At 72.5% G+C, this 113,195-nt stretch carries 102 protein-coding genes and 5 pseudogenes (2 of these 107 cut by a window edge); 42 read left to right on the top strand and 65 right to left on the bottom strand.

Annotation, left to right across the window (positions count from 1 at the left end; translation table 11 throughout):
- The 3 genes from ACFV20_RS07540 to ACFV20_RS07530 all read left to right on the top strand — a co-directional run.
- A protein-coding gene (locus tag ACFV20_RS07540) for an 8-oxoguanine deaminase (protein ID WP_385653532.1) crosses the window boundary here: on the top strand, positions 1–630 show its final stretch. 750 nt of this gene lie to the left of the window's left edge; only the last 630 of its 1,380 coding nucleotides appear in the window; its start codon lies beyond the left edge, outside the window; the stop codon is at positions 628–630.
- Positions 631–896: 266 nt separating this feature from the next.
- Positions 897–2,285 (top strand): nucleobase:cation symporter-2 family protein, encoded by a 1,389-nt coding sequence (locus ACFV20_RS07535; protein ID WP_385653529.1) that lies wholly within the window; start codon positions 897–899, stop codon positions 2,283–2,285.
- Between the two features lie 82 nt (positions 2,286–2,367).
- The gene (locus ACFV20_RS07530; protein ID WP_385653527.1) at positions 2,368–4,032 is read left to right on the top strand and encodes a serine/threonine-protein kinase; all 1,665 of its coding nucleotides are present in this window, start codon (positions 2,368–2,370) and stop codon (positions 4,030–4,032) included.
- Between the two features lie 11 nt (positions 4,033–4,043).
- On the opposite strand, the gene ACFV20_RS07525 is transcribed toward ACFV20_RS07530, so the two are convergent.
- Positions 4,044–5,564 carry a hypothetical protein gene (locus ACFV20_RS07525; RefSeq protein WP_385653524.1) on the bottom strand — a complete coding sequence of 507 codons (1,521 nt, stop codon included), beginning with the start codon at positions 5,562–5,564 and terminating at the stop codon, positions 4,044–4,046.
- Between the two features lie 203 nt (positions 5,565–5,767).
- Here ACFV20_RS07525 and ACFV20_RS07520 point away from each other — a divergent pair, with 203 nt between their 5' ends.
- Positions 5,768–8,827 carry a BTAD domain-containing putative transcriptional regulator gene (locus tag ACFV20_RS07520; protein WP_385653522.1) on the top strand — a complete coding sequence of 1,020 codons (3,060 nt, stop codon included), beginning with the start codon at positions 5,768–5,770 and terminating at the stop codon, positions 8,825–8,827.
- A gap of 118 nt (positions 8,828–8,945) precedes the next feature.
- Here ACFV20_RS07520 and ACFV20_RS07515 read toward each other — a convergent pair whose 3' ends face one another.
- Positions 8,946–10,571 carry a glycosyl hydrolase gene (locus ACFV20_RS07515; protein ID WP_385653519.1) on the bottom strand — a complete coding sequence of 542 codons (1,626 nt, stop codon included), beginning with the start codon at positions 10,569–10,571 and terminating at the stop codon, positions 8,946–8,948.
- A gap of 202 nt (positions 10,572–10,773) precedes the next feature.
- Between ACFV20_RS07515 and ACFV20_RS07510 the strand changes: the two genes are divergently transcribed.
- Positions 10,774–10,938, top strand: coding sequence for a hypothetical protein (locus tag ACFV20_RS07510; protein WP_385653516.1), 165 nt, complete (start codon positions 10,774–10,776; stop codon positions 10,936–10,938).
- Positions 10,939–10,972: 34 nt separating this feature from the next.
- Here ACFV20_RS07510 and ACFV20_RS07505 read toward each other — a convergent pair whose 3' ends face one another.
- The 3 genes from ACFV20_RS07505 to ACFV20_RS07495 all read right to left on the bottom strand — a co-directional run bounded on the left by ACFV20_RS07505 (position 10,973) and on the right by ACFV20_RS07495 (position 13,679).
- Positions 10,973–11,911 (bottom strand): hypothetical protein, encoded by a 939-nt coding sequence (locus ACFV20_RS07505; RefSeq protein ID WP_385653514.1) that lies wholly within the window; start codon positions 11,909–11,911, stop codon positions 10,973–10,975.
- A 176-nt stretch (positions 11,912–12,087) separates the two neighbouring features.
- Positions 12,088–12,573 (bottom strand): DUF4913 domain-containing protein, encoded by a 486-nt coding sequence (locus ACFV20_RS07500; protein WP_385653511.1) that lies wholly within the window; start codon positions 12,571–12,573, stop codon positions 12,088–12,090.
- A 41-nt stretch (positions 12,574–12,614) separates the two neighbouring features.
- Positions 12,615–13,679 carry an NlpC/P60 family protein gene (locus ACFV20_RS07495; RefSeq protein WP_385653509.1) on the bottom strand — a complete coding sequence of 355 codons (1,065 nt, stop codon included), beginning with the start codon at positions 13,677–13,679 and terminating at the stop codon, positions 12,615–12,617.
- A 135-nt stretch (positions 13,680–13,814) separates the two neighbouring features.
- On the opposite strand from ACFV20_RS07495, the gene ACFV20_RS07490 reads away from it, so the two are divergent.
- A complete protein-coding gene (locus tag ACFV20_RS07490; RefSeq protein ID WP_385653507.1) occupies positions 13,815–14,207 on the top strand; it encodes a hypothetical protein in 393 nt (130 codons plus the stop codon).
- Entirely contained in the window at positions 14,204–15,484 is a 1,281-nt protein-coding gene (locus ACFV20_RS07485; RefSeq protein ID WP_385653504.1) for a DUF418 domain-containing protein, read from the top strand. Before ACFV20_RS07490 ends, ACFV20_RS07485 begins: the two co-directional genes overlap by 4 nt.
- Here the strand turns inward: ACFV20_RS07485 and ACFV20_RS07480 are convergent.
- The 8 genes from ACFV20_RS07480 to ACFV20_RS07445 all read right to left on the bottom strand — a co-directional run bounded on the left by ACFV20_RS07480 (position 15,390) and on the right by ACFV20_RS07445 (position 23,909).
- On the bottom strand, positions 15,390–17,204 hold the full coding sequence (locus ACFV20_RS07480) for a type IV secretory system conjugative DNA transfer family protein (RefSeq protein ID WP_385653501.1): 1,815 nt from the start codon (positions 17,202–17,204) through the stop codon (positions 15,390–15,392). The genes ACFV20_RS07485 and ACFV20_RS07480 overlap by 95 nt on opposite strands.
- On the bottom strand, positions 17,192–18,955 hold the full coding sequence (locus ACFV20_RS07475) for an ATP/GTP-binding protein (protein WP_385653499.1): 1,764 nt from the start codon (positions 18,953–18,955) through the stop codon (positions 17,192–17,194). The genes ACFV20_RS07480 and ACFV20_RS07475 overlap by 13 nt, the downstream gene beginning before the upstream one ends.
- The gene (locus ACFV20_RS07470) at positions 18,952–20,445 is read right to left on the bottom strand and encodes an SCO6880 family protein (RefSeq protein ID WP_385653496.1); all 1,494 of its coding nucleotides are present in this window, start codon (positions 20,443–20,445) and stop codon (positions 18,952–18,954) included. Before ACFV20_RS07470 ends, ACFV20_RS07475 begins: the two co-directional genes overlap by 4 nt.
- A 185-nt stretch (positions 20,446–20,630) precedes the next feature.
- Positions 20,631–21,875, bottom strand: a complete 1,245-nt coding sequence (locus ACFV20_RS07465; RefSeq protein ID WP_385653494.1) for a hypothetical protein — start codon at positions 21,873–21,875, stop codon at positions 20,631–20,633.
- A gap of 1 nt (position 21,876) precedes the next feature.
- The gene (locus tag ACFV20_RS07460; protein WP_385653491.1) at positions 21,877–22,683 is read right to left on the bottom strand and encodes a hypothetical protein; all 807 of its coding nucleotides are present in this window, start codon (positions 22,681–22,683) and stop codon (positions 21,877–21,879) included.
- 23 nt (positions 22,684–22,706) lie between these two features.
- On the bottom strand, positions 22,707–22,991 hold the full coding sequence (locus tag ACFV20_RS07455) for a hypothetical protein (RefSeq protein WP_385653487.1): 285 nt from the start codon (positions 22,989–22,991) through the stop codon (positions 22,707–22,709).
- Positions 22,992–23,076: 85 nt separating this feature from the next.
- Positions 23,077–23,367, bottom strand: a complete 291-nt coding sequence (locus ACFV20_RS07450) for a hypothetical protein (RefSeq protein WP_385653484.1) — start codon at positions 23,365–23,367, stop codon at positions 23,077–23,079.
- Positions 23,364–23,909: a hypothetical protein gene (locus ACFV20_RS07445; protein ID WP_385653481.1), complete on the bottom strand. Its 546-nt coding sequence runs from the start codon at positions 23,907–23,909 to the stop codon at positions 23,364–23,366. Before ACFV20_RS07445 ends, ACFV20_RS07450 begins: the two co-directional genes overlap by 4 nt.
- A gap of 403 nt (positions 23,910–24,312) precedes the next feature.
- Between ACFV20_RS07445 and ACFV20_RS07440 the strand changes: the two genes are divergently transcribed.
- The 3 genes from ACFV20_RS07440 to ACFV20_RS07430 all read left to right on the top strand — a co-directional run bounded on the left by ACFV20_RS07440 (position 24,313) and on the right by ACFV20_RS07430 (position 26,976).
- A complete protein-coding gene (locus tag ACFV20_RS07440) occupies positions 24,313–25,173 on the top strand; it encodes a lytic transglycosylase domain-containing protein (protein WP_385653478.1) in 861 nt (286 codons plus the stop codon).
- 21 nt (positions 25,174–25,194) lie between these two features.
- A complete protein-coding gene (locus tag ACFV20_RS07435) occupies positions 25,195–26,289 on the top strand; it encodes a hypothetical protein (protein ID WP_385653475.1) in 1,095 nt (364 codons plus the stop codon).
- Positions 26,290–26,430: 141 nt separating this feature from the next.
- The gene (locus ACFV20_RS07430; protein WP_385653472.1) at positions 26,431–26,976 is read left to right on the top strand and encodes a sigma-70 family RNA polymerase sigma factor; all 546 of its coding nucleotides are present in this window, start codon (positions 26,431–26,433) and stop codon (positions 26,974–26,976) included.
- Positions 26,977–27,021: 45 nt separating this feature from the next.
- Here ACFV20_RS07430 and ACFV20_RS07425 read toward each other — a convergent pair whose 3' ends face one another.
- The 5 genes from ACFV20_RS07425 to ACFV20_RS07405 all read right to left on the bottom strand — a co-directional run bounded on the left by ACFV20_RS07425 (position 27,022) and on the right by ACFV20_RS07405 (position 31,172).
- On the bottom strand, positions 27,022–27,447 hold the full coding sequence (locus ACFV20_RS07425; protein ID WP_385653470.1) for an acyl-CoA thioesterase: 426 nt from the start codon (positions 27,445–27,447) through the stop codon (positions 27,022–27,024).
- 79 nt (positions 27,448–27,526) lie between these two features.
- Positions 27,527–28,225, bottom strand: a complete 699-nt coding sequence (locus tag ACFV20_RS07420; protein WP_385653468.1) for a hypothetical protein — start codon at positions 28,223–28,225, stop codon at positions 27,527–27,529.
- Between the two features lie 124 nt (positions 28,226–28,349).
- Positions 28,350–29,261 carry a cytochrome c oxidase assembly protein gene (locus ACFV20_RS07415; protein ID WP_385653744.1) on the bottom strand — a complete coding sequence of 304 codons (912 nt, stop codon included), beginning with the start codon at positions 29,259–29,261 and terminating at the stop codon, positions 28,350–28,352.
- Complete coding sequence (locus ACFV20_RS07410) at positions 29,258–29,821, bottom strand: DUF2243 domain-containing protein (RefSeq protein ID WP_385653466.1); 564 nt, start codon at positions 29,819–29,821, stop codon at positions 29,258–29,260. Before ACFV20_RS07410 ends, ACFV20_RS07415 begins: the two co-directional genes overlap by 4 nt.
- A 142-nt stretch (positions 29,822–29,963) precedes the next feature.
- Positions 29,964–31,172, bottom strand: a complete 1,209-nt coding sequence (locus ACFV20_RS07405; RefSeq protein WP_385653464.1) for a pyridoxal phosphate-dependent aminotransferase — start codon at positions 31,170–31,172, stop codon at positions 29,964–29,966.
- A gap of 87 nt (positions 31,173–31,259) precedes the next feature.
- Here ACFV20_RS07405 and ACFV20_RS07400 point away from each other — a divergent pair, with 87 nt between their 5' ends.
- Positions 31,260–31,916, top strand: a complete 657-nt coding sequence (locus tag ACFV20_RS07400) for a winged helix-turn-helix transcriptional regulator (protein WP_385653462.1) — start codon at positions 31,260–31,262, stop codon at positions 31,914–31,916.
- Between the two features lie 49 nt (positions 31,917–31,965).
- Here the strand turns inward: ACFV20_RS07400 and ACFV20_RS07395 are convergent, their stop codons facing one another.
- From ACFV20_RS07395 to ACFV20_RS07385, 3 genes are read right to left on the bottom strand one after another with little or no spacing between them, the layout of a single operon-like run.
- Positions 31,966–32,757 carry a hypothetical protein gene (locus tag ACFV20_RS07395; protein ID WP_385653459.1) on the bottom strand — a complete coding sequence of 264 codons (792 nt, stop codon included), beginning with the start codon at positions 32,755–32,757 and terminating at the stop codon, positions 31,966–31,968.
- Positions 32,757–34,022 (bottom strand): VWA domain-containing protein, encoded by a 1,266-nt coding sequence (locus ACFV20_RS07390; RefSeq protein WP_385653456.1) that lies wholly within the window; start codon positions 34,020–34,022, stop codon positions 32,757–32,759. The genes ACFV20_RS07395 and ACFV20_RS07390 overlap by 1 nt, the downstream gene beginning before the upstream one ends.
- A gap of 44 nt (positions 34,023–34,066) precedes the next feature.
- Positions 34,067–35,560, bottom strand: coding sequence for an IucA/IucC family protein (locus ACFV20_RS07385; protein ID WP_385653454.1), 1,494 nt, complete (start codon positions 35,558–35,560; stop codon positions 34,067–34,069).
- A gap of 101 nt (positions 35,561–35,661) precedes the next feature.
- On the opposite strand from ACFV20_RS07385, the gene ACFV20_RS07380 reads away from it, so the two are divergent.
- Together ACFV20_RS07380 and ACFV20_RS07375 are read left to right on the top strand one after the other, a co-directional pair.
- Positions 35,662–37,284: an IucA/IucC family protein gene (locus ACFV20_RS07380; protein ID WP_385653452.1), complete on the top strand. Its 1,623-nt coding sequence runs from the start codon at positions 35,662–35,664 to the stop codon at positions 37,282–37,284.
- Between the two features lie 63 nt (positions 37,285–37,347).
- Entirely contained in the window at positions 37,348–37,719 is a 372-nt protein-coding gene (locus ACFV20_RS07375) for a (2Fe-2S) ferredoxin domain-containing protein (RefSeq protein WP_385653449.1), read from the top strand.
- 49 nt (positions 37,720–37,768) lie between these two features.
- On the opposite strand, the gene ACFV20_RS07370 is transcribed toward ACFV20_RS07375, so the two are convergent.
- The 7 genes from ACFV20_RS07370 to ACFV20_RS07340 form a co-directional block, all read right to left on the bottom strand.
- Positions 37,769–38,188 carry a universal stress protein gene (locus ACFV20_RS07370; protein WP_385653446.1) on the bottom strand — a complete coding sequence of 140 codons (420 nt, stop codon included), beginning with the start codon at positions 38,186–38,188 and terminating at the stop codon, positions 37,769–37,771.
- A gap of 2 nt (positions 38,189–38,190) precedes the next feature.
- Positions 38,191–39,690, bottom strand: coding sequence for an APC family permease (locus tag ACFV20_RS07365; RefSeq protein WP_385653443.1), 1,500 nt, complete (start codon positions 39,688–39,690; stop codon positions 38,191–38,193).
- An 80-nt stretch (positions 39,691–39,770) separates the two neighbouring features.
- Complete coding sequence (locus ACFV20_RS07360) at positions 39,771–41,843, bottom strand: iron ABC transporter permease (RefSeq protein WP_385653441.1); 2,073 nt, start codon at positions 41,841–41,843, stop codon at positions 39,771–39,773.
- A gap of 7 nt (positions 41,844–41,850) precedes the next feature.
- Positions 41,851–42,831, bottom strand: coding sequence for an iron-siderophore ABC transporter substrate-binding protein (locus ACFV20_RS07355; RefSeq protein ID WP_385653438.1), 981 nt, complete (start codon positions 42,829–42,831; stop codon positions 41,851–41,853).
- Entirely contained in the window at positions 42,828–43,694 is an 867-nt protein-coding gene (locus tag ACFV20_RS07350) for an ABC transporter ATP-binding protein (protein ID WP_385653436.1), read from the bottom strand. The genes ACFV20_RS07355 and ACFV20_RS07350 overlap by 4 nt, the downstream gene beginning before the upstream one ends.
- A gap of 142 nt (positions 43,695–43,836) precedes the next feature.
- Entirely contained in the window at positions 43,837–44,388 is a 552-nt protein-coding gene (locus tag ACFV20_RS07345) for a DUF1360 domain-containing protein (RefSeq protein WP_385653433.1), read from the bottom strand.
- The gene (locus ACFV20_RS07340) at positions 44,366–45,325 is read right to left on the bottom strand and encodes a Rieske 2Fe-2S domain-containing protein (RefSeq protein ID WP_385653430.1); all 960 of its coding nucleotides are present in this window, start codon (positions 45,323–45,325) and stop codon (positions 44,366–44,368) included. The genes ACFV20_RS07345 and ACFV20_RS07340 overlap by 23 nt, the downstream gene beginning before the upstream one ends.
- 519 nt (positions 45,326–45,844) lie before the next feature.
- On the opposite strand from ACFV20_RS07340, the gene ACFV20_RS07335 reads away from it, so the two are divergent.
- The 3 genes from ACFV20_RS07335 to ACFV20_RS07325 all read left to right on the top strand — a co-directional run bounded on the left by ACFV20_RS07335 (position 45,845) and on the right by ACFV20_RS07325 (position 48,568).
- Positions 45,845–47,134, top strand: a complete 1,290-nt coding sequence (locus ACFV20_RS07335) for a cytochrome P450 (protein WP_385653427.1) — start codon at positions 45,845–45,847, stop codon at positions 47,132–47,134.
- Between the two features lie 241 nt (positions 47,135–47,375).
- The gene (locus tag ACFV20_RS07330) at positions 47,376–48,290 is read left to right on the top strand and encodes a HipA family kinase (protein WP_385653424.1); all 915 of its coding nucleotides are present in this window, start codon (positions 47,376–47,378) and stop codon (positions 48,288–48,290) included.
- Positions 48,287–48,568, top strand: coding sequence for a SelT/SelW/SelH family protein (locus ACFV20_RS07325; protein WP_385653422.1), 282 nt, complete (start codon positions 48,287–48,289; stop codon positions 48,566–48,568). The genes ACFV20_RS07330 and ACFV20_RS07325 overlap by 4 nt, the downstream gene beginning before the upstream one ends.
- 15 nt (positions 48,569–48,583) lie before the next feature.
- Here ACFV20_RS07325 and aceB read toward each other — a convergent pair whose 3' ends face one another.
- Together aceB and ACFV20_RS07315 are read right to left on the bottom strand one after the other, a co-directional pair.
- On the bottom strand, positions 48,584–50,209 hold the full coding sequence (gene aceB / locus ACFV20_RS07320; RefSeq protein WP_385653420.1) for a malate synthase A: 1,626 nt from the start codon (positions 50,207–50,209) through the stop codon (positions 48,584–48,586).
- A gap of 208 nt (positions 50,210–50,417) precedes the next feature.
- Positions 50,418–51,032 carry an NTP transferase domain-containing protein gene (locus ACFV20_RS07315; protein WP_385653417.1) on the bottom strand — a complete coding sequence of 205 codons (615 nt, stop codon included), beginning with the start codon at positions 51,030–51,032 and terminating at the stop codon, positions 50,418–50,420.
- Positions 51,033–51,278: 246 nt separating this feature from the next.
- Between ACFV20_RS07315 and ACFV20_RS07310 the strand changes: the two genes are divergently transcribed.
- On the top strand, positions 51,279–51,605 hold the full coding sequence (locus ACFV20_RS07310; protein ID WP_385653415.1) for a DUF5955 family protein: 327 nt from the start codon (positions 51,279–51,281) through the stop codon (positions 51,603–51,605).
- Positions 51,606–51,700: 95 nt separating this feature from the next.
- Here ACFV20_RS07310 and ACFV20_RS07305 read toward each other — a convergent pair whose 3' ends face one another.
- A complete protein-coding gene (locus ACFV20_RS07305) occupies positions 51,701–52,498 on the bottom strand; it encodes an IclR family transcriptional regulator (protein ID WP_161369035.1) in 798 nt (265 codons plus the stop codon).
- A gap of 257 nt (positions 52,499–52,755) precedes the next feature.
- Between ACFV20_RS07305 and allB the strand changes: the two genes are divergently transcribed.
- Together allB and alc are read left to right on the top strand one after the other, a co-directional pair.
- Positions 52,756–54,096 carry an allantoinase AllB gene (gene allB / locus ACFV20_RS07300; protein ID WP_385653412.1) on the top strand — a complete coding sequence of 447 codons (1,341 nt, stop codon included), beginning with the start codon at positions 52,756–52,758 and terminating at the stop codon, positions 54,094–54,096.
- A gap of 38 nt (positions 54,097–54,134) precedes the next feature.
- On the top strand, positions 54,135–55,250 hold the full coding sequence (alc, locus tag ACFV20_RS07295) for an allantoicase (protein ID WP_385653409.1): 1,116 nt from the start codon (positions 54,135–54,137) through the stop codon (positions 55,248–55,250).
- A gap of 113 nt (positions 55,251–55,363) precedes the next feature.
- Here the strand turns inward: alc and ACFV20_RS07290 are convergent, their stop codons facing one another.
- Entirely contained in the window at positions 55,364–56,107 is a 744-nt protein-coding gene (locus ACFV20_RS07290) for a 3-oxoacyl-ACP reductase family protein (RefSeq protein WP_385653407.1), read from the bottom strand.
- Between the two features lie 257 nt (positions 56,108–56,364).
- Between ACFV20_RS07290 and ACFV20_RS07285 the strand changes: the two genes are divergently transcribed.
- On the top strand, positions 56,365–57,201 hold the full coding sequence (locus ACFV20_RS07285) for an AIM24 family protein (protein ID WP_385653404.1): 837 nt from the start codon (positions 56,365–56,367) through the stop codon (positions 57,199–57,201).
- A 103-nt stretch (positions 57,202–57,304) separates the two neighbouring features.
- Positions 57,305–57,700, top strand: a complete 396-nt coding sequence (locus tag ACFV20_RS07280; RefSeq protein ID WP_385653402.1) for a ribonuclease — start codon at positions 57,305–57,307, stop codon at positions 57,698–57,700.
- A 40-nt stretch (positions 57,701–57,740) separates the two neighbouring features.
- On the opposite strand, the gene ACFV20_RS07275 is transcribed toward ACFV20_RS07280, so the two are convergent.
- Entirely contained in the window at positions 57,741–57,941 is a 201-nt protein-coding gene (locus ACFV20_RS07275) for a hypothetical protein (protein ID WP_234845681.1), read from the bottom strand.
- Positions 57,942–58,120: 179 nt separating this feature from the next.
- Here ACFV20_RS07275 and ACFV20_RS07270 point away from each other — a divergent pair, with 179 nt between their 5' ends.
- Positions 58,121–59,395, top strand: coding sequence for a sensor histidine kinase (locus tag ACFV20_RS07270; RefSeq protein WP_385653399.1), 1,275 nt, complete (start codon positions 58,121–58,123; stop codon positions 59,393–59,395).
- A 190-nt stretch (positions 59,396–59,585) separates the two neighbouring features.
- Entirely contained in the window at positions 59,586–60,263 is a 678-nt protein-coding gene (locus ACFV20_RS07265; RefSeq protein WP_385653397.1) for a response regulator, read from the top strand.
- Between the two features lie 257 nt (positions 60,264–60,520).
- Here ACFV20_RS07265 and ACFV20_RS07260 read toward each other — a convergent pair whose 3' ends face one another.
- On the bottom strand, positions 60,521–61,543 hold the full coding sequence (locus ACFV20_RS07260; RefSeq protein ID WP_385653394.1) for a Gfo/Idh/MocA family oxidoreductase: 1,023 nt from the start codon (positions 61,541–61,543) through the stop codon (positions 60,521–60,523).
- A 128-nt stretch (positions 61,544–61,671) separates the two neighbouring features.
- Here ACFV20_RS07260 and ACFV20_RS07255 point away from each other — a divergent pair, with 128 nt between their 5' ends.
- The 5 genes from ACFV20_RS07255 (at position 61,672) to ACFV20_RS07235 (ending at position 69,728) form a co-directional block, all read left to right on the top strand.
- Positions 61,672–62,409, top strand: a complete 738-nt coding sequence (locus tag ACFV20_RS07255; protein ID WP_385653741.1) for a GntR family transcriptional regulator — start codon at positions 61,672–61,674, stop codon at positions 62,407–62,409.
- 108 nt (positions 62,410–62,517) lie between these two features.
- Positions 62,518–63,666, top strand: coding sequence for an ROK family glucokinase (locus tag ACFV20_RS07250; protein ID WP_385653392.1), 1,149 nt, complete (start codon positions 62,518–62,520; stop codon positions 63,664–63,666).
- On the top strand, positions 63,663–64,244 hold the full coding sequence (locus tag ACFV20_RS07245) for a sugar kinase (RefSeq protein WP_385653389.1): 582 nt from the start codon (positions 63,663–63,665) through the stop codon (positions 64,242–64,244). The genes ACFV20_RS07250 and ACFV20_RS07245 overlap by 4 nt, the downstream gene beginning before the upstream one ends.
- Positions 64,245–64,351: 107 nt before the next feature.
- On the top strand, positions 64,352–67,222 hold the full coding sequence (locus ACFV20_RS07240; protein ID WP_385653386.1) for a DEAD/DEAH box helicase: 2,871 nt from the start codon (positions 64,352–64,354) through the stop codon (positions 67,220–67,222).
- Between the two features lie 55 nt (positions 67,223–67,277).
- Positions 67,278–69,728 carry an SWIM zinc finger family protein gene (locus tag ACFV20_RS07235; RefSeq protein ID WP_385653384.1) on the top strand — a complete coding sequence of 817 codons (2,451 nt, stop codon included), beginning with the start codon at positions 67,278–67,280 and terminating at the stop codon, positions 69,726–69,728.
- Between the two features lie 30 nt (positions 69,729–69,758).
- Here ACFV20_RS07235 and ACFV20_RS07230 read toward each other — a convergent pair.
- From ACFV20_RS07230 to ACFV20_RS07195, 8 genes and pseudogenes are all read right to left on the bottom strand, one after another.
- Positions 69,759–69,992: pseudogene (locus ACFV20_RS07230) on the bottom strand (CoA-transferase); the annotation flags it as partial.
- Positions 69,993–70,017: 25 nt separating this feature from the next.
- On the bottom strand, positions 70,018–70,758 hold the full coding sequence (locus ACFV20_RS07225; RefSeq protein WP_385653381.1) for an SDR family NAD(P)-dependent oxidoreductase: 741 nt from the start codon (positions 70,756–70,758) through the stop codon (positions 70,018–70,020).
- Positions 70,755–71,726 (bottom strand): fumarylacetoacetate hydrolase family protein, encoded by a 972-nt coding sequence (locus ACFV20_RS07220; RefSeq protein ID WP_385653379.1) that lies wholly within the window; start codon positions 71,724–71,726, stop codon positions 70,755–70,757. The genes ACFV20_RS07225 and ACFV20_RS07220 overlap by 4 nt, the downstream gene beginning before the upstream one ends.
- Before the next feature lie 115 nt (positions 71,727–71,841).
- Positions 71,842–72,780, bottom strand: coding sequence for a VOC family protein (locus ACFV20_RS07215; RefSeq protein WP_385653377.1), 939 nt, complete (start codon positions 72,778–72,780; stop codon positions 71,842–71,844).
- Positions 72,781–72,794: 14 nt separating this feature from the next.
- Positions 72,795–73,805 carry an amidohydrolase family protein gene (locus ACFV20_RS07210; RefSeq protein ID WP_385653375.1) on the bottom strand — a complete coding sequence of 337 codons (1,011 nt, stop codon included), beginning with the start codon at positions 73,803–73,805 and terminating at the stop codon, positions 72,795–72,797.
- On the bottom strand, positions 73,802–74,965 hold the full coding sequence (locus ACFV20_RS07205; protein ID WP_385653371.1) for an FAD-dependent oxidoreductase: 1,164 nt from the start codon (positions 74,963–74,965) through the stop codon (positions 73,802–73,804). The genes ACFV20_RS07210 and ACFV20_RS07205 overlap by 4 nt, the downstream gene beginning before the upstream one ends.
- A 217-nt stretch (positions 74,966–75,182) precedes the next feature.
- Entirely contained in the window at positions 75,183–76,145 is a 963-nt protein-coding gene (locus tag ACFV20_RS07200; protein WP_385653369.1) for a cyclase family protein, read from the bottom strand.
- On the bottom strand, positions 76,142–77,125 hold the full coding sequence (locus ACFV20_RS07195) for a fumarylacetoacetate hydrolase family protein (protein WP_385653367.1): 984 nt from the start codon (positions 77,123–77,125) through the stop codon (positions 76,142–76,144). Before ACFV20_RS07195 ends, ACFV20_RS07200 begins: the two co-directional genes overlap by 4 nt.
- A gap of 120 nt (positions 77,126–77,245) precedes the next feature.
- Between ACFV20_RS07195 and ACFV20_RS07190 the strand changes: the two genes are divergently transcribed.
- Complete coding sequence (locus ACFV20_RS07190; RefSeq protein WP_385653365.1) at positions 77,246–78,235, top strand: LysR family transcriptional regulator; 990 nt, start codon at positions 77,246–77,248, stop codon at positions 78,233–78,235.
- Positions 78,236–78,291: 56 nt separating this feature from the next.
- On the opposite strand, the gene ACFV20_RS07185 is transcribed toward ACFV20_RS07190, so the two are convergent.
- Positions 78,292–79,560 carry an MFS transporter gene (locus tag ACFV20_RS07185; RefSeq protein ID WP_385653363.1) on the bottom strand — a complete coding sequence of 423 codons (1,269 nt, stop codon included), beginning with the start codon at positions 79,558–79,560 and terminating at the stop codon, positions 78,292–78,294.
- 767 nt (positions 79,561–80,327) lie between these two features.
- Here ACFV20_RS07185 and ACFV20_RS07180 point away from each other — a divergent pair.
- Positions 80,328–80,504 (top strand): annotated as a pseudogene (locus ACFV20_RS07180) (IS110 family transposase); the annotation flags it as partial.
- 278 nt (positions 80,505–80,782) lie between these two features.
- Here the strand turns inward: ACFV20_RS07180 and ACFV20_RS07175 are convergent.
- On the bottom strand, positions 80,783–81,994 hold the full coding sequence (locus ACFV20_RS07175; RefSeq protein ID WP_385653361.1) for an NAD(P)-binding domain-containing protein: 1,212 nt from the start codon (positions 81,992–81,994) through the stop codon (positions 80,783–80,785).
- Positions 81,995–82,209: 215 nt separating this feature from the next.
- Here ACFV20_RS07175 and ACFV20_RS07170 point away from each other — a divergent pair, with 215 nt between their 5' ends.
- Positions 82,210–83,535, top strand: a complete 1,326-nt coding sequence (locus ACFV20_RS07170) for a sugar transferase (RefSeq protein ID WP_385653359.1) — start codon at positions 82,210–82,212, stop codon at positions 83,533–83,535.
- A 139-nt stretch (positions 83,536–83,674) separates the two neighbouring features.
- Here the strand turns inward: ACFV20_RS07170 and ACFV20_RS07165 are convergent.
- Positions 83,675–84,262 (bottom strand): annotated as a pseudogene (locus ACFV20_RS07165) (transposase); the annotation flags it as partial.
- 250 nt (positions 84,263–84,512) lie between these two features.
- On the opposite strand from ACFV20_RS07165, the gene ACFV20_RS07160 reads away from it, so the two are divergent.
- The 4 genes and pseudogenes from ACFV20_RS07160 to ACFV20_RS07145 form a co-directional block, all read left to right on the top strand.
- A complete protein-coding gene (locus ACFV20_RS07160) occupies positions 84,513–85,808 on the top strand; it encodes an ATP-grasp domain-containing protein (RefSeq protein ID WP_385653356.1) in 1,296 nt (431 codons plus the stop codon).
- Entirely contained in the window at positions 85,805–86,584 is a 780-nt protein-coding gene (locus ACFV20_RS07155) for a glycosyltransferase (protein ID WP_385653353.1), read from the top strand. Before ACFV20_RS07160 ends, ACFV20_RS07155 begins: the two co-directional genes overlap by 4 nt.
- Before the next feature lie 345 nt (positions 86,585–86,929).
- On the top strand, positions 86,930–87,166 hold the full coding sequence (locus ACFV20_RS07150; RefSeq protein ID WP_385653350.1) for a tyrosine-type recombinase/integrase: 237 nt from the start codon (positions 86,930–86,932) through the stop codon (positions 87,164–87,166).
- 342 nt (positions 87,167–87,508) lie between these two features.
- A pseudogene (locus ACFV20_RS07145) lies at positions 87,509–87,610 on the top strand (3-oxoadipate enol-lactone hydrolase); the annotation flags it as partial.
- A gap of 775 nt (positions 87,611–88,385) precedes the next feature.
- Here the strand turns inward: ACFV20_RS07145 and ACFV20_RS07140 are convergent.
- Positions 88,386–88,829, bottom strand: coding sequence for a sensor histidine kinase (locus ACFV20_RS07140; RefSeq protein WP_385653739.1), 444 nt, complete (start codon positions 88,827–88,829; stop codon positions 88,386–88,388).
- A gap of 368 nt (positions 88,830–89,197) precedes the next feature.
- Between ACFV20_RS07140 and ACFV20_RS07135 the strand changes: the two genes are divergently transcribed.
- From ACFV20_RS07135 to ACFV20_RS07125, 3 genes are all read left to right on the top strand, one after another.
- Positions 89,198–89,683, top strand: a complete 486-nt coding sequence (locus tag ACFV20_RS07135) for a transposase (protein WP_385653348.1) — start codon at positions 89,198–89,200, stop codon at positions 89,681–89,683.
- A 79-nt stretch (positions 89,684–89,762) separates the two neighbouring features.
- Positions 89,763–89,933 (top strand): hypothetical protein, encoded by a 171-nt coding sequence (locus ACFV20_RS07130; protein WP_385653346.1) that lies wholly within the window; start codon positions 89,763–89,765, stop codon positions 89,931–89,933.
- 219 nt (positions 89,934–90,152) lie between these two features.
- Complete coding sequence (locus tag ACFV20_RS07125; protein WP_385653344.1) at positions 90,153–90,575, top strand: TetR/AcrR family transcriptional regulator; 423 nt, start codon at positions 90,153–90,155, stop codon at positions 90,573–90,575.
- A 56-nt stretch (positions 90,576–90,631) separates the two neighbouring features.
- Here the strand turns inward: ACFV20_RS07125 and ACFV20_RS07120 are convergent, their stop codons facing one another.
- From ACFV20_RS07120 to ACFV20_RS07110, 3 genes are all read right to left on the bottom strand, one after another.
- Positions 90,632–91,489 carry a F510_1955 family glycosylhydrolase gene (locus ACFV20_RS07120; protein ID WP_385653341.1) on the bottom strand — a complete coding sequence of 286 codons (858 nt, stop codon included), beginning with the start codon at positions 91,487–91,489 and terminating at the stop codon, positions 90,632–90,634.
- 155 nt (positions 91,490–91,644) lie between these two features.
- Positions 91,645–92,295 carry a DUF305 domain-containing protein gene (locus ACFV20_RS07115; RefSeq protein ID WP_385653339.1) on the bottom strand — a complete coding sequence of 217 codons (651 nt, stop codon included), beginning with the start codon at positions 92,293–92,295 and terminating at the stop codon, positions 91,645–91,647.
- 100 nt (positions 92,296–92,395) lie between these two features.
- Positions 92,396–92,848 (bottom strand): hypothetical protein, encoded by a 453-nt coding sequence (locus ACFV20_RS07110; protein ID WP_385653337.1) that lies wholly within the window; start codon positions 92,846–92,848, stop codon positions 92,396–92,398.
- Between the two features lie 305 nt (positions 92,849–93,153).
- On the opposite strand from ACFV20_RS07110, the gene ACFV20_RS07105 reads away from it, so the two are divergent.
- On the top strand, positions 93,154–94,593 hold the full coding sequence (locus ACFV20_RS07105) for an MFS transporter (protein ID WP_385653335.1): 1,440 nt from the start codon (positions 93,154–93,156) through the stop codon (positions 94,591–94,593).
- A gap of 843 nt (positions 94,594–95,436) precedes the next feature.
- On the opposite strand, the gene ACFV20_RS07100 is transcribed toward ACFV20_RS07105, so the two are convergent.
- The 3 genes from ACFV20_RS07100 to ACFV20_RS07090 form a co-directional block, all read right to left on the bottom strand.
- Positions 95,437–95,667, bottom strand: a complete 231-nt coding sequence (locus tag ACFV20_RS07100) for a hypothetical protein (protein WP_385653333.1) — start codon at positions 95,665–95,667, stop codon at positions 95,437–95,439.
- Positions 95,668–96,028: 361 nt separating this feature from the next.
- On the bottom strand, positions 96,029–96,325 hold the full coding sequence (locus tag ACFV20_RS07095) for a heavy-metal-associated domain-containing protein (protein ID WP_385653330.1): 297 nt from the start codon (positions 96,323–96,325) through the stop codon (positions 96,029–96,031).
- 316 nt (positions 96,326–96,641) lie between these two features.
- Positions 96,642–97,289, bottom strand: coding sequence for a TetR/AcrR family transcriptional regulator (locus ACFV20_RS07090; protein WP_385653327.1), 648 nt, complete (start codon positions 97,287–97,289; stop codon positions 96,642–96,644).
- 168 nt (positions 97,290–97,457) lie between these two features.
- On the opposite strand from ACFV20_RS07090, the gene ACFV20_RS07085 reads away from it, so the two are divergent.
- Positions 97,458–98,894, top strand: coding sequence for an MFS transporter (locus ACFV20_RS07085; protein WP_385653325.1), 1,437 nt, complete (start codon positions 97,458–97,460; stop codon positions 98,892–98,894).
- A 134-nt stretch (positions 98,895–99,028) separates the two neighbouring features.
- Here the strand turns inward: ACFV20_RS07085 and ACFV20_RS07080 are convergent, their stop codons facing one another.
- The 3 genes from ACFV20_RS07080 to ACFV20_RS07070 all read right to left on the bottom strand — a co-directional run bounded on the left by ACFV20_RS07080 (position 99,029) and on the right by ACFV20_RS07070 (position 101,162).
- Positions 99,029–99,763, bottom strand: a complete 735-nt coding sequence (locus tag ACFV20_RS07080; protein ID WP_385653323.1) for a hypothetical protein — start codon at positions 99,761–99,763, stop codon at positions 99,029–99,031.
- A gap of 290 nt (positions 99,764–100,053) precedes the next feature.
- A complete protein-coding gene (locus ACFV20_RS07075; RefSeq protein ID WP_385653321.1) occupies positions 100,054–100,461 on the bottom strand; it encodes a four-helix bundle copper-binding protein in 408 nt (135 codons plus the stop codon).
- Positions 100,462–100,628: 167 nt separating this feature from the next.
- The gene (locus tag ACFV20_RS07070; protein ID WP_385653319.1) at positions 100,629–101,162 is read right to left on the bottom strand and encodes a DUF4396 domain-containing protein; all 534 of its coding nucleotides are present in this window, start codon (positions 101,160–101,162) and stop codon (positions 100,629–100,631) included.
- Positions 101,163–101,687: 525 nt separating this feature from the next.
- Here ACFV20_RS07070 and ACFV20_RS07065 point away from each other — a divergent pair.
- Positions 101,688–102,126, top strand: a pseudogene (locus tag ACFV20_RS07065) (MFS transporter); the annotation flags it as partial.
- Positions 102,127–102,321: 195 nt separating this feature from the next.
- On the opposite strand, the gene ACFV20_RS07060 reads toward ACFV20_RS07065, so the two are convergent.
- From ACFV20_RS07060 to ACFV20_RS07050, 3 genes are all read right to left on the bottom strand, one after another.
- Positions 102,322–102,987: a hypothetical protein gene (locus tag ACFV20_RS07060; RefSeq protein ID WP_385653317.1), complete on the bottom strand. Its 666-nt coding sequence runs from the start codon at positions 102,985–102,987 to the stop codon at positions 102,322–102,324.
- 466 nt (positions 102,988–103,453) lie between these two features.
- Positions 103,454–103,885: a hypothetical protein gene (locus ACFV20_RS07055; RefSeq protein ID WP_385653315.1), complete on the bottom strand. Its 432-nt coding sequence runs from the start codon at positions 103,883–103,885 to the stop codon at positions 103,454–103,456.
- Between the two features lie 206 nt (positions 103,886–104,091).
- Positions 104,092–105,015, bottom strand: coding sequence for a DUF5134 domain-containing protein (locus tag ACFV20_RS07050; RefSeq protein WP_385653313.1), 924 nt, complete (start codon positions 105,013–105,015; stop codon positions 104,092–104,094).
- A 678-nt stretch (positions 105,016–105,693) separates the two neighbouring features.
- On the opposite strand from ACFV20_RS07050, the gene ACFV20_RS07045 reads away from it, so the two are divergent.
- Positions 105,694–107,304 (top strand): multicopper oxidase family protein, encoded by a 1,611-nt coding sequence (locus ACFV20_RS07045; RefSeq protein WP_385653311.1) that lies wholly within the window; start codon positions 105,694–105,696, stop codon positions 107,302–107,304.
- A gap of 212 nt (positions 107,305–107,516) precedes the next feature.
- On the opposite strand, the gene ACFV20_RS07040 is transcribed toward ACFV20_RS07045, so the two are convergent.
- The 7 genes from ACFV20_RS07040 to ACFV20_RS07010 form a co-directional block, all read right to left on the bottom strand.
- Positions 107,517–110,030: a heavy metal translocating P-type ATPase gene (locus tag ACFV20_RS07040; RefSeq protein ID WP_385653309.1), complete on the bottom strand. Its 2,514-nt coding sequence runs from the start codon at positions 110,028–110,030 to the stop codon at positions 107,517–107,519.
- Positions 110,031–110,092: 62 nt separating this feature from the next.
- Positions 110,093–110,236 (bottom strand): hypothetical protein, encoded by a 144-nt coding sequence (locus ACFV20_RS07035; RefSeq protein ID WP_385653307.1) that lies wholly within the window; start codon positions 110,234–110,236, stop codon positions 110,093–110,095.
- 62 nt (positions 110,237–110,298) lie between these two features.
- Positions 110,299–111,726, bottom strand: coding sequence for an ATP-binding cassette domain-containing protein (locus ACFV20_RS07030; protein WP_385653305.1), 1,428 nt, complete (start codon positions 111,724–111,726; stop codon positions 110,299–110,301).
- Between the two features lie 29 nt (positions 111,727–111,755).
- Positions 111,756–112,046 (bottom strand): hypothetical protein, encoded by a 291-nt coding sequence (locus ACFV20_RS07025; protein WP_385653303.1) that lies wholly within the window; start codon positions 112,044–112,046, stop codon positions 111,756–111,758.
- 5 nt (positions 112,047–112,051) lie between these two features.
- Positions 112,052–112,750, bottom strand: a complete 699-nt coding sequence (locus ACFV20_RS07020; RefSeq protein WP_385653301.1) for a methyltransferase family protein — start codon at positions 112,748–112,750, stop codon at positions 112,052–112,054.
- Positions 112,743–113,024 (bottom strand): hypothetical protein, encoded by a 282-nt coding sequence (locus ACFV20_RS07015; RefSeq protein ID WP_385653299.1) that lies wholly within the window; start codon positions 113,022–113,024, stop codon positions 112,743–112,745. Before ACFV20_RS07015 ends, ACFV20_RS07020 begins: the two co-directional genes overlap by 8 nt.
- A 30-nt stretch (positions 113,025–113,054) precedes the next feature.
- Positions 113,055–113,195 carry the 3' portion of a DUF2933 domain-containing protein gene (locus tag ACFV20_RS07010; RefSeq protein WP_385653298.1) on the bottom strand. The gene runs 114 nt beyond the window's last position, so 141 of the gene's 255 nt are visible here — the last part of the coding sequence; its start codon lies off the right edge, out of view; its stop codon occupies positions 113,055–113,057.

Here is a 113,195-nt window from a genome sequence, read left to right as displayed (position 1 = left end):
TTCGGCATGGGCCCGACCGACTACTTCGAGTCCACCGGCTGGCTCGGCGAGGACGTGTGGATGGCGCACTGCGTCCACATGAACGACTCCGACATCGCCGCCTTCGCCCGGTCCCGCACCGGCGTCGCCCACTGCCCGTCCTCCAACGCCCGTCTCGCGGCCGGCATCGCCCGGGTCCCCGACATGCTCGCCGCGGGCGTCCCCGTCGGGCTCGGCGTCGACGGCACCGCATCCAACGAGTCCGGCGAGCTCCACACCGAGCTGCGCAACGCCCTCCTCATCAACCGCCTCGGCGGCCACAAGGAGGCCGCCCTGAACGCCCGTCAGGCCCTGCGCCTCGGCACGTACGGCGGCGCCCAGGTCCTCGGCCGGGCGGCGGAGACCGGCTCCCTGGAGCCCGGCAAGCTCGCCGACCTCGTGCTGTGGAAGCTGGACACGCTCGCCCACGCCTCCATCGCCGACCCGGTGACCGCCCTGGTCTTCGGCGCGGCCGCCCCGGTCACCGCCTCCTTCGTGAACGGCCGGCAGATCGTCGAGGACGGACGGCTCCTCACGGCCGACGAGGACGCCATCGCCCGCGCCACGCGGGACGAGGCCCGACGGCTGGCGAAGATCGCCGCCGAGGCCTGACCACCCGGATGACTCCGGCCGGGAGGGACGGCTCCCGGCCGGTGGCCGTGCACCCGAGCGGGGTTCACGGCGGTCGTCTCCGGGGCGCGCACGTGAACGCGCGCGCCCCGGAACGGCCACTCACGCCGTCCGCCGCATGTCCGGTCCCTCCCCCAGGCTCTCGGCTCCGCTCGAGCGGGGAGGTACCTCAGCCCACCCGCACCACCTCCCTGACACCCACGGCCGCCGCTCGGCGCAGCCGTGTAACCGACCGGAGGGACGCCGCCGTGGCCGACCACCCCGTTGACGAAAAACTCCCCGCGCTCAAGATGGCGACGACCGGCCTGCAGCACGTGGCCGCCATGTACGCCGGAGTCGTCGCCCCGCCCCTGATCGTCGGCGCGGCCATCGGCCTCTCCGCCCGCGACCTGACCTTCCTCACCGGCGCCTGCCTGTTCACCGCGGGCCTCGCCACCTTCCTGCAGACCCTCGGCATCTGGAAGATCGGCGCCCGGCTGCCGTTCGTCAACGGCGTCACCTTCGCCGGTGTCGCCCCGATGACCGCGATCGTCGCCTCCACGGCGGACAAGTCCGACGCCCTGCCGATCATCTTCGGCGCGGTCATCGTCGCCGGACTCCTCGGCTTCCTCGCCGCCCCCGTCTTCTGCAAGGCCATCCGCTTCTTCCCGCCCGTGGTGACCGGCACGGTCATCACCCTCATCGGCATATCGCTGCTGCCGGTCGCCTTCGGCTGGGCACAGGGACCGAACCCGGCGGCCCACGACTACGGTTCGGCGACCAACCTGGGTCTCGCCGCCGTCACCCTGCTGATCGTCCTGCTGCTGCGCCGCTTCACCACGGGCTTCGTCAAGCAGATCGCCGTGCTGCTCGGCCTCGTGATCGGCACACTCATCGCGATCCCGTTCGGCGCCACGGACTTCGCCCCCGTCGCGGACGCGGCCGTCGTCGGCTTCCCCACCCCGTTCCACTTCGGCGCCCCGCAGTTCCAGCTCGCCGCGATCATCTCGATGTGCGTGGTGATGGTCGTGTCGATGACCGAATCGACCGCCGACATGCTGGCGCTGGGCGAGATCGTCGAACGCCCGGCCGACGAGCGGACCATCGCGGCCGGCCTGCGCGCCGACACCCTCGGCTCGGCGATCAGCCCCCTCTTCAACGGCTTCATGTGCAGCGCCTTCGCACAGAACATCGGCCTGGTCGCCATGACGAAGATCCGCAGCCGGTACGTCGTCGCCGCGGGCGGCGGCTTCCTGGTGCTGATGGGCCTGTGCCCGATGGCGGCCTCGCTGATCGCCGTCGTACCGCGCCCGGTGCTCGGCGGGGCGGGCGTCGTCCTGTTCGGCTCGGTCGCCGCCAGCGGCATCCAGACCCTGGTCCGGGCCGCCCTGGACAGGGATAACAACGTCCTGATCGTGGCCGTCTCCCTGGCCGTCGGCATCATCCCCATCACGGCCCCGGAGTTCTACCACGCCTTCCCGGAGACGGCCCGCATCGTCCTGGACTCCGGCATCTCCACGGGCTGTGTGGCGGCGGTGCTGCTCAACCTGGTCTTCAACCACCTGGGCAAGAGCGCCCGCGACGCCCACGACGTGACCCACCCGATGGAGGCGGGCGAGGAACTCGCGACCACCCCCAAGGCCCCGGCCGCGTCCTGAGGCCGCCCGACTCCGCTTAGGCTTCTGCCTTGGTCAACTCAGGGTTGACCGGGGGATCAGGGGACGAGGGGGAGACGGGCCGATGAACCACGCGACCGAGGTGTTCCAGCCGTTGCGGGCGGACGATCCGCCCGTGGTGGCCGGATACCGCCTCGCCGCCCGGCTCGGCGCGGGTGGCATGGGGCGGGTCTACCTGTCGCACACACAGGGCGGCCGGCCGGTGGCGATCAAGGTGGTACGGCCGGAACTGGCCGACGACCCTGAATTCCGGCGGCGGTTCCGCCGGGAGGTGGAGGCGGCCCGCCGGGTCCGGGGCGCCTACACCGCCGAGCTCATCGACGCCGACGCCGACGGCACACCGCCCTGGGCGGCCACGCTGTACGTACCCGGCCCGTCCCTGACCGACGCCGTCGCCCGGCGGGGACCGCTGCCCGTCCCCGCGGTGCTGTGGCTCGTCGCCGGGGTGGCCGAGGCGCTCCAGGCCGTCCACGCCGCCGGCCTCGTGCACCGCGACCTCAAGCCGTCCAACGTGCTGCTCGCCGCCGACGGGCCCCGCGTGATCGACTTCGGCATCTCGCTGGCCGCCGACTTCACCTCGTACACCGTCACCGGCGCCGCCGTCGGCACACCCCACTTCATGGCTCCCGAGCAGGCGTCCGCGGGAGAGGTCACGGCGGCGACCGACGTCTTCGCGCTGGGCCAGACGGCCGCGTTCGCCGCGCTCGGCCGCCCGCTGTACGGGGAGGGCTCAGCGGTCGGTGTGCTGTACCGGATCGTGCACGACCGGGCCGACCTGTCCGTGCTGCCCGAGCAGCTGCGGCCGCTGTTCGCCCGGTGCCTGGCCGCCGACCCGGAGGACCGCGCGGATCTGGCGGAGATCGTCGACTGGTGCCGGCAGCGCCTGGGCGCGGACGCCGACGCGGGCGCGGGCCCCGCCGTGTGGCGGGACGTCACGGGACCGGAGCCGACGGTCCCGTCCCCGCTCTCCACTCCCACGAGTCGGTCCGCACCCACGCGCGTCGAGCCCCGGCCGCTGGTCCTCACCCGGCCCCAGCCCCTGCCGGACGGGCCCGGGGAGCGGCGGGCACGACGCCGGCGCACCGCGCTGGTCGTCACCGCGGCCGTGACGGCCGGGGTGATGGCGCTGGGCGGCCTGCTGTGGACCGTCCAGGACGCGGGGGACCGGTTCCGCGACTGGGTGGCCGGCGCACCGGCGACACCGGATCCGGACAGGTCCGGACGATCGTCGGACGCCTCCACGCCCTCGGACGCGTCGTCGCCGTCGCCCTCGGCCTCCGGGGCGGGCGCGGACGCCGAGGGCCGGACACCATGGGCCTCGCAGCCCTCCCCGACCGCCTCCGGAACGCCGCGCCCCATCGGCCGGGTTCTCCAGAGGCTGGACGCGAAGAGCTCGCTGAGCTTCCAGGAGCCGTTCCAGCGCGACGACCGCGAGGGCGACATCCGCTTCGACTGCGAGAGCGCCGGATGCGCGGTGGAGAGCGACACCAGTGTCTTCGTCCAGATGTTCACCGACGAGGCGGTCTCCCTGGACGAGTGCCGGCTCATGCTGGCGCACGCCGACCGGCGCCGCTGGACGCTGGCCTCGGTGCCGGTGGGAGGCCAGATCTGCGTCAAGCACAAGTCCGGGGACATCGCCCTGCTCACGGTCCAGACGAAGTCGACCGCGCTGCCGGAACTCGCCGCCCTCACATTGGACCTGACGATCTGGCGCCGTGCGGCGACGTGACCGCCGCGCCGTCACACGGTGAGCTTCACGGCCTCCAGCCAGACGTCGTTGTCCAGGGTGCCGCCGAAGGTGAAGTCCGGGCGGGGCTTGCTGCACACCCGTCCGCCCCAGTCGTGGCCGCGCAGGCGGACGGTGTTGCAGATCTCGCCGGTGCCGACGTTCATCGCGAAGCCCAGCATGTTCGGCGCGTTCCGCTTCGAGCTGCCGATGGTGAAGTTCCGGCCGTCGCCGGTGACGGCCGTCCAGCTGGGCTGCCACTCGCCGCGGCCGTCGACCGGCTTCGCCGCGTGCCGGAAGGCGTTGGCGGCGGATCCGCCGACGCCGTGCACCGCGATGTTGAGGGCCTTGATCGGCCGGTTCCGGCCCGATGTGCCGGCCATCGTGCCGTCGCACACCGGCTTCTGCCAGCCCTGCCCGGAGACGTACGCGCGGTAGCAGATGTGCCGTCCGGAGGGGTCGCTCGCGGCGAGCCGCTTCACGGCACTGGCCGCGGTGTCCTGCGGGGGCTCGGCGGTGACGGTGGTGGTGGCCGCCGGGGGCCTGGCCGTGACGGTGACGGTGACCTCGCCCGCGCCCTGCGCCCCCGAGGTGTCCTTCGGCTCCGGCTTCGTGCCGCTCCCCTCCTTGCCCTTGTCCCCTTTGCCCTTGCCCTTGCCCTTGTCCTCGGCCGAGGGAGAGGCGGGCGGGGGCGGGATCGGCAGCGAGGACGGTGACAGGGCCGGTGAGGCCGAGGCCGACGGCGAGCCGCCCGCACGCGCGGCGGTCTCCTCCCGGTTTCCGCCGTCGCCGGAACCGCCGCTGCCCAGGATCACCAGCGGCACGATGACGAGTGCGGCCACACCGAGCGCCACCGGCCCGACGACCAGGGGCCTGCCGAGCAGGCCCGGCCCGTCGAACTCGTCGTCCGACTGACGGGAGCCGGGCCGGCGAGCGGGAGCGGGCGCGGGCGCGGGGCCCGGCACGGGGCGGGCGGCCCGTGCCCCGTCGGGTTGTGGTCCGACGTCCTGAAGCTCCTCGGGCTGTGGCCCGGGGCGGGTGGCCGGGGGGCCTTCGGGGTCGGGCAGCGTGTAGGACGCCTCGTCGACGTCGTCAGGATCGGCCCGGTCCTCCTCGGCGGACGCGGGGCCCGCGCTCCCGGCCGGCGCTGCGACGCCCGGCCCGACGGGGGCGGCAGGGGCGGCGGCCTCATGGACGAGGGGCGGCACCGAACCCGCCGCCGCCTCCTCTTGCTGCCGCAGCGCGCTGGATCCGTCCGGGAAGACCTCGACGTGCGCCACGTACCCGGCGCCGGGATCGGAGATCGCCGCCGTGACGGCGGTGTCCAGGTCACGTGCGTGTCCGTGCAGGAGGTCGAGGATCGCGGCGTCGACCGTCGATCCCTCCACGACCGGCACCGGTTCACCGTCGACGGCGGCCGATCCGTCACCGGAGATGACCACCGTGAAGTGCGGGGACGGCTCGAACGGGCTCCGCCGTGCGGCGTCTTCGCCCACGGTGACCTGCTCGTCGGCTTCCTCTTGGCCCGGGCTCATCGGCGTTCCTCTCTGCTGTTCCCGGCCGGTCGCCCGGCCGGGGCGGTCTCGGCGGTGCCCGCGTACGCAACGGACACGGGGCGTCCGCGGTTCAACGCGCAGGTGAAAAGGGGGAGGAGCGGCACGTCAGCGGTGACGGGTGACGGAACGGCATGTTCCGCTGCAGTGCGCGTTCCGGAGCGGGTGCGCACTAGAGTCCGAACGTGGACTACGTGAATACCTTCCGTTTCGCTGTGCTGGGGCCGGTCCGGGCATGGCGCGGGGAGCGGGAACTCGACCTCGGCTCGCCGCAGCAGAGGGTGGTGCTGGCGGCGCTCCTCTTACGACGCGGGCGCCCCCTGCCGCTCGGCGAACTCATCGACGCCGTCTGGGGAGAGGAGCCGCCCGCTGCCGCCGTGTCCGTGCTGCGGACCTACGTGTCGCGCCTGCGCAAGGTGCTGGAACCCGATCGCGGCCCGGACGGGCAGCCCCGGGTGCTCGTCTCCGTCGGTGACGGATACCTGCTGCGGGTTCCGGACGGGGGCCTGGACCTCGCCGTGTTCCAGTCGCGGGTCGCGCGGGCGAAGAAGGCGCGCGCCGCGGGCGACGTGTCCGGCGCCGCCGACCTGCTGCACGACGCGCTCGACGGCTGGCGGGGCGCCGCACTGACCGGACTTCCGGGCCCCCTCCCCGAGACGGCGCGCTCCTGGCTGGACGAGGAGTGGCTGGCCGCGCTGGAGGCCCGGCTGGACGCCGACATCGCACTCGGGCGCCACCACGAGGTGATCGCCGAGCTGTTCCCGCTCACCGTCCGGCACCCCCTGCGTGAGGAGTTGTCCCGTCTGCTCATGCTCGCCCTGTACCGCTCGGGACGGCAGGCCGAGGCGCTGGCCGCCTACCGCGGGACACGCGCCGCCCTGGTGGCGGAACTGGGCGTCGAACCCGGGCTGTCGCTCCGGGACCTGCACGACCGCATCCTGGCCGCCGACCCGGCCCTGATGCCGCACCCGGCCCGGCATCCCGCTCCGGCGGTGCCCGGGCAGGCCGGCCCGTCCGTACGGGCGGAACCGCCCGGCGCCGCACCGGAGGACGGGCCGACGGTCGACGGCCCCACGACCGACGGCCCCACGGCCGACGGTGCGACGGCGGGAGGTGCGGCGCCGGACGACGCGGCCCGCTCGGGCCCCGCCGACCCGCGGGCCCCGGCGTTCCAGCCGGCCCGCCCCGCCCAACTGCCCGCGGACCTGCCGACGTTCGCCGGGCGTGATCTTGAACTCGAGCGGATCGGGGCCCTGTTGCCCCAGGACGGCAGCGTCCCGTCGACGGTGGTGATCAGCGCGATCGGCGGCATGGGCGGGATCGGCAAGTCGACCCTGGCCGTGCACTGGGCCCACCGCGTCGCCGACCGGTTCCCCGGTGGTCAGCTCTACGTCAATCTGCGCGGATTCGACCCCACCGGCTCCGCGCTGGTACCGGACGAAGCGGTACGCGGCTTCCTCGACGCGCTCGGCGTGCCGCCGATGCGCATACCCGCCGGCCTCGACGCCCAGGTCGCGCTGTACCGCAGCCTGCTGGCCGGCCGCAGGGTGCTGATCCTGCTCGACAACGCCCGCGACACCGAACAGGTGCGGCCGCTGCTGCCCGGGTCCCCGGGCTGCCTGGTCATCGTCACCAGCCGCAACCGGCTCACGGGGCTGGTCGCCGGCGAGGGGGCGCACCCCCTGACGCTGGACCAGCTCTCCGCGGACGAGGCGCACGACCTGCTGGCCCGGCGCCTCGGCAGCGACCGGCTGGCCGCGGAACCGCGCGCCGCGGACGAGATCGTCGCACAGTGCGGGCGCCTGCCGCTGGCCCTCGCCATCGTCGCCGCGCACGCCTGCGCCCACCCCGGGTTCCCGCTCAGCGCCATCGCCGACGAGGTGAGCGAAAGCCACGGCAGCCTGGACGCCTTCACCGGCGGCGACGACATCACCACCGATGTGCGGGCCGTCTTCTCCTGGTCCTACAAGGCACTGTCCGCTCCGGCCGCGCGTCTGTTCCGGCTCCTGGGCCTGCACGCGGGGCCCGACATCTCCGCGCCGGCGGCCGCCGCCCTCGCCGGACTCGCCCCGCGTGAGGCGCGGGGGCTCCTCACCGAACTGACCCGTGCCCACCTGCTCACCGAGCACTTCCCGGGGCGCTACACCCTGCACGACCTGCTCCGTGTGTACGCCGCCGAACGCGTGGACGTGGAGGAGACCCCGCAGGAGCGGGATCTGGCGCTGCACCGGTCGCTGACCTGGTACCTGCACACCGCCGACGCGGCCTACCCGCACATCACCCCCAGCCGCCGTCGCATCCGGCTGGAGCCGCGCCCGCAGGACTGCCGCCCGCTGGAGTTCACCACGCACGAACGGGCACTGGACTGGTGCGAGACCGAACGCCCCAACCTGATCGTCGCCGTGCACCAGGCCGCCCAGGCCGGGCACACCGGCACCGCCTGGCGACTGCCCGCCGTCCTGTGGGGGTTCTTCTACCTCCGCAGCCACGTGCACGACTGGCTGGACACCGCACGGACGGGTCTGGCCGCCGCCCGTGCCGCCGGGGACCGGGAGGGGGTCGCCCAGGGCCTGTCCGACACGGCCGCCGCGCTGCGCAACGCCGGCCGGTTCGACGAGGCCGTCGAGCACCTGCACCAGGCGCTGGAGCTGAGCCGGGAACTCGGGGACAGGGAGGCCAGGGCCTCGGTGATCGCCAATCTGGGCGACGCCTACCTGCACGCTGGCCGGCTCCGCGAAGCCGTCGAGTACGTCCGCCGCGGGCTGGCCCTCGACCGCATCGCGGGCAACGTCTGGGGCGAGGGCATCGCCCTGAGCAACCTGGGCGACGCCTACCAGCGGATGGGGCGGTACGACGAGGCCCTCGACTGTCTGCAACGGGCGCTGGTCGTCCTGCGGGCGGCCGGCAACCGCTGGGTCGAGGGCGTCACCCTCGACATCCTCGGCACGATCCACCACCGGCTCGGCCGCCACGGCGAGTCCGTCGGCCACTACCGCCGGGCGCTCGAGACCCACCGGGACATCGGCAACCGGTGGGGCGAGGGCCACACGCTGGGCCACCTCGGAGACGTCCACCTCGACGGCGGAGAGCCGGAGGCGGCCCGGGCGAGCTGGCGGCACGCCCTCGCGATCTTCGCGGAGTTCGGCCACCCGGACGCCGAGCAGGTCCGTCAGCGGCTCGACCGTCTGCCGGACGGCCCGGCGGACGTGCGCGCCCGGGAGGCCGCGCCGAGACGGACCGCCTGACATGACTCTCCTTCGGGGGTGAGGCCCGCCGGCGGTGTGCCGGCAGGCATCCGCACAACGCGTGCGGGGGTGAGGACGGTTCAGCGCGGGCGAGCCGTCCTCACCGCCGGGCGGTTCCTCAGCGGACCTCCCGGTAGACCCGCCCGCTCGCGCCGGGCACCGCCCCGTCGTACAGACCCGTCGGGCTGGTCTCCTTCGACAGCGCGAACCAGGCGTACCGCTCGACGAAGTCCAGCTTGCCCAGCATCTCCGTGGAGGACCGGACGAAGTCGGTCTGCTCCTGCTCGCTCGGGTAGCGCGGGGCGGACCCGGAGAAGTCGGTCAGGGCGTACTCCGTGAGCCAGACCGGCTTCTTGTAGCGGTCGTGGACGGCCTGCAGATATCCGCGCAGCTGGTCGGCCGCACCGGGCCCGAAGTCCGCGCCGTACCAGTGCAGGGGGATGAAGTCGACCCGCAGGCCCCGCTGTTCGGCCCCGGTCATGAACCGGTCCAGCCAGCCGCCCGGCACGTCCGCGCCGGAGGCGACCGCGGGCGCGCCCAGCCGCAGGCCGGTGGACTCCAGCCGGGGCCACAGGTCGAGGGCCTGCTCGGGTGACAGGTCGGCCTGGTCCGGATGGTCCGGCTCGTTGAAGCCCAGGAGGGCCTTCCCCGTCCGGGCGGCCTGCCCCAGTTCGGCGTCGGTCACCGAGCCCGGCCCCCAGATCATCGGGACGAACTCGGCGCCGGTGGTGCCGGTGACGCCGTCGGGGGAGGAGGCCCAGTTGTAGTACCAGGACGAACCGGAGTCGGCCAGGGCCTCGGAGGCGCCCGCGACGGAGTTCAGGCCGACGCCCTTGCGGGGGGCCGCCGGGGTGCCGCCGCTGCCGGGCCGCTCGGTGACGGCGGGGCCGGGCCGGGGTGCGCCGGCACCGTCGCCTTCCACGGCGCCGTCCCCGGTGCCGTGGAAGGTGACGGTCAGGCCCGTGCACTCCCGGCACTGGTACACGACCTGGTTTCCCTGTTCGGTGTCGTGCTTCGACCAGCTGTACGCCGTCGGGCAGCGCGCGGCGAGCGCGTCACTGTAGGGCGTCCTGGCGTCCCGGTTCGGGTTGACGCACACCAGGGGCCTGCCGGTGGCGCCGTCCTTGACCAGGTCGTCGGCCGGGCAGGCGGCCAGCAGGTCCGTGGCACACCCGGCCGGCGCGCACTCGCCCGACCGGGGCGGCGTCACGCCGTCCGGCGTGATGGTGACCGGCGACGCGACGGCGTTGACGTAACTGACGTTGTACCAGGGAGCCGCGCCGTCCTTCGGGTCGAAGTTGAACTCGGCCAGTCCGGTGGGCTGTTCGCCGGTCGAGCACCGGTCGGCGTAGGGGCCGCAGTCGCCTACGGCGCAGTGGAACGTGCTTCCCTCCTCGCCGGTGCAGCCCTCGCGGGCGAAGAACTTGCCGCGCCAGTGCCTGGCACCGGAGTGCTCGGGGATCGTGACCGTGGCCGACGCGCCCGGGTCCAGCGTGGGCAGCCCGGTGAGCGGGGCCGAACCGTCGGCGTTGACCGTGCTGCCGATCCAGACGCGGTGGTCCGTCGTGTTGCGGAAGGTGACGGTGTGCTCGGGGGAGCCGACGCCGGCGGCCGGTGTCCCCGCGATGCTCACGCCGTCCGGGCGCTGGTCCTGGATCAGCAGCGCGGTGCCGGTGACACCGGCCACGACCAGGAGCAGCGCGAGCAGGAACGCGGTGCGGGGGCGCAGGAGCGGTCTACGCATGGACTGCGCCTCCCGCCGGGGGGACGTACGTCATGGCCGTCCTCTCTACTGGGGGTGGTGGGGGTGGGGCTGTGGGCGGGGGAGAGGGCGTGCCCCCCGGACCGGACAGAAGGCGACAACGGGCGTGCCGGGAGCGGCGGTTCGGCCGGCCCGGCCGACGACGGCACGACGGCCGCCTCCCGGAGGAAGCGGCCGCCTGCACTTGGCCGGCATGTACCTGGCCGGTGTGCACCTGGCCCGCGCCCACCTGGCCGGCATGTACCTGGCCGGTGTGCACCTGGCCCGCGCGCACCTGGCCGGCGTGCGCCTGGCGGCATCGACCGGCTCGTGCACATGGCCGGCGCGCACGTGGCCCGCGCGCATCTGATCGGCGTGCGCCTGGCCGGCGGTGCGGTCGTCGCCTAGCGGCCGCGGCCGACCGGCTTCTTGCCCTGTGCCTTCTTGGACAGTTGTGCCTCCGCGGGCTGCGTGCTGCTGCGTCCGGTGGAGCTGCCGGTGGCCGGACCGAAGTTCCCGGCCGGGGTGTTGTTGGCCGGTGTGTTCCGGGCCGGTGCGGGGGCGGCCGGGGTGTTGCCGGTCGGCGCCGACAGGGACGACTGGGAGGACGGCGGCGCCGGGGTGGGGGTGAACCCGGGCGGATACTGTCCCGGCTGGTTGCCGAGCATCGGGTTGTGGTGCATCCCGTACATCTCGTAGCCGGGGTCGTCCGCGACCCGGCCCGGGTCGGTGTGGGCGTGGTGCACGATGTCGGTCATCGTGGCCCCTCCGGCCACCCACGAACCCGCTCCGCCGACCATCTTGGTGGTCGACGACTCCTGGTCGGCCACGGCGGCGTAGGTGTTCAGCGCCGTCGACGCCAGCCGGCCGAGGCTCGCACCGACCTGGACCGGGTCCACATGGCCGCCCGCCCGGTGCTGCTGCATCTGGCCGTAGAGCTCGTAGCCGGCCACGCCGGCCTGCGCCGCGATGCCGACGCCGTTCACGATCGTCGCGGCCCGGCCCGACGTGAAGGACGAGGCGCCCTGGACGATCGTCGGTGTGACGTCGACCAGTGCCTTCACGATGCGGGACTTGTTCTCCGCGACCCACGCGGCCGCGCTCTTGCTCCACCGCGCGACCTGCCGCCCCTGCGGCTGGTCCGTGTTGACCGCGTAGAACTGCCTGTTGGACTGGTCGTACACGCCGGTGCCCGCGTTGGCGAACAGCGGAGGCGCGTCGTCCGGGACCGCCGCGCTGGAGACCCGGGCCCGCGCCCGCCTTCCGTCGTCGGAGATCCTGACGGACGAGTAGGAACTGGCGTTGGAATTGGCGCTGTCGTCCGAGTGTTGGGATCCTGCCATGTCACCCTTCCTTCCGGGAGGTGAGCGCTCCTGGTGAGCCTGTGACGGCGCCGGGACCGGCGCCGCCGACCGGATGACCGAACCGATCGCGAACACAACGCGCCCGCGGGGGTGGACGGTTCATCCCCTTCGCCCCGCACGCGCCGGGCCGGGCAAGGGCGTTCGCCCGGCGGCCGTCATGACCACGGGGACGGGGGCTCAGGAGGCGGCGGCGGTCCGAAGGGATCCATCGTCTCGACGGTGGGTGCCGCCTTCGGCCGGTGCATGCCGGGCTTGCAGCCCGCGAACGGGCCCTGCGGGTCGCGCAGGGTGTCCATGACCGACGACAGGTGGTCGCGGTGCCAGACGGCCGGTCCGGTCATGTCGGAGCCGGGCCCGGTGAGATCGCCCCAGGCCAGCCACAGCCCGTGCAACCGGGCGACCGCCTCGGGGTGTTCCCACCAGACGGAGCACCAGGGGGACTGGGAACTGACCTCCCTGCCGTAGACCGGCAGCAGCACGTGGTGCGTCCACAGGGTCAGCTGGCGCAGCGTCTGCGCGTACGCGGGGCCGTCGAGGTAGAGGATGAAGCGCGGCGGGGCGGGCTTCTCCTCACCGGGCGCGGGGGAGGACGGGCCGGCCCGGCCCCCGGTGGCCGAGGGGGACGTCTGAGTGGTGGACATGGCGATCTCCTGCTGAGGGGTGGAAACGGTGGCGGACGTGGTCAGGCGTCGGGGCGCACCACCCCGAGGATCTCCATCGACCCGGCCGGCGCCACGGTCACGTACCGCCCCGGGCGGGGGGCGTGGATCATCCGCCCGCCGCCGATGTAGAGGGAGACGTGACTCGCGTCGGCGTTGTAGATGATCAGGTCACCGGGACGCATCCTCGTCACCGGGACGCGGGGCAGCCGGCGCCACTGCTCCTGCGAGGTGCGCGGGATCGGCACGCCCGCCTTCAGCCACGCCTGCGAGGTGAGGCCGGAGCAGTCGTAGGAGCCGGGGCCCTCGGCGCCCCAGACGTACGGCTTGCCCAGTTCACGCCGGGCGAAGGCGACGGCCTCGCGGCCCGCGGTGCTGCCCGCGGTGCTGCCCCCAGTGCCGGTGCCGGTGCCGGTGCCGGCGCCGTCGAGAACACCCGTGCGCACCCACTCCGCCTGCGCCTGGTCGGCGGCCCTCCGCTCCAGCGCGGCCAGTTCCCGGCGCTGCCTGTTCTCCAGCCGCGACTCCACCCTCCGGGCCTCGTCGATGCGTGACTGGATCGTCCTGCGCCGGGAGCCGAGGGAACCGCGGTTCCTCCGCAGCCGCCCCAGCTCCTCGCCCGCCGCGGCACTGCGGGTGCGCAGTTCCTCCTGAGCCGTGGTCAGGCTGCCGACCGTCCGCCGGGTGGCCAGCTGCGCCTGACGGGCCAGGGACGCGTTGTCCAGCGCGCGTTCCGGATCGCGGGCCAGGGCGAACTGCACCTCGGCCGGGACACCTCCGCCGCGGTACTGGGAGCGGGCCGCCGCCCCGGCCAGCGCGGTCAGACGGCTCAGTTTCCGCTCGGCCGAGGCCACGTGGGCCCGCAGCGTGCCGAGGCGCTTCTCCTGCCGGGTGATCTTGCCGTCCAGCGCGTTGTACTGCTCCGTGGCGACCTCGGCCCGGTGGTAGAGGCGGTCGAGTTCGGCCCGCACCTCGGGGAGGGTCTGCGGTTCGGCGCCGGCGGGCGGGTGGAGCGTCGCCGTCAGGGCCAGGGCCAGCGTGACGACGGCCGCCGTCCGGCGGCCGTGCGCGCCCGGGTTCTGTGTCATGCGGTTCGTGGCTCCTTCGTGGTCACGTGGGCAACCGCACAACGGACCCGTGCCCCGCGGAGGTTCAAGGAAGGGGTGAACCGGCGGCACCCCGTGGGCCGTTGTGGCCCGCAGGGCGCCGGCGAAGGGGTTGAAGTGAACGCACAAGTGGTGCTGCTCGCGCTGTGCACGGGACTCGGCTTCGGCTGCCTGCTGGCCGCGGCCCGGGCGCTCGTGACGGCCGCCTTCCTGTGGGCGCGCGGCCGGCGCGTGACGGGCCGGGTGACGGCACGCGCGGCGACGGACGGCGGGCGCGGCGGGCTGGTGGTGTTCTCCGACCACCTGGGCAGGGACTTCGTCCTCGACCCCGGGCCGCTCGGGCCGCTCTGCGGAGTGCCGCCGGTCGGCGGCAGCGTGCCGGTGGTCCATGCGCGCCGGCATCCGGCGCGGGCCAGACTGTGGACGACCCGCCATCTGCTGGCGCCGGCGTTCGGATGGTTCCTGTCCGCCGTCGTGGCGTTCGGCACCGGGATCGTGACGGCGCGGTGAGCCCGCCCCGCGCCCGGCGGATCGACGAACTCGATGTACTGCGCGGGTTCGCCCTGTTCGGCATCCTGGTGGTCAACGCCCTGCTGATGGCGGGCCCGTACACGGTCTTCGGCCGGGGGCCCGGGGCGTCGGGGGCGGACCGCGTCGCCGCGTGGGCGGTGACCGCCCTGGTCACGGCCAAGTTCTACGTCCTGTTCTCCTTCCTCTTCGGCTACAGCTTCGCTCTCCAGGCCCGGTCCGCGCGCCGGGCCGGTGCCGCCTTCGCCCCCCGCCATCTGCGGCGCACGGCGGGCCTGTTCGTCCTGGGCGCGGCACACGCGGCCCTGCTCTACCCGGGGGACATCCTGACGACGTACGCCGTCCTCGCGCTGGTGCTGTACGGGCTGAGCGGCCTCGGCGTGCGGGCCCTGCTGCGGGTGGCGGCCGCGCTGCTGCTGCTCCTGGCGGCGCTGCTGCTCGGATACGGGCTGCTGACCGTCGCCCTCACCGAACCGGTCACCACCGCCTGGTACACGCCCGGGGACGCCGCGCGCGCCGCCGCGTACCGGGGGGACGCCGCCTCGGTGCTGCGCACCCACCTGCGTGACCTGCCGGCCGTGCTCGGCACGAACCTGCTGTACGCGCCCGCCATGCTGGCCGCGTTCCTGGGCGGGCTGGCCGCGGCGAAGTCCCGGCTGGCCGAGCGGCGCGGACAGGACCGCGTGTGGCTGCGCCGGACCGCCCTGCGCCTGCTGCCGCTCGGTCTGGGCGGTGGTGTGGCCGCCGCCGCTTGCGCGAGCGGACCGCTGGACGGCCGTTGGTTCCTCGTCGGGCAGGCGGTCACCGTCCTGACCGCCCCGGCGCTCGCCACGTCGTACGCCTGCGGTCTGCTCCTGCTGCTCACGGGCCGGGCCGGGGCGCGCGTGCCGGCGGCGGCCGGTGTGCTCGCCGCCGCCGGGCGCACGGCACTCACCCACTACCTCACCCAGTCGCTCGTCCTCGCCTGCGTCTTCTCGGGCTACGGGCTCGGGCTGTACGACCGGGCCGGCACGGTGGCGGTCCTGGCCGGCTGCGTCCCGCTCCACGCCGCCCAGCTCGCCCTCGGCGCACGGCTGTCGGCGCGGACGCGGTACGGGCCGGCCGAGCGGGTGCTGCGCGCCCTGACACTGGGCCGCCGCCCCGCAGGGCCACCGCGGCCGGTCACTAAGCCCGCTTGGACAGCGGCACCCCCCGCGTCCCGGTCCCCGGACCCGCGACGGAGCGCGGAGCCGGCAGACACCGTGCCGCCCGCTCCGTGATGGCCGCCGTCTCCGCCTTGGCCGCCGCCGAGATCCCCGCCGCGCCGGGCTCCTTGTACCAGGGCCGCAGCCGGATCAGCGCGGGCTTGACGCCGGTCGCGAGCAGCAGGGCCGTGCCCTTGGGCAGGGCACGGATGCGGTCCGGCGGCAGAACGGACTCCTGGCGGTAGGAGTACGACCGGGACGTGCCCTCCTTGCCGCGTGAGACGGTGGGGGTGCGGACGTCGTGCTGGCCGACGAGCGTGGAGATCTTCTGCACGAAGTCGGCGTCGTCCAGACCGGCGCCGAGGAGCTTGACCGTCGCCGCGCTCCACAGCGCGTCCATGCCGACCTCGCCCCACACGCGGGCCCCCTGGCGGTAACTCTGCAGCAGGGTGACGACGTTGATGCCACGGGAGCCGAAGTGCGAGTACAGGTCGGGCAGATCGGAGATGCGGCAGACGTTGGCGGCCTCGTCGAGGACCGCGGTCAGCGGCGGATCAAGCCGGCCGCCCATGCGTTCGGCGGCGACCACACCGGCCCGCATCGTCGCGTCCGCGAGCCCGGCGATGACGCCGGCCGCGGAACCGCCGCCGTCCTTGGAGAGCAGGTAGAGCGTGTCCCGGCCGAGGACATGCCGGTCGGGGCGGAACTCCGGGAGCAGCGGGTCGGGCGAGACCCAGGCGAGGATCTCCGGGGCGAGCAGGCAGGACACCGTCTGGCGGGCGGTCTCGTAGATGCCGTCCCGGGTCTCGACCGCACCGCGGACGGTGCCCTGCAACTGCTCGGCCATCGCCACGAGCCCGGCGTCGCGCAGCAGGTCGACCGGGGTGCGGTCGGCGGGGTCGGCGAGCCAGCCGAGCAGTTCGGGCAGGGGGGTCCCGCTGCGGGCCGCCGCCAGGAAGAGAGCCGTGAGGGTGTTCTGGGCGGCCGAGATCCAGAAGTCCTTCTTCGCGGTGTCGTCGTTGACGGACGCCACGAAGTGACCGGCCATGCGCCGAGCGCCCTCGATGGTGTGGCACTCGCCGAGCAGGTCCCACCACAGGGCGCGCGGGGTGTGCGCGATGCCCTGCGGGTCGAACGTCCAGACCGTGCCCGCCTTCTCGCGTTCGGCGCGGGTGACGGCGTACACGTCCGACTTGTTGGACGTGAGCAGGACCGCGCCCTGGGCGCGCAGCACCCGGGGGACCGCGATACCGGTGGACTTGCCGGCCCGCGGCGCCATCAGGTCCAGCTCCACGTCCTCGTGGCTGCTGCGCAGCTCCGGCCCGTTCGGCAGGAGATCGCCCAGGAGGTTGCCGGTCTCGTCCGGGTGGAGCCGGTCACGGCCCTGCAGGGTGGGGCGCAGGTCGCGGGCGCGGGCCTCGATGCCCTTGGGGCACATGGCGGCGAGTTCGCGCCGCCCGGCCAGGCCCTTGGTGCGGCCGGCCCGGCCCAGCAGGGAACGCGTCAGCAGGGCGACGGGCAGGGCGACGAGCGTCAGCAGCCCCAGCATGCCCGCGTAGAGCGCTGCGGCCGGCGTCCCGGGCCACAGGCCGCCGGGCCCGCCGGTGACCAGCCGCGTCACCGTGGACAGGGCGAACGGCGGGCCCTGCCAGCCGTTGCCCGTCAGCCCCGACCCGAGGGTCCCGCCGGACCAGACGACGGTGAACATGACCAGACCGGTCCCGGCGAGCGCCACGATCGCCCACGGCAGTTGCTCGTGGGCGCTGCCGGTGCCCGGGGCCCTCACGCGGTCCACCTCCCCGCCCCGCCCCCGGGCGGGCCGTCGGGCGTGCCGGGCAGTGCGTAGGCCCCGTCCCGGGCGGCCCGGGCCACCTGCGCGGCCGTGTGGGCGAGTTGCTGCTCTGCGGCCCGCTCGTTCGCCGTCCACCGGGTGTTGGTGTCGTGCAGCCTGCGTTCGGCGTCGGTGATCGCGACCTTGATCGGGATGCCGGGGCGCCCGCCGACCTTGATGAGGAAGCGGCCCCGCCCGGGCGGCTCCTCGTGCTCTCCCGACACCCCCCAGCCGGGCGGGGAGGACCACGACGACACGAGCTCGATCTCCCGCCGGGACAGCCCCACCACCTTGCCCAGGTCCTCCATCTCCGCCTTCGGCAGCCCCGCGCACACCACCATGCCCGCCCGCTCCACGAACCCGCGGGCCTTGGCCCGGTCGGCGTCCGTGCCGAGGGCCTCGGCGTCCTTGAGCGTGTGGGTGATCTTGGCGTCCCCCAGGCCCAGGGAGCGGTTCAGCCGTGTCAGCGCGTCGATGCGGTCGACGATGCCGGAGGCGGCGCGCAGCGGGCGCCACAACTCGTCGAGCACCGTGAAGAACCAGCGCCGCGGCTCGAGACCGGCGTCCGCGAGCGCGTGCGAGGCGGCCACCGTGCCCAGCCCGTCGGACCAGGCGGCGAGCATCGCGGCGGCGGTCAGCTGGGTGTCGGCCTCACCGATGCCGGAGATGTCGATGCACACCGCCGGGGCGGCCGGGTCGATGCGGGTGGAGGTCTCGGAGGCGAACGTGTCGCCCAGCGGACCGTCGAGGATGCCCAGCAGGGAGCGGTGCAGCGGGTCGACGGCGTCCCGGTAGCGGGCGTCGTCCCCCCGGTCGAGGGTGACCGCGCGCACCCGGTCGGGTCCCTCGGCGAGCACCCTGAGCACGTCCGGCAGCAGCACCGTACGGCCCTGCGGGGTCCGTTCGCGCAGGTGGTGCAGGACGGCGGAGAGCACCGACTGCTCGTGGTCGTCCATGGGCCGGCCGCGCACGATGGTGATCAGCGCGGCCACCATGTTCAGCACCCGGCCGTGCGTCTCGGCCTTCAGCACCTCGCCCGCCTCGCCGCCGATCCGGGCCGCCGCCGCGCCCATGGCACCCGGGTCGAGGACGTTGATGCCGCCCCGGCCGCGGCCGATGGAGATCACCTGGCCGCCCAGGGCGCGCACCGTGTCGGCGTAGTCGGGCTTGAGGTCCCCGAGGACCAGCGGCACGACCCCGGTCGCGGAGAGGCCGATCAGCATGCGGTTGACCAGCGTGGACTTGCCCAGGCCCGGCATGCCGAGCATGAACAGCGAGGGGTTGGAGATGTAGCGGGCCCGGGTGAACCAGTTCAAGGGGTCGCCGCAGACCGTGGCCCCGGTGAACAGGTGCTGTCCCAGCGGCACGCCCGTCATGGGCGAGCCGGAACCCGCGGCGAACGGCCACATACCGCACGCCTGCACCGTGGTGGCCCGCCACATCGTCGGCGGGTCCAGATAGCCGACCCGGCCGCCCCCGGGCCCGTACCAGCCGCGCGGCGGCACGAAGAGCTCGCGCGCCCGGGGACGCCCGCTCGCCCGCTGCTTCCTGCGGCCTGTGCGGCCACCGCCCCGCCCGCCGCCGTCCGCACCCTGCCCGGGCTCCGCCGGCGGGGCGGCCCCCGCTCCGGCGCGCAGCGCGCTCAGCTCCTCGCGCGCCCGCAACTCGGCCAGCCGGTCGGCCTGTTCGGCCCGCCTCTCCTCGCGGCGGCTCACAGCGCCTCCTGCAACTCGTGGGGGATGAGGGTCTGCTCCCACGGGAGGATCCCGGCGGGCAGCGTGCAGCTGAACGCCGCCGCCTGCATCCGGTCCGCGGGCCGCATCAGCACCCGGGAGGCGGCCGTCAGATTGCGCACGGTGACGCTTGCGTCGGCGAGCTGCTCCATGGTGTCGACGGTGACCGTCAGCATGACGGAGAACTCCACGAGCCCCGCGCCCGACGCCTCCTCGGCCGCCGTCTGCTCCGCCGCCCGCATCTCCGAGGCCGCGCGGGCCTGCACCATGCCCCGGCCCGACGTCGCCATGAACTGGGCGCTGCGCCGGTCCGCCTCGACGATCCGGGCCGAGGTGGCCGGGTCGATCGGCCGGTACACCAGAGCGACCCGCTTGCGCCGGGTGCCGGGCGCCGCCTCCAGCATCCCGCGGAGCACCGAGGACCGGACCGTGCCGCGCGGCGCCAGCGTCATCAGCCAGGTCCGGGAGACCCCCGAGTCGTGCTGATAGCTGCCCACGGTCTCGACGGCGGCCGCGGGCCCGGCGTCCTCCCACTCCAGGCCCGTGCCGCCGTGCCGGGCCCGGGCGTCGAGGACGTCGGCGGCGACCGCCGGGTCGTAGGCCACCCGTACGACCTCCGCGATCCGTTCCGCCGACAGCGGGGCGGCCGCTCCGCCGCCCGCCGCCACCAGGCCGCTGAGCAGGCCGGGGATGCGGATGGCGAGGTCGGTGATCACGTCCTCCTTCTTCCGCCGCTGGTTGGCGGGCACGCCGTAGGTGAGGGCGACGTAGGTGTGCATCTCGGAGGACGCGGTGGGATACCGCTCGACGACCTCCTCCATCACGGCCCGGGCCGCCGCCGGCGCGTTCTCCCGGATGCGGGGCAGGACCTCGTGGGCGAGCCGGGTGCCGGGGTCGGGTGCGGTTTCCACGATCACCGACGCGCCGCGCAGGCCGGGCTCGTGGGACAGCCGCGCCAGCCACTCGCCCCACAGCGCGACCCACACGTCCACCTGGTCGGGGTCGACGAGCGCGCCACCGTCCGGGTCGCAGCCCAGCACGATCGTGTAGAGGTTGCGGCCCGGGTGGTGCAGCACGCCGAAGGGGCGGTCGTAGGCGTCCCGGCCCTCGGTCGCGGTCACCTTGTTGAGCAGCCCCGGCGGACGGAACCGGCCGCCGGGCCGGGCGGACAGCGGCCCGGAGACGTACAGGTGCGCCCCCTTGGCCTTGCGCCGCCGCCAGCCGATGCGCAGGGCCATCAACTGGTAGACGTTGCGGCCGTCCTGGGTGCGGACGGCGAGCGGGACCAGGAGCACCGCGATGGGGGTGACCACCACCATCGCCGCGTACAGCGAGATCAGTGACGCGAGCAGTGTGAGGACCAGCCCGCCGAAGACACCGAAGGTGCCGACGAGACCGAGCGGGCCGAGCCCGGGACGCCGGGGACGGCGCCAGTTCCCGTAGGTCGGGTGGGTGACGGCTTCCGTGGACATGGGGGTTCGTTCTCCCTTCGTGGAGTGCGCCGGAGCGGTGCGGTGACGGGCCGGGCGCGGGTGGGACGACTGAGGGGGCGGGGACCGCCGGGCTCCGCGGGGGGATCGGGAGCCCGGCGGCCGATCGGGGTGCATCGGCCGCCGGGCGGTCCGGCGGTGGCGCCGGGCCGCCCGGGCCGCACGGGTCAGGTGTTGTGCCCCTTGTCCGGGTCGGCGCCCTCCAGCGAGCCGGAGGCGGCACGGCCGGCGATCTGAGCCGCCGTCACCGCCGCCCCGACGGCGACCCCGACCGGACCGCCCGCCGCGGCGGCGGCCCGGCCCGCGCCCGCGGCCGCTCCGCCCCCGCCGGCACCGCCACCCGCCCCGGCGCCCGAGGCACCCGGGTGGCCGACGCCTCCCGGACCGGGCGCACCCGGTGTGCCGGAGGAACCGGAGGAGCCCTGCGAACCGCCCGAGCCGCCCGACCCGGACGCCCCCGATGCCCCCGACGCGCCGCGCGGACCACTCTGCCCGGCACTGCCGCCACTTCCTCCACCGCTGCCGAGCGAACGGGCTCCGGACGCCAGGGACCCGCCGACCGTGGACATCGCCCCGGACATCGCGGACGCCCCGCCGAGTGCGGCGGTGGCGGGCACGACGAGCTTCAGCAGGGCGGGCAGGGCGACGGCGGACAACAGCATCACGCCGATACCGGCGATGCGTTCGTTGATGTCGCTGCCGCCGTCCCGACCCGAGCTGATCATGGCCGAACCCGCGTACAGCACCAGCCCGGCCGCCGGTTTGTACAACAGCCAGGCGATCATCCAGCCGAGGTGCTTGCGCCACCAGCCGCCGCCCCAGTCCGTCATCGAGGCGGCGGCGGCCAGCGGAAGGGTGCCCAGCAGCAGGATCATGACGCCGAGGCGGATGTAGAGCAGGATCGTGTGGATGATCCCGGCGATCAGCAGCAGGAAGGCGAGCACCAGCAGCAGGAACGACTCGATGCCGTTGCCGTCGGAACAGGCCCCCACGGCGCTCAGCTGCTTCTCCGCACCCGCGTTGAACAGATAGGTGGAGTAGTCGTCCGAGAGGGCGGCGGCGGCCGTGACCACGGTGGTGGCGGCCCCCGAGACCAGGACGACCCGCATGATGCCCTTCAGCGCGGTCGTGCCGGCCGCCCCGCGCCGCTCGATCGCCATCCGGGCGGACGCGAACAGCAGCGAGCCGACCGCCAGATACACCACGATCCACTGGGTCTGGCTGTTGATGTCCTGGGCGGTGGTGGTCCCCGACAGGGTCGGGATGCCGGTGGTCAGCGCCCCGAACACCGCGATGGCGCCCGCCAGTACGGCGTTGGCCACGCCTTCGACGATGGTCCCGATGGGGTCGCCGAGGAAGCTGAAGAAGCCGACCGCGATGTCGACGAGGGGATTGCCGGTCGGGCAGGCCATGTCAGACCCCCCAGAGCAGATGGCCGTCGGTGCCCTGGACCGCCTTCACCGGGGTGTGCAGGGCACCGTTGCCGGAGGGCTGGACCTTCCAGTCGCCGCCGCTCCAGCGCAGGGCGACGGAGGTCGTCGCGTAGCCCTGACCGGTCTTGAGCAGCAGCTCCACCGTCGCCGCCGTGCCGGAGTAGGCGGGCACCGAGAATCCGGCGTAGGAGGCGGCGGACGAGCCGCCGGAACCGGCGTCCGGGCGGGAGCCGGTGCTCCGCGTGCCGGCCGGGGCGTCGTCCCGGACGGTGGAGCGTGTGAAGACGAACAGGTCCCGCCCCCGGCCGGCCACCAGCTGCTCCTGGGCGATCGTCCGCCAGTCGGGTCCGCTCATGTGCGAGGGAATGACGTGGGCGGCCAGGACGGCCCCGGTCGGCGTGTGCGCGAAGCACCACCACACCGGGCCCTGGGCCAGGGTCGGGCCGGCCGACGCCGAGACGGGCACGCGCGTGACGCCGAGGGCGCGCCAGTCGACATCGTCCGGCGGGGACGTGGGCATGACGTCGCCGTGTCCGTCGTCGGTGCGGCACCCGTCCGGCCGGCCGTCCTTCATGGCCGGGGATCCGGACAGCGGCCCCTTCGACGGCTGGGCGCTCGCGCCCTCGTCCGCGGTGCCCCGGCCCGCCGTCAGGGCGACGATCCCGCTCAGCAGGACGACGACGCCGAGGAACGCCGCCGACGCCTGCCAGCCGCGCTGCCTCCAGTACGGCTCCGACGGATCGGACCGGTACCGGCGTGGCTCCCGGTACTTCCTGCGCGTGAACATCTCGATCGTCCCGTCGTCCGCGGTCAGTTGAAGACGAAGCGGACCAGCGGACCGGCCGTGGCGACCAGGACGCAGCCGCCGAGCACCATGCCGAGCCGGCTCATGTGCTCGGAACTCTCACCGCGCTTGAGGGAGATGGCCATCATCGTGCCGGTGATCAGCACCCCGGCCACACCGGCGGCGGTGCCCGCCCAGGCGGCTATGCCGAGCACGGTGTTGACCTTGCGGGTGAGTTCGCCGGGGGCGTTGCTCTGCGGCTGGGGCACACCGCCGGCGAGCAGGTGGGTGGTTTCGAGGAGCAGGGACATGCGATCTCCGGGTGGTCGGCGCCGCGCGCGAGCGGCGGGCGCGGGGAAGCGGATGAGTGGGTGGTGCGGAGGAGGTGCCCGGCCCTCAGTGGAGGGACAGGTCACCGAGGAACGCGACGAGCGGACCGGCCGTCGTGGCGAGCAGGCAGGCCAGGGTGACGAAGAAGAAGCCGCGGAAGTACGTGCCGCCCTCGCCCGGTTCGCCGCGCCGCAGCTGGATGGCCATCTGCATGCCGACGATGAGCAGGCCGCCGACCCCCGCGGCCGAGGCGCACCAGGCGAGGACGCCGAGGATCGCGCCCGCGTCGGGGGTCGGGGTGTAGGCGGCGAGCCGCCCGCCGAAGGGCAGGGCGAGGCTCGTGAGGGGGGAGGTCATGCGTCGGTTTCTTCACCGTCGGCGCCCACCAGGTCGGCGAGCACACTGAGTTGCCGGGGCAGCCGCGCGGGCTGTCCGCCCACGCGCCAGGCCGGTATCCACGGCACGCGCTGCACGCGGGCGACCGAGCGGACGACCCGGATGCGGCGCAGCAGGCCGAGCGGGAGCCGCCCGGGGGCGTCGGCGACGAGGACGACACCCAGCAGGTCGACCCCCTGAGGGGCCTTGCCGTCCCGCAGCGCGCCCAACGCCCGTGACACGGCGGTCAGTCCGCGCGCGCTCGTCCGGCCGACCAGCAGGATCCGGCGCGGCTCGCCCCGCGCGGGCTCCGGCCAGCGCGCGCCCACGTCGACCCCGCCGAGCGCTTCGGCGAGCGAGCTGGCACCGGCCCCGCCGTGCGCCTTGACCCACCCGATCTCCCCCCGTGACCTCCCACGTCCCGGGGCCCGCCGCACCGGCTCGTCCCAGGGGGCCTCGCCGCCTCCGGGCGCGGAGGTCCGCGGGGCGGAGCCGGCGGAGCCCCGGCGCGCGGCCTGCCCCACCCTTCTGCCCGGCCCCGGCAAGGGGCCAGGGCCTGGCGCGGGGCCCGGGCGGGGTGCCCGTGGGGCGTGCGGAGTCGGCGTGGTGGCCTGCCCGGTCGAGGAGGCCGTGCCCTGCCCCGCGCTCGGCGGGGTGCCCGAGCCGGAGGTACCGCCTCCGGGGGCCGCCGGCCGTCCGGGCTTCGGCCCCCGGACCCATGACTGAGGGTTCGACGGCGTCGCCTCAGGAGTGCTCATGTGCGGTCAGCCCTCCTTCTCCGCTCGCGCTTCGGCTGTGCTGGCTCATTCGATGTCCACGGGTTTGAACTGAATTGCTCCCGGGCCCGTTTCGATCTCCCGAGCCCGTCGACAGCACAACGGGCCGTCCAGCCGTCGCGGTTCAAGGCAAGAGGAAGAAGGCGGGCCCATGAGCGCGGGCACGGGAGAGAGCGGGGAGGGCGGGACCTCCACCGCCGTCCGGAACACCATCGCCGCCGGCACCGGCTGCGGCTGCCTGCTGTCGCCGCTCGCGCTGCTCGGCACCCTGGTCGTGATCATCATCATCGGCGGTTTTGGGGTCCTGCTGGCGCCGCTGATCGCGCTGATCCTGCTGTTCTCGGGCGGCGGCGGAGACGGTTCCGCCGGTGCGGACGACGCGGACGAGGTGATTGCCGTCTTCAACGGCGACGGCGGCGGCGACCTGGACTCCTCGACGGTGCCGGAGGATCTGGTGGACCCGATCGAGGAGGCCGGTGAGCTGTGCGGGGCGATCGGCCCGGTCGTCATCGCCTCGCAGATCGAGCGGGAGTCCGGCTTCAACCGGGAACTGGTCGGCGAGAACGGCGAGGAGGGCATCAGCCAACTGCCGCCCGCGGTCTTCGAGAAGTACGGCGAGGACGACGACGACAACGACAAGACCTCGGCCTTCGACGCCGAGGACTCGATCATGGCCCAGGGCCGCCACCTGTGCGATCTGGCCGACCAGGCCCAGCGGATGATCGACGCGAACGAGGCCACCGGCAGCGTCCTGGACCTCGCGCTGGCCGGTTACCACGTGGGAATGGACGCCGTGCGGGCGGCCAGGGGAGTGCCGCAGACGAACGAGGCGCAGGGCTACGTCCTCGCCGTCCGGGCGCAGTTCGCCAAGTACGCGGGCGTGGCCGCCCCGCCTCCCGGCGCCACACCGGGAGTAACCCCGGGCGTCACTCCTGACGTCACCCCGGGAACGGGCCCGGGGCCCACCGCCTCCCCGTCCGCTTCCGCCGCTTCCGCCGCTTCCGGCGTCTGAGTATCAGGAGGACTGCCAGTCATGACCCGCTTCGCGGTGCGCATCCCGGGTGAGGGACGCGCCGAGATCAACGGCGAGCTCCTGGTCGTCGAGGAGGGTGGGTCCGTGCACGAGGCCGTGCTGGACCGCCTGCAACGTCACGCGCAGGAGCGTGCCGCCGCGGTCGAGGCCACGGTGAACGACGGCCTCTCGGACGCCCACTTCGTGCTTCAGGTGGCACCCGACGGCTCCAGCCGGCTTCTCGATGCGACGGAGGGGAGGGAGGAGAGGCAGGACAGGGAGGAGAGGCAGGACAGGGAGGAGAGGGAGGGAAGGGACACGACGGAGGCGACGGACCATCAAGCCCCCGGACCCCCGCCGCCGGCTCCCGCTCCCGCCCCCGTCTCGGCCCCCGCTCCCGTTCCCGTCTCGGCCCCCGCTCCCGCCCCCGCTCCCGTTCCCGTTTCCGCCCCCGTCTCGGCCCCCGCTCCCGCCCCCGCTCCCGTTCCCGTTTCCGCCCCCCTCTCGGCCCCCGCTCCCGCCCCCGTCTCGGCCGTCGCCGCCGCGGTCGCCCGCGCCCGGGCCGCGGCGACCGCACCCTCCGCTGCCCCCGCACCCACACCCTCCGCTGCCCCCGCCCCCGCACCCTCCGCACCCCCGGCCCCCGCCCCGCCTCCCCGGCCGCTCCGCGCCCTTCCGCCGGAACTCGCCGCAAAGGTCGCGCACATCAACGCGCTGACGGCCGCGGGCCGGATCGAGGAGGCGTCCGCCGAGGTGACCGCCCTGCGCGTGGCGCTGACCCGGTCGGCCGGCACGGAGCACCCGGACGCGCTGGAGGCACGGGCCATGGAGGCGTACCTGGCGCACCTGCGCGGAGACCACAGGGAGGCGACCGTCCTGGCCCTTTCGGTGGCCCGCATCCTGTGCGGCGCCGGGGACCCCGGGGCCCCCGCGGCGATCGCACGGGCGGCAGCCGCCTGGCAGCGCCTGGAGGACGGCGGGGCGGTCATCGTCCACGGCGGCGAACTGCTGCACATGTGGGACCGGTTGCGCGCCGCCGGCCGCCTCGCGCCGACGGACGAACGACTGGCCCGCCGGGTGCGCGCCCAGATGGCGTCGCTGTCGGCCCACGTGTGACCGGACGGTCGATGTACGCGCCGTGGACCGCGCGTCAAACGAGCGTGGAACGCCCCTGACCACACTCCGTTCCACCGGAGGCCCCGCTTCCGGCCGACATGGCCGGCGGGCCGCCCCACGGAGCAGGAGCAGGAGCACACCATGAACGTGACGGTGATCGGGTCCGCGAGCGCGGTGTCACCCGAGGAACGGGCCCTGAGAGACCTCTATCTGGAGCACGGTCCGGCCCTCTACGCCTACGTGCTGCGCATGCTGGGCGGGGACACCCACCGTGCGGAGGACGTCCTCCAGGAGACGCTGCTGCGCTGCTGGAACAAGCAGACGCTCGCCGACGGCGAGGGCATGGCCGTACGCCCCTGGATGTTCCGCATCGCCCGCAACATCGTGATCGACGCACACCGGACGAAGATGGCCCGTCCTCAGGAGATAGGCGGCGCCGACTGGCTGACCGAACTGGGCACCGACGCCGACGACATCGAACGCATGCTGTCGTCCGTCGTCCTGCACGACGCCCTGCGGGCCCTGACGCCGGCCCACCGCGAGGCCCTGGAGGCCACCTTCTTCGCCGACCGCACCACGCACCAGGCGGCCACCGCGCTGGGCGTCCCCCAGGGCACGGTGAAGTCCCGTGTCTACTACGCCCTGCGCAGCCTCAGAGCGGCCCTGGAGGAACGCGGGGTGCGATGACCGGCCATGCCGGGCGTCCGCCCGCCGGGGATCTCGCCCGCGGCCCTACTCCAGTCCGAACAGCCCCGGGTCCGACGCCAGCTTCCTGAAGACCGCCGCGGGGTCGGCGACCAGCCTGCGCTGCTCGAGGTCCAGGATCCCGCCGACCGCCGTGATCTCCGCGGCCACCGTGCCGTCGGCCTTCACGACGCTCTGCTCGATCCGGAACGTCTTGCCGCCGCTCCACGCGAAGGCGCAGGTCACCTCGACCTCGTCGCCCGCGAGCAGCTCGCGCTTGTAGCGGATGGTCGTCTCCAGGGCGACCGGGCCTACGCCACTGCCGACGAGGGCGGACTGGCTGATCCCCGCGGCGTGGAGCAGCGACCAGCGGGCGTGCTCCGCGTAGTTCAGGTAGACCGCCTGGTTGAGGTGTCCCTGGACGTCCGTCTCGTAGCCACGGACGGTCACAGGGACGGAAAACGGCTCGCTCACGGTTTTCCCTTCTCGCGCCGGATCTCTCGCACCGGACTCTCGTGCACTGCGCAACGATCCACCGATCTTGGCATGTCCCTCACGCCCGGCGCGGCGAAGCCAGCAGATACCGGCTCCCGGTGCGCGGCTCGCGGTGCTCGCTCACCTGCCAGCCTGCCCCTTCCAGGGTGGCCGCGCAGGCCCGCAGCGCTTCCCCGTCGGGCTCGTGGACGGCGACGGCCTCCGGCTGCGGGGTCTCCCATACGCGGTAGCCCCCGCCCTCCGTCCCCGCCGGAGCGTGCCCGGCCGCCTCAAGGGCCAGCGCCGCCGCCCGCACCAGGTGCGTACGCTCCCAGCCGCACGGCCGGTCCACGTCCCCGCCCGGATTGGTCATCCGGCGCAGCTCCAGCAGCCCCTGCCAGGCGCTGTGCACCTCACGGCGCCGGGCGGGGCCGGTGGCCGCGGCGGTCTCCTCACCGCCCACGCGCGCGGCGAACACGCCCGCCGACGCAGGGGCGCCCCCGGACCCGGACGCGGCCCCGGACCCGGACGCGGCCCCGGACCCGGACGCGGCCCCGGATGCGTCCCCGGACCCGGCCTCGGGCGCCCGGGTGATGCCCTGCCGCACCCGGTGTCCCTCCGGCGAGAGGAAGTGGTCGTGCGGCGGCCGGGGATGCCGGAAGGCAAGCCCCCGCTTCACCAGGGCGGTGAGCTGCGCCTCCGTGCCCCGCAGCCGCCCGGTCACGGGATCGGCGGCGTCGATGACACGCCGCTGCGCGGCGGTCGGCGGTCGGGTCACGGCACACTCCTCTCCGTCCGGTCCGTCCGGCAGTCCCATCCGTCCGGCGACGGGCACATGGCCGGCGCGGGGCACCACACCCCCACCTGCTCGAAGGGGCACCACACCCCCACCTGCTCGAAGGCTACGACCCGCCACTGACATTCCGCGCCGGGACGACTCCCCGCCCCGAACCCCGACCCGGCACGCCCCGACCCGACACACCCCGACCCGACACACCCCGGCCCGACACACCCCGCCCCGCCGCCCGCCGGGGCTCGGGCCGCCAGGTGGCCACCAGCGCGGCCGCCAGCAGCAGCTCGGCCAGGTCACCGCCGTAGTACATGATCTCCGCGCCGCCCCGCACCTGGTCGACCGGCGCGTGGATGTCGACCCAGAAGCCGCCGTACATCAGTTGGGAGATCACCGCGTGTGCCGCGATCGCGACGCCGAGCCAGACCAGCCGGGCCCTGACCCCGGGCCGGGCGGGGGCCGGGTCGGGTCCGGCGATGACGTGGGCGAACAGGCACCCGGAGAGCAGGAAGTGCGCGTGCAGCAGCCAGTGCGCCGCCGGGGCGGCCGTGGTCGCGTCGTACAGGGGCGTGAAGTACAGCACCGCGAGGCCGCCCGCGGAGAGCGCGAGCGCGACCGCCGGGTGGGTGAGCAGGCGGGCGGGGGGACTGTGCAGCACCGCGGTCAGACGCCGGGCCGGGGCGACCGGCAGGGCGCGCAGCAGGAGCGTGACGGGGGCGGCCAGGACCAGGGCGAGCGGCGCGTACATGCCGATGAGGAGGTGCTGGACCATGTGCCCGCGGAAGTCCTCGTGGGCGAAGGGGGCCACGGGCGGCAGCAGCGCGACGCCCAGCAGGAGGATCCCGCCAAGGAACCAGCCGGTGCGCCACCGGCTCCAGCCGAGGACCGGGTTGCGGCGGCACGCCCGGCGGACCAGCAGCAGGTAGGCGGCGCAGGCGATGAGCAGCAGGAGCGCGGGCGGCAGCCAGTCCGGGGCACCGCCGCCCGCGGCATGCCCGTGCTCCTGCGGATGGTGGCCCATCAGCCGCGCGTGCCTTCGTGCCGGCCGGCGCCCGCACCGGGGTCGAAGGACCGGCCGCCGCGCTGGAGCAGGAGGCCGCCGGCGACCAGCAGGGCGCCCAGGACGAGGAAGCCGATGTCCCACCAGACCCGGCCCTCCCCGGCGTGGACGTGGTGGATGCCGAGGACGTGGTGGTCCAGCACCCCCTCCACGAGGTTGAACAGGCCCCAGCCGACGAGCATCCAGCCCCACAGCACCCGGGAGGTCCACACCCGCAGCCGGTCGTGGGTGACCCGCGCGTACAGCACGGCCAGGCCGAGCAGGACCGCGAGCCAGCACACGGTGTGGAAGACGCCGTCCCACAGGGTGTTCATCTCCAGGCCGGAGACGGTGTGGGGGTTGTAGTACTTCACCCCGATGCGGTCCTGGTTGGTGCTGGAGAGCATGTGGTGCCACTGCAGCAACTGGTGGAGCAGGATGCCGTCGGCGAATCCGCCCATCCCGACCCCGAGCACGATGCCCGGGAGCTTGAGGTCCGCCGGTCGTGCGGCGCCGGTCCGGGCTTCGCCCTGCGTGGTGGCCATCACTCGTCTCCGCTCCTGCCTGGGGGAAGGGCCGAAGACGACGTTCCCTTCTGCGCGGCGCTCAACGCCTTGCGCTCGTCCCCCATCCGGCTCAAAGACCGTTTCCGGTCGACCCCGCGGATCGGCGGGAAACGGCCTGTGTCTACTGGCGGTACCCGCCGAGGAACCGCCCGATCCGGCCGATCGCCGCCTCCAGGTCCTCCGCGTGCGGCAGGGTCAGGATGCGGAAGTGGTCCGGTGACGGCCAGTTGAACCCGGTGCCCTGCACCACCTGGATCTTCTCCCGCAGCAGCAGGTCCAGCACGAACCGCTCGTCGTCGTGGATCCGGTGCACCTTGGGGTCGAGGCGCGGGAAGGCGTAGAGCGCGCCCTTCGGCTTCACGCAGGTCACGCCCGGGATCTCGTTGAGCATGCGCCAGGCCACGTCCCGCTGCTCCAGGAGCCGCCCGCCCGGTGCGGTCAGTTCGCGGATGGACTGCCGCCCGCCGAGCGCGGCCTGGATGGCGTACTGCGCGGGCGCGTTGGCGCACAGTCGCATGGAGGCCAGCATGGTGAGGCCCTCCAGGTAGTCCTTGGCGTGCTGCCTCGGGCCCGTCACCACCAGCCAGCCGGAGCGGAAGCCCGCCACGCGGTAGGTCTTGGACAGACCGCAGAAGGTCAGGACGACCAGGTCGGGGGCGAGGGCGGCGGCCGAGTGGTGCACGGCGTCGTCGTAGAGGATCTGGTCGTAGATCTCGTCGGCGAAGACCATGAGGCCGTGCCGCCGGGCGAGGTCGAGGATGCCCTCGACGATCTCCTTGGGGTAGACCGCGCCGGTGGGGTTGTTCGGGTTGATGATCACGACCGCCTTCGTCCGGTCGGTGATCTTCGACGCCATGTCGTCGAGGTCGGGGTACCAGTCGGCCTGTTCGTCGCACAGGTAGTGGACCGCCTTGCCGCCCGCGAGCGTGGTCACCGCCGTCCAGAGGGGGAAGTCGGGCGCGGGAACGAGGATCTCGTCGCCGTCCTCGAGCAGCGCCTGCACGGCCATCGACACCAGTTCCGAGACGCCGTTGCCGAGGAAGACGTCGTCGACGCCGACCTCCAGGCCGAGCGTCTGGTACCGCTGGGCCACCGCACGCCGGGCGGAGAGGATGCCGCGCGAGTCGGTGTAGCCGTGCGCCTGCGGCAGCATCCGGATCATGTCCTGGACGATCTCCTCCGGCGCCTCGAAACCGAAGAGCGCCGGGTTGCCGGTGTTCAGGCGCAGCACGCTGTGACCCGCCTCCTCCAGCGCGTCGGCGTGCTCGATGACCGGGCCGCGGATCTCGTAACAGACCTCGCTGAGCTTGCTCGACTGCCGGAACTCCATGCGCTGTTTCCCCTCTGGCGACTGGTGTTGCTTGGTTTTACCAAGTACGCGCTTGGAAAGTCCAACAACTTGTCTAGACTGCGGCGCATGCCACCTCGCCGAAGCTACGACCAGTACTGCTCCGCCGCCCGCGCGCTCGACGTCGTCGGCGACCGCTGGACGCTGCTGATCGTCCGGGAACTGCTCGCGGGCCCCCGCCGCTACACCGACCTGCACGCGGACCTGCCCGGCGTCAGCACCGACGTACTCGCCTCACGGCTGAGGGACATGGAGCGCGACGGTCTCGCGGCCCGGCGCCGGCTGCCGCCCCCCGGGGCGGCGTACGTGTACGAAGTCACCCCTCGGGGGCGTGAGTTGCTGCCGGTGCTGCAGGTGCTGGGAGAGTGGGGGCGGGCCGAGCTCGGCGAGCGCCGGCCGACGGACGCGGTGCGGGCCCACTGGTTCGCGCTGCCGCTGCTGCGCCTGCTGCACGGCGAGGGACTCGTCGAAGTCCGCCTGGAAGAGGGCCTGTTCCATCTGTACGCCGGTGCCGTGGAGGGTCCCGTCTACGGCGACGGGCCCGCCCCCGGCGAACCGGACGCCCGGCTGACCCTGGACACCGCCACGTGCACGGCAGTCGCCCGGGGTGAACTGAGCCTGCCCCAGGCCGTGCGGGACGGCCGGGTCGAGGTGAGCGGCGACGGCGCCCTGGCCGAGGAACTGCGTGAGGACGGGCAGAAGGCCCGCGCGGGGCGGGCCTTCTGAGGGGTGATCAGGTGGTGACCGGTCGGGGTCGTGTGCGGTCGAGGGCCGGTCAGGCCCCCGGCGGCACCCGGGACGGCCGTCCTGTCCCGCGGGTCAGGGCGTATCCGCCGACACCCGCCAGCGCGGCCAGGATCCCGCCCACCGCGGTCCACACCCACCGGTCCGACCACCAGCCGGACGTCCAGCCGTCCTTGGGTTCGAGACCGGCCAGCACCGCCGCGTCCTCCTGCTCCTCCTCGGACTCGGAGGCGATCCCCGGCACCAGCGGCTCGGCGAGCGAGCCGTCCACCGCGGCGGACCCGCCGATGTCCTTGGAGTCCGCCCGCACCTCGGCACCGACCGGCAGGCCCAGGTCGGCGGTGCCGACCCCCACGGCCGTCAGACGGATGTAGTACGTGCCGGGCAGCGGGTCGTTCGCCCACGGCTCCGACCAGGCGCGCACGGTGCGCAGCACACAGGCCAGCTCCACCGAGGAGGCGTCCGCCGCCGCGGTGCGGGTCTGCGCCCCGTACTGGCAGGCCTGGCGGCGGCGCAGACCGTCGTAGACGTCGATCTGCCAGGTCTGGGCGGCGTGGGTGTCCGGCAGCTTCACGCGCGCCCGGACCGTGGGGCGCTGTCCGGTGTCGGCGGGGAACGACCAGTACAGGTAGTCGCCGGTGGAGCCGCTCGCCGTGGCCTGCTGCCCCTGCTCGATCTCGGTCGCCGTGCGGAACGAGGTGCCGGCCCGCGTGGGAGCCGGCGAACCGTCCTGCGACGGGCTCGGTGAGGCGTCGGCGGCGGCCGGGCCGGCCGCCGCACCCAGGGCCAGCAGCGCCGCGCCCCACGCTCGTATCACTCGCATCAGTTGGTCCTCCAGACCGCGACCCGCCAGCGCGACAGCCAGCCCCAGACGAGACCGGCGAGGAAGCCGGTGAGGATGAGCACGCCGAGCAGCCACCAGCCGCGGCCCAGGCCGAAGGCGGCGACGTCGCCCGCCCGGTCCGGGGCGTCCACGACGTCCACGGTCAGCTCCAGTGGCAGACCGGGCGTGGTCTTCACGCCGGAGGCCGGTGAGAAGGAGTGCGAGACGGCGAGGCAGACCGCCTCCGCGGGAGCGTCCTCGTCGTCGCTGTCGGCCTTCGGGTAGCGCAGCCCCGTCGAGAGCACGTCCGTACGGCCGGTGCCCGCCGCCTCGCCGCGCACGATCTCGCGGCCCTTCGACGTGACGGCCCGCAGCAGCACGCCGTGGCCCGGGTTCACCGCCCGGTCCGCGCCGACGCTCACCGACACGCGCAGTTCCTGGCCCGGCCGCACGTCCACCCGGTAGAAGCGCTGCTGCCCGAACTCCTCGCGGTCGGTGTACAGACCCGACTTCAGCGTCGGCGCCGCGGAGCACCGGTCGGCGCCCTCGGCCGGCACCGGCGTCACCACCGGATCGGCCGCCCGGTCCACCAACTGGTTGACCTTGTCGGTGAGTTCGTCCTGGTGCTCGACCGAGGTGTAGGTGCCGCCGGTGGCCTCGGCGATGCAGCTCAGCTGCCGGCTGAGCTTGGCGGTCGGCACCAGGCCCAGGGTGTCGATGGTCAGGCCGATGCCCTTGGCCGCGATCTCACGGGCCACCTCGCACGGGTCGAGCGGGGCGCAGGTGTCCTCGCCGTCGCTGATCAGCACGATGCGCTTCGAACCGTCACCGCCGTCCAGGTCGTCGGCCGCCTTCAGCAGGGCCGGGCCGATCGGCGTCCAGCCCGTGGGGGTGAGGGTGGCCACGGCCGTCTTGGCCTCGGTGCGGTCGAGCGGCCCGACCGGATAGAGCCGCGCGGTGTCCTTGCAGCCCGTCTTCCGGTCGTCGCCCGGGTAGTCGGCGCCGAGCGTGCGGATGCCCAGTTCGACCTCCTCGGGCGTCGCGTCGAGCACCTCGTTGAACGCCTGCTTCGCGGCGGCCATCCGCGACCGGCCGTCGATGTCCCGGGCCCGCATCGAGCCGCTCACATCGAGGACGAGGTCGACCTTGGGGGCGTCCTGGCCCGTGGGTTCACCGGCGGCCGCCCCGGCCGGGAAGGCGAGCCCGGCCGTCAGCGCGGCGAGCAGGGCACAGACCCCGGTCGCCAGCCGTGTTCTTGTGATCATCGCCGGATCCTATTGATCACCCCCTGCCGGTTCCAAAACGGGGCTCAGCGCAGGGGGTTGGGCAGTTCCGCCCACTGGTCCCCGGGCGTGTGCGGCGAGAGCCGCATCAGCGTCAGCGCCTTCGTGGGCAGGGGATCCGCGCACAGCGCCGCGAGGTCGGGGGTGCGCGGCAGCTCCCGTACGGCGCTCTCCAGGGCCGCGCCGAGCACGTGGCCCGATCCGGCCGTACCGGCCAGCGCGCCCGCCACCAGCGACCCGAACAGCTTGCGGCGGAGCGCGCGTTCGTCGTCCGTGACCATCCGGGCCGGCAGGCCGGGCACCGTGATGCCGTGCCGGGCCAGGCGCGCCGGGCTGACACGGATGTCGGCCAGGTCGCGGTAGACCAGGCGCACCGGGTCGCCCGACGCCGAGAGGACCACGAGCAGGTTCTGGCCGTGCGCCTCCAGGGCCACGCCCAGCTCCAGCAGCCGCAGCCCGACGGTCAGGGTGAGCCGCGCGAAGCGGGCCAGCCAGGCGGGGGAGCGGGGCAGGTCCGTGGTGGCGAGCGCCGCCACCGGCAGGACCCGCTCACCGCTGCCCGCGTACGTCTGCGGGGACTCCCGCAGGACGGCCGCGAAGTCGGGGGATCCGGCCGCCGCCGCGCCCAGGGTGCGCGTGACGTGCAGCAGACCGTCCGTGCGCGCCGCGGGCACCCCCGCGAAGTCCGACAGCAGCGCCGACGCGGCGACCGACGGCAGGGAGATGTCCCGCACCGAGGACGTCAGACGGGCGCTCAGCGAGGTCTTCACCTGCGGTCCGCCGGGCAGGGCCAGCGTCCGCAGGGACATCAGCGGATGCGCGGGCCGCCGCCGCTCGCAGGTCCGCTTCAGCACGTGCGCCGCCTGCCAGGGGTGCACCGGCAGCACCACCCGCCCGCCGTCCCGCAGCTCGCCCGGCCACATGCCCGTCACCAGGCACTCCTCCTCCGGTACCGGCACCAGCCCCAGCTCCACGACCGGCCGGTGCTCGGGCCCGTAGGCCAGCTGCTCGGCCACCGAGAAGCCGGGCCGCGAGCGGCACGTCGGATGGAACGGATGCCCGTCGACGATCCGCTGCTCCCACTCCCAGTCGGCCTCCGGCCAGTCGTCCCGGACGCCCTCCTGCCCGGCCCTCGACAGCGCCAACGAGGCGACACTGTGCCCGAGTTCGGCCGCGAAGGAAGCGGAGTGCGGCACGGCCAGGCGGGTCATCAGCCGGGCCGGATCCGTGCAGGCGGTGTCATCGAGCAGTAGGACGGTGACGTACGCCCCGGTCGCGTACGGATCCGGCCGGGGGCCGTGCAGCCGGCGGCCGTCGGACAGCGACAGCGTCAGACCGTCCCGGCCCCGCTCCCGGTCCACGACCCAGGGCAGTGGCTCATGGGCGAGACCCCGCCACAAGCGGGACAGCACGGCCGCCCGGGCGCCGGGCAGTGCGGCCTCGTACCGCGGCAGGAGACCGGGCCGTACGACGGACAGCTCGTCGGCCACCTCGGCCTCGGCGGTGGGGGGACGGTGCACGGGCGGGCTCCTCGGGTACGAATGGGGGCGTCACAGCGGAACGGCGACGACCGACATACTGATCATCTCCGCCCGGCACGCTGCAACGACCCTAGGGACGAGTGGAACGCGTGGACCTCATGCCCCCGCCCGCCGACGACGACGCGGCCCACGGTGCCGACCCGGCCACCGCGCCCGCCGACGACGACGCGGCCCACGGTGCCGACCCGGCCACCGGACGCCGCGCCGACGCCGGCGCGCACGGTGGCGACCCCGCCACCGGACGCCTCGCCGACGCCTGCGCCGCCGTGCCCCTGCTGAACTGCCTGCTGCGGGAGGTGGCCCGGCCGGTGCGCCGGGAGGGCGACCGCCGTGTCCACCGGCTGCCCGGGGGCCGGCTGCTGAGGGTGCGCGGCACACGGCGGCCCGTCGAGCCGGAGATCGAGGCCGCCGGTGCCTGGCACCGCCTCGACCACACCGAACTGGTCAAGCTCGTCGCCGAGGAACTGCGCCGGCACACCGGCCTGTCCCAGCACGAACTGCCCGCCGAGATGCTCGACAGCCGGGACGTCGTGGCCGCCCTGCTCGCCGCCCGCGCCCGGGCCACCCCGCCCGACGACCTCTACCTGCGCTCCGAGCAGTCCCTCCTGACCGGCCACACCCACCACCCGGCCCCCAAGGCGCGCGGCGGCGGACCCGAGGCCGACTGGCTGCCGTACGCGCCCGAGGCGTACGCCCGCTTCCCGCTGGTGCTGCTCGGCCTGCGCGAGGACACCGTCGTCGAGGAGGGAGACACCTCCGCCCTCGACGCCCTCGGCGCGGCCCCGCCCGGCTACCGGCTGCTCCCGGCCCACCCCTGGCAGCTGGACCTGGCCGCGCCGGAACTCGCCGGGGCGTTCGCGGACGGCAGGCTGATCCGGCTCGGCACCACCCCCTTCGACGTCTGGCCCACGGCGGCGATCCGCACCCTCCGCGCGCCCGAGCTGGACCTCTTCCTCAAGTTCAGCCTGGACGTGCGCATCACCAACGACATCCGCCGCCTGTGGCGCCACGACCTGCTCGCCCTGCGCAGGACCGACGCGGCCGTGTGCGCCGCCTTCGCGGCGTGCGACGGGCCCTCGGTGTGGCTCGGCGACCGCGGCTACCGCACCGCCGACTTCGCCTTCGAGGCCCTGGCCGTCCTCGTCCGCGACGGCTTCGGCGGCCGTCTCCTGCCCGGTGCGGTCCCGGTGCTCGCCGCGGCTCTCGTCGAGGGCTTCGACGGCAGCCCGCTCGACCGCGCCGCCGACCCGGGGGCCTGGTGGGCCGCCTATCTCGCCCAGGTCGTGCCCCCGGCGCTCTCGGCGTTCGCCGAGCACGGCGTCGTCATCGAGGCCCACCTGCAGAACACCCTGGTCGCCGTGGACGCCGACGGCCTGCCGGTGCAGGCGCTGTACCGGGACGCCGAGGGCGTGAAACTGCTGGCGGACGTGCCGCGGCAGGCGGGCTGGGAGCGGCTCGTGTACTGCCTGGTCGTCAACCACCTCGTCGAGATCGCCGGCGCCCTCACCGAACGGCACCCCGGGTTCGACCCCTGGCCGGCCGCCCGCCGGGAACTCGCCCGTCACGACGTCCCCGAGATCCCCGCCCTGCTCACCGCGCCGACGCTCCCCGCGAAGACCAACCTGCTGCTGCGCTGGACCGGCGCGGACGGAGCCGACGCCCGCTACCGGCCGCTGCCCAACCCCCTCGCGCAGGGCACCTGACCCGCCGGGGCCCGGCACCCGCATGAAAAGATGATCACCACCGTCAGCGAGGGAGGGGGCGGCATGTCCGTGACGCCGGACGCAGGGGTGCCCTGCCGCATCGTCGTCTGCCGGGACTGCTGCTGCGGCAGCCCCAAGATCACCGGCGTCGACCACGCCGCCCAGACCGAGCGCCTGCGCGAGGCCGCGCCGGTGCGGATCTCCGACTGCCTCGACGTCTGCGACCAGGCCAACGTCGTCGTGGTCCGGCCCTCCGCCGCGGGCCGGGCCGCCGGGGGCCGTCCGGTGTGGCTCGGACTGGTCAACGACCCCGCCGCCACCGAGGACGTCGTCTCCTGGGTGCGCGCGGGCGGCCCCGGCGTCGCGCCCCTGCCCGACATCCTCGGCCTGTACGTCTTCAGCCCGCGGACCGCCCGCGCCGACGGCGGCTCATGAGGCGGGGCTCATGACCGGGGCCGCGGGGCCCGGGCGGCCTGACAGCGCCTCATGACTCCGTCGCCGGCACGCAGAGCACCGGCACGCTCGACAGGTGCAGCAGCTTGTGCGGGGTCGAGCCCAGCAGCGCCCCGCGCACCGGGCTCTCGCCCCACGTGCCCACCACGATGACCCTGGCCCCGTGCCGGGCCGCCGCGTCGATCAGGGCCTGCGCGGGCCGCTCGTCGATGAGCTCCACCGACGTCCTGACACCGGCCTCGTCGGCCACCCGGACCGCGTGGGCGAGCGCGGCGCTGCCGGCCTCGCGGACGGCCTCGTGGTGCGCGCCGTACTCCTCGCCCGTCATACCGGGCGCGCTGGCCCCGTAGACGATCACCAGCGGTTCGTCGTACGCGGTCGCCACCTCGATGGCGACGCGCAGGGCGCTCAGGGCGCCCGGGGACTCGTCGAAGCCGAGGACCACCGACATCTTCAGGACTCCTTGCCGTCGACGAGGGCCGGGTCGACCACGCTCGGGTGTTCGGACCAGAAGGCGGGCGCCCTCAGCCGCCGCACGATCATCAGGATCACCCCGGCGACGAGGATGCCGATGCCGATGACGAGTGGCGGACCGATCCCGAACCACGAGACACCGCTGTAGGAGTTGTCGGGGTCGGCCATGTCCGACACGGACTCCACCAGCAGCCACGCCAGCAGCCCGGCGCCGATCAGCGGTCCGAGGCCGATCAGGAAGAAGTTGCGCGCACTGCGGGTCAGTTGGCGCCGGTAGTAGACCGCACAGGCCAGGCCCGTCAGGGCGTAGTAGAACGCGATCAGCAGCGACAGGGCGGTGAGGGAGTCGAAGAGGGCGTTCTCGCTGATGTGGAACAGGACGAGGTACCAGGCGATGGCGATGCCCGCGACCCACCAGGTGCTCACATCGGGGGTGCGGAAGCGGGGGTTGATACGGCCGAAGTGCGCGGGCAGGGCGTGCCGCCGGGCCATGGACAGACCCGTGCGGGACGCCGGGATGATGGTCGTCTGGGTGGAGGCGAGCGCCGACGTGGAGACCGCCAGCAGCACGACCCAGTCCCAGTCGCCCATGGCCTCCTCGGCGAGCAGGGCGAAGATGAACTCCTCCTCCGCGGCGTTCTCGGCGAGGTAGTCCGTACCGGCGTAGGCCACGACCGCGAAGGCGACCGCGAGGTACGTCACGAGCAGCAGCACCGTCGACCACACGGCCGCCTTGCCGGGGGCGGTGGCGGAGTCCTCGACCTCCTCGGTGAGGTTGACCGCGGACTCCCAGCCCCAGTAGATGAAGACGCCCAGCAGCAGGGACGCGGTCAGTGACGCCCCGCCGGCCCCGAACGGGTTGAGCCAGTCGAGCTTCGGATCGATGGCGTCGAGGGTGCCGGTGTCTGCGTAGACGCGGTAGAGCGCCACCACGGCGAAGGCGAGCAGACAGGCGACCTGCGCCAGGATGAGGACGTTCTGCACATGGGCCGACAGTTCGGTGCCGATCACGCAGACGGCCGTCATCACCACGATCAGCAGCACCGTCAGCACCTGGCGGACCACGTCGTTGTCGGCCCAGCTGTCCAGGCCGACGGCGAGCAGGAAGAACGTGACGGCCACGTCGGCGAGCGAGCCGACGACCAGGACGCCCGTCATCGTGATGGCCCAGCCGCCCAGCCAGCCCGCCCAGGGCCCCATGGCGCGGGTGACCCAGGAGAACGTCGTGCCGCAGTCCTGGTCGACCTTGTTGAGGTAGTAGAACGCCGAGGCGATCAGCAGCATGGGCACGAACGACGCGAGCATCACGCCGGGGGCGTAGATGCCCACCAGTGCGACGGTCGGGCCGATGACCGCGGCCACGGAGTACGCGGGGGAGGTCGCGTTGAGCCCGATGACCAGCGCGTCGACGAACCCGATGGCGTCCGGCTTCAGGCTCGCCTCCGGCGGCGGGCCCGAGTCCGTGATGTCCTTGGCCATGCTCCCTCGCTCCCGTTGTGCGTGCCCCCATACAACAGGCACTTTTCGGGCGCTTCGGGCATTGATCCCCGATCAGGGCTTCATGTCGCCTTCCGGCCGCGGACCAGCAGGTGCAGGAAGTACGGCGTGCCGATCACCGCCGTCATCAACCCGGCGCCCAGCTGGGCGGGGGCGATCACCGTACGGCCGAGCAGGTCGGCGGTGCACACCAGCGCGGCACCGAGCAGGACCGCGACGGGGACGACCCGCACGTGCCGACGGCCCACCAGGGCCCGGGCCGCGTGCGGGGCCACCAGGCCCACGAAACCGATCGTGCCGGCCGAGGCGACCGCCGTCGCCGCGAGCAGCACACCCGTCACCAGGAAGCCCAGTCTGGCCGAGGAGAGCCCGAGGCCGAGCAGCCGCGGGGTGTCCTCGTCCAGGGAGACGAGGTCCAGCTCGGTGCGCCGGGCGACCGCGACCGCCAGGCCCAGCGCCAGCACGAACGCGACGGGCAGCACGTCCGCGGTGGTCCGCCCGTACGTCGAGCCGGACAGCCAGGTCAGCGCCTTGGTGGCGTTGAACGGATCGGTGAGCACGATGAGCAGGCTGATGAGCGCCGAGGTGCCGGAGGCCATGCCGATCCCGACGAGGACCAGCCGGTTCTGCCGGTAGCCACCCCGGGCGGAGAGCCCGAAGACGATGGCGGAGGCCAGTGCGGCGCCCGCGAACGCGGCACCCGCGATGCCCCAGGACCCGGCCGCCGGCACGGTGGTGACCAGCAGGACGGCGCCCAGCGCGGCACCGCCCGAGACGCCCAGGACCCCGGGCTCCGCGAGCGGGTTGCGGGTCACGGCCTGTACCAGCGTGCCGGCCAGGGCGAGGGCGCCGCCCGCGCACAGTGCCGCGAGCACCCGCGGCACCCGGGTGTCCAGGACGAAGGTGACGGCCTGCCCGGCCCGCCCCTGCGCCCAGTTGGCGACATCGCCGAGCAGCAGCTTGCTGTCGCCCAGCAGGACACCGGCCAGCGTGACGCCGACGACCACGGCGGCCAGAAGGATCACGGTCGCGCCGAACGCCGCGCGGCTCGGGACGCGCAGCCGGTCCGGCACGTCGGCCCCGGTGGTGTCCCGCAGCCGCAGCGCCGTCACCACCAGGAAGACGGCGCCGACCAGGCTGGTGACGATGCCGGTCGGGACGGCGACCGCCGTGTCCGCCGGGATGAGCGCCCGCAGCAGCACGTCCGAGCCGAGCACCAGCCCGGCACCGGCCAGACCGGCCACGGGCAGGGCCGCCCGGGCGCGCACGAAGCCCCGGAAGCGACGGGCGAGCGGCCGGACCAGCGCGGGGGCGCACAGACCGACGAAGCCGATCGGTCCCGCGAGTGTGACGGCCGCGGCCGACAGCAGTGCCGCGAGCACCACCACCGTGACGCGGGTGGCCCGCACCGGGACGCCGAGACCGCGTGCCGCGTCGTCCCCGAGGGCGAGCGCGTCGACCCGCCTGGCGACCAGCAGCAGCCCGATCAGGCCCACGAGGGCGACAGGCAGCATCTGCAGGACACCGCCGAAGCCGTTCTGGCCGATGCTGCCCTGGTTCCACTGGTAAAGGCCCTCCGTCTGCTGCGGGAACAGCAGGAGCAGCCCCTCAGTGAGGGAGTTGAGGCCCAGGGCGAGCGCCGTGCCGGCGAGGACCAGTCGGACGGTGCCCGTGCCGAGGCCGGACAGGGCGAGCACGACGGCCGCGGCCCCCAGCCCGCCCGCGAAGGCCACGCCGGAGGAGGCGAGCAGCGGCAGCGAGACGCCGGTCGCGCCGGCCAGCCCGAGCGCCAGGTACGAACCGGCGTTCACCGCGAGGGTGTCGGGCGAGGCGAGCACATTGCGGCTGACGGCCTGGAGCACCGCGCCCGCGATGCCGAGGACCACGCCGACGAGGACACCGGCGGTCATCCGCGGCAGCCGCGAGGCGATGACGACGGAGGCGTCGCCCGGATCGGCCCGGCCGGTCAGGGCCTTGAACACCTGCGCCGGTCCGACGGCGGCGGTGCCCTGGGTGATGTCGACGACCGCGAGCGCGGCGACCAGCAGGACGAGCCCGGCCGTCACCGCGGCCACACCCGTCCGGGACGCGGCCGCCGGCGGACGGGGGACGGGGGGTGCTTCGGTGACGGCCACGGCCCCGCTACTTCGTCAGCGCGCCGACGAGGGCGTCGATGTACGCCTCCATCGACTCGGGGCCGCCGAACATCCAGATGCCGTCGGGCAGCCGGTGCACCCGGTCCGCCTTCACGAACGGCAGGGAGGTCCACACGGCGTTGTTCTTCAGCTGCCCGGAGAAGGGGTTGCTGGACTTGTCGTCGTCGTTGCCGATGTAGGCGAACTGCGTGTCCTTCGGCAGGGCGGTGAGGCCCTCGACATCGGTGGTGCCGAGTCCGTAGGCCGGGTCGCCCTTGACCTTCCAGGCGTTCTTCAGACCGAGCCGCTCGTTGACGGCACCGATGAGGGAGCCGCTGGTGTAGGGGCGCAGGGAGACCTGGTTGGACGTCACGTAGCCGTCGGCGAAGGCGAGGTCGGCGCCGTCGAGCTTCGCGCCGGCGAGGGCCTTCCTGCCCTCGGCGACCTTGGCCTCGAAGTCCTTCCTGGCGGTGGCGGCCTTGTCGGTGGTGCCCGTGGCCTTGGCGATCAGGTCGAGGTTGGTGAACATCTGCCCGATCTGGTCGGAGGCGTCCGCCGACTTGATCTCCAGCACCGGGGCGATCTTCCGGAGCTGCTTCACCGCCGCGTCCGGCAGGTCGGAGCTGGCCAGGATGAGATCAGGGGAGAGGGAGGCGATGGTGTCCATGCTCGGTTCGCCGCGCGTGCCGATGTCCTTCGGCTCGTTCTTCAGCGGGACGGCGGTGTCCCAGGTCTTGTAGCCCTTGACGTCGGCGACGCCGACGGGGTCGACACCGAGGGTGAGGAGACTCTCGACCTCGTTCCACTCGGTGGCGACGACCTTCTTCGCCGGGCTGTCGAGCTTCACCTTCGCGCCGGTGGAGTCGGTGAGGGTGAGGGCCTCGGCGGCCTTCGCCTTCGCGCTGTCGGCGGCCGGCTCGGTGGTGCCGCAGGCGGCGAGGGTGAGCGCCGCGGTGGTGGTGGCCGCGGTGAGCAGGAGACGTCTCATGAGGTGGTGCCGAGCCTTTCGCTTCGGGGGGTGCGGGTGTGGTGCCGGCCGATCGGGCGGGTCCGTATCCGGCCGGTGTGGGGGTCTGTGTCGACGTCGATCCGGATGCCGTAGACGGCGGTCAGCCGCTCGGCGGTCAGGACGTCCTCAGGCCGGCCGTCGGCGACGATCCGGCCCGCTTCGAGCAGGGTGATCCGGTCGGCGAGCGCCGCGGCCTGGTCGAGGTCGTGCAGCACGACCCCGACGGCGATCCGGTGGTCGTCCGCCAGGTCGCGGACCAGGTCGAGCAGTTCGACCTGGTAGCGCAGGTCGAGGTAGGTGGTCGGCTCGTCCAGCAGCAGGACGCCGGTCTCCTGTGCGAGGCAGCTCGCCAGCCAGACGCGCTGCAACTGGCCACCGGACAGGTGGTCGGCGGCGCGGTCGGCAAGGTCCGTGACGCCGGTCAGGGCGAGCGCCCGCTCGACGGCGGCCGGGGCGTCCGGGTCGGGGCGGCCGAAACGGCCCCGGTAGGGGTAGCGGCCGAACTCGACGAGGTCGCGCACGGTCAGTCCGCCGGGTGTGGGGCGGCCCTGTGTCAGCAGGGCCACGTACCGCGCGAACTGCCGGGCGGTCAGGGCGAGGCCGTCCGTTTCGGCGTCGATCCTGAGCTCGGCGCGGCGGGCTCGCTGCAGCCGGGCGATCGTGCGCAGCAGCGTGGACTTGCCGCTGCCGTTGGGGCCGACCAGGACGGTCACCTCACCGGGCCGCAGCGTGATCGCCGCGTCGTGCACGACGTCCGTGCCGTCGTACGCCACGGTCACACCGGTGGCCGACAGTTGGTGCCCGCGCAGGCGCGGCCCGGCCGTTTCCTCACCAGATCTCACGCGGCGAGGTTAGCCTAACCTAATATCGCCTTGACAAGGGGGTGCGCGGGACAGGGGGTGCGCGGGACAAGGGATACGGCGGACAAGCGGGCACGGCGGACACGACCGCCGAACTCCGGTGAGGCGGCCCCCGAGGGAGCCGTCAGTCGCCGCCGGTCGTCCGCTCCATCAGTGCGCTGTACGCCAGTTGCAGCGTGTCCGCACCGGCCAGGGCGGTGAGGGTGCCCATGGCCGTACGCGTCGCGCGCGGCCACAGCACCTGGCCGGCGGTCAGGGTGGCAGCGACCCAGACGCTCATGCAGAACGGGCAGGTGGCGAGCTCGCCGACGGTGTGCCTGCCGTGCTCGGGCTGCGCCTCCTCGTGCAGTTCGGCGGGCCCCTGCGGGCCGACGTACCGGGTGAACGGGGCGCGGAGCGGGCTGGTCACCGACGCCTTGCTGAGCAGTCGGCTGAGCCGGAAGGTGGCCACCGAGGCCAGGACCACGTCCCACGGCTCGGGCCGCTCCGGCAGCGGGCGCCCGCTGCGTCGTATCGCCGTGGCCCAGGCGGCCGTGTACGCCGCGAAGCCCGTCATGGCCGCGAGGTAACCGCCGAGCGGACGGTCGTGTCCCGCCGCGTACGCCCGGCCCGTGCGCCGGAGTGCTCCGCGCAGCCGCCGCGCGAGGCGACGGTCAGCCGTGGTCGCCGCGCCCATGGGCCGCCCCCGATCGTTCTTCGTTCCCTCGGGGAGCGGGCTCCCCGCCGTCCTGATGACGCAGCCGCACCTCGACATGGCCGTCGACGACCCGCGTCTCGAAGGACGGCTGGGGCGCGGTGGCCGGTCCTCGGACGTTCCAGCCGTCCGAGAGCCGGAAGACACTGCCGTGCCAGGGGCATCGCACACATCCGTCGGCGACCGTGCCCTCGGACAGCGGCCCCGCGAGGTGGCTGCACCGCTCGGCGAGCGCGTGGATCGCCCCGCCGCTCTCGCGCACCACCAGGACCGGCACGTCGTCCACACTGCGCCGCACCGGCTCACCGGCCGGGAAGTCGGCCACGGCCCCGATCCGGTGCCAGCCCGGGGAGACCACGTTCGGGACCTCCTCGGCGTGGTTGGCGCCGGACGCCTGCCGGTAGGCCAGGTGGCCGCCCAGCATGCCGCCCAGGCCGACCGCCGTCAGCCCCAGGAAGCCGTACGCCCGTCCCGCCCTCTCGCGTCCCCGGGCACGGCAGACGAGCGAGGTGGCGTACAGGCCGACGGCCACCGTGTTGGAGAGGGCGTGCACCAGCCCGACGCGCTGCTGCGGCCGGTGCAGCTCCGCCCAGTCCACCCATCCCGCCAGGGCCGCGGGAGCCGCTGCGCCCAACCCGACCCCGACCAGCAGCTGCGACTCGCGCGAGTGGCCGGACCGCAGGTCCAGGACGGCCGCCGACAGCCAGCTCCCGATCGGCACCTGCACCATCAGCGGGTGCGCCGGGTGGCCCAGCCACCTGCCGTGCAGCAGGTCCCGTCCGGACCGCAGGGGCAGCGCCCGCACGCCCTTGCGGAGCGTCTCGATCAGCCCGTCGGCCCTGGACTCCCGCTCCAGGCGGTCCAGCAGCCACAGGACCCGGTTCTGCCGCATCAGCCGGCGAGGTGGGGGTGCGTTCATGCCCCGCCGGGTCCCCACCGCCATGGGCCACAAACGGAGCGGGCGGGGTGACCTGCCTGGTCGTCGTGGTGCGGGAGACAGGAAGCCGGGAGACGCGGAGGCGGGGAGGCGGGGAGGCGGGGAGGTTGGGAGGCCGGGAGGCTGGGAGACCGGGAAGCGGGGAGGTTGGGAGGTCGGGAGGCTGGGAGACCGGGAAGCGGGGAGGTTGGGAGGTCGGGAGGCTGGGAGACCGGGAGACCGGGAGGCCGGGAGGTCGGGAGGCTGGGAGCCGGGAGGTCGGGAGGCGGGGGAGGTCGGGAGGCGGGGAGGTCGGGAGGCAGGGTTGGCCCGGCCGTCGCTGTCCGTGGGTGTGGGCCCTCGCCCGCGTGGGAGGCCACGCCCGCCACGGCCCGGGGGCGAGGGCACGCGGCGACCGTCCGCTCGGCGGCCCCGGCGAGGTCACCCGCGTCGCGTGCGAGGGCCCCGCCGCACCCGTGCCCGCGGCGTTTCCCGGCAGGGCCGGCGGGCACTCGCCGCGCCATGACATCAGGCCGCCGTCCACTGATCGCCGACAGCTCCCTCGCCCTCCTCGCCAAGGGGTACGCGTGGCTGCCCGACCGCAGGCGCCGCACCACCACCCCGCTCGTGCGTACCCGGCTCATGGGACAGCCGGCCGTCGCCCTGCACGGCCCCGACGCGGTGCGCTTCTTCTACGACGAGCGGCACGTGGAACGCCGGTCGGCACTGCCCGGCCCGGTGCTCGGCACGCTCTTCGGGCACGGCGCCGTGCACACCCTGGACGGGCCGGACCACCGGGTGCGCAAGGAGCTGTTCCTGTCCCTGCTCACCGGCGCGGTGGCGGTCGCCGGCCTGGTGGACCGCGTTACCGCCGCGTGGGACGAGGCGGTGGAGTCCTGGTCGGGCCGCCGGATCGTGCTGTTCGACGAGACCAGCCGCGTGCTCACCCGCGGCGTGTGCCAGTGGGCCGGCATCGTCGTCGAGGACGTCGGGCCACTGGCCCGGGACCTGGTCGCCATGGTCGACGGCTTCGCCACGCCCGGGCCGCGCCACTGGCGGGCCCGTCGCGCCCGGGCCCGCTGCGAGACCTGGCTGGGACGTCTGGTCGAGGACGTACGCGCGGGGACCGCCACCGCGCCGGCCGGATCGGTGCTGGAAGGCGTCGCCCGGCACCGGGACGCCGACGGGCGCCTCCTCGACCCGCACACGGCAGCCGTCGAACTGCTCAACGTCATCCGACCGACCGTCGCGGTGTGCTGGTTCGTCACCTACGCCGGGCACGCGCTGCGCCTGCGCCCGGACCTGCGCGACCGGCTCACCGGCGACGACCCCGCCCACGCCGTGGCGTTCGCCCACGAGCTGCGGCGCTTCTACCCCTTCGCGCCGTTCGTCGGCGGCCGGGCCGTCACCGACCTGGAGTGGCGCGGCGAACCGATCCCGGCCGGCACGCTCGTCCTGCTCGACCTGTACGGGCAGAACCACGACCCCGCCCTCTGGGACCGGCCGTACGCCTTCGAACCCCGGCGGTTCCTGGAGCGGCCGCCCGCGGGCGACGAACTGATCCCCCAGGGCGGCGGCGACCGGACCACCGGCCACCGCTGCCCCGGCGAGGACGTCACGATCGCGCTGCTGCGCACCCTCGTACCGCGGCTGGCCCGCCTCGCGTACGAGGTGCCCGACCAGGACCTGCGCATCCCGCTGAACCGCATGCCGACCCGGGTCCGCAGCGGCTTCGTCATGGACGCGGTCCGGTCACCGGCACCCGCCCGGCCGGCCACGCCCGCGGCATCCGGGGGCCGAGCGGGATCCTGAGGCCGAGCGGCATCGTGCGACCGAGCGGTGACGTGAGGCCGAGCGGCATCGTGCGATCGAGCGGTGACGTGAGGCCGAGCGGCATCGTGCGATCGGGCGGCGACGTGAGGCCGAGCGGCATCGTGCGACCGAGCGGCGAAGTGAGGCCGAGCGGGATCGGTCCGCCGGCGGGGTCACGCCCGGCCCGTCACGCCCGGTTACTATGGCCCCTTCGGATTCTGCCCTCCGTGGAGCCTGGACCATGCTGAGAGAGGTCACCGCGACCCGCTACGTCGAACCCCTGCGGTCCGGGGGGTCCGTCCCCGGAGTCGTCGAGGCGGACGACCTCGGCACCTACGTCGTCAAGTTCACCGGCTCCGCGCAGGGCCGCAAGGCGCTCGTCGCCGAGGTGATCGTCGGCGAACTGGCCCGCGCCCTCGGCCTGCGCTTCCCCGAGCTGGTGCTGGTGCACTTCGACCCGGCCATCGCCGACGACGAACCGCACCAGGAGGTGCGGGGCCTGCACGCGGCCAGCGCGGGCGTCAACCTCGGCATGGACCACCTGCCGGGCGCCCGGGACTTCACGCCGGAGATCGCCCGCGTCTTCCCCGTCGATCCGCTGGAGGCGGGCAGGATCGTCTGGCTCGACGCGCTGACCGTGAACGTCGACCGGACGGTCCACAGCTCCAACCTGATGCTCTGGCCCACCCTCGGCGTGGCGCCCCCGCGTCTGTGGCTGATCGACCACGGCGCCGCCCTCGTCTTCCACCACCGCTGGGACGGCTCCGACCCCGCGAAGGCCTACGACTTCAGGCACCACGCCCTCGGCCACCACGGCCCCGACGTCCGGGCCGCCGATGCCGAACTGGCGCCCCGGGTCACCGAGGAGCTGCTGCGGCGGATCCTCGCCGAGGTCCCGGACGCCTGGCTGGCGGACGAGCCCGGCTTCGCCACCGCCGACGAGGTGCGCGCGGCCTACGTGGCCTACCTCCACGCGCGCGTGCGGTCCTCCGCGGCCTGGCTGCCCACCGACTTCCCCAGCCGGGAGGAGCTCGCCGCCGAGGAGGCCCTGCGGACGGCGAAGAACCAGCAGGGACGCCCCGCGTGGCTCAGGCAGGTCCCCGACCTGCACGGCAAGCCCGCGGCCCGGCAGGACTGGTCGGTGCACCTCGGATGAGCGGACGCGTCGAGATCGAGTACTGCACCCAGTGCCGCTGGCTGCCCCGCGCGGCCTGGCTGGCGCAGGAGCTGCTCACCACCTTCGAGGCCGAACTGACCGAACTGGCCCTGAAACCGGGTACGGGCGGGGTGTTCGTCGTCCGCGTCGGCGACGAGGTCGTCTGGGACCGGCGCACACAGGGCTTCCCGGAGCCGACGGCCGTGAAGAAGGCCGTACGCGACCGAGTGGCCCCGGGGAAGTCCCTGGGCCACTCGGAGAAGCCGTCCGCGGGCTGAGTCAGCCCTCCCGGGTCAGCCCTTGAGCTGCTCGTACGCCGGGAGCGTCAGGAAGTCGGCGTAGTCCTCGTCGAGGGAGACCTTCAGCAGCAGGTCGTGCGCCTGCTGCCAGTTGCCGGCCGCGAAGGCCTCGTCGCCGATCTCGGTCCGGATGTTCGCGAGTTCCTCGGCGGCGACCTTGCGGGCGAGTTCGGCGGTGACCTGCTCGCCGTTGTCGAGGACGACCTCGGCGTTGATCCACTGCCAGATCTGGGAGCGGGAGATCTCGGCGGTGGCCGCGTCCTCCATCAGGTTGAAGATGGCGACCGCGCCCATGCCGCGCAGCCAGGCCTCGATGTAACGGATACCGACCTGCACGGCGTTGACCAGACCCGCGTACGTCGGCTTGGCGTCGAGCGAGTCGACGGCGATGAGGTCGGCGGCCCTGACGTCGACGTCCTCACGCAGCCGGTCCTTCTGGTTCGGCTTGTCGCCGAGGACCTTGTCGAAGGACTCCATGGCGATCGGCACCAGGTCGGGGTGGGCGACCCAGGAGCCGTCGAAACCGTCGTTCGCCTCACGGTCCTTGTCGGCACGGACCTTCTCGAAGGCGACCTTGTTGACCTCGGCGTCCCGGCGGGAGGGGATGAAGGCCGCCATGCCGCCGATGGCGTGCGCGCCGCGCTTGTGGCAGGTGCGGACGAGGAGTTCGGTGTAGGCCCGCATGAACGGGGCGGTCATCGTGACCGCGTTGCGGTCCGGCAGGACGAACCTGGCGCCGCCGTCACGGAAGTTCTTGACGATGGAGAACAGGTAGTCCCAGCGGCCCGCGTTCAGCCCGGAGGCGTGCTCGCGCAGCTCGTAGAGGATCTCCTCCATCTCGTACGCGGCGGTGATCGTCTCGATGAGGACGGTCGCGCGGATCGTGCCCCGCGGGATGCCGCAGTACTCCTGCGCGAAGACGAACACCTCGTTCCAGAGGCGGGCCTCCAGGTGGGACTCCGTCTTCGGGAGGTAGAAGTACGGGCCCTTGCCGAGGTCCAGCAGGCGCTGGGCGTTGTGGAAGAAGTACAGGCCGAAGTCGACGAGCGCGCCGGGCACCGGGGTGCCGTCGGCGTCGACCAGGTGACGCTCGTTCAGATGCCAGCCGCGCGGGCGCATCACGACCGTGGCGAGCTCCTCGTTCGCCTTCAGCGCGTACGACTTGCCGGACTTCGCGTCGGTGAAGTCGATGTTCCGGGTGTAGGCGTCGCTCAGGTTGACCTGCCCGAGGACCACGTTCTCCCAGGTGGGTGCGGAGGCGTCCTCGAAGTCCGCGAGCCACACCCGGGCGCCCGAGTTGAGGGCGTTGATGGTCATCTTGCGGTCGGTGGGACCGGTGATCTCGACCCGGCGGTCGTTCAGGGCGTCCGGGGCCGGGGCGACCTTCCAGGAGTCGTCGGCGCGGATCGCGGCGGTCTCCGGGAGGAAGTCGAGGGTGGAGGTGCGGGCGATCTCGGCGCGGCGCTTGGCGCGGCGGGCGAGGAGTTCGTCACGCCGGGGCGTGAACCGCCGGTGCAGCTCGGCCACGAAGGCGAGCGCCGCTTCGGTGAGGACCTCCTCCTGCCGGGGCAGGGGCTCGGCGTCGACGATGGCCAGCGGGGACGGCGCTGGAGCGGACATGAACGGTCACTTCCTTCAGCGAGCTGTGAAGACGAGCCGGGGTGCTCGGCACCGGGTGCCAGTCTTCCCGAATACGGCGTTCCGCGCCCCGAGAGCCGTCGGGCGCTTCTGAACAGTGGATACTAGTTTCCTCATGGTGGAAGTTCAATCGTCTGTTGATGTCGAGATTCTCTGAGTCGAGGAAAGGTGGCGCTCCGTGCCACCCCGTTCACTCCAGGTGGGACAGATCGGCTTCGGTGTCGATGTCGAAGGGCCGGGCCACGTCCCCGCACTCGACGAGGGCGACGACCGGCCGGTGCTCCGTCAGGTAGGCGCGTGCCCCCCTGTCTCCTGTCGCGGTCGCGGCGATGCCCGCCCAGTGGGCGGCGCCGAACAGCACCGGATGGCCGCGCACACCGTCGTACGCGGCGGAGGCGAGCGTCTCCTCGTCCCGGTAGGCCGTCAGCACCCGGGACACCGCCTCGGGTCCGATGCCGGGCTGGTCGACCAGGGACACCAGGGCGGCCCGCGCGCCCGTCCCGGCGAGTGAGTCGAGCCCGGCGCGCAGGGAACTGCCCATCCCCTGCTCCCAGTCGGGGTTGTCCACCAGGACGCAGCCCGGCAGCGAGGCCCGGCTGCGCACCTCCGCGGCCCGGGCGCCGAGGACCACGTGGACGGTCGCGCAGCCGCCCTCCCGCAGCACCCGCACCGCGTGCTCCACCAGGGGCCGCCCCCGGTGCGGCAGCAGCGCCTTGGGCCGCCCGCCGAGCCGCCGCCCGCCACCGGCCGCGAGCAGCAGTCCCACGACCGCCCCCGTCCCGTCCGTCGTCTCCCGTGTCGTCATGGCTCCTGCATACCGCACGCCCCGTACAGGGGTACGACGGTGCGGGGCGCGCGTCGGACAGACGTGCGCTCCGGGCCAGAGAGTCACGCAGCGAAACAAGTCGATGACGCAATGGACTGGCGCCCGGCGGCCCGCGTCGTTTACTGTCGCCCGCACCGACCGGCCGGGGCCCCGACGGGTGTCCGGTGTGGGGGACTTCGCGTCGGAACGGCACGCGCACGACGAGGTGCGAGGGGGAGGACTGTGGTGCCGAGCGTCGAGCAGAAGCGGCAGGGGCCCGTGGCCCGCGCCGGGGACGACCCGCGGGTGACGGAGCTGCGTTCCGCCGTGGCCCGGTTACGCCGCCGACTGGCCGCCCATCCCGGCGAGTTCGCCGACCGGACGATCGCCGAGGAGGAACTCGCCGCGGTGGCCGCCATGACCGTCGGCGGCGTCCCCGAGATCTCCCGGCTGCGCCGCTCCCTCCTGTTGATCGTGGGCGCCATCGGTTCGGTGAGCGCCCTGTCCGCGGAACTGGCGGACGTGCGGCGGGCGGTGGATCTCTTCGGAGGGCCGGTGCGCGGCCAGGGCTGAAGCCCGTCGTTCCGCGCGGGCCCGCGGGAAGGAAGGGGTGCCGGGCGGGGACCCGGCGGCAGGCCCCCGGGTGCCCGCGGCCCCGGTGCCGCCCGTTACGCGGGGCTCTGGCTGGCGAGGGCCTCGGACAGTTCGCCCGCCACCTGCTGGAGCACCGGCACGATCTTGTCCGTCGCCGCCTCCGTGACCCGTCCCGCCGGGCCGGAGATGGAGATGGCCGCGGCGGTGGGGGAGTCGGGCACCGGCACCGCGAGGCAACGCACCCCGATCTCCTGCTCGTTGTCGTCGATGGCGTAGCCCTGCCGGCGCACGTCCTCCAGGGCCGCGAGGAAGCCGTCGGGCGTCGTGATCGTCTTCTCGGTGGCGGCGGGCATGCCGGTGCGGGAGAGCAGCGCCCGCACCTCCTCCGGCGGGAAACCGGCGAGCAGGGCCTTGCCCACGCCCGTGGAGTGCGGCAGCACGCGCCGGCCGACCTCGGTGAACATGCGCATCGAGTGCTTCGACGGCACCTGTGCCACGTAGACGATCTCGTCCCCGTCCAGCAGCGCCATGTTCGCCGTCTCGCCGGTCTCCTCCACCAGCCGCGCGAGGTAGGGCCGCGCCCAGGTGCCCAGCAGTCGGGACGCCGACTCGCCGAGGCGGATCAGACGCGGCCCGAGCGCGTACCGGCGGTTGGGCTGCTGGCGTACGTACCCGCAGGCCACCAGGGTGCGCATCAGGCGGTGGATGGTCGGCAGGGGCAGGCCGCTGCTCGCGGACAACTCGCTCAGGCCGACCTCGCCACCCGCGTCCGCCATCCGTTCGAGCAGGTCGAAGGCGCGCTCCAGGGACTGGACGCCGCCGTTGGCGGAGGACCGGGCGGAGTCGGTGGTGCTGGCGCTGGACGTCGGCACGGCGCGTTCCTTTCGGGGCGGGCGAGAAGGGCAGAAGCCTACCCGGCGGTCGGTTGACTCCCCGCTCGTACGTAGCTACGTTCTGCTTGGTGGAAGTTTAATTCCGCTTTGTGGAAACGTCCAGAGGTGTTCGCCTGGAGGGCGCCGCAGCCCAGTGTGCCCTTGACGGCGCGAAAGAGGGAGTGAAGACTCCTTCAACAGAAAGTTGAATTCCGTTGCGCGGAAGTGGCGGGAAGTGCTGGAAGTAAGGGGTTCGGGTGTCCGAGGCTGAACTGGTGCTGCGCTCGACGCGAGTCATCACCCCCGAGGGAACGCGCGCCGCATCCGTCGCGGTGGCCGGCGGCACGATCACGGCCGTCCTCCCGTACGACGCGCCCGTCCCCGAAGGCGCCCGCCTGGAGGACCTGGGCGACCATGTCCTGCTGCCCGGCCTGGTCGACACGCACGTCCACGTCAACGACCCGGGCCGCACCGAATGGGAGGGCTTCTGGACCGCCACCCGCGCCGCCGCGGCCGGTGGCATCACGACCCTCGTCGACATGCCCCTCAACTCCCTGCCGCCGACGACGACCGTCCCGCACCTGCGCACCAAGCAGCAGGTCGCCGCCGACAAGGCGCACATCGACGTCGGCTTCTGGGGCGGTGCCCTGCCCGACAACGTCAAGGAGCTCCGGCCGCTGCACGAGGCCGGCGTGTTCGGCTTCAAGGCGTTCCTGTCGCCGTCCGGCGTGGACGAGTTCCCGCACCTGGATCAGGGCGCCCTCGCCCGCGCCATGGCGGAGATCGCCGCCTTCGACGGCCTGCTCATCGTGCACGCCGAGGACCCCCACCTGCTCGCCTCGGCCCCGCAGCGGCCGGGCCCGAAGTACGCCGACTTCCTCGCCTCCCGCCCCCGGGACGCCGAGGACACCGCCATCGCCCGGCTGATCCGCGAGGCGAAGGCCCTCGACGCGCGCGTGCACGTCCTGCACCTGTCCTCCAGCGACGCCCTGCCGATGATCGCCCGGGCGCGGGCGGAGGGCGTCCGCATCACCGTGGAGACCTGCCCCCACTACCTCACCCTCACCGCCGAGGAAGTCCCCGACGGCGCCAGCGAGTTCAAGTGCTGCCCGCCCATCCGCGAGGCCGCCAACCAGGACCTGCTCTGGCAGGCCCTCGCCGACGGCACCGTCGACTGTGTCGTCACCGACCACTCCCCGTCCACGGCCGACCTGAAGACCGACGACTTCGCCACCGCCTGGGGCGGCATCTCCGGACTCCAGCTGAGCCTGGCCGCGGTGTGGACCGAGGCCCGCAGGCGCGGGCACGGCCTGGAGGACGTGGTCCGCTGGATGTCCGCGCGCACCTCCGCACTGGTCGGGCTCGACGACCGCAAGGGCGCCATCGCGGTGGGCCGCGACGCCGACTTCGCCGTCCTCGCCCCCGACGAGACCTTCACCGTCGACCCGGTGGCCCTCCAGCACCGCAACCACGTCACGGCGTACGCCGGGAAGACCCTGCACGGCGTCGTGAAGTCCACCTGGCTGCGCGGGCAGCGCATCGTCGCGGACGGCGAGTTCACCGAACCGAAGGGGCGGCTCCTCACCCGGACCAACTGAATACCGACCCGGACACCCGAAAGGAAGACCTGATCATCGTGACGGCGATTCCCCGTTTCACCGGCGACGCGAACCCCTACGGAGGCGGCGACCCGTACGCGGACTACCGCACCGCCGACTTCCCCTTCACCTCGTACGCCGACCTCGCCGACCGGCGCCTCGGGGCCGGTGTCATCGCCGCCAACGACGAGTTCTTCGCCCAGCGCGAGAACCTGCTGGTGCCCGAGCCCGCCGCGTTCGACCCCGAGCACTTCGGGCACAAGGGCAAGATCATGGACGGCTGGGAGACCCGCCGCCGCCGGGGTGCCTCCGCCGACCACCCCTGGCCGACCGAGGAGGACCACGACTGGGCGCTGGTCCGCCTCGGCGCCCCGGGCGTGATCCGCGGGATCGTCGTCGACACCGCGCACTTCCGCGGCAACTACCCGCAGGCGGTGTCCGTCGAGGGCACCTGCGTCCCCGGCTCACCGTCGCCGGAGGAACTCCTCGGGGGCGACGTGAAGTGGACGACCCTCGTCCCGCGCACCGCGGTCGGCGGCCACGCGGCGAACGGCTTCGCCGTCGACGCCGAGCAGTGCTTCACACACCTGCGGGTCAACCAGCACCCCGACGGCGGCATCGCCCGCCTGCGGGTCCACGGCGAGGTCGTCCCCGACCCCGCGTGGCTGGAGGCGCTGGGCACCTTCGACGTCGTCGCCCTGGAGAACGGCGGCCGGGCCGAGGACGCCTCCAACCTCTTCTACTCGCCCGCCTCCAACACCATCCAGCCGGGCCGCTCCCGCAAGATGGACGACGGCTGGGAGACTCGCCGCCGTCGCGACCAGGGCCACGACTGGATCCGCTACCGGCTGGCCGCGCAGGCCCAGGTCCGCGCCCTGGAGATCGACACCGCCTACCTCAAGGGCAACAGCGCCGGCTGGGCCTCGGTGTCCGTCAAGGACGGCGAGGACGGCGAGTGGCGGGAGATCCTGCCCCGCACCCGCCTCCAGCCCGACACCAACCACCGCTTCGTCCTGCCGGAGCCGGCCGTCGGCACGCACGCGCGCGTGGACATCTTCCCGGACGGCGGCATCTCCCGGCTCCGCCTGTTCGGCTCCCTCACCCCGGAGGGCACGAGCCGGCTGGCCGCACGCCACCAGGAGCTCGGCGGCTGACCCGACCCGTGGGGCGCACCGGCCGGACAGCACCGGTGCGCCCCGCGTACGTCAGGCCCCGCGTACGTCACGCCGCGTGCTTCACGGCGTACTTGCCGCGTGGCGTACTGGCTTCACGCCGCGTGGCCTCCGTCCACCGAGAACTCCGCCCCGGTCACGTACGTCGCCCCCGCCAGGTAGGCGACCATCGACGCCACCTCCTCCGCCGTTCCGAACCGGCCCAGCGCCGTCATCGCAGCCTGGCCCGCCGCGAACGGCCCGTCCGCCGGGTTCATGTCCGTGTCGATCGGGCCGGGAAGGACCAGGTTCGCCGTGATCCCGCGCCCGCCCAGCTCCCGGGCCAGTGCCTTGGTCAGACCGGCCAGGGCCGCCTTGCTCGTCGCGTAGAGCGTCCCGCCGGGCCCCGGTACCCGCTGGGCGATGCAGCTGCCGATGGTGATGATCCGCCCGCCCTCGGGCAGCCACGCGGCGGCGGCCTGGGAGGCCAGGAAGACACCGCGTACGTTGATGTCGAGGACCCGGTCCACGTCCGCGAGCGACAGGTCCTCCAGCGGACCCAGCACCCCCACGCCGGCGTTGTTGACCAGGATGTCGAGCCGGCCCAGCGCCTCCGCCGCCGCGTCCACCATCTCGGAGGCCTCGGTGGCATCACCCGTGTCCGCGCGCAACGCCACCGCCCGGCGCCCCAGCGCCTCCACGGCCCGTACGACGTCCTGGGCCGCCTCCTTGCCGTTCACATGGCCGACGGCGACGTCCGCGCCCTCCCGGGCCAGCCGGACCGCCGTCGCCGCGCCGATTCCACGGCTCCCGCCGGTCACGAGAGCCACCTTGCCGTGCAGGTTTCCTTGAGAAGTCATGGGTCCATCCCACCGGCCGCACGGCGCCGGCGCTGGCGGCGAACGGACGTCGAAGTCCCCTCGCGCCGTCGAGCACCGGCCCGTCGAAGCCCCCTCGCCCCGTCGAGCACCGGCCCGTCGAAGTCCCCTCGCCCGACGAGCACCGCCCCGGCGAGCACCGCCCCGTCGAGCACCGCCCGTCGAGATCCCGGTCCCGTCGAGATCCCCGGCCGGAGGACAATCGGAACCTTTTCCTCCGGCTCCTCCGTTCTCCGGTCGTGACACTTCAGCAAGAGATCGTCGGCAACGCCATGCAGATGGCGGTCGTCAGCCTGCAGCCCGGTCAGACGGTGTACTGCGAGGCCGGAAAGTTCCTGTTCAAGACCACGAACGTGACCATGGAGACGCGCCTTGGCGGCCCGTCGGGCGGTGGCGGTCAGTCGCAGCAAGGCGGCAGCGGCCCCGGCGGCAGCGGTTCCGGTGGCATGGGCGGGCTGCTGCGCCAGGCCATGGGCACGGCCATGCAGGCGGGCCAGCGCGCCCTGGCGGGCGAGTCGCTGGCCTTCCAGTACTTCACCACCCAGGGCGGCGAGGGCACCGTCGGCTTCGCGGGCGTGCTGCCCGGGGAGATGCGCGCGCTGGAACTCGACGGCACGCGCGCGTGGTTCGCGGAGAAGGACGCCTTCGTGGCCGCCGAGTCCACCGTCGACTTCGGCATCGCCTTCCAGGGCGGCCGCACCGGCAGGAGTGGCGGCGAGGGCTTCGTCCTGGAGAAGTTCACCGGACGCGGCACGGTGATCATCGCCGGAGCGGGGAACTTCATCGACCTGAACCCGGCCGACTTCGGCGGTCGCGTCGAGGTCGACACCGGCTGCGTCGTCGCCTTCGAGGAGGGCATCCGCTACGGCGTCCAGCGCGTCGGCGGCCTCAACCGCCAGGGCCTGATGAACGCGGTCTTCGGCGGCGAGGGCCTGTCCCTGGCCACCCTGGAGGGTGACGGCCGCGTCATCCTGCAGTCCCTCACGATCGAGAGCCTCGCGAACGCCCTGAGAAAGGCCCAGGGCGGCGACAAGCAGGGCCCGACGGGAGGACTGTTCTCGACGAACGCCCAGTGAGGGGGCGGCTGCGCGGGTGAACGTCCCGCGAACGGACGGGACTTCACAGTAATCCTGGCTTGTCATTGACATGCCAGCGTCTACGCGCGTCATCATGAACGTCATGAATTTCCCCCCACGCGCCTCGCGGCTCGGCGCAGCAGCCGCCCTCCTGTCCGCCCTCCTCGTCGGCGGCACCGTCTCCGCCACCACGGCCGGCGCCGCCCCCACCGCCGTCGGCGACATCTGCTACAGCGACCTGCCGTCCCAGGCCCACGACACGCTCGACCTGATCGAGCAGGGCGGCCCCTACCCGTTCGACCAGGACGGCACCGTCTTCCAGAACCGGGAGGGCGTCCTGCCGAGCAAGTCGTCCGGCTACTACCACGAGTACACGGTCATCACCCCGGGTTCCTCCACCCGCGGTGCCCGGCGCATCGTCACCGGTGAGCAGAACCAGGAGGACTACTACACGGCCGACCACTACGCGTCGTTCGACCTGGTCGACCACGGCTGCTGAGGTCCCGGCGCGACCCGGGGGCCGGAGGTCCGTCGGCGCCTCAGACGGACCTCCGGCTCCCGGCCGCCGCGAACAGGGCGACGCCCAGCACGAGCAGCGCGACACTGGCGTAGATCTCGTAGCCGTCGAGGAACCCCAGGCGCTGCACCAGGCCCCAGTTCCAGTCGGTGAACTCGTGCACCAGGCCCGCCACGCCCTGGACCAGGGCGAGGAAGCCGAGAATCTCCAGTACCTGTTTCATGCCGCCGAGCCTCGTCCCGCGCACCCCCCACGCGCATCGGCCGCGGGAGGGCCGCACGGCGACTTGAGTCCCCGCCGCCACGCGGCGGCGGCATCGAAAGTATGCGTCCCGACGACTTCGGTCGACGATCCCGCCCGAGGACGGCAGAGGCGGGTGCCGGCTGCGTAGATTGGTCGCTCGTGACGGGTGACGACGTGGGGCACGCCTCCCCGGTGCCGGCGGGGGAGACACCCGCGCTGTTCACCGGACGCAGATGGTTCTTCCCGTCGGCCCTCCTGCACGAACTCGACCCCGACGCCGCACGGACCGGGCGGCGGCCCCGGCGCACCGCCCGTGACTGGGTCGTCGACTTCTCCTGCTTCGTGCTGGCCGTACTGGTGGGCGCGCTGGCCGCCGACGCCGTCGCCGGCAACCCGCACGTGCCGGACGGGCTGGCGGTCGTCGACCAGGTGGTGGGCGCCCTGGCCTGTGCGGCCGTCTGGCTGCGGCGGCGCTGGCCGCTCGGGCTGGCCGTGGCGCTGACCTCGGTCAGCCTGCTCTCGGACACCTCGGGCGGTGCGGGACTCATCGCCCTGTTCACCCTCGCTGTGCACCGTCCCTTCCGGTACGTGGCCTGGGTGGGCGGCGTCAACATGGCGCTGGTGCCGCTCTACTACTGGATGCGCCCCGACGCGGACCTTCCCTATCTGGTGAGCGTGCCCTTCGTCGAGGTGCTCACCGTGGCGACCGTCGGCTGGGGCATGTTCGTACGGGCCAAGCGGCAGCTCATGCTGAGCCTGCGGGACCGGGCCCGGCGCGCCGAGACGGAGGCACGGCTGCGGGCCGAGCAGGCCCAGCGGCTCGCCCGCGAGGCCATCGCGCGGGAGATGCACGATGTGCTCGCCCACCGGCTCACCCTGCTGAGCGTGCACGCGGGCGCCCTGGAGTTCCGTCCCGACGCGCCCCCCGCACAGACCGCGCGTGCGGCGGGCGTGATCCGGGAGAGCGCACACGAGGCGCTCCAGGACCTGCGGGAGATCATCGGCGTGCTGCGGGCGGGCGAGGCCGACGACACGGGCCGGCCGCAGCCGACCCTCGCGGCGCTGGACACCCTGGTCGCCGAATCCCGCCAGGCCGGCATGAAGGTCTCCCTCGACCACCGCGTCGAGGACCCCGCCGGCGTCGCGTCCTCGGTCGGCCGCACCGCCTACCGGATCGCCCAGGAGGGCCTGACCAACGCGCGCAAGCACGCCCCCGGAACGGAGGTCACGGTGACCGTCACGGGCGCACCCGGCACCGGGCTCACCGTCCGCGTGCACAACCCGCCGCCCGAGGGCGAAGTGCCGCCCGTCCCCGGCTCCGGGCAGGGGCTGATCGGCCTCACGGAGCGGGCGACCCTGGCCGGGGGCCGGCTCGAGCACGGCCCCACCCCGCAGGGCGGGTTCGAGGTCCGGGCGTGGCTGCCGTGGGGGTGAGCGCCCTGCCCTCCGCCGTCCGACCCCTCTCCCGTCGATTCGTGCCCTGCCCGGTCGGGCCTCACCCCGACGGGGCCCTTTCCCGTTCGGGCGTCACCCCGACGGGCCCCTTCCTGTTCGGTCTTCACCCCGACGGATCCCCTTCCCGTTCGGGCCCGCCGCCCGGCCCGGCCGTGATTGCGTACCGCTCATGACTGCGATCAGACTGCTCCTCGTCGACGACGATCCGCTGGTGCGGGCCGGGTTGTCCTTCATGCTGGGCGGCGCCGACGACATCGAGATCGTCGGCGAGGCCGCCGACGGCGCCGAGGCGGAGACCCTCGTCGACCGCACCCGCCCGGACGTCGTGCTCATGGACATCCGGATGCCGACCGTGGACGGCCTCACGGCGACGGAGCGACTGCGCGCCCGCGAGGACGCCCCGCAGGTGGTGGTGCTCACCACCTTCCACGCCGACGAGCAGGTGCTGCGCGCGCTGCGCGCCGGCGCCGCCGGGTTCGTCCTCAAGGACACCCCGCCGGCCGAGATCGTCGCGGCGGTGCGCCGGGTCGCGGCCGGTGACCCCGTCCTGTCGCCCACGGTCACCCGGCAGCTGATGCGGCACGCCGTCGGTACGGCCGCCGACACGCGCCGCACCCGCGCGCGTGAACGCATGACCGCCCTCAACGACCGGGAGCGCGAGGTCGCCGTCGCCGTCGGCCGGGGCCTGGCCAACGCCGAGATCGCGGCGGCCCTCTACATGAGCGTCCCCACCGTGAAGACGCATGTCTCCCGCATCCTGGCCAAGCTCGACCTCAACAACCGCGTGCAGATCGCGCTGCTCGCCTACGACGCGGGACTCCTGGAGGAGGAACCGGAAGGGCACTGACCGGCGGGCTTGCCGACTGGAAGCGGCGCTGACCGGCAGGGTCGCTGACCGAAGGACACCGACCGGCAGGGCCGACCGTCAGACGGACGCGCGCGCCGGAGCGGGCCGTCCGTCAGGTGAACGCCGGAGGGGGCCGGCCGTCGGGTGAACGCCGGAGGAGGCCGGCCGCTCGTCGGGTGAACGCCGGAGCGGGCCCGTCGTCAGGTGAACGCCGGAGGGGGGCCCGCCGTCGGGTGAACGCCGGAGCGGGCCCGTCGTCAGGCGAACGCCGGAGGGGGGCCGCCGGGGATCTCCGCGAGGTGGACCGGTCTGCGCTCCCGCCGCGACAGCTCGCACGCCTCGGCGACCCGCAGTGCCTGCAGCGCCTCGCGACCGTCGCACGGGTTGGCCCGCTCCCCCCGGACCACCTCGACGAACGCGTTCAGCTCCGCCTCGTAGGCGGGGCCGAACCGCTCCAGGAAGCCCGTCCAGGGCTTGTCCGCGGCCGGCGGCCCGCTCGGCTCGGTGGACGCGATCGGCGTACGGTCGTCCAGCCCGACCACGATCTGGTCCCGCTCCCCGGCGAGCTCCATCCGCACGTCGTAGCCGGCCCCGTTCATCCGGGTCCCGGTGAGGGTGGCGAGCGTGCCGTCGTCCAGGGTCAGGAGCGCGGCGGCGGTGTCCACGTCACCCGCCTCGCGGAACATCCGGGGGCCGGCGTCCGACCCGGCGGCGTAGACGTCCGTCACCTCCCGGCCGGTCACCCAGCGCAGGACGTCGAAGTCGTGGATCAGCGTGTCCCGGTACAGCCCGCCGGACAGCGGCAGCCACGCCGCGTCCGGCGGCGCCTGGTCGCTGGTCAGCGCCCGCACCGTGTGCAGCCGCCCCAGCCGGCCGGAGCGCACGGCCTCGCGCGCGCCCGTGTAGCCGGCGTCGAAGCGGCGCTGGAACCCCATCTGGAGCACCGTCCCGGCCGTCTCGACCTCCGCGATCGCGCTCAGGCTGCCCGGCAGGTCCAGCGCGATGGGCTTCTCGCAGAACACCGGCAGACCCGAGCGTGCTGCCCGACCGATCAGTTCGGCGTGGGCCGACGTCGCCGTCGTGATGACCACGGCGTCCACCCCCCAGCGGAAGATCTCCTCCACGCCGGGCGCCGCCGTCTCGCCCAGCCGGTGCGCCAGATCCTGGGCCCTGGCCGGGTCCGCGTCCGTGAGGATCAGCGAGCCGACGTCGCGATGCCGACTGAGCGTGTTCGCGTGGATGGTGCCGATGCGGCCCGTACCGATGACGCCGATGCGCATGAGAACAAAGTGCGTGCACAGCCCGCCGCTGTCAATCTGTATGTCCGGACAATCTGACTACACGACTTCCCGTCAACAACGCACGGGGCTACGCTCGGCCCGTGCCGAAACCAGAAGTGGACCCGACCGTGCAGCTCGAGCTGAGTGTGGACCGCAGCTCTCCCGTGCCGTTGTACTTCCAGCTGTCGCAGCAGCTGGAGGCCGCGATCGAGCACGGCACGCTGACGCCCGGCAGCCTGCTGGGCAACGAGATCGAACTCGCCGCCCGGCTCGGCCTGTCCCGGCCGACCGTCCGCCAGGCGATCCAGTCACTCGTCGACAAGGGCCTGCTCGTACGGCGCCGCGGTGTGGGCACCCAGGTCGTGCACAGCCAGGTCAAACGCCCGCTGGAGCTCAGCAGCCTCTACGACGACCTGGAGGCGGCGGGCCAGCGCCCGGCCACCAGAGTCCTCGTGAACAAGCTGGTGCCGGCCTCCGCCGAGGTCGCCGCGGCGCTCGGCGTCGCCGAGGACAGCGACGTCCACCGCGTGGAACGCCTCCGCCTCGCCCATGGCGAACCCATGGCCTACCTGTGCAACTTCCTGCCCCCCGGCCTCATCGACCTCGACACCGACCAGCTGGAGACGACCGGCCTCTACCGCCTGATGCGCGCGGCGGGCATCACCCTGCACAGTGCCCGCCAGTCGATCGGCGCCCGGGCGGCGACGCCGGAGGAGGCGGAGCGCCTGGCGGAGGAGACCGGGGCGCCGCTGCTCACCATGCAACGCGTCACGTTCGACGACACGGGCCGAGCGGTCGAGTACGGCACACACACGTACCGCCCGACGCGCTATTCCTTCGAGTTCCAGTTGCTGGTGCGCTCATAAGGGGTGCGGGGAACTGCGCGACAAGTCCCCACCGACCAGCACTCGTCGATGATCCGCACCACCCCTCTGCTCCGCACCCCGGCTCCTCGTGAGGCAGAATCGGGCGCGATGAGCACCTACCGCGACTTCACCGCCCCCATCGGCTCCCGCCGTGCCGCGGCCCTGCGCACCGTCGGCACCCGGGAGCGCCGCTCGCACCTGACGGCCCCCCGCGTGCCCACGGTCGGCATCGACATCGGCGGTACGAAGGTCATGGCGGGCGTCGTCGACGCCGACGGCAACATCCTGGAGATGCTCCGCACGGAGACCCCGGACAAGTCCAAGAGCCCCAAGGTCGTCGAGGACACCATCGCCGAGCTGGTCCTGGACCTCTCCGACCGGCACGACGTGCACGCCGTCGGCATCGGCGCGGCCGGCTGGGTGGACGCCGACCGCAACCGGGTGCTGTTCGCCCCCCACCTGTCCTGGCGCAACGAACCGCTGCGCGACCGCCTCTCGGGCCGGCTCTCCGTCCCCGTCCTCGTGGACAACGACGCCAACACCGCCGCCTGGGCCGAGTGGCGCTTCGGCGCCGGCCGCGGCGAGGACCACCTCGTCATGATCACCCTCGGCACCGGCATCGGCGGCGCGATCCTGGAGGACGGCCAGGTCAAGCGCGGCAAGTACGGCGTCGCCGGTGAGTTCGGCCACATGCAGGTCGTGCCCGGCGGCCACCGCTGCCCGTGCGGCAACCGCGGCTGCTGGGAGCAGTACAGCTCCGGGAACGCCCTGGTCCGCGAGGCCCGTGAACTGGCCGCCGCCGACTCGCCGGTCGCCTACGGGATCATCGAGCACGTCAAGGGCAGCATCGGCGACATCACCGGCCCGATGATCACCGAGCTGGCCCGCGAGGGCGACGCCATGTGCATCGAGCTGCTGCAGGACATCGGCCAGTGGCTCGGCGTCGGCATCGCCAACCTCGCCGCCGCCCTCGACCCCTCCTGCTTCGTGATCGGCGGCGGCGTCTCGGCCGCCGACGACCTGCTGATCGGCCCGGCCAGGGACGCCTTCAAGCGGCACCTGACCGGCCGCGGCTACCGCCCCGAGGCCCGTATCGTCCGGGCCCAGCTCGGCCCCGAGGCCGGCATGGTCGGCGCCGCCGACCTCGCCCGCCTCGTCGCCCGCCGGTTCCGCCGCGCCAAGCGCCGCCGGGTGGAGCGCTACGAGCGCCTCGAGCGGTACACGCAGTCGCTCCGCAGTACCCAGGAGACGCCGTGACCGCGTCCCTGCCCCACCAGGGCCCCTGGCCCGACGGACCGGACCGGCCGGTCGAGGACCGCCGGCACATGATCCGCCGCAGGTCCCTGACCCTGCTGATCATCGTGCTGCTCATCGGCATCCCGGCCGGCTACCTGGTGATCTCCGCGAACCAGAGCCGCGACAGCGGCAAGGACAAGGAGGCGAAGTACTCGGCGACCGGCCTCACCGCGGGCTGGCCCTCCAAACTCCAGCGCCGGATCTACCAGGTGCCCGTCCCGCACCCGGCCTGGCACGTGGCGTACTACGAGACCAACAACTGGAAGACCAGCCGCCTCTACACCCAGTTCGAGACCAACGCCGCGGGCCTGGACGCGTATCTGACCGGCCTGGGTGTGACGCGCGCGGACCTGAAGCAGGGCCACGTCACCATCGGCGCCCGCGACCGCCGCATCACCGGCTGGAAGTTCGCCACGACCGACTCCTGGTACGGCTTCGTCCACCGGCAGAAGAACCCGGCACCCACCCACGACGTGGTCGTCGACCTGTCCAACCCGGCGTACCCCTGGGTGTACGTCGTCTCCCGGACCGTGCCCTGATCCCGCCGGACCGCCTCCCGACCCTGCCGCCGGGGCCGATTGTCAGACCCCGCCCGTAGAGTCGGAGACAACTGATCCGACACGCGGGGCGGGAGGTGGCAGGACGTATGGCAGACACGGCTCTGACGGCCGAGCGGGCGGAGGAGAGCATCGTCCCGGTCCGGCTCCCGGCCGTCTTCCTGCCCGCGCCCCTCCCACGCGAGGGGCGCATCGCCTTCTGGGACCCCGAGGGCGCGCCCCTGCCCGCCCGGGAAGCCGGGGACACCGAGTCCGGCGGGCACGCCGAGGACACCGAGCTGACCGTCGTACGACGGCACGGCGCCACCGGCGTCCGGCGGCACACCACCCCCGCGCTGACCCTCCCGCTCGACGCCGCGCTGCCGCTCCTCGTGCGCGCCCGGCACGACCCCGCGGCCCACCCCGCCACAGCCTGCTGGGGCGCCGCCGCCCTGCACGCCCTGCGGCTGACCGCCCGCGGCCGGCTGCTGCCCGGCCTCACCGCCACGGGCCACGACGCCTGGCGGGCAGGCCCCCTCGACCCGGACGACATCGCGCACCTGCGCGCGGTGGCCGCCGCCCTGCCCTACGAGGGCCACGCCGTGCCGCTGCCCGGCCCCGGGCCGATCCACCTGCCCGAACCGGAAGCGCTGGTGCGGGCCTTCCTCGACGCCGTCGCCGACACCCTGCCCCGCACCCCGGCCGCGCCCCACACCTCCGGCCGGCCCTTCGCCGCCCGCGAGGCCCAGCACCTGCCCACCGCCCACGACTGGGCCGCCGAGGTCGCCGCCGGGATGGACGCCGGCGTGCGGATCTCGCTCCGTCTCGACCTGTCGGCCTACGACCTGTTCGACGACGCCTCCGACGGCGGTGCCCGCAGCGCCGGCGCCGCGATCGTCCAGGTGCACAGCCTCGCCGACCCCACCCTGGTGGCCGACGCGGCGGCCCTGTGGGCGGGTGCGGCCGATGACGCCTTCGGCCCCCGCGCCCGGGTGGACGCGGCTCTCGCCGTCCGCCGCGCCGCCCGCGTCTGGCCCCCGCTGGACCGGCTCGCCGACCAGGACGTGCCCGACGTGCTGGCCCTGACCGAGGACGAGGTCACCGACCTGCTGGGCATCGCGGCGACCCGGCTCGCCGCGGCGGGCGTCGCGGTGCACTGGCCGCGGGATCTCGCACAGGACCTGTCCGCGGCGGCGGTGGTCCGTCCCGCCCCCGGCTCGGCGACCGACGGCACCGGCTTCTTCGAGAGCGAGGACCTCCTCCAGTTCCGCTGGCAGCTGGCGCTCGGCGGCGATCCGCTCACCGACACCGAGATGGACGCCCTCGCCGAGGCCCACCGCCCGGTCGTCCGGCTGCGCGACCAGTGGGTGCTGGTCGACCCCGCGCTGGTCCGCAAGGCCCGCAAACGGGACCTGGGCCTGCTCGACCCGGTCGACGCGCTGTCCGTCGCCCTCACCGGCACCGCCGACGTGGACGGCGAGACGGTCCCGGCCGTCCCGGTCGGCGCGCTGGCCGCCCTGCGCGACCGCCTGACCGCGGGGATCCGCCCCGCCGAGCCGCCCCCGCGGCTTCAGGCGACCCTGCGGGACTACCAGCTCCGCGGCCTCGCCTGGCTCGAGTCGATGACCTCCCTCGGCCTCGGCGGCTGCCTCGCCGACGACATGGGCCTCGGCAAGACCGTCACCCTCATCGCCCTGCACCTGAAGCGGGCGCGCAGCGAACCCACCCTCGTGGTCTGCCCGGCCTCCCTGCTGGGCAACTGGCAGCGGGAGATCACGCGCTTCGCCCCCGGCGTGCCCGTGCGCCGCTTCCACGGCCCGGACCGCAGCATGGACGGCCTCGACGGCGGTTTCGTCCTCACCACGTACGGCACCATGCGCTCGGCCGCCCCCGCCCTGGCCGAACGCGCCTGGGGCATGGTCGTCGCCGACGAGGCACAACACGTCAAGAACCCCTACTCGGCCACCGCCAAGGCCCTGCGCACCATCCCCGCCCCCGCGCGCGTGGCCCTGACCGGCACGCCCGTCGAGAACAACCTCTCGGAGCTGTGGGCCCTGCTCGACTGGACCACCCCGGGACTCCTCGGCCCGCTGAAGTCCTTCCGCGCCCGGCACGCGCGCGCCGTGGAGAACGGCGAGGACGAGGAGGCGGTGGAGCGCCTGGCCCGTCTGGTACGGCCCTTCCTGCTGCGCCGCAAGAAGTCCGACCCGGGCATCGTGCCCGAGCTGCCGCCCAAGACGGAGACCGACCACCCCGTCCCGCTCACCCGTGAACAGGCCGCGCTGTACGAGGCGGTGGTCCGCGAGTCGATGCTCGCCATCGAGACGGCCGAGGGCATGCCCCGCCGGGGCCTGGTGCTGAAGCTCCTCACGTCGCTGAAGCAGATCTGCGACCACCCCGCGCTGTTCCTCAAGGAGGAACACACCCCGGCCTCCGGCGACCGGCTCGCCGCCCGCTCCGGGAAGCTCGCCCTGCTGGACGAACTGCTGGACACACTGCTCGCCGAGGACGGATCCGCCCTGGTCTTCACCCAGTACGTGGGCATGGCCCGCCTCATCACCTCCCACCTGGCCACCCGCGCGGTCCCGGTCGACCTCCTCCACGGCGGCACGCCGGTCCCCGAACGGGAGCGCATGGTGGACCGCTTCCAGGCCGGTGCGACACCCGTCCTGGTGCTGTCGCTCAAGGCGGCCGGCACCGGCCTGAACCTGACCAGGGCGGGTCACGTCGTGCACTTCGACCGCTGGTGGAACCCGGCCGTCGAGGAGCAGGCGACCGACCGTGCCTACCGCATCGGCCAGACCCAGCCGGTGCAGGTGCACCGCCTCATCACCGAGGGCACCGTCGAGGACCGCATCGCCGAGATGCTCCAGTCCAAGCGGGCCCTGGCCGACGCGATCCTGGGCTCCGGCGAGTCCTCCCTCACGGAGCTGACGGACCGGGAGCTGTCCGACTTGGTGTCGCTGCGGAGGTCGTCATGACACCCCACGAGATCATCAGCGACCCGCCGGCCCTGGAATTCCCAGGGAGTACGTCATGAACGCCCGCCCGTCTGCGCCAGGGGAGGACGGCAGCAGCGCCCGCCCGGCCGGGTCTGGGCAGGACTTCAGTAACGCCCGCCCGTCCGCGCCCGGGGAGGACGGCAGGAACGCCCGTCCGGCCGACGAGGCCCGCCGCGCTCTGCGCGAGGCCCGGGAGCGGGCGGCCCACGCCACCGACCCCGCACAGGCCACCGACCCCGCACAGGCCACCGACCCGGCACAGGCCACCGGCCCCGCACAGGCCACCGGCCCCGCACAGGCCACCGACCCGGCACGGGCCGCCGACCCCGATCCCTCGCCCCGCCCGTCGCGGGCTGCGCGCTCGGAGGCGTCGCCCCGTTCGGCACGGGCCGCGTACCCGGAGCCGGCGCGCCGTCCCGAGTCGTCGCCCCGTGTCGGCGACACGCCCGAGGACGCCGTGCCGGCCGCGCCGTGCCGGCCGCCGGCACCCGACGCCCCCGGGACGAACCGGCCGGACAGCACCTCGGCCGGTGCTGCCCCCTCCGAGGGCCCGGCCCAGGCGGGGGAGAGCACTCCGACCGACGCTGACCCCACACAGTCCTCAGCCCGAGCGGGCACCGAGCGGCGAGGCGCCGACGTCGCGCGCGAGGCGCTGCGCGCCGCACGGGACGACGCGCGGCGGATCCGGGAAGAGACGGAGCGGGAAGGGGCCCGCCGCAGGCGCCGGGCCCGGCAGAGCGCCGTGGACGACCGGGCCGCGGTGGTGCGCCGTGCCACCGCGGACGCCTCCGGCAGAGGCGCACGCGACGTCAGGCGGCTGCTGTCCGACGCGTTCCGGATGCCGAGCACGCCGGACACGACCACCCATGACCACGAGCACGAGCCGGAGACCGGGCAGGACAGCGACACCTCTCGCACGGCCGACCTGCTGCGCGGCCCGGCCCGCCGAGCCCGGCAGACGCCGCCCGGCGGACCCGGCCCGTTCCCGGAGCCCCCGAAGACCCACCCCGAACCCCCGACATCGACGACCTCTCCGACCGGAAGCAACGACCCGGCTCCCACCCCCCACACCGGCAACCCGGTGACGACGGCTCCGGACCACGACCGACCAGCCCGGCCCGCCCGGCCGCAGGGGTCGGCCCCCGATCCGTACGCCGAGCCCCCGGCCGCCACAACGCACGCGGCCCGCCCCCACCGCTCCCCCCATCCGCCCCGTTCCCCTCGCTCCATGGGCGCCCCCGCCCGCGATCACGAACTCCGCCGTACTTTCCCGCCGTTCCCGCCCCGGGACGGTGACCGCTTCGCGGAGAGCTGGTGGGGGAACGCCTGGGTCGAGGCGCTGGAACAGGGCGCGCTGGACGTGAAGCGGCTGGAGCGCGGGCGGGGATACGCGGGGCAGGGGCATGTCGACGCCATCACCGTGACGCCCGGACTCGTGCTGGCCTACGTCCAGGGCAGCCGCCCCCGCCCCTACCGCGTCCAGGTACGCCTGCGCACGCTCGACGAGACCGACTGGGACCGCTTCCTGGACGCCGCCGCCGACCGCCCCGGGCACATCGCGGCGCTGCTCGACAAGGAGATGCCCCAGTCGCTGGCGGAGTGCGGCGTGCGGCTGCTGCCCGGCCCCGGAGAGCTGGAGCCCCACTGCAGCTGTCCCGACCGCGCTCACCCCTGCAAGCACGCGGCCGCCCTCTGCTACCAGACGGCCCGGCTGCTCGACGCCGATCCCTTCGTTCTGCTCCTGCTGCGCGGCCGGGGCGAACGGGAGCTGCTCGACGCGCTGTCCCGGCTGAGCGCCACCCGCTCGGCGCGCGCAGCGCAGGACAAGGGACCGGCGCCCCTGCCGGGCGTGCGCGCGACAGAGGTCCTCACTTCACGCGCCCTCGCGCCCCTGCCCGCTCCACTGCCTCCGCTCGCGCATCCGGAGCAGCCCCCGCCCTACCCGGCGGCGCCCGGCGGCCCGGATCCCTTCGCGCTGGACCAGTTGGCCACGGACGCCGCGGCTCGCGCCCACGCCCTGCTCGGCACCGGCCGCGACCCGGTCGGACAGCTGACCTTCTGGCAGGACGCGGTCCGGCTGGCCGCGGCCCGCCCGGGGGCGGGGCTCACCGCCGGAACCCGGTCGCTGTACGCGTCCCTCGCCGCCGCGGCGGGCCGTACCCCGTCCGAGCTGGCCCGCGCGGTCGCCGCCTGGCGCCAGGGCGGCCTGGAGGGCCTCGCTGTCCTGGAGGAGCCGTGGGACCCGCCCGCCGGCCGATTCGACCGGGCCAGGCCGCTTCTCCTCGCCGCCGACCTGCCCGCCTTCCGCCCCTGGCGCAACCACCTCACGCACCCCCACGGCCACCTCCAGCTCCGCCTCGGCCGCGACGGTCTCTGGTACGCCTACGAGTCCGAACCCGGCCACGACGACTGGTGGCCGAGAGGCACCCCCGACCCGGACCCGGTCGGCGCCCTCACGGGCCTGGGCCTGCCCGGCGATTACTGAAAGCACCGGGCAGAAGCCGTCATACTCGGAGTGGGCGACTCTCGGTGGCGGTCCGGAACGCGCGGCCGTTGCCGGTGGGGACAGTCCGCGCCCGTCCACGCCGCAGTTGTTCGACACGACCTCCAGGCCGGTGGCGCCCTGCGTGCGGAGGGCTTGGATGAGCACTTCGGGGATGCCGTTGACGCCGAACCCGCCGACGGCGAGCGACGCGCCGTCGGGGATGTCGGCCACCGCCTCCGCGGCGCTCGAACAGACCCTGCCCATGGGCGAGAGTGCCTTTCTGCTCCTGCTAGGTGCGTACGGCGTCCGAGATCGGTTTGGCGCCGCCGTGCGCGGTGAGGCCGCCGTCCACGGGGATCTCGGCTCCGGCGATGAAGGACGACTCGTCGGAGAGGAGGAAGGTGACGAGCGGGGTGATGTCGTCTACGGTTCCGGTGCGGCCGAGGGGTGTGCCGGCGAGGTTGGCCTCGCGGAAGGCGGGTGCGGCGGAGGCGGTCATCTCGGTCTCGATGTAACCGGGGTGGATGGTGTTCACGCGGATGCCGCTCGGTCCCAGCTCCATGGCGGCGGTGGCCGACAGGCCGCGCAAGGCCCACTTGCTGGCGGTGTAGGCGACCGGGTAGTGGGCGGTCAGGGCCGCCGAGGAGCCGACGTTCACGATCGACGCCCCGGGGCGCATCAGCGGTGCCAGGTGCTGGATGCCCAGGAGCGGCCCGGTGACATTGACGGCGTGGACCCGGGCCATGTCCTCGGGGCGTACGGCGTCGAGGCGCGCGCGCCAGGTGACACCGGCGTTGTTGACCAGGCCGTGCACCTGCCCGTATGCCTCCCCCAGTTCGGCGGCGAGTTCGGCCCAGTCCTTCTCGCTGGTGACGTCGAGCCGGCGGCAGCCGGCTGCCTCGGTCACGTCGGTGGCGATGACCCGGGCACCCTCGCGGGTCAGTGCCTCCGCCTCGGCGGCGCCCTGGCCGCGGGCGGCGCCGGTGACCACGACGACCCTGCCGAGCAGCCTGGTGTGGAGGTCGGTCACGGCCGCTCCCGGGAGCGGCGTCGGCCGGTCGGCAGCGGGACCGGGGCGGCTCCGGCGGCGACCGTGTTGGAGACGCTGCCGATGCCTTCGACGGTGAGGGTGACCGTGTCGCCGGGCTTGAGCGGGGCAGGGTCCTGTGCGCCGCGTACGCCCCACAGTTCCGCGAGGCAGCCGCCGTTGCCGCAGGTCCCGGAGCCGAGGACGTCGCCGGGGCGGACGAGGGTCCCACGCGAGGCGTAGGCGACCATCTCCTCGAAGGTCCAGCTCATGTTGGACAGCAGGTCCTTGCCGACCACCTCGCCGTTCACCTCGGCGGTGAGCCCGAGCCGCAGGAAGCCGTCCTCGTCCCGGTACTTCTCCAGTTCGTCGGCGGTGACCAGGTACGGGCCCAGCGTGGTGGCGGTGTCCTTGCCCTTGCACGGGCCGAGGCCGACCCTCATCTCGGCGGACTGCAGGTCGCGCGCGGACCAGTCATTGAAGACGGTGTAGCCGACGATGTGCTCGCGGGCCTGCTCGGGCGTGAGGTCGCGGCCCTCGGTGCCGATCACGGCGGCCACTTCGAGTTCGAAGTCGAGCACGGTCGAGCCGGGCGGCACGGGGATGGCGTCGTGCGGGCCGTACACCGCGTAGGGGTTGGTGAAGTAGAAGGTCGGAGCCGTGTACCACTGCTCCGGTACGCCCGCGGTGCCGTCCACGGAGCGCCGTACGCCCTCGACGTGTTCCTCGAAGGTGACGAAGTCCCTGACGGTGGGCGGCTGGAGCGGGGACAGCAGCCGTACCTCGGAGACATGGGGGCCGGCCGCGACGTCGAGGCTCGCGGAGCCCGCGTCGAGCAGCTCGGGCAGGCCGCCGCCCTCGGCGAGCAGGCCGGTCAGTGAGCTGACGCCGGGCAGGGGGCAGAGCGTGCCGTCCTCTTCGACGACGGCCACCTGGCGTCGGTTGCGGTACTCGTACGTGGCGAAACGCATGGCGGTTTCCTGTCGGCCGGCGGCGTGAGGGGTGGGCACGAAGGCCGGGGACGCGGCAGGGGAGTCAGGGCAGTGACAGGGTCACCGCGCCCCCGGGGACTCAGGGCTTCGCCGATCAGACCGGCGGGGCGACGAAGACGCCGCGGTCGACGTCGTTGAAGGACTCCTTGGTGACCAGTTCGTTCATGGGGTTGGCGGTGCCCCACTGGTCGGTGACCTCCGGCTGGGAGAAGTCGTAGACGTGCGGGTGCCAGGTGTCCTCGTCCAGCAGCTCCAGCTCGGTCGTGTACTCGACGGTGTTGCCGTGCGGGTCGAGGAAGTAGGTGAAGGTGTTGTCGCCCGCCATGTGCCGGCCCGGGCCCCAGATCTTCCTGAAGCCGGCCCGCATCACCCGGCCGGAGCCGCGCATGTACTCGTCGATGCCGCGCATCTCGAAGGAGATGTGATGCAGGGAGGTGTGCGGGCCCTTGGCGATCGCCATGGAGTGGTGCTGGTTGCTGATCCGCATGAAGTGCATGACGTCGCCGATGTGCGGATGACCGAGCGTGTCGGACAGCCGGAAGCCGAGGTGCTCCTCGTACCACGCCTTGGTCTTGTCCAGATCCGGCGAGTTGAGGACGACGTGCGACAGCTTGACCGGGATCGCCTCCTTCTCCTCGACCTTGCGGTGCCGGCGCACCTCGACGTCGGCGGAGACCTCGATGGTGCGGCCGTCCACGTCGAAGAAGCGGAAGCCGTAACCGCCTCCGGGCGTCTCCACCTTGCCCGGCTGCGAGATCAACTGCACTCCTTTGGCGAGGAGTTGCTCCGCCAGCGTGTCCACGTCGGCGGCGCTCGCGGCGCCGTAGGAGACCAGGTCGAGGCGCTTCTCGTCGGCCTTGCGCAGCCGGACGACGTACTGCTCGGGGCTGCCCTCGGCGGCAAGGAAGGAGATGCCGGAGTCCTCGGCGACCTTGGTCAGGCCCCAGACCCCGGAGTAGAAGTCGAGCTGCTTGTCGTAGTCCGGCACGGCGACATCGACGTGTCGAAGGTGGGTGAGCAGGCGGTTGCTCATGGGGGGTGTCCTCCTCAGACGAGGTTGAGCAGAGCGGCGGCGTTTCCGCCGCGGACGGAGTGGAAGTCGGTGTCGGGCAGGTCCGCGGCGCGCAGCGCGCCGAGCGGGTCGTCGGTGCCCATGTCGAAGGGGAAGTCGGAGCCGAGCAGGACCCGGTCCGGACCGGCAACCCGTACCAGCTCCCGCAGCACGTGCGGGTCGTGGACGAGGGAGTCGAAGTACAGCTGCTTCAGATAGCTGCTCGGCTCACGGGCGCAGTCCCGGGCGTCGGGACGGGCCCGCCAGGCGTGGTCGGAGCGGCCGATGTGGGTGGGCAGGTAGCCGCCGCCGTGCGCCGCGATCAGCTTCAGGCCCGGATGACGGTCCAGGACGCCGGAGAAGATCAGATGGGAGAGGGCGACCGCGTTCTCGGTGGGCTGGCCGACGGTGTTGGACAGATACCACTGGTCCAGGCGCTCGTCGAGCGTGCAGCCGAACGGGTGCAGGAAGACGAGGGCGCCCGACTCCTCCGCCCGGGACCAGAAGGGTTCGTACGCGGGATCCGACAGTTCGTGGCCGGGCGTGTGCGAGGAGATCTCCACACCCTGCAGCCCCTGGGCCAGGGCATGGTCGAGGAGGCCGACCGCGCGGTCGGGATGCTGGAGCGGGATCAGGCCCAGGCCGTGCAGGCGGTCGGGAGCCTTCGCGCAGTGCGCGGCGGTGCCCTCGTTGGCCAGCCGGCAGACCTTCTCGGCCAGCTGAGGCTCGGCCCAGTAGTGGTAGTGGGACGGCGAGGGGCTGACCAGCTGGATGTCCACGCCCTGCTCGTCCATGGCCGCCAGGCGCACGGCGGCGTCCGTGAGCTTCGGCACCCGGGCACCGACCATGGGGCCGTTCACGGTCAGGGCCGCCGGGCCGTTGCGGCGGGCGTCGAGGGCGCGGGCCTCGGCGAGGCCGGGATGGCCGGCGACGGTCTCCTCGACGTCCGGGAGCAGGAGGTGGGCGTGGACGTCGACGGTCGGGGCGGAGGATGAGGTCGTGGTCACGGGCGCTCCTTGAGGAGGTCCATGGTGCGGCCGACCAGCCCGGCCATGTCGGCGTCGCGCACGCCGTCCAGCTGCCACTGGCCGATCTGCATGGACGCCTCGACGACGGTGCGCACGCGGGGGATGCGGCGGTCGTGGTAGGCCTGGAGCAGCTCGTCGCCCCAGTCCCGTCCGCTGGTGAGCAGCTCGGCGAGGACGAGGGCGTCCTCCAGGGACATCGCCGCGCCCTGGGCCATGGTGGGCGGGCAGCAGTGGGCGGCGTCGCCGATGAGCACGACCCGGCCCCGGTGCCAGGAGTCCTCGACCAGCAGGTGGTCGAACCAGGTGTAGTTGACCTTCTTCGGGTCGGTGATGTGCTCGGTGATCTCCGGCCAGACCCCGCCGTAGCTCTGCGCCAGGCGGCGCATCTCGTCGGCGTAGGTGGCCGGGTCGATGGAGGCGCGGTCGCGGCACCCTTCGACGACGTACGCGTAGAGGGTGTTCTCACTGGTGGGGCAGTAGCCGGCGATGTAGGCGGGGCCTCCGTAGGCGAGGTCGGTGCGCGTCACGCTCTCGGGCCGCGGGGCGGCGATGCGCCAGATGGCCATGCCGGTCGGCTCGGGTTTGTCCGTGACGCCGATCGCGGCGCGGGTGGCGGAGTTGAGTCCGTCGGCGGCGATCACCAGGTCGTAGCGGCCCTCGCTGCCGTCGCTGAAGCGCACCGACACGCCGTCGGCGTCCTGTTCCAGCGCTTCGGCGGTGGTGCCGAGGCGAACGTCGGCGCCGCAGGCGCGGACCGCGTCGATGAGGATCTGCTGCAGTCGGGGGCGCTGCATGCCGAGGGTGGCGGGCAGGTCCTCTCCGCCGGTCTGGATGTCCTCGGCGACGAACAGGACGGTGCCGTCCGGGGCGGTCACGCCCAGCGAGCCGAAGGCGTAACCGGAGACTTCCACCTGTTCCCACACGCCCAGTTCGCGCAGGACCCGCAGGGCGTTGCCCTGGAGGGTGATGCCGGAGCCGGTGGTGGCGTTCCAGTCCGGCTTGGCCTCGATCAGGTCGACGGCGATGCCGGCGCGGCGCAGCAGGATGGTGACGGCGTTGCCTGAGGCGCCCCCGCCGATGACCAGGACGGTGGGTGTGCCCCCGGCCGGAGGCTGGGGGAGAGTGCGGCTGTCAGCCATGTCGGGGAATCCTCCTGCGGGTTGGGCCGCGCGGGGGCGGCGCGGGCTGCGGCTCGCCCGCTGGGAGTGCGGGCCGGTGGGGACGGGGGTGCGGGCCGGATGCGCCGCTGCTGTCCGGGGAACGGCGCTTTCGGCAGTCGTGCGGTTCTCGACGAGGCGCACGGTGCCGCCGCGGGGGTGTCGCCGGAGGCGTTCTCGCGGGCCGGCGCCGTGCTGGTTACTTGACGGCGATCGGGTTGACCGGGGAGCCGACGGCTCCGGTGATGGGGAGGGGAGCGGCGGTGAGCCAGAACTCGTACCTGCCGTCGTCGGCGCAGTCGGCGGCGAGTGCGTCGAGGTCCCACATCTCGCCGATCAGCAGGCCCATGTTGGGGATGACGACCTGGTGCAGCGGCTGGAAGGCGCCCTCGAACTCGTTGGGGCGTACCTCGAAACCCCAGGTGTCGGTGGCGATGGCGGCGATCTCCGTGCGGTGCAGCCAGCCGGCGGTGGTGAACGACAGGCCGGGCGCGGGGCCGCCCGCGTAGTCGCCCCAACCGCCCCGCCGGGCGCGGGCGAGATGTCCGGTGCGGACCAGGACGATGTCGCCGCGGCCGACGGCCACCCCGTGGGCCTCGGCGGTCTGATCGAGGTGCTCCTCGGTGACGGCGAACCCGTCGGGCAGATCGCCGTCCATGCCGACGACCAGGCCCACGTCGAGCAGCACGCCACGGCCGGCGACGTACGGTGCCATGTGCTCGATGCCGGTGACGAGGTCGCCTTCGGAGGTGACCACCCTGTCGGCGCGCCGCCCGTTCCAGGCGAATCCGTGGTCGAAGATGTGGCCGAGTCCGTCCCACTGGGTCGAGCACTGCAACGGCATCGCGATCACGTCGTCGGCGCCGCCGATGCCGTGCGGGAAACCCTGGTTGCCCAGCGCCGCGTCGGTGCCCGTGTCGAGCATGGTGTGCACCGGGTTGGTCCGTCGGCGCCAGCCCTTCTGCGGGCCGTTCATGTCGAACCGCTGCGACAGCGAGAAGCTGACGCCGCGGCGTACCAGCGACGCGCCCTCGCGCCGCTTGCCCTCGTCGAGGAAGTTCAGCGTGCCGAGCACGTCGTCCTCACCCCAGCGCCCCCAGTTGGAGTACGCCTTGGCGGCCTCGGCGATCGCGCCCTCCGGGTCGCGGGGGTCCAGGCTCATGCCGTTCCCTCCGCGACACAGCGGGTGCGCTGCACGCCCAGACCGGTGATGGAACCCTCCATGACGTCGCCGCCCTGCAGCAGGCGTCCCCAGTGGATGCCGTTACCGGCCGGGCTGCCCGTCAACACCAGGTCGCCGGGGAGGAGTTGAGACGTCTGCGAAGCGTACGACACCAACCGGGCGACTCCGAAAAGCATGTCCTTGGTGGACTCGTCCTGCATGATCTCGCCGTTGAGTTTGAGCGAGACCCGCAGGTCACCGGTGTCCGCGATCGACTCGGCAGGTACGAGCCACGGGCCGAGCGGCGTGAAACCGGGCGCGTTCTTGCTGCGCAGCCAGTCGGTGCCGATGGCCTTCATGTCCCGGCGGAACACGGTGGCGCGGTCGGTCAGGTCGTTGGCGATGGTGTAGCCGGCGACGTACTCCAGGGCCTCCTCGACCGTCACCCGGTAGGCGGGCCTGGCGATGACGGCCGCCAACTCCAGCTCCCAGTCCGGCTTTTCGGCCCAGGCGGGCAGGACCACGTCGTCGTACGGGCCCGTGATCGCGCTCGGCAGACCGATGAAGACATACGGCAGGTCCTCGGCGGCCCGGCGGTCCATGACCGCGGCGATCTCTGTGCGTGCCTCCTCCACCGTGCGCGGGTCGTCCGGGGAACGGTGGGCGACCTCCAGGTCGATCACGTGCTGCCGGTAGTTGGCGCCGGACTGGAAGATCTGCCGCGGCTCGATGGGGGCGTGCACCCGCAGGCCCTCCAGCGGCCGCCAGTCGAGGGCGTCCTCGTCCGCCAGGACGCGCAGGACGGGCAGGGCCTCCTCCCACCGCTCCACCACGGCGCGCACGCCGGCCGGTGCCCAGGCCAGGACACTCCTCAAGTCCAGCACCCGGCCCTTGGCCAGAAGACCGGGAAACGGCTCCCCGCCCTGAGCGGAGAACGTACCGAGCGCGAACGGACCGGCAGGTTGCGCGAGCGTTTCCATCTGATTTCCTCCTGCTGAGTTGCGGTCTACTCTGACCCCGATCGGTTCATCACGGAAATCAATCCTGTGGATGTGCCAAATCCATGAAACGGATGCCTCTCTTACCTAGGTGGTTGCCCGGTGAACCTGTCTCGACTCGACCTCAATCTGGTCCTCGCCCTGCGCGCACTGCTGGAAGAGCGCAATGTCACCCGGGCCGGCGAGCGCATCGGGCTGAGCCAGCCCGCCATGAGCGCGGCGCTGTCCCGGCTGCGCCGCCATTTCGACGACGAATTGCTCGCCCGGACCGGCAACTCCTACGAACTGACCCCGCTCGGCACCGCCCTGCGGGACCGCAGCGCCACCGCGTGCGACCTGCTGGAGCGGGTCTTCTCCAGCCAGGCCGACTTCGACCCGGCCGCCGAGACCCGCGAGTTCACCCTGCTCGCCTCCGACTACGGAGCGGCCGTCTTCGGCGCCGCACTCGCCCGCGCCCTGCACCAGGAAGCGCCCGGCATCCGGCTCACCTTCCAGCACCCGGCACCGTCCGTCGTGGAAAACACCGCGGCCGTGCTGAGCACCGTCGACGGACTGCTGATGCCGCACGGCGTGATCGACGGCTTCCCCGCCGTCGAACTCCACCAGGACCGCTGGCTGTGCATGGTCGCCGATGATCACCCCGAGATCGGTGACGAACTCACCCTGGACCAGCTGGCCCGGCTGCCCTGGGCCGTCTACCAGCGCCCCTACGACGCCCCGGCCGCACGCCAGCTCAGCATGATAGGGATCAGTCCCCAGGTGGAGGTGTCCGTGCAGACCTTCCAGCTGCTGCCGCCCATGGTCGAGGGCACCCGGCGGGTCGCGATGATCCAGGAGCGCCTGGCACGCAAGGCGGTCCGATCCGCGGCGGTGCGCGTCCTGCCCTGCCCGTTCGAGGCGGTACCGGTGCGGGAGGCGATGTGGTGGCACCCGATGCACGCGCAGGACGCGGGCCACATCTGGCTGCGGCAGAAGGCCGCGGAGGTGGGCGCGACGCTGGCGGGCAACGGCCACAGCAACGGCAAGGGCCCAGGGAAGGCCGTGCCCGTCGACCAGAGTGGGGAGCCGGGGCTGCCGCAGGGCCGGCTCTGACCGGACCCGGCGGCAGCCCGTGATCGACGTGCTCTCGGCGGTCGTCCCGCGCACCCTCAGGCCAACTGCTCCGGCAGCGGCCGGGGATCGACGGCAGCGCCCACCCGGCGACGGGCCGCCCACAGCCCCGCCGCGACGAGGGCTGCGGCCAGCCCCAGCATGCCCACCGCACCGGCGAGACTGCCGACCGCGGACTCCCCGGCGAGCAGCACCAGCGGGCAGACGAACTCACCGCCGAAGAAGGCCGCCGTCCACAGCCCCGTGCCACGCCCGCGGTCCTCGAACGACAGACGGGACATGGCACTGGTCAGAAGGGCAGGCAGCAGCATGCCGGTGCCCACGCAGTTGACGACCGCCCCGATGACCAGCAGCGGGGCGTTGCCCGCGAGGAACATCACCCCGAAGCCGATCGCGCAGACCGCGAGAACGACGGGCAGCATCGGGTCGGGAGAACGCTTCAGCCGGGCGAAGGTGACCGCTCCGCCCACGGTGGCGGCACTGGCGATCGCGGTGGCCAGTCCGATCACGCCGGTGTTCTCCACCCCGAGGTCGTCCAGCAGGTACGACATCTCCACCGGGACGGTGTAGAACACCATCGCCCCGAAGAAGGTGAGGGCACAGACGCCCGCCATCTGCCGCCAGGGGAACGAGCGGCGGGCCTCCGCCTCGGCCGGAGTCTCGTCGCCGTCCGCACGGGCCGCCGGGTCGGGCAGGGCGGTCGCCATCAGTGGGGCGAGCACCAGGCTCACGGCGTAGATCCAGAAGGGCACGCGCCAGCCCGCCGATCCGGCGGCGCCGCCGAGCACGAAGAAGACGGTGGCCGACGCGGAGGCGCACATGGTCTGCAGGGCGAGGTACTTCACCCGCTGCCGGCCGCTGTAGTAGTCGCCGATCAGGGTGGTGCAGCAGGTCATGATCGCGGCCTCGGCGACGCCGACCAGAGCGCGGCCGGCGATGATTGCGCCCAGCGAGTCCAGCCAGAGCGGGGCCGTGCCGAACACGGCGTACAGGACGGTCGCCACGACCAGCAGCCGCTTGCGCCCCAGCCGGTCCACGATCACCCCGGCGAACGGTGCCAGCAGCGCCAGCGCCAGCGCCGGAACGGTCAGCGCGAGCGGCACCAGCGCCTTGGCCCCCTGGACCGACGCGAAGTGGTCCTGCATCTTCGGCAGCACGGGGGCGATCAGCACCGCCCCCAGGATCGGCAGACAGCTGCCCACCATCAGAAGGGTCACCCGCAGCCGATGGGCCGGGCCCGAGACGGCGACGGCTGACGGAGCGGTGGCATCGATCGCGGCGGGAGGCGAGGGCACGGAACCGGGCATGGCGACTCCAGGGGATGGCGTAAGGGAGCGGGCATGCCTCACGGGCACCGAAGGCGCACGGCATGCCGGGGAGCTCGCACACCGGCGGCGTCCGGACAACGGCGTGCGGTAGCGACGACTATGGGGGCGCCGCGGCGCCGGTGCCATCCCCAGCGCAATCCGGATCCCGTATCCGGACTATCCACGCGGTGGATGGGATGGGTGACCATCACGCCGACGGAAGGCGTGCACGGCCGTTCCCCCCCCGAACGGCGGTCGCGCGTCACCACGCGGGAGGCGCTCCACCATGACGGCCAGACAGCGCAGCAGCACTTCCTCCAGTACGGATCCTCCCGTGAGGAGAGAGGTCGTACTGGGCGTGGACACGCACGGCGAAGTTCCCGTCGCCGCCGGATCTCCCCGCTGGGGAAGGTCCTTGGCACCGAGTCCTTCCGGCGACGGCAGCTGGCTCTCGCCAGCTGCTCGTGTGGGCCCGCAAGCGGGGGCGATGCGCCGGGCCGGGGTGGAGGGCACCGGCACCTTCGGCACGGGCCTGTCGTGCCCGGGCACGGCCAAGTCCGGCGACGGGCCGGTGCACAGCGCCCGGATCGGTGGGCATCGGCCCGGACAGCGCCGTCAGCTTGTCGATCAGCATGGGAGACAACCCCGAGCGGCAAAATACCGAGGCATCTTTTGCTGCCCTTTGCGGAGTCAACCCCATGGAGTAACCCTCCGGCCGCAGGAGCACGCGTCGCCTCAACCACGGTGGCGACCGCCAGGCCAACGCCGCCCTGCACCGCATCGTGGTCACCCGCCTGCGCCACGACCCACGCACCCAGGCGTACTACGAACGCCGCACCCGGGAGGGCAAGACCTGCCGTGAGATCATCAGATGCCTCGAGCGATACGCAGTCCGCGAGGTCTTCCACCTGGTCAGACAGGTGTCCAGCACCCCCTCGTTATAGGGGCGTGTGATAGCGGGTGATAAGGCTAGGCCCCGCCGGGGACCATCCTTACGGGACATCCGCGCGGAGCGGTGAGACGACGAAGCCGCACCGGAGCGCTCCGGTGCGGCTTCGTCGTGAGATCGGCTGCGCTGGCGCGCACGATGAGGTTGACGTCCGTCGCGATCGCGGTCAGCGGCGCGCCGCCGGCGACTGGGATCGGTCCGTTGGGTGATGCATCGCCTCCGAACCTCGGTCCGCCGGGATCCGGCGACCGTGGCGGTGAGCGGTCGCCTGTCCTATCCCGCATGGTCCGCTGCCAGTGAGGCGCTGATCCGCTTGGCGGCAAATCCCGTGCCGCACACGAAACGCAGCAGCGGCCCGAAGGTGGGAGCGGCAGCCAGCCCCGCGAAGTACAGGCCCGGCACCGACGCCTGGAAGTCGGCGGACAGTTGCGGCGCGTCGGCCAGCTGAGGCGGATCGGCGGCGCCCTTGCGCACCGCCCGGCGCAGCCCCTGGCTCAACAGCTCCACCCTCTCGACGTCGACCAGGTATCCGGTGCCCGCGATGACGTGGTCGGCGTGCAGGATCTCCACGTCTCCGCCGGGATTCCGCACCTCCAGCCGCACCCCGCCGTTCTCGCGCGCCGCCGAGTGGAGGCTGCGGCCGGACAGCACCGGGACACGGCCCTGGACTCGCTCCCGGAGCCACCATGCGCCGGACGGTCCCAGGACCGTACGCAGGAGATGGGCACGGACACGGGCCGGCAAGTGCCGGACGGCCGCGGGACCGCGGCTGCAGACCACCAGCGGCCATCCGGTGCCCATCGCGGCCCCCGGCCACAGCAGTCGAGCATGGAGCGGACGGTCCTGCGCCGTGTCGACCAGAGGGGGAGGACCGAAGGACGGACGGGTGCGGGTGACCACGGTGGGCTGCGCTCCGGCCTCGTTCAGCAGAGCAGAGGTCTCCAGGGCCGACTGGCCGCCTCCCACCACGACGACGCTCCGGCCCGCGAACACCGACAGGTCCGTGTGGTCCGCCGTGTGGGAGACGAGGCCGTCTTCCCGCAGCCCGGTCAACTCGCTCGGTACGTACGCGAAGGAGCTGATGCCCGTGGCGACCACGACAGCGGGCACGGAGAACTCTTCCCCGGTGTCCAGCGTGACCCGGAACCGGTCGTCCCGGAGGCGGTCGATGCCGTGCACCGCGGTCCGTTCCAGCTCGGAAACGCAGTTCCGTTGGAACCAGAGCCCGTAGCGCACGAATTCGGACAGCGGCACCGGTTCCCGCTCACGGCCCGGATGGCGTCCCTCCTGGACTCGGAACGCCCCGAGCCCGTGCCCCGGAGCAGGGGCGGAGATCGACGAGGAGAACGGGGACGACTTGAGGTACATCTCGCGCGGCATGTGCGAGCGCCAGCCCTCCATCGGCTCACCGAAGATCCGGTACGGCACTTTGCGGGCCTGGAGGTGGGCGGCGATGGCGAGCCCGTACGGGCCTGCTCCCACCACGGCGACTTTGGTATCTCCTGGAGGCTTCATGTTGCTTGGTGGCCTTCCCATATCGCCACGGGGGCCGCCGCGGGCGCCTCCCGTGAGCCTTCGGATTCCCTTGTCAGGGCGAGCGGCTCCTTGACTGACTACCGATATCCGGCGTATGTATATATACATCGTAAATATACACCGACTGCGCAATTGAGGCTGGCCGATAGGTGAGGTGGCAAGCCGTGGCCGTGGTCAACGAAACGCACAGCGCCGGACCGGCGAAGGCTGCGGGAAGGACGCGCCGGCGTCATCGCCGCAGCTCTTCCGCCCCGGCCCTGGTCGCGATCGACACTCTTGCCGCGACCGTCGCCGCGGGCGGAGTGCAGCTGCTCTTCCACCGTTGGTTCGTCCCGGCCGTACTCGTCCCGCTGTGGCTCCTCTCGATGGCGTCACAGCGGATGTACGGGCCCGATGCCGACGCGGAGTGCTTGCGCCGGGTTCTGCGGGCGGCCTGGCTGGCCGCCGCCGCGGCCGGCGCCGCATGGTGGTTCGCACCGCGCGACGAACTGCTGCACGACGCGCTGATCGCTCTGCCGCTCACCGCCGGGCTGACGCTCGCGCTGCGCAGGTACCGCCGGGTGAGGATGCGCACCGGCAAAGGCAGGAGCCGGCGTGTCGAGCGGGTGCTCGTGCTCGGCCCCGCCGAGTTGATCACGGCGCTGCGCAGAGGGCACGGCCCCAAGCCGCGGGTCGTCGGCGTCCGCCCCACCGGCCCGGCAGCCCGCGACGGCCGTGCCGACAGGAATGCCAGGGTGTCCTGCGATGCCGTGGACCTGCTCAAGACGGTACGGCGGACCGACGGCGACGCGGTCATCGCGCTGCAGGGCACCGAGCTGGGCACCGAAAGACGGCGGCGGCTGTCCTGGGAACTGCGGGCAGCGGACGTCGACCTCCTGCTCGCGCCGGTCCTCGCCGACGTCACGGCCGGGAGGCTGTCCGTGCGTCCGGTCGCGGGGGTGCCCCTGCTGCACCTGCGCGCCCCCAGGCTTTCCAGGCTGTCCCGCATCCCCAAACAGCTGACCGACCGTCTCCTGGCCTTGTCGGGGATACTGCTGCTGGCCCCGCTGATGGTGGCGATCGCCGTATGGGTACGGCTCGACAGCCCAGGACCCGCATTCTTCCGGGAGCGCAGGGCCGGGCGCGGCGGCCGTGAATTCACTCTTCTGAAGTTTCGGACGATGCGCCGCGGTGCGGATCGGCGCAAGGCCGAACTCGCCCACCTCAATCGCTACGGCAACGACCGGTTCTTCAAGATCGTCGGCGACTCGCGCGTCACCGGAGCGGGGGCGTTCCTGCGCTCGTTCTCGCTGGACGAGCTGCCGCAGCTGTTCAACGTGGCGGCGGGCCATATGTCCCTCGTCGGTCCGAGACCCCTGGTGAAGGACGAGATCGCCGCCCTGAGCGAAGACGCGAGCCACCGGCATCTGGTGAAGCCCGGTATGAGCGGGTTGTGGCAGGTCAGTGGGCGCTCTTGCCTGCCGACCGCGGAGCGGACCGTGTCGACATGAGCTACGTCGAGAACTGGTCGCCCGCCTGGCCTTGTCGATCCTGCTGCGGACTCCGTCCGCGGTCGTGCGCCGGACCGGCGCCTGCTGACGCGTGTCACCGGCGTGACTTCCGAGGCGACCGGGCGCCCCCGAAGGAGTCTCAATGACGAGGTCGAGCCGCTTGTGTGATCGACCGGGCGGAGGTGAACGTCCGTCCGTCGCGCAGCGGTGCCCACAGGGCACCGGCTCGTCGGCGGGCCAGTGTGATCACAGCCCGGACGTGTTTGCAGCCCTCACCGCGCTTCTTCAGGTGCGCGGACGGGGAGAACATCCGTCGCGGGCGGCGGCTGTAGCGCTCGGGCCGGTGCAGGTTGCCGGTCCGGCGGCCGCAGTCGCGCGGCACGGGCGCCAGCCCGGCCGCCGAGGCCAGGTGGCCGGTGTCGGCGGCGGCCGCAGGGTCGCCGGCGGCGAACTCGGCGCCGGGTATCGGGTCCATTCCGGGCAGGGACTCGATGATCTCCAGCTGCCGGTGGCTGCGGAACGTGTCGCGGATCTGTTTGTCGATGCGCTTGAGGCGGTCGTCCAGGACCAGGATCTGTGCGGCCAGGCCGGCGACGATCCGGGCGGTGGCGTCCTCGCCGGGCAGCGCGGTCCGCTGGGCCTGAGTCGCCTCCAGCGCGGTGGCCGCGACCACGTCGGCGCCCCGGACGCCTCGGCTGGCGAGCCATGCGGTCAGCCGGGCCCTGCCCGCGTCGATGCCGGCCCAGACCCGGGCCCGTCGCTCGCTCGCCCCTCCCCGGCCCCAACAGCATGCCGTCGGCCTGAGGAAGACCCCGCTGTCGTCTCCGTCAACGGCGACCGCACGAAGCGCGCACCTCTCAGTCAGCAGCCAGGGCGCCCCGGGGAGCCGGACGGCCACTCCTTCGGAGCCACGACTGGCAAGACCCCATCCGCCACATCCGGCCCTCCCGGGCCGCCTCACAACTTACGGAGCCTCCATGAGTGACCAAGTACCGGCACTGCTCGTCAAGCTGGGGCGTTTTCCCCAACTCCACGGGGGGCTTGGGGCGGTGCGCACCCTGGGGCGTATGGGAGTCCCGGCGTACGCCATGGTCGAGGACCCTTTCACCCCGGTCGCCCTCTCACGCCATCTCGCCGGCCGCTTCATCCGCCCGACGACCGGAGCGGAGGACGCGTCGGAACTGGTCTTGGCCCTCCTGCAGATCGGCCGGCAGATCGGGCGTCCCACCGTTGCCGTGGCGGAGGGAGACGAGGCCGCCGTGCTGCTGGCGGAGAACGCCGATCGCCTGGCTGAGTGGTTTGTGCTGTCCCCCGTGCCGCCCGCGCTGCCCCGCAGGTTGGCCAGCAAGGCGGGGCTGAACCGGACCTGCCAGGAGCACGGGGTGCCCACTCCCCTGACCCGGTCGCCGGTCGACCGCGCCGAACTGGTCGCGGTGGGGCGTGAGTGGGGATTCCCGCTGGTTCTGAAGGACAGGGAGCCTTTCACCAAGCTGAACGACTCCGCCATGGGCCACACCGTGTTCGTTCACGATGAGGCCGAGCTGCTCGCCGTGTGCGGGAGCGCCGACTCTCCCTCCGTCATCGTCCAGGAGCACATCCCTCTCGAAGTCGCCGAGGAGTGGTTCACCCACCTCTACTGCAGCGCGGGAGGCATGCCCCGGCTCGTCTTCACGGGGCAGAAGCTCCGCTCCTGGCCACCCAGGACAGGCCTCACCACCCGGGCCCGGGCCCGGCCCAACACCGCCCTCGCGACATTGGCCGCCGAACTGTGCCGTGCGATCGGCTACTGCGGGATCGCCGACCTCGACTGGCGGTTCGACCGGCGCGACGGCCGCTACAAGCTGGTGGACTTCAACCCTCGGTTCGGACAGCAGTTCCGTCTCTTCACCACCGCGCAGGAACTGGACGTGGTCCGCGCGATGTACTTGGACCTGACAGGCCAGGACGTTCCGGACGTGACACAGATCCACGGCCGGGGCTTCATCGTGGGCAATCTGGATGCCGTGTCGGCCACCGTGACCGCCTGGCGCGAACGCCGGCTCCCGTCCGCGCTGCCGCGGCGGAACCTGGAACGGGCCTGGCTGAGCTGGGACGATCCCGTGCCCGCGGTTGCCGTGGCGGTGCGCTTCAGCGGCACGGTGGCACGACGACTCACGAAACCGGTGCGCGCCGTGGTCGGTCCGGACAAGGGTGTTCCGAGCCAGGGTGCGCTGCCGCACGAGACCCCGGCCCCCGGAGGTCGGCTCCTGCAGCCGAGGGGCACAGCGCCGTGAGGCGGTCCATCCTGCACATCGCCCAGTCGAGCGAGGCAGGCGTCGCCCGAGTGGTCACGGACCTGGCCGCCGGGCAGTGCGCGAGAGGTGACCGGGTGACCGTGGCGTGTCCGCTCGCGGGCACGCAGTGGTGGACAGCCGCGCAGCGCGGGGCCCAGGTAGTGCGGTGGGACGCCGTACGCTCTCCCGGTCCGGCGCTGCGACGCGAGGTTGCCGAAGTGCGGCGCATCGGGGGGGGCATGGTGCGTCCGGACGTGGTGCACCTGCACAGTGCGAAGGCGGGGCTCGCGGGCCGCCTCGCGATACGCGGGCGTGTTCCCACCGTCTATCAGCCGCACGCCTGGTCGTTCGATGCCGTATCGGCTGCCCTGTCGACCGCGGTGGTGCAGTGGGAGAGAGCGGGAGCGCGATGGGCGCACCAGGTGGTGTGCGTCAGCGAGGGGGAGCGTGCCCACGGGGTGGCCGCCGGCATCCGGTCCCGGTGGACAGTGGTTCGCAATGGGGTGGACCTCGACCGGTTCACGCCGCCGGAAGCCTCCGCGCGTGAAGCAGCGCGGTACCGGCTCGGTGTCTGCGCCACCGGACCACTGACCGTGTGCGTGGCGCGGATCTGCCTTGGATCGGGTTCGTGGGAAGTTGGGCCACATTCAGCTTCAAGAGCTCACGGAGGAAGACGTAGAAGAGTGGATGCATTGGGCGTTGAGGTATGGACGCGCACGCGGCGGAAAGTCGGCACTCCGCTCGGAGTGACCAGTGTGGAAATGAGTCTCGCATGATTTAAGGATGCCTTGAATCGGCCAGCGCCGCGACGGCTGCTGACCATGAATGTGGCCCAGCACATCACAATTCCCCGCAGGGCGCGTAAAGAGGACCGGAAGAAGAAGCAGGAGGGGAAGCCGTGCAACGTCCAGGAAGTCCAGATGTTCATTCACGGCGTCAGGACGGAACGGCTCTGTGCTCCCCTTCTGCTGTCCCCCATGGGTCTGCGTCCCGCTGAAGTCTGTGGACTTCGATGGAAGGACGTCGACTTGGACAAGCCACGATCACCATAGCCAACACCCGGACGATGATGGGGAATCGATACGTCATGGAAAAGGACACCAAGTCCATGGCCGGAGAACGTGATCTTCCTTTGCGAGGTCCTTGGCCTGCGCAGAGTACGTCCCTACGACGCTCGTGCCTCCTGCCTCACTTTCCTTGCCAACAACGGCGTGCCAGATCACATCCTCGCCCGGTGGGCCGGGCACACGAACGTGAAGACCACGAAGAAGTGGTATGTGAAGCCAGACGTGGAAGACTTCCGCGAAGCCGCCACCACATGGGATGGCCTACATGGTGAGGCGGAGGGACGCGCCTGAGTTCGGCGGCGTATCCCAAGGGGTGGTGATCAGGGGCTGATCGGAGGGGCTCGAAAGGTTTCCCGCCACGTCGTCTCGACCTTCGGGACGGCACCACATGCTTTGCTGCAAACCCGGGACGGCTGGCCGCTGCGCTGATGAAGGATGCAGCGCGTCGATGTGAGGACAGGGTGAGAGCGCGGCCATGGGACACGCCGCGTCGGGGGCGCGTGTGCAAACTGAGGCTCAGGCTCGATCGGTGAGGGCCGTCGCCAGTGCTCGATGAGTCGAGCCGCGGATGCATCGAGTCACTGGTTTCCCCCGGCTGTGTGAGATTTCGTGAGACGTGAGAGGGTCTGGGGCGTGAGTGAGACACCGTCGAACACCCTGCAATACCGCTTTGACGGGCCAGAAGAGGCTCCCGTCCTGATCCTGGGTCCCTCACTGGGTACCACCTGGCACATGTCGTAGAAGCCGTCCAGGACCGTCCATCCAGTCTTATGCGGACATGTATGTCCAGTTTCGGGATCCTGTGCCGGAGCGTGTCCACGGGGTCTGTGATTCGCGCGTGACACCTGACAGCACGACGAAGCCCTGCCGGTCTGCTCCGGCGGGGCTTCGTCGTGCGGCTGGTCAGGATGGATCGGTGCTCGTGCTGACGGCTCCGTTGTCCTCGGGCTCACCCCCTTTGAGTCCCCGGAGGAGCGAGGCGGTGACGACGCGGGCTTCGGTCGCCTCCTGAGGTCCAGGGAGCGGGACGTGACCACGTACCTCGACTCCTGCTACGAGTAGGCGTGCTGTGACCACCGCCCTTCGGTGGTGCAAGCGGGATCCTCGCCATCGGCTCTGCCGGGCCCGACCTTCGTTTCGCGACCGGGTGGCGGGCTGGATCTCCGGGCCCCAGCAGTTGGCGGAACTCGTCGGTGACAGTGATTCCTAATGCGGTCTGTCAAGCGGCGAGAGCATCGGGTGGGGTGAGTTCCGTAGCACGCCCGTCGCGAAGGAGAGCCCAGAGGATCAGGTCCTGGACCATGCCACATCGTATCGGCGCTCAGCGTGGGCCGGCGGCTCGACGAGATACTGCGAGACAAGAGGTAACGGCGACAGTTGGTCCGGTCGCAACGGCGGACGGAGGTCTGAGAACGGCCAGGGCTACTCCTCGGCCTGCTTGATCAAGTCCCGGTGCCGGCTGCGCCCAAGGGCTCGTCCGTTGGTGTGCCGTACAGGTGCGAAGGCTCGGCTACGCGATAGTCGCGGTGTATCGCAGCGCGGACGCGCTCCGCACGCCTTTGGACGTCCACCGGGGACTGGTGAGGGGCTTCAGCGGCCGGTTGTGCCGGTCAGCCAGTCCCAGCGCAGCAACGGCTGGCAGGCGCAGTTCGAACCGGGTTCCGGCGCCACCGTCGGGGCGGTCCGGCACGGTGATCCGGCCCCGGTGTAGGACCACCTGCTGGGCGACGAGGGTTAGACCGAGGCCGGTGCCGGGACTGTCCGGGCCCTGGTGGAAGCGCTGGAAGACATCTTCGCGGCGCTCGGCGGGGATGCCGGTGGACCTTGGTCGTCCACGGTGAGCACCGCGGTCTGCTTGAGCGGGTCGTGGGAGGGGCGCAGGGTCACCTCGACTCGGGCGACTCCTTCGGCGGCGCGGTCGTGGATCCAGGCTATGGCCAGCAGGTTTGTCCACCGCCGAGCCCAGCCCCCTGCCCCAGCCGTGTACTTGCAGTCCTGCGGCGGCGCGCCCGGAGACGTCCGCGTCGGGGTGGGTGAGCCGCAGGTCGGCGACCGATGCGTTCACCTTCTCCGCGAGGTTCAGCGTCGCGACCGCGTCCGCCTCGACCAGGTCGCCCTGCAACGCTCTTCTGCCATGGTGTCCTCCGTAAAGGAGACCGGGACGACGCAGCTCACCGAGTTGTTGTCTCCGCCCGACGCCCTGCCGATTTCGGCCGCTCTCAGGGCCCGCCCGCCAGGCCGCCGGAGCGGTGACGCCGTCGCTACGGTGGTCTGTTCGGGGGTGCCGGTTCGAGCAGCCGCGAGGAGGTCGGCGAGGAGTCGGTGCTGCAGGCCACTCGGATCACGCTGGGGCTGCTGGCCTTCCGGATCGGTCGGCTCTCCGAGCAGATCCGGGAGGTGGACGCTCGTCTGGCCCGGCTCGTGGAATGCCACGCGCCGCAGCTGCTCGACGTGGTGGGGATCGGTCCGGACACGGCGGTCACGTTGCTGATCACGGTGGGGGACAACCCGGAACGGCTGGACAGTGAAGCGTCCTTCGCCTCACTGTGCGGGGTCAGCCCCGTCGAGCGTTCCTCGGGACGCCGACAGGTCCGTCGCCTCAACCGCGGCGGCGACCGGCAGGCCAACGCCGCGCTCCACCGGATCGTGTTCACCCGCCTGCGGGTCGACCCGCGCACCCAGGACTACTACGAGCGGCGGATCAAGGAGGGCAAGACCCGCCGCGAAATCGTCCGCTGCCTCAAACGCTATGCTGCCCGCGAGGTCTTCCACCTGGTCAAACAGCTACAGCCAGACCCCCGCTCATAGGGGCTGTGACAGCAAAGTGACACCTGACGGTCACTGCGGCCCCCGCCGGGGCATGTGCCCGGCGGGGGCCGCAGCGCTCATGAGCGACGTGGCCCGCTCGATACTGGTGCGGCGTCTGCAACGCCTCGCGTGGCGGCAGCGGGCGGTGTCGCTGGTTGGGCAACTGCTGCGGATCGGCCCGAATGCCTGTGTGTTGGTGGCCTGCTCCGTTGTGCCGGCCGTCGGCCGACACGACGAGCCTGAGACGTGAACCGGTAGTGCCTTCCTGCTGGAACGACAGAAGCCTTAGACAAGCCCCTATCGTCCCAGGCCAGAGGGCACTTTCGTCTTGCGGCTCACGATCCGGACGTCATCGCTAGTGCTGCAACGGTGTTTGTGGGAGTACGGCGCCCCCGGCGATGCGGGTTCCCTCTGACGGGACGGTGCGGGCCACGGGCCCTCTGCAGGCGGCAGCTCTTATCGATACACAGTGTCTACGTCCTTCCCGGACGTCGAGTCGATCATCGCCGCGTGGCATGAGCAGCAGATAGCCGGTCACCTCGCCGAGCTCGCCGGACTCGGGGACCGCGCAGGTGCGCCGGGGGAGCGGCTGGAGGCGGTGCTGGAGCGCTACGCGTTCATCCAGCAGCAGCGGCACGGCCATGGGGGAGAGCTCTCCGCCGTCCTGCACCGGGGTGACCATGTGGCGCACGCCGAACAGCATCTGCGCCACTTCATCCGGGGGTTGCTGGCCGAGGAGGTCCAGGCGGGCGAGGTGCGGGACGACGTTTCGCCGGACGAGCTGGCGAGCTATTGCCTGCATGCCCTCGCCGGGTCCGGAGCGCTGTCGTCCAAGGCCGCGGTGCGGCGGCTCGTCGCGGTGACCCTGGCCGGCCTGCGTCCCCAGGGTTGACGTCCCATCGCGGTGCCGCGCGCCCGGCCCTGGTGATCGGCTCCGCCATACGCCCGTCAGTGTCCGCCACTCGATTCGACGTCGAGGCGCTTGCGGAAGGTCGTGCCGCCGTCCTTCGACTCGTAGACGCCGTCCTGGGTGGCGGCCAGGATGTGTTCGGCGCCGGCCGCGGTGAGCGCCTGGGGTCGGCCGCCCGGCGCGGTGGAGACCTTCCGCCAGGTGGTGCCGCCGTCGTTGCTGCGGTTCAGGGCGCCGGCCGGGTCGATGCCGTAGAGGGCGTCCGCTGCCTTCCAGGAGAGGAACGCCAGCACCGGCTCCTTGCCCTTGGTGAACGTCTTGCCGCCGTCGGTGCTGCGGGCGATGCCCTCGGCGGTGGTGGCGAGGACGACGCCGGGGTCGTTCGGGCTGACCGCGATGTCGAGCGCCTCGAGGCTTGCCCCGTCCTTCCAGGTGGTGCCGTCCTTGGTGGTGCGCAGCAGGGCGTTGGTGGCGTCGTAGCCGTAGACCGTGCCGTGCGCGTGGTCCAGTGCGTGGAAGTCGGACTCCCCGGACAGGGACAGCGACGTCCAGGTCTTGCCGGCGTCGGTGCTCTTGATCAGTCCCTTGTTGCCGCCGGAGGTGGGATGGCCGCTGGCGTAGAAGGTGTTGTCCTCGGCCACGGTGAAGCCCATGAAGTCGTCTTTACTGTCGCCGACGAGCTGAGGATCGCCGCTGGCGTCGGGGGTGTAGACGCCCTCGTGGGTGGCGACGTACAGGCGCTGGTCGGAGGGGTCCAGGCCGAGGCCGTGGATGTGGCTCACCGTTGTCGCGGGGGCGGCGGACGAGTCCGCGCCGTCTTTGTCATTCGAGCAGGCGGCCAGGGGCAGGGCGAGAGTCAGGGCAGCCGCTGTCGCGGCGGCATGGCGCTTGTGCATGGTTCCTCGGTCGGAGTCATCGGGCGCGCGTCGGCGCGGAGGGCGGTGAAGACCGTGAGGGTGCGGTCGGCGGGGGACGTGCGGGGGCCGGGGCCCGGGCCGTCCGGCTCCTCGGCGAGCGTGCCGTGGAGCCCGGACGGCCCGTGTGTGTCGGCTCAGAGCCGGTCGAGGATGCTCTGGAGCTGCTCGACCTCGGCGGACTGGCCCTTGACGATGTCGCCGGCCATCTTCTTGGTGTCGGCGTTCTTGCCGTTCTTCTGCTCGTCCTTGGCCATGGCGATCGCGCCGTTGTGGTGGTCGATCATCATCTCCGCGAACATCTTGTCGAACTCCTTGCCCTTCATGGCCTGGAGTTCCTTCATGTCCGCGTCGGACATCATGCCGTTCATGCTTCCGTGGTCCATTCCGGGCATGGACTCCATCGCGGTCGGCTTGTTCCACGACGTGAGCCAGGACTTCATCGTCTTGATCTCAGGGTCCTGGGCCTGCTCGATCTTCCCGGCAAGGTCCTTGATCTCCGCGTCGGAGGCGCGGCCGTCGGCGAGCTTGGCCATCTCCAGGGCCTGCTCGTGGTGGGGGATCATCATCTGCGCGAACGTGACGTCCGCGTCGTTGAAGTCCCCGGTCTTGGCCCCGGCCTCGGCGCTCGCGGTGGCCGATGACGAGCCGCTGCCGTGGTCCATGCCGCTCATGTCGTCGCCGTCGCCGCCGCAGGCGGTCAGCAGTAGGGCTCCCGTCGCGACGATGCTCGCGGCCGCGATACGTCGAGTGGACTTGCGGCGCGGGGCACGCGTGAAGGCAGTCATGATCGATTTCACCTCGGGTGGTGTCTGGTTCTTCTGGCGGTTTTTGGGCGTGTGAGACAGCGGGATCGCGCGTGGTGCGCGCCCGCGAGGTTGTCTCGGCCTACAGCCGAAGGACCGACAGCCGGGTGAGATCAGGGCCGCGTGGCGGAGGGTTGGGGCGCAGCACGGCGGCGACCTGGGCACGGAGGTTCGCCAGCCAGTCAGGGTGACGGGCGAGCGCCGACCGGACGAGCGCCGTGAGCACCCAAGCGGCGAGCAGGACGGCCAGACAGAGGGACATCATGTCCATCGCCATGACGGGCATGTCGGTGGACGGTGCCTGCTCGGGGGCGGCCTCGTGCTTCGATTCCGCCGAGGCCGGATCTGCAGCGTCCTCGTGCGTCGCCGAGGCCGAATGGGTCGTCGGCGCCGACACATGGGAGGCCGGACCCATCTCAGCGGCATGCGAGTCGGTGGGATGCCCGACGGTGTGCATGACGAACACGCCGAACGCGAGCACGACCACGAGCAGCAGGTGCCCGAGGGCGCCTCCTGCTCGTACGTACCGGCTCACGGCCACTCCCAGGACATCCGTTGAGGGCCGCCGTGGCCCTCCGCTCCCGACAGTACCGAACCAGAGCCGATCACGCCGTGGCGGACTGGTGACTGCGGCCCCTGATCGCTCAGGGCGTGGCGGTTCCCACCCCGTCTGCTCGTTGAACGGCGCCGAGGATCCAGCAGCTCTCGGCATCGGTTCGTGCCTTCCGACTGGCTCAGCTACGACTCTTGCATACCCCCTCGGGGTATTGTACCTTCCAGCTTCGTGATACCCCCTGGGGGTATAGCCCTCGGGTCTGTTCCGGATGGAAGGGAAAGGCCATGTCGTCAGTCAATCCGCGGCGCTGGTGGGCGCTCGTCGTGCTCGCCGCCGCCCAGTTCATGGTGATCATGGACACCTCGATCATCGGGGTCGCGCTCCCCGAGATGCAGCAGGATCTCGGCTTCTCGCAGGGCGAGCTGCAGTGGGTCTTCAATGCCTACGTCATCACCTTCGGCGGGCTGCTCCTGCTCGGCGGGCGCCTGTCCGATCTGCTCGGCGCCCGCCGGGTCTTCACGGCGGGCTGGACCGTGCTGATCGGCGGCTCCATCGTCGCTGCCGCCGCGCAGACGGCGTGGGTCGAGGTCGTCGGCCGCGCGGTGCAGGGTGTCGGCGGCGCGTTGATCGCTCCCGCCGCGATGACCCTGCTCATGACGCTGTTCGCGCACGATCCCAAGGAACTCGGCAAGGCCATGGCGCTCTACGGCGCCGCGGCCCCGGCCGGCGGCACCGCGGGCGTCTTCCTCGGCGGCGTCTTCACCGAATGGCTCAGCTGGCCTTGGGTGTTCATCCTCTACGTGCCCATCGGCGTCGCCACGCTCGCCGCGACCAAGCTGCTGCCAGCGGTCGCCCCGCGCCGCGGCGCCATCGACGTGCTCGGCGCTGCGGCGGTCACCGCGGGCCTCGCGCTCGCCGTCTACTCCGTCGTACGGGCCCCGGAAATCGGCTGGGGCTCCACCCGGACCGTGCTCGAACTCCTCGGCGCAGCGGCCCTGCTGGTCCTCTTCTTCGTGCTCCAGCGGTCCGTGCGCGAGCCACTGATGCCTCTCGGCATCTGGCGGGTGCCGCGCCTGGGATCGGCCAACCTGGCGATGACACTGCTCGGTGCCGCGTGGATCCCGATGTGGTACTTCCTCAACCTCTACCTCCAGCAGGTACTCGGATACGGGGCGTTCGCCTCGGGCGCCGCGCTGCTGCCGATGACCGTGCTGCTCATGGTCTTCATGACCGCGATCACGGCACGGCTGCTGGCCCGCTTCGGCGCCAGGCCGCTGATCGCCGGCGGACTGCTCGTCCTCGCGCTCGGCCTGGTGTGGCTGTCGGCCGTGGAGCCGACCGGCTCCTTCGTGGTCGATGTGCTGCCCGCGTCGCTGGTGGCCGCGCTGGGGATGTCGCTGGCGTACATCCCGGCGATGATGGCCGCCATGTCCGGCGCTCCGGCCGAGCAGGCGGGCCTGGCCTCCGGCATCGTCAACACCACCTACCAGGTCGGCTCGGCGCTCGGCCTCGCGGCCCTCACCGCACTGGCCACCTCCCAGGGCGCCGGCGCACTCGGTGACCTGTCGGCGCTGACGGACGGGTTCAGCGCGGCGTTCCTCGCAGCGGCGGGCATCGCCGCGCTGGGCGGGGCCGTGACGCTGCTGGCCATGCGTACGGAGAAGGCGGTCGCCACCCAACAGCAGGTGAGCGAGACCGCCTCGGGTGAGCAGGCAAGCGTCTGACCCATGGGCTGTCGGCCCGCACCCGCAGGCACACCACCCACCCGACCGGCTCACCGCAGACTCCCTCCGCCCGGAGTCCGGTGAGCCCGTCGGCGCTACGAGAAGGGAACATCAGTCATGCAGTCGCGATCGTTCAAGGAAGCTGTCCGCCGGGGAGCCGAGCACCCCCTGGTGCGCATGACTGCAATGGCATTGCTCCAGGCCCTGGCCGCTCGCCCGACCGAGGGCAGGGGCGACGCCGGATCGTCGTGCGCCGGCCGCTGCACCGGGGCGAAGACCCGATAGCCTCCCCCTCCCGCAAACTCAGGCGCTGGGCTCCGAACGACGCCCTCTGCCTCACTCCGCGCCTACCGCGGTCGACTTCCTGCGTCAGTGCAGCGCCTGGACGGGTACAGGGCGCCGTGCGCCGCATCGGCCCGGCGAGAGGAGCAGCTGGACCGCTCGCCGGGCCGAGCACGGGCCGGCCGTGGAGGGCGTCGGCGGACGGTCCCTCGCCAGACGCGCCACCAACCTCTTCGGACGCCACGCGTCGATCGCCGACTCTCGGTCCGGGCAGCAGCTGCGGTGCTGCCGAAGCCGGGCTTTGTCTGTACCGGCTCACGCGAAGCGGCACTTCAAGTGGGTGGGGAGGGCGTGTCGACCACCCTGACCGGCTCGAGGTTCCGCCGCCCGGCGCCCAGCCCTCGAAGAGCCGCAGCCCCTCGCCGAGGGGTACGGGCATCACGTGCAGCCGGAGCTCGTCCATGAGCCCGTCCCTCAGGTACCCGGCCGGAGGCGGTGGGTGGGCATGAAGACCGGCGTCCGGAACGGCGGGTTGTCGCCTCAGAACTCCTCACCCGTGTCTTACATCATCCGGCCGATGGCCACTCCGGTGGCGCCGAACCACTCCCGCATCAGCTCGGAGTTGCGGTTCTCCTCCTCACCGGTCATGCCTTGACGCTCTTGCGGGCGTGCCAAGTTGTGGATCCACTCGAAGGGCGCCTCGACGCCGTCGCCTCCCGGGTTGTCGAGGGAATTGTCGGGGTCGGCCATGTAGCCGTCGAGGGAGATGGCCAGATCCGCGGTCACGGTCACGACAGGATGCTCCCGAAGCCTGCCGTGGGATGTGCTGCCTTCACTCCCATGTCGATCGGGAACCGGCGCATTTGACCTCCCCAGCGACGCGTGACAGTGAGGTGCGATGCAGTAGGGGCCCTGCCTTCCGGCAGGGCCCCTACTAGCCAACGAGATTGTCCCCAGTTCTACTTGAAGGACCCGTCCATCCGGTTGAGCCTGCTTTCTCGAAGCGGGCGGCGCAGGATGCGCCTGTCAGGCCGCCGATGGAGAGCTCGATCTCGGAGGCGGCCGCGGACGTCGCGCCGGGGGACCTCTTTTCGGGAGCCGTGCTGGTCATGCGCATCTCCTGCGGTTCGGGGTTGATGCCCGAACGGGGCCTTCAGGCCCGGCCGACGAGCTCGTAGCCAGCCTCGTCGACGGCGGCCCGGACGGCCTCCTCGTCGAGCGGGGCGGCGGAGGTGACGGTGACTTCGCCGGTCTTGGCGACGGCTTTGACGTCGGTGACGCCGTCCAGGGCGGATATCTCCTGGCTGACCGCCCCTTCGCAGTGGCCGCAGGTCATGCCGGACACCTTGTAGACGGCGGTGACCCCTGCGCCCTGGGCGTCGGTCACGGTGCCCGAGCCGCAGGAGCCGTCGGAGGAGCAGCAGGATCCGGCACTCGTCTGGGTGGTCATGGGTGCTCCCTCATGGTGTGACTGCGTGGGTCTGCCGTCGGAAGGGCTGCTTCGCGGTCCTCCCAACGATGCAGACACTATACCCCCTAGGGGTATGAATGGCTTGTGACCCAACCTACGCGCATGGGAGTCCCGCGAGCCGCAGTGAATAGGAAGCTCGCGGCCGTGCGCCGCAAGGGCCTCGGTGATCACTCTCGGGCAGTGCAGGGCGTGCTGCTGCGGGCCGGCGGCGGGTACCGCCCGCTTGATGCTCTGCCTCTTGTTCTGTCCTGGCGTAGGGGCGAAACGGTCTGCGTGAGGGTAGGCCGCGTATCCGTTACGTGGGCCGTGGGCTGTAGTGGCTCAGGAACATGTCGACGCCGCTGGTGAGGAGACGGTCGGTGAGGTCGTCGTCGATATGTGTGCCGTAGGAGCCGAAGATCATATGGGGGAAGACCAGGAGTGCGTAGAGCTGGATGACGGCCGCCTCCAGGTCCGGGATCGCCAGTCGGCCCTGGTCCACCAGGGTGCGCAGTGCCTTCGCGACCGCGGGATGGTGCCCCTCGGGTCCGTGCTGCCGCCAGGCCCGGCCCAGCTCGGGAAAGCGCTGGGCCTCGGTGGCCACGAGGTTGCGTAGCGCCGCCACCTTGCGATTGGTGCGCACTGATTGCACCCAGCTGCGAGCGGCGTCGAGGAGGGCTGTGCGCAGGTCCTCGGCCTCGGTCAGTTGTTCGAGCGCGGTCGACGCATCGCCTGTGAGGGGCTCGTCGAGGGCGCCTGTGATGACCGCGGTGAAAAGGGCTTCCTTGCTGCCGAAGTGGTTGTAGACGGTCACCTTCGACACTCCGGCCTCGGCGGCGATGGCGTCCATGCCGACGCCGAAGCCCTCCCGCAGGAACAGCTCGCGGGCGGCCCGCACGATGGCCTGCCGCTTGAGCTCCGCACGGGGGCCGACTGGGGGCTGCTTGGCACTTTCCCTGCCCATGACCAGGATTCTAGCACTCGCCTGAACTGAACAGTTGAGTTCAGATGAACTGAACAGTACAGTTCATGTGTGTGCTTGCGTTCAGCGTCGGCCATAGCCACGAGGGCCGCCATCACCGGGCTTGGCCTCCCCGCGCGCCCATCTGCCACCTCGCCTCAAGGACCTGTCATGACTCACTCCACTGCCGGTACTCCCCACGCACCGGACCACACCGCCTCTTCGCCTCCCGACCCGCGCCGCTGGGTCGCCCTGGCGCTGATCTGTCTGGCCCAGTTCATGCTGATCCTGGACGTCACCGTGGTGAACGTCGCCCTGCCCGACATGGCTGTCGACTTGGACCTCGACCGTGAGACGCTGACCTGGGTCGTCACCGCGTACACCCTCTGCTTCGGCGGTCTGATGCTGCTCGGAGGCCGCCTCGCCGACGCCCTCGGCGCGCGCCGCACCCTGCTCGCCGGACTCGCCCTCTTCACGACCGCCTCGCTGATCACCGGTCTGGCCGGTAACGCCCCGGTTTTGCTCGGTGGGCGTCTCGCCCAGGGGGTCGGCGCCGCCTTGCTGTCTCCGTCCGCGCTGTCGATCGTCACGACCACCTTCCACGGTGCCGAGCGCAACAAGGCCCTCGGCGTGTGGGCGGCGATCGGCGGGTCCGGTGCCGCCGCCGGGGTCCTGCTCGGCGGAGCGCTCACCGACGGGCCGGGCTGGCAGTGGGTCTTCTACGTCAACGTGCCCGTCGGCCTCCTCGTCCTGGCCGTCCTCCCCGCGTTCGTGGCGGCCCGGGCGCCGCAGCCAGCCCGGCTCGACGTTCCCGGGGCGCTGCTGGTCACCGCGGGCACCGGCGCGCTGATCTACGGACTGGTGAAGGCAGGCGACTCGGGGTGGGCGGCTCCTGCCACGCTGCTGCCACTGACCGGCGCGGTGGTGGCGTACGGACTGTTCGCAGTCGCCGAACGGGCCGGCCGGGCCCCCCTGATGGACCTGCGCATGTTCACCCGGCGGCCCGTCCTTGCCGGGGCGTTCCTGATGCTGATGGCCACCGCCCTGCTGATCGCCTTCTTCTTCCTCGGGTCCGTCTACCTCCAGCACCTGCGAGGCTTCAGCCCGCTGAAGACCGGACTGTTCTTCCTTCCTGTGGCCGTCGCCACCGGTGTCGGCGCGCACGTGGGCTCCCGCCTCGTCGGCCACATCGGCAGCCGCACCACGGCCGTCGCCGGCATGGTGATCGCGGCCGCCGCGACCGTGCCGCTGACCCGGCTGTCGGAGACGGGCAGCGTCTACGGGAGTCTGCTGCCCGGCCTTGTCATCGCGTCGGCCGGTATTGGCGCGGTCTTCGTCACCGCTACCACCACGGCACTCGCGATGGTGGAGCACCGCGAAGCGGGGCTGGCGTCCGGCGTCGTCAACACATTCCACGAGGTAGGCGGCTCGATCGGCGTGGCGGTCGTCTCCACAGTCGCGGTATCCGGCATCGAGCGTGGCATGGTCGGCGGATTCACCGACGCGTTCACGGTGTGCGCGGTGGCGGCCGCCGTCAGCGCCGCGGTGGCCCTGGGGCTCGTTCCGCGCGGCAAGCCGCGGATGACCGGCGGACCGCATGTGCACTGAGTTGACGGGTGCCCGGTTCGACGGCCCGCGTCAGGCTTCTGTGCCACCGGGAGCCGACAGGCTCTGCAATCACAGCGGGTCAGCCATTCGCCCTGGGAGATGGGGCACGCTGACCGCTGGCGCGGGTGATTCGTTCACCTGCGGTGCTGATCGCGCTCGCGCACTCCGGTGACGAGTACTCCGGCGGCGAAGAGCAGGACGAGGACGAAGATGGCGATACCGAGGACGTCCTGGAGCCCACTGGCCAGGCCGCTGTAGCCCACGTCGATGCCGAAGATCACCGAGCACACGCCGGCGACGAGGGCGGTCCAGCCCAGCCAGCCTGCGATCCGGCGACTGGTGAGAATCGCTGTCCCGAAGAGCGCGAGGGTCAGCCCGAGCAGGATGCGGAAGTAACTCTGGAAGCCCCATTCCAGCCAGCGCACGGTCTCGGCGTTGGCAAAGCGGATCTGCTTCTCCGATCCGGAGGCGCTGACCCAGGAGTCGACGGCCTGCTTCAGTCCCACTCCGTCCAGCCCTTGCAGCACAGCCCAGATTGCGGCGGTTGCCACAGCTGCCGCGGCCGCGAGCCGAGTGATCAGGAAGGACTGGTCGGCGGAGCGCAGGACGTGGTACAGCACGAGCAGGCCACTCAGCGTCACCAGGACGCCGATGAACTGGCCGAGATGAACGGCGATCCAGGTGCTGCTGTCCGCGTACTCGGTGAAGATTGCAGGGTGGTCGTCTTCCTCTCCGGACGGATGAAGGGCAGCGGTGAGGATGACGTTGAGAAGGAAGCCCCCGAGCATGAGCCCGCCGGCGATGGTCAGCGTGCGGCGTTGCGAGCCGGCTGTATCCGCCCCTGCGCCAGCATGCGTATCCGGGCTCATGAGCAGACCCCAGTCCTCTCGACGTCACCGAACGACGTCCTTAGAGATCACCAGCTGCTGCCTTCCTCTCAAGGAACGCAGCACCGCCTCACCCGAAAGAGGGCAGATCGCAGCCGATCACGCCGGCGCCCGGGCCACACGGCATGGGACAAACCGATCCGTCGAGGACCGGCAGCCGGGCAGCCCTCACGCCGTGCCAGGGTGCGGCGTGAGGGTCTACGCCGGGGCGGCCGGGATCACCCTGCCGACGGCCCCGGCGGTCCCGGCGGTCCCAGGTCCGGCCCACCAAGTCAGCCGAGGGCCTGGATGAGGTCGTTGCATGCCTGCTCGCAGGAGCGGCAGGCTTCCGCGCACAGGCGGCAGTGCTCGTGCATGTCGGCGTGCGCGGAGCATTCGTCGGCGCAGGCTTTGCAGGCGGTGGCGCACGCGGTGAGGATCGCGCGGGTGACGTTGGCGTCGTAACCGGTGTGCCGGGACAGCACGGACGCGGTGGTGTTGCAGATGTCCGCGCAGTCCATGTCGGTGCGGATGCACTTGGTGAGCTCACCGACCATGCCCTCGGACAGGCAGGCGTCCGCACACGCCGTACACGCCTGGGTGCAGGCGATGCATTCCTCGATACAGCGGGTGAGCTTGTCGCGGTCGACCTGGCCCAGATCGGCCGGGTAGGTGGCGAGCATGTCCTTGACCGTGGTCATCACCGGTCGCCTCCTTCGGATCGGTGCCGGAAGGTGGCGGGCCGGGACGGCCGCGCCTCTACCCCTTGCCGGCCCCTGCCGGGTTGGCCGGGCCCGGTGACACAAACGCGCTCGGGGCACCCCTGTTCTGCCAGGGGCGCCCCGAGCGCGCGGTCCTGTGGAGTGCGTCAGTGGTAGGCGTGAACGACGGCGTGGCCCTTGCCGCGGCCAATCATCCACTTGTTGACCGGCGTGGTGATCAGGAACGCCACCGCGAACCCGCCCAGCAGGGCCGACCAGAACAGGCCGTCCGACAGGTGAGCGTCCATCGCGCCCGGCGTCAGGGCGATGATCGCGTTGTCGACCAGCTCCATCACAGCGATGGAGACCGTGTCGGCGGCGAGCGCCACCTTGAGCGCCGACTTGAGGTCCAAGCCGGCTCGACGCACCGCGAACAGGGTGAACGAGTAGCCGAAGAGGAACGCCAGCGCGATCGCCAGAATCATGGTGGGTACGTTGCCCCACAGCAGCGCGGTGCCGATCACCATGCCGAGGATCTCGCCGATGGCGCACCCAGTCAGGCAGTGCAGCGTCGCCTTCACCGCCATGGCCCAGGACGCCCCCGCATGGGCGGCATGGTGAGCCGTCTGGCCGACATGACCGTGACCCTCGTGCGTGGTGTGGTTGTGCGGGGGGCCGGCGTGGTGAGCGCTGTGGTCCATGACCTTCTATCCCCATTCCCGTCCGATGACGTGGCCCCATCCGGGGTCAACGCTCCCGAAACATATACCCCCTGGGGGTATCACGCAAGGGTGATGCCGGTTCTCCAAGGGGCCGGTGCCGCCCGGGCCAGGTGCGGCCGGGACCGGTGAGCGATTGCGGCCGTCAGCCGCCGCCCGGTTACGCCGTTTGCGGCATCGAGGCGAACAAGACGGGTGCTCTACGAACACCGCCAACCCCGCCCGAGACCGGCCCGCCTCGCGGGTCCACGCGTCGCATGTTCTTGAACCGTGGCGACCTGAAGCCCCAAACCCAGTTCGTGCAGATGACGAGCGGAGACGCGTCGTCGCCCGGCGCGGGGTGTACTCGCGGTCACCAGATGCTCCGCAGAACCGTGGCGGAGATGGCGCCGGATGAGGGTGCCTCTCCCCGGGGGTGTCGCGCCGCGCAAGGCTTGGGGCGGGATAGATGCCGACCCCCGAGTGCACGTCTTGGCGCACCAGGAACGGAGCCCGCGGTCAGGGATCAAGGCCCGCTACGAGCCCGGCCAGGCACTCGTGCGGGGCCTGGCGCTGATGGGCTTGCCGTTCGTGCCCCTGCTGCTCGCGACCGCCATACCCGTACCGGATCCGACTTGGGGCTGTGGCTGCTCGCCGAGGTGCTGCCGACGCTCGCCGCGCTGGCGCTGGCCATCGGCGCGATGATCGCCTACCCGTTCGAGATGGGCACCATCGTCCGCCTCTCCGGCGACCGGCTCGTCGCCACCACTACGGGCTCCACAACACCATCTGCGGCATCCGCATCACCCTCGGCAACCTCTTCACCGCGCTCGACGCGGCCCGCGCCGCTGGAATGCCCGCACTGCCGTGGATCTCCCTGACCGTGCTCGGCTTCGCCTGCGGCGCCGCGCTGTACGGCCTGCACAGCACCGGCCGCCTGAAGGCTCCCGCCCCCGGGCCGCAGCCTGTCCGGTCTGCCCCCCGGTCCCTCAGGTCCAGGGGCCGGCACCGAACGGCGCCCGCCCCGCCGGACCCTGACTTGCTGACGGGCGGCCCGCACCCGCAGTGACCGGTGCTGGCCGGGGGCGGCCCGCCGGGAGCCGACAGATGGCTGACCGCCTGCCGGCTCCTGGCGTCGTGCTCGTCGCTCCGAGGCAGGGACTCAGTGCCCGTGGCTGTCGTCGGCGTGTCCGGCCTCTCCCTCGCTGTCCGTACTCGGGGAGGACTGGGATGGCGTAGTCCCGCTCTTCTCGGCGCGGCCGTCCCCCGACTCCTGCTCCTTGCTCTCCTCGGCGTGGCCGTGACCTGACTCCTGCCCCGTGCTCTCCTCGTCCCCAGTGACCTCTTGGCCGTGGCTGTGTCCGCCGCCGTCGGACTTCGCGGCCATGTCGGCGGCGATGCCGCGCAGTCCGAAGAACGCCATTCCCGCGGTGACGAGGACGAGGATGCCCGTCGGGCCGACGATGCTGCGCCAGCGTGCGGTCTGGTAGCGCAGCACATAGGCGACGAACGACAGGGCGAGACCGAAGGGGATGAGCATGGCCGCCCGCTCGGGGAAGTCCTCGAAGTGCTGCATCCCGCCGCTGAGCATGCCGATACCGAACGAGAGCGCCAGCGAGGACAGCACGACCCCGACGACCTTGGAGGCGCTGGGCCGCTGCCGCTTGAGGACGAATTCGTTCAGCAAGGTTGAACCCAGGAAGACCAGCGCGCCGATCATGGAGATCACCGTGTAGCGGTCGGGGTCCAGCGGGTGGTGCACCACCGCCCCACTGATCAGGCCCGCGCCGACGAAGGTGGTGGCGTAGCCGAGGTAGTCACCGATCACCGGCGTTCGCCTGGGCGCCCGGCGGCGTCCGCCGCGACGGCCACCAGACGGTGGCAGATTGTCAGCTTCCGACGTCCGGCTCCGACGTGATCCGGGCTGCGGTTCCATCGGCGCCCGGTCCTCGATGGGCGGACCCGCCGGACGGACGTGGGCGGCGGCTCGCGGTTGGTACGGCGGGTGGGGGTGCTGCGGGTGCTGGTAGGGAGAGTGCGCCTGCGGATGGGTGGGGAGACCGGCGCGGTCGACGAGGTAGGGCTGAGACACGAAGAGGGCCTTTCGCGGGTGGGCCGGCACGCGGAGTCACGCGACCGGACCGCCGGGGCTTACGTGGCAGGTTGCGTCGCTTCTCGGGTGCAGGGACGTGCGGACGCTCCGCGCGAGCCGGGAACATGGCACCACCGAAGTCGGTGGATGGCCATGCTCCGCTCGGACGGAGACCGCGCCGCCTGCGCGCGATGCCGACGGCCTAGATCCGCAGAATGGCCAACTGGGCGATGGTGCCCGCACGAGCCGGTGGCAGACGCCGACGAAGGCCGGAACGTTGCCCGTAGAGGCGCACCAGCGAGTTGCGCAGGGCGACAGCGCGTCCGCGGATTCCTCGTCGGGCGGCCGCCAGCAGCGCGCAGCAGCCGAGGACGGTGGCACAAAGGCCCAGTTCCGCCGCCCCTTCCAGGCCGTGATGCTCCTCCTCCATGGAAGTCGTCACCACAGGTGGAGCCGAATCACCGAGCATGGATTGCGCCTGTTGCGGTGCGTGCACATGGGCGGCGGTTTCGCTCCCATGGCCGGTGTCGGCGCTGCCCGCGTGGGCGAGGAGATGCATCAGACCGAGAGCGAGCAGCAACAGGAGGAGCAGACGCCCGATCGCGCCTCGCCCTGCCCTGGCTCCGTTGCTCATACGCTCCGTCATCTCGCCGTCGTGCCGACGTGACACCCCCGCAGCTGTCGCGGCGCATCAGCGTACCGGTGCTCTACGCCCGTGAGGCAAGGAGGGGAGGACTGAGTCACGATCCTCCGCCGACGGAGCCGAGCGGCCGTTGTCTCGTCGAGCCGGAGATCACCGCCGGATGACGTGGCATCGCGCGCCTCGACCCGGAGTCCGGTTCAGGCGGCCATCATGACCAGCATCGCGGACATCGTGCTGCCCATGCCGATGTGGGCCAGCAGTGCCGCACCGGGGGAGGTGCCCGGCGCCCGTCGGCGGCGTCGGCCGCCCGCAGCCGCGTGGGAACGGTGCTTTTCGCTCCTCAGCCGGGTCCTGTCCCACACGGAGACGGCCAGCGACGCGATGAACACGACCACCGCGTCGGGCAGGGCCAGAACGTGGCGCATCCAGCGGGACCCGCCACTGCGGCGGCCTGCCGCCGCGGCGGACCGGTCGGCGCTGCGGAAGCGTGTCCACAGGGATGCGGCGATCGAGAGCGCGAAGTACACGGCGAGTCCGAACAGGACCAGACGCCAGACCGAGGCGGAGCCGGAGGACGCCGCTGCCTGGGCGCCGGCGGAGGCCATGTCGTGACCGGCCATCCCCGAATGGCCGTTACCTGACATTCCCGTCATGGAGTGGCCCATCCCCGCCATTCCGGCCGCGCCCGTCGCTTCCGGGGAACCTTCCGTGCTCGCCGCACCGTGACCGTGACCGTGTCCGGACGTGCCCAGGGCGAGAACGGGACCTGAGGTGCTGCCGGGCATGGCAAGCGTCATGATCACCATGGCGGCACTGCCGATGATGTGATGTGCCCAGTGCCGACCGTGGCGCCAGCCGTGTCGCAGTGTGTGGCGCACAGACAGCAGGATCCCGCCGAGGCCGACGGCGGCGAACGCCGTCACCCACAACACGCCGTGGTCCCCGAAGGACGCCGAGGTGGCGGGCAGGAACATGGCGGCCATGCCCCCGGCCATGACCAGGTCGCCTCCCGCGGCGAAACGGGCCTCTCTGCTGTCGGCCGCCGCAAGCCGGGCCAGGCTCACCATGGCGACGAGTACGGAGACCGCCACGAGTGACCAGGTCAGAGCCGGACTTCCCATTGCTGCCCTCCGTATAGGGCCGACTACTACTGATGCCCTTGGTACGTGAGGGAGGCCTCGAGTGTTCAGCCTTACCCCTGCGGGGTATATTGATCAGGCAGTCCTTTCGACAGGAAGCACCAGTGAAGTGACGGCAGTCCCGGCAGCCCTCGCCTCACGGACTCGTGCCCCTCGTGGCATCGTCCGTTGGACTCGTGCTGCCGTCATCGCGCTGTTCGCCGCGCTGGCCGTACTGATCCACCATGAGGCGACGCCCGCGCCCCCGGCCTCGTCACTGTCGTCCGCCGTCGCGCACGTGGTGCCCGGGGGGATGTCCGGGCACGCACACGAAGTCGCAGCCGCGGAGCCGGCGGCTGCCGCACTCGCCGCATCCCCCGGGGACCGCACCGAGCATGCCCCGTGTGCCGGCATGGCCATGCAGCACTGCGCGCCGGTGAACCTCAGCAAGGTCACCCTCGTGCCGCCCGCGGACTCGCCCGCGCCGGGGAGCCTCGACGCCCACGGCGCCGTGGTCCTTGGTGCGGCGCCGGCCGGCACCGTGGGCCGGGCACCCCCGGATCTGTCCGTTCTCTCTCAGTTGCGCATTTAGGCCGTGCCCAACGGTCTCCTCGCAGCTTTCTCACGCCGAGGAGCCGTCTCCGCGTCTGCCCATGCGTACAGAGATCGAGGACAACCGATATGAACAGCGTCAACCGCCGCTCCGTCCTGCTGGCCGGCCTCGGCGCCGCGGGCGCGGGCGCGCTCGCCGCCTGCAGCGGCAGCCCGAGCACTACGCCTGCCCTGGTCAGCCCCTCCGGCTCGGCCGTCGCCGACACCGAGAAGAAGCGCCCCAGCACCGGCAGGACGCAGAAGGTGACTCTGACCGCCGCGCCCGCCACGCTCGACCTCGGCGGCGTCTTGGCCAAGAGCTGGGCCTTCAGCGGTCAGGCCCCGGGCAAGGAGATCCGCCTTTCCGTCGGCGACACGCTGGCCGCCGAACTCTCCAATCAACTGCCGAACAGGACCACCACGTCCGTCCACTGGCACGGCCTCGCCCTGCGCAGCGACATGGACGGCGTGCCCCCGGTCACCCAGAAGGCGGTGCGGGCGGGCTCCAACTTCACCTACCGCTTCCTCACCGACGCCCCCGGCACCTACTTCTTCCACCCCCATGTAGGTGTCCAGCTCGACCGGGGCCTGTACGCGCCGCTGATCGTCGAGGACCCGAAGGAGCCGCTGTCGTACGACGACGAGTGGGTCGTCGTCCTGGACGACTGGGTCGACGGTGTCACCGGCACGCCCGACGAGGTCCTCGCCGAGCTGCGCCAGGGCATGGGCGCCATGGACATGGGTCACGGCTCCGACTCCGGCAGCGGCCACGGCGGCCATGACATGGGGGACATGGAGGGGATGGACATGGGCGACGGTTCCGCGTCCCCTTCCGCCTCGTCCTCCTCCGGCGGGACGTCGATGAAGTTCATGCTGATGGGCGCCGAGAGCGAGCTTCTCGGCGGCGACGCCGGCGACGTGAAGTACCCGTACCACCTGGTCAACGGACGCGTCCCCGCGGACCCGGACGTCTACCGGGGCGAGCCCGGCAAGCGTGTACGGCTGCGGATCATCAACGCGGGCGGCGACACGGCGTACCGGGTGGCGCTCGGCGGCCACAAGCTGACGATCACCCACACCGACGGCTTCCCGGTCGAGCACCAGCAGGTCGACGCCCTGCTGATCGGCATGGGCGAGCGCTACGACGTCCTGATCACTCTCGGCGACGGCGTCTTCCCGCTGATCGCCCTGGCGGAGGGCAAGGACGCCAGCGGCATGGCCCTGGTCCGCACCGGATCCGGCAGCGCGCCGCAGGCGTCCGTCCGGCCGAAGGAACTGAACGGCAGGATCCTGACCGCCTCCCAGCTGAAGGCGGCGGATGACGTCCGGCTGGCGTCGAAGAAGGCGGACCGGGTGCACCGCATCGAGCTGACCGGCGGCATGGCCCGGTACAACTGGGCCATCAACGGCAAGGCGTTCGACATGGACGACCCGTCCGCGAACCCCATCCTCGTCGAGGAGGGCGAGCGGGTCCGGCTGGACTTCGTCAACACGACGCAGATGTGGCATCCCATGCACCTGCACGGCCACACCTACCAGCTCCCCAGCGGCGGCCCGCGCAAGGACACCGCGATCGTGCTGCCGAAGAAGACGCTGTCGGTGGAGTTCGACGCGGACAACCCCGGCCAGTGGATGCTCCACTGCCACAACGCCTATCACGGCGAGGTCGGAATGATGGCGCTGGTGGCCTACCAGGCGTGAACTCGGCCGTCTCGTGCGCCGGCCGGTGAACCGTCGGCCGGCACGCGGGGGCGAGTGTGGGAGGTCCCTGTTGTTGAGCCTGCCGGGAACTTCCGGCTGCTCGGCCCCGGGGACCGTGCAGATGCAGGAGTAACTGCCAGACGTGGCCGGACCGATGAAGATACCGGTCCAGTCGACGCTGATGTATTGCGAGGCGGACGCCGCTGCGCAGGTTAGGCGGCTCGGCGGATGGGCTCGTCGGCGCTGACGGCGGCCGGTGCCGGCGGGGCGGGCATGGTGCGGGAGGCCGCTTCCGGCAGGCGCAGTCCTTTGAGAGCCAGTGCGTTGACTGCGACGATGATGCTGGAGCCGGACATGGACAGGGCCGCGATCTCGGGCCGGAGGACCAGGCCGAAGGCGGGTTCGAACACGCCGGCTGCGATGGGCAGGGCGAGGGCGTTGTAGCCGATGGCCCAGCCCAGGTTCTGGCGCATCTTGCGCAGGGTGCCGCGGCCGATGCGCAGGGCGGCGGGCACGTCCAGGGGGTCGGAGCGCATCAGGACGAGGTCGGCGGTCTCGATGGCGACGTCGGTGCCCGCGCCGATGGCGATGCCAAGGTCGGCCTGGGCCAGGGCGGGGGCGTCGTTGACGCCATCGCCGACCATGGCGATTGTGCGGCCGGTGGCCTGGAGTTCGGCGACCTTGGCGGCCTTGTCGCCCGGCAGGACCTCGGCGATCACCGTGTCGATGCCCAGCTGCTCGGCGATCCGCTCGGCGGTGGCCCGGTTGTCGCCGGTGAGCATGACCACTTCGACCCCGAGGGCGTGCAGCTCGGCCACGGCGGTGGCGGAGGTCTCCCGGGGTGCGTCGGCTATGCCTATCAGGCCGGCCGCTCGCCCGTCGATGGAGGCGATCACGACCGTACGGCCGGTGGCCGCCAACTCGTCCCGCATCGCCGCGAGTTCCGTCAGGTCGATGCTCTCGCGTTCGGCCAGGCGGCGGTTGCCGACCACGACCCGGCGGCCGGACACGGTGGCGACGGCTCCGTGACCGGGGACGTTCGCGAACCCCTGCGCGCGTTCTGTCACGCGCTGTGTCGCCTCCGCATGGCGTACGACGGCTTCGGCGAGGGGGTGTTCGGACTCCCGCTCCACCGCCGCGACCAGGCGCAGCAGCTCGTCTTCGTGGATACCGGGAGCGGTGATCACGTCGGTGACTTCCGGCTCGCCTTTGGTCAGGGTGCCGGTCTTGTCCATGACGACGGTCTGGATGCGGGCGGAGGTCTCCAGCCCCATGGCGCTCTTGAACAGCACGCCGCGCTTGGCGCCGAGGCTGGTGCCGACCATGATCGCGGTGGGGGTGGCCAGTCCGAGCGCGTCCGGGCAGGTGATGACCACGACGGTGATGGCGAACAGCATGGCGGCACCGAGGGAGCGGTCGGTGGCCAGCAGCCAGACGGCCAGCGTCGCGGCCCCGCCGATTAGGGCGACGAAGACCAGCCAGAACGCCGCCCGGTCCGCGAGCCGCTGTCCCGGGGCCTTGGAGTTCTGGGCCTGCTGGACCAGCTTGACGATCTGGGCCAGGGCGGTGTCCGTGCCGACCTTCGTCGCCCGCACGCGCAGCGTGCCGTTGGCGTTGATGGTGGCACCCACGACCTGCGAACCGGGCTCCTTGTGCACGGGCAGGCTCTCGCCGGTGACCATCGACTCGTCGATCTCGCTGGTGCCTTCCTCGACCACGCCGTCGACGGCGATCTTGGCGCCGGGGCGGACCAGCAGCAGGTCGCCGACGGCCACCTCGGCGGTGGGTACCTCGACCGGTTCGCCGTCGCGCAGCACGAGTGCCTTGGGCGGGGCCAGGTCGAGGAGGGCGCGGATGGCGTCGTTGGCGCCGCCGCGGGCGCGCATCTCGAACCAGTGGCCCAGCAGCACGAAGGAGGCCAGCACCGTGGCCGCCTCGTAGAAGACGTCCCCGCCACCGGTGAGCGTGACGATCAGGGAGTACAGCCAGCCGGAGCCCACGGCGACAGCGACCAGCACCATCATGTCCAGGGTGCGGGCCCGCAGGGCGCGTATCGCGCCGTCGAAGAAGATCGTGCACGAGTAGAAGATCACCGGCAGGCTCAGCAGCAGCGCCCACACGTCCTCCCGCAGCCCGAACGGGACGGGCACGTCCAGGTTGAAGACGTCCTCGCCGATCGGTGACCAGATCACGATGGGGATCGAGAAGAGCGCCGCGACCAGGAAGCGGTTGCGCATGTCGGCCACCATGGCCGCCATCGACATGGCGCCGTGCCCGCCGTGGCCCATCACTTCGTGGGGCGAGGGCATCTCTTCCTCATGCTCAGGGCCGGTCGGCGCGGTCGGTTCGTGGACGCGAGGCTCGGCTGTCGCCTCGGGCTTCGCGGTCGCGTGGCGCGCGTGCGCGCCCGGTGACGGTGCGCTCGGTGCCGTTGCTGTCGGAGCGGGTGAATCGGGCTCGGCCATCGGGTCGCAGAGGTGGGCCGGGACGGACTGACCCGCGCAGTGCAGGCCGCATTCCTGTATCCAGTCGCGCAGCTCCGCCAGGGACGTGCGCCTCGGGTCGAAGACCACCGTCGCCGTCTGCGCCACCGGGTTGGCCTCGACATCGAGCACACCGGGCCGTCGGCCCAGGACCGCGGTGACGGTGCTCTGCTGGGAGGCCCAGTTCAGGCCCCGTACGTCCAGCACCGCCGTACTGCTTTCCTTGGGAGTGCGGGCGTACAAGGGCTCGGAGGGTCCGGTGTTCCCCTCCTGGCCTTGGTGTTCCGGATGATGATCGTGCACAGTCACTTCTCCTTCGCAGGGCGAGCAGTGGCGCCCTCCCAAGCCCGTACTTCGACGGTGCGCGCGATGAGGGCCAGCAGCAACACGACGGCGGACGCCACGACCCCTCTGCGTAGGCGCCGGTAGGTGCGGTCAAGCAATGGCATGGGCACTTCTGCTTCCAGCAGTGCGCGCCCGGCCGCGGGACGCCATCGTCCATTGCGCACCCTCAGCTGACGGCGGTGTGTATGGCGCGGCGGAACAGCAGGCCGACGGCGAGGGCGAGGCCGGTGACCCAGGCGAGGGCGATGAGTAGTGGGCCGGTCTCGTCGAAGGAGGCGGTGAGCGCGGCGTCGTACAGGACCCGGGAGGTCCCGTAGCCGGGCAGGGCGTGGTCCAGGCCGGACACCTGGGAGTTGAGCATGGGGCTCTGCTCGATACCGAGGTCGAGGAACGGCACGAGGAAGGCGACGAACACCCCGCCGACCCGGCCGAAGAGCGAGCCGATCAGCACGCCGATGAGGCCGTAGGTGAGGCCCGTCAGTGCGTTGGCGGCGAGGTAGAGGGCCCATTGGCGGGCGTCGAACAGAACGGCCGTGACGGCCACGGAGGCCGCCGTGGCGATCAGCGCGCCCAGGGCGACGACGGACAGTCGCGCCGTGAGCAGACTGCGAGTGCGGCCAGCGAGGCGATGGCGACCGGCGTCATGAATCCGGGATGGGCGTCGGGGAACCAGAAGCGCACCGTGATCTCGCGGCCGTTCTCCGGCAGCACCATGGTCTGGTATTTCTCCGGGGTGGTCACCGCGGCGAGCAGGATGAAGATCGCTGGTACGGCGATCAGCAGGGCCCACAGCACGCGGTTGCGGCCCGCTGTGCGCAGCCCCATCCGTACGGCGGTGGAGAGCTGGCCCGCCTGCCGGTGCGTGCGGGCGGTGCGGCTGGTGGCGGCGATGACGGTCCAGGCGAGGGCGAGCGCGGCCGCGGGCCAAAGGACCCCTCAGCTGCACGATGCGGTCGAAGCGCTCCTCGACGGTCACGAAGTGACTGATGATCAGCACCGATCGCCCCGCGCGGCGCCGCTCGGCGACCAGCTCCCAGAACCTCAGATACGTGTCGAAGTCGAAGCCCGCATACGGCTCGTCCAGCATCAGCACCTCCGGGTCGGCCAGCAGAGCGAGCCCGAGGTTGAGCTTGGACAGGGTGCCGCCGGACAGCTGGTCGGCACCGGCCGCGGCATACCGCTCGAAGCCCAGCGACTCGTAGATCTCCCGGCGGGCGCGGCGCTCCGCCTCGGGAGCCATCCCGTACGCCCGGCCGAAGAGCTCGAAATGCTCGTCGCGGGTGAGGCGTTCGTAGACGACGGGCTCCTGCGGGCAGCAGCCGAGCCGGCCTTGGTACGACACCGCGCTGGCGTCCGCGCTCAGCGCGCCGACGAGGATCTTCATCAGGGTGCTCTTGCCGGAGCCGTTCTCCCCGACCAGGCCGACGACCTCGCCGGGCGCGAGCGAGACATCGACACCGCGCAGCACCTGCAGGCTCCGCCGGGCGGGCCACACACCGCGCCGGTACGCCTTCTCGATCCCGGCGGCCTCCAACACGGGTAGCTGCGGCACCGGTGGCGCCGGGGACGGGGAGGCGTGGCCCGTGGGAAGCATGACCCCTCCTGGACTTGCGGATGCGGTGGTCAATCGGTGGCCTTCGGTGCGCGAGCGGGGATGTCACGGAAGGCGTCGGCGAACGCGTGCACCAGTGTGGCGGCGGTGTAGCCGATCCCCCAGAGCCCCCATGCCGCGGGCGGTGCGTCGGTTGCCAGGAGCGGGGCGAGCGGGAGAACACAGACGGCCGCGAGTGCCGACGCGCGCCGGGACCGGTACGCGTTGGTCACGCCGCGATGCCGCACCCGCCTGATGCGGAAGGCGTACTGCCCGGTGACGAGAAGCTGGACAGCGATCAGGACCCAGACCAGGACGGTCACGGCCCTCACCTCCGGGCGCTGGTGTGGTGCTCAGGCGTGGGCGGCCGGTCGCCGTGCGACACGGGTGGGGCGCCGTGGCGCTTTCCGAAGCGGGGCCAGAAGGCGGGGGTGTGGGCGGCGTACGCCTCCCAGTTGGCGCCGAACCTCTCGGCGACCTCACGTTCCTCGCTGCGGGCGAGACGGGCGTACACGTATACAAGGACCGGGAACATGATCAGGGTGGGGATGGTGGGCCACTGCAGCAGGAACCCGATCATGATGAGCAGGAAGCCGTCGTACTGCGGGTGGCGCACATGGGCGTATGGGCCGGTGGTCGCCAGACGGTCGTGCTGGGCGGCGTCGTGCAGGACGCGCCACGCGGCGGCGATCAGCCAGAAGCCGACGCCGATGGCGACATAGCTGGCCAGGTGGAAGGGGCTCAGGTGCGGGTCGCCACTCCAGCCGGTCAGGTCGTTCCAGAGGTGGCCGCCGGCGTGGGTGTCCTTCAGCAGCGGGAACTGGGAACCGAGCCAGCTGCCGAGCAGGTAGATCGTCAGCGGGGTGCCGTACATCTCGGTGAACAGCGCCACCATGAACGCGCTGTAGGCGCCCATCGCCCGCCAGTCCCGCTTGCTCTTGGGGTGGGAGAAGCTCGCGGCGAAGGCGATGAACAGCAGGGTGTTGAGCACCACCAGCGGCCACAGTCCGTATGCGGCGTCAGCCATGATGTCCTCCCACATGATGGGTCGGGACGGCAGTGGTGCGGCGCTGTCCGCGGGCGATGCCGCTCATGCGGTGCTGGTAGGTGTCCGCGTCGACGCGGTGGTGGAGGCGAAGGCCCACCAGCCACCGTTCGGCTTCCTCCAGTGCGGCGCGCCGTCCACGCAGGCGGGCCAGCGGCGGGCGGCAGGGCTCGTCCGGGGTGATCAGGCGGGCGATGTCATAGACGACGCCCGCCAGGATCAGCGCCCCGGCCAGCGAGGCGATCAGGGCGACCATGGCACTCACTCCCCGCCCGGGCCGGGGCGGTCAGGACCGCCCCGGCCCGGTGTGGTGGTCGTGCTTGCGCAGCGGGTCTTCGTCCCGGTCGTCGCGGTGCTGATCGTGGCCGCCGTGCATGTTCTGACCGTGCATGCTGCGCATCATGAAGAACATCATCAGCGGGCAGGC

This window comes from Streptomyces sp. NPDC059696 (genome assembly GCF_042733745.1).
Lineage (GTDB): Bacteria > Actinomycetota > Actinomycetes > Streptomycetales > Streptomycetaceae > Streptomyces.
The sequence above is the reverse complement of the archived record's forward strand: the minus strand, read 5'-3'. Positions and strand labels throughout refer to the sequence as shown.

Excerpts from the sequence above, each read along its gene's own strand:
- ACFV20_RS07280 (WP_385653402.1), top strand. The coding sequence starts at position 57,305 with ATGAATTTCCCCCCACGCGCCTCGCGGCTCGGCGCAGCAGCCGCCCTC.
- ACFV20_RS07495 (WP_385653509.1), bottom strand. The coding sequence starts at position 13,679 with ATGACACAGAACCCGGGCGCGCACGGCCGCCGGACGGCGGCCGTCGTC.
- ACFV20_RS07240 (WP_385653386.1), top strand. The coding sequence starts at position 64,352 with ATGGCAGACACGGCTCTGACGGCCGAGCGGGCGGAGGAGAGCATCGTC.
- ACFV20_RS07525 (WP_385653524.1), bottom strand. The coding sequence starts at position 5,564 with ATGAGCCCGGGCCAAGAGGAAGCCGACGAGCAGGTCACCGTGGGCGAA.
- ACFV20_RS07105 (WP_385653335.1), top strand. The coding sequence starts at position 93,154 with ATGTCGTCAGTCAATCCGCGGCGCTGGTGGGCGCTCGTCGTGCTCGCC.
- ACFV20_RS07395 (WP_385653459.1), bottom strand. The coding sequence starts at position 32,757 with ATGCGAGTGATACGAGCGTGGGGCGCGGCGCTGCTGGCCCTGGGTGCG.
- ACFV20_RS07465 (WP_385653494.1), bottom strand. The coding sequence starts at position 21,875 with ATGGCCTGCCCGACCGGCAATCCCCTCGTCGACATCGCGGTCGGCTTC.
- ACFV20_RS07020 (WP_385653301.1), bottom strand. The coding sequence starts at position 112,750 with ATGGCTGACGCCGCATACGGACTGTGGCCGCTGGTGGTGCTCAACACC.
- ACFV20_RS07375 (WP_385653449.1), top strand. The coding sequence starts at position 37,348 with ATGTCCGTGACGCCGGACGCAGGGGTGCCCTGCCGCATCGTCGTCTGC.
- ACFV20_RS07045 (WP_385653311.1), top strand. The coding sequence starts at position 105,694 with ATGAACAGCGTCAACCGCCGCTCCGTCCTGCTGGCCGGCCTCGGCGCC.
- ACFV20_RS07365 (WP_385653443.1), bottom strand. The coding sequence starts at position 39,690 with ATGGCCAAGGACATCACGGACTCGGGCCCGCCGCCGGAGGCGAGCCTG.
- ACFV20_RS07450 (WP_385653484.1), bottom strand. The coding sequence starts at position 23,367 with ATGACCTCCCCCCTCACGAGCCTCGCCCTGCCCTTCGGCGGGCGGCTC.
- ACFV20_RS07290 (WP_385653407.1), bottom strand. The coding sequence starts at position 56,107 with ATGACTTCTCAAGGAAACCTGCACGGCAAGGTGGCTCTCGTGACCGGC.
- ACFV20_RS07050 (WP_385653313.1), bottom strand. The coding sequence starts at position 105,015 with ATGGGAAGTCCGGCTCTGACCTGGTCACTCGTGGCGGTCTCCGTACTC.
- ACFV20_RS07340 (WP_385653430.1), bottom strand. The coding sequence starts at position 45,325 with ATGAACGCACCCCCACCTCGCCGGCTGATGCGGCAGAACCGGGTCCTG.
- ACFV20_RS07500 (WP_385653511.1), bottom strand. The coding sequence starts at position 12,573 with ATGTCCACCACTCAGACGTCCCCCTCGGCCACCGGGGGCCGGGCCGGC.
- ACFV20_RS07160 (WP_385653356.1), top strand. The coding sequence starts at position 84,513 with ATGAGTGACCAAGTACCGGCACTGCTCGTCAAGCTGGGGCGTTTTCCC.
- ACFV20_RS07430 (WP_385653472.1), top strand. The coding sequence starts at position 26,431 with ATGAACGTGACGGTGATCGGGTCCGCGAGCGCGGTGTCACCCGAGGAA.
- ACFV20_RS07095 (WP_385653330.1), bottom strand. The coding sequence starts at position 96,325 with ATGACCACCCAGACGAGTGCCGGATCCTGCTGCTCCTCCGACGGCTCC.
- ACFV20_RS07070 (WP_385653319.1), bottom strand. The coding sequence starts at position 101,162 with ATGGACCACAGCGCTCACCACGCCGGCCCCCCGCACAACCACACCACG.
- ACFV20_RS07440 (WP_385653478.1), top strand. The coding sequence starts at position 24,313 with ATGAGCGCGGGCACGGGAGAGAGCGGGGAGGGCGGGACCTCCACCGCC.
- ACFV20_RS07085 (WP_385653325.1), top strand. The coding sequence starts at position 97,458 with ATGACTCACTCCACTGCCGGTACTCCCCACGCACCGGACCACACCGCC.
- ACFV20_RS07335 (WP_385653427.1), top strand. The coding sequence starts at position 45,845 with ATGACATCAGGCCGCCGTCCACTGATCGCCGACAGCTCCCTCGCCCTC.
- ACFV20_RS07055 (WP_385653315.1), bottom strand. The coding sequence starts at position 103,885 with ATGAGCAACGGAGCCAGGGCAGGGCGAGGCGCGATCGGGCGTCTGCTC.
- ACFV20_RS07115 (WP_385653339.1), bottom strand. The coding sequence starts at position 92,295 with ATGACTGCCTTCACGCGTGCCCCGCGCCGCAAGTCCACTCGACGTATC.
- ACFV20_RS07470 (WP_385653496.1), bottom strand. The coding sequence starts at position 20,445 with ATGTCCACGGAAGCCGTCACCCACCCGACCTACGGGAACTGGCGCCGT.
- ACFV20_RS07315 (WP_385653417.1), bottom strand. The coding sequence starts at position 51,032 with ATGACGACACGGGAGACGACGGACGGGACGGGGGCGGTCGTGGGACTG.
- aceB (WP_385653420.1), bottom strand. The coding sequence starts at position 50,209 with ATGTCCGCTCCAGCGCCGTCCCCGCTGGCCATCGTCGACGCCGAGCCC.
- ACFV20_RS07195 (WP_385653367.1), bottom strand. The coding sequence starts at position 77,125 with ATGGAAACGCTCGCGCAACCTGCCGGTCCGTTCGCGCTCGGTACGTTC.
- ACFV20_RS07130 (WP_385653346.1), top strand. The coding sequence starts at position 89,763 with ATGAGCGACGTGGCCCGCTCGATACTGGTGCGGCGTCTGCAACGCCTC.
- ACFV20_RS07250 (WP_385653392.1), top strand. The coding sequence starts at position 62,518 with ATGAGCACCTACCGCGACTTCACCGCCCCCATCGGCTCCCGCCGTGCC.
- ACFV20_RS07355 (WP_385653438.1), bottom strand. The coding sequence starts at position 42,831 with ATGAGACGTCTCCTGCTCACCGCGGCCACCACCACCGCGGCGCTCACC.
- ACFV20_RS07080 (WP_385653323.1), bottom strand. The coding sequence starts at position 99,763 with ATGAGCCCGGATACGCATGCTGGCGCAGGGGCGGATACAGCCGGCTCG.
- ACFV20_RS07035 (WP_385653307.1), bottom strand. The coding sequence starts at position 110,236 with ATGCCATTGCTTGACCGCACCTACCGGCGCCTACGCAGAGGGGTCGTG.
- ACFV20_RS07460 (WP_385653491.1), bottom strand. The coding sequence starts at position 22,683 with ATGTTCACGCGCAGGAAGTACCGGGAGCCACGCCGGTACCGGTCCGAT.
- ACFV20_RS07505 (WP_385653514.1), bottom strand. The coding sequence starts at position 11,911 with ATGGCAGGATCCCAACACTCGGACGACAGCGCCAATTCCAACGCCAGT.
- ACFV20_RS07530 (WP_385653527.1), top strand. The coding sequence starts at position 2,368 with ATGAACCACGCGACCGAGGTGTTCCAGCCGTTGCGGGCGGACGATCCG.
- ACFV20_RS07120 (WP_385653341.1), bottom strand. The coding sequence starts at position 91,489 with ATGCACAAGCGCCATGCCGCCGCGACAGCGGCTGCCCTGACTCTCGCC.
- ACFV20_RS07075 (WP_385653321.1), bottom strand. The coding sequence starts at position 100,461 with ATGACCACGGTCAAGGACATGCTCGCCACCTACCCGGCCGATCTGGGC.
- ACFV20_RS07235 (WP_385653384.1), top strand. The coding sequence starts at position 67,278 with ATGAACGCCCGCCCGTCTGCGCCAGGGGAGGACGGCAGCAGCGCCCGC.
- ACFV20_RS07275 (WP_234845681.1), bottom strand. The coding sequence starts at position 57,941 with ATGAAACAGGTACTGGAGATTCTCGGCTTCCTCGCCCTGGTCCAGGGC.
- ACFV20_RS07265 (WP_385653397.1), top strand. The coding sequence starts at position 59,586 with ATGACTGCGATCAGACTGCTCCTCGTCGACGACGATCCGCTGGTGCGG.
- ACFV20_RS07370 (WP_385653446.1), bottom strand. The coding sequence starts at position 38,188 with ATGTCGGTGGTCCTCGGCTTCGACGAGTCCCCGGGCGCCCTGAGCGCC.
- ACFV20_RS07455 (WP_385653487.1), bottom strand. The coding sequence starts at position 22,991 with ATGTCCCTGCTCCTCGAAACCACCCACCTGCTCGCCGGCGGTGTGCCC.
- ACFV20_RS07435 (WP_385653475.1), top strand. The coding sequence starts at position 25,195 with ATGACCCGCTTCGCGGTGCGCATCCCGGGTGAGGGACGCGCCGAGATC.
- ACFV20_RS07205 (WP_385653371.1), bottom strand. The coding sequence starts at position 74,965 with ATGGCTGACAGCCGCACTCTCCCCCAGCCTCCGGCCGGGGGCACACCC.
- ACFV20_RS07390 (WP_385653456.1), bottom strand. The coding sequence starts at position 34,022 with ATGATCACAAGAACACGGCTGGCGACCGGGGTCTGTGCCCTGCTCGCC.
- ACFV20_RS07330 (WP_385653424.1), top strand. The coding sequence starts at position 47,376 with ATGCTGAGAGAGGTCACCGCGACCCGCTACGTCGAACCCCTGCGGTCC.
- ACFV20_RS07015 (WP_385653299.1), bottom strand. The coding sequence starts at position 113,024 with ATGGTCGCCCTGATCGCCTCGCTGGCCGGGGCGCTGATCCTGGCGGGC.
- ACFV20_RS07215 (WP_385653377.1), bottom strand. The coding sequence starts at position 72,780 with ATGAGCAACCGCCTGCTCACCCACCTTCGACACGTCGATGTCGCCGTG.
- ACFV20_RS07515 (WP_385653519.1), bottom strand. The coding sequence starts at position 10,571 with ATGCGTAGACCGCTCCTGCGCCCCCGCACCGCGTTCCTGCTCGCGCTG.
- ACFV20_RS07185 (WP_385653363.1), bottom strand. The coding sequence starts at position 79,560 with ATGCCCGGTTCCGTGCCCTCGCCTCCCGCCGCGATCGATGCCACCGCT.
- ACFV20_RS07410 (WP_385653466.1), bottom strand. The coding sequence starts at position 29,821 with ATGGCCACCACGCAGGGCGAAGCCCGGACCGGCGCCGCACGACCGGCG.
- ACFV20_RS07200 (WP_385653369.1), bottom strand. The coding sequence starts at position 76,145 with ATGAGCCTGGACCCCCGCGACCCGGAGGGCGCGATCGCCGAGGCCGCC.
- ACFV20_RS07090 (WP_385653327.1), bottom strand. The coding sequence starts at position 97,289 with ATGGGCAGGGAAAGTGCCAAGCAGCCCCCAGTCGGCCCCCGTGCGGAG.
- ACFV20_RS07345 (WP_385653433.1), bottom strand. The coding sequence starts at position 44,388 with ATGGGCGCGGCGACCACGGCTGACCGTCGCCTCGCGCGGCGGCTGCGC.
- ACFV20_RS07405 (WP_385653464.1), bottom strand. The coding sequence starts at position 31,172 with ATGGAGTTCCGGCAGTCGAGCAAGCTCAGCGAGGTCTGTTACGAGATC.
- ACFV20_RS07220 (WP_385653379.1), bottom strand. The coding sequence starts at position 71,726 with ATGCGTTTCGCCACGTACGAGTACCGCAACCGACGCCAGGTGGCCGTC.
- ACFV20_RS07400 (WP_385653462.1), top strand. The coding sequence starts at position 31,260 with ATGCCACCTCGCCGAAGCTACGACCAGTACTGCTCCGCCGCCCGCGCG.
- ACFV20_RS07260 (WP_385653394.1), bottom strand. The coding sequence starts at position 61,543 with ATGCGCATCGGCGTCATCGGTACGGGCCGCATCGGCACCATCCACGCG.
- ACFV20_RS07325 (WP_385653422.1), top strand. The coding sequence starts at position 48,287 with ATGAGCGGACGCGTCGAGATCGAGTACTGCACCCAGTGCCGCTGGCTG.
- ACFV20_RS07030 (WP_385653305.1), bottom strand. The coding sequence starts at position 111,726 with ATGCTTCCCACGGGCCACGCCTCCCCGTCCCCGGCGCCACCGGTGCCG.